This window comes from Pseudomonas sp. ASL3, assembly GCF_056680425.1.
This window is the reverse complement of the sequence record NZ_CM155281.1, coordinates 229,959-342,217: the sequence shown is the minus strand read 5'-3', so window position 1 is coordinate 342,217 and position 112,259 is coordinate 229,959. Positions and strand designations below refer to the sequence as shown.

Annotated in this window: 109 protein-coding genes and 5 pseudogenes (2 of these 114 cut by a window edge); 49 read left to right on the top strand and 65 right to left on the bottom strand. The window is 58.3% G+C overall.

Features of this window, described 5'->3' with window-relative positions:
• The 6 genes from AC1MEE_RS01595 to AC1MEE_RS01570 form a co-directional block, all read left to right on the top strand.
• Positions 1-1,213, top strand: the end of a protein-coding gene (locus tag AC1MEE_RS01595) for a toxin VasX (protein WP_480413473.1). Its footprint begins 1,589 nt before the window's first position; 1,213 of the gene's 2,802 nt are visible here — the last part of the coding sequence; the start codon falls outside the window, past its left edge; its stop codon occupies positions 1,211-1,213.
• Complete coding sequence (locus AC1MEE_RS01590; protein WP_480413472.1) at positions 1,210-2,154, top strand: hypothetical protein; 945 nt, start codon at positions 1,210-1,212, stop codon at positions 2,152-2,154. Before AC1MEE_RS01595 ends, AC1MEE_RS01590 begins: the two co-directional genes overlap by 4 nt.
• A complete protein-coding gene (locus tag AC1MEE_RS01585; RefSeq protein ID WP_480413471.1) occupies positions 2,147-2,458 on the top strand; it encodes a hypothetical protein in 312 nt (103 codons plus the stop codon). The genes AC1MEE_RS01590 and AC1MEE_RS01585 overlap by 8 nt, the downstream gene beginning before the upstream one ends.
• A complete protein-coding gene (locus AC1MEE_RS01580; RefSeq protein ID WP_480413470.1) occupies positions 2,455-3,405 on the top strand; it encodes a hypothetical protein in 951 nt (316 codons plus the stop codon). The genes AC1MEE_RS01585 and AC1MEE_RS01580 overlap by 4 nt, the downstream gene beginning before the upstream one ends.
• Positions 3,406-3,593: 188 nt before the next feature.
• Positions 3,594-4,172 (top strand): hypothetical protein, encoded by a 579-nt coding sequence (locus AC1MEE_RS01575; protein ID WP_480413469.1) that lies wholly within the window; start codon positions 3,594-3,596, stop codon positions 4,170-4,172.
• 166 nt (positions 4,173-4,338) lie between these two features.
• Positions 4,339-5,685: a PQQ-dependent sugar dehydrogenase gene (locus tag AC1MEE_RS01570; RefSeq protein WP_480413468.1), complete on the top strand. Its 1,347-nt coding sequence runs from the start codon at positions 4,339-4,341 to the stop codon at positions 5,683-5,685.
• 25 nt (positions 5,686-5,710) lie between these two features.
• Here the strand turns inward: AC1MEE_RS01570 and AC1MEE_RS01565 are convergent, their stop codons facing one another.
• The 6 genes from AC1MEE_RS01565 to AC1MEE_RS01540 all read right to left on the bottom strand — a co-directional run bounded on the left by AC1MEE_RS01565 (position 5,711) and on the right by AC1MEE_RS01540 (position 11,350).
• Entirely contained in the window at positions 5,711-6,256 is a 546-nt protein-coding gene (locus AC1MEE_RS01565; RefSeq protein WP_480413467.1) for a C40 family peptidase, read from the bottom strand.
• Positions 6,257-6,346: 90 nt separating this feature from the next.
• Positions 6,347-7,003: a C40 family peptidase gene (locus AC1MEE_RS01560; protein WP_480413465.1), complete on the bottom strand. Its 657-nt coding sequence runs from the start codon at positions 7,001-7,003 to the stop codon at positions 6,347-6,349.
• Between the two features lie 75 nt (positions 7,004-7,078).
• Positions 7,079-7,852, bottom strand: a complete 774-nt coding sequence (locus AC1MEE_RS01555; RefSeq protein WP_480413464.1) for an NAD-dependent deacylase — start codon at positions 7,850-7,852, stop codon at positions 7,079-7,081.
• Positions 7,849-8,553 (bottom strand): DnaA regulatory inactivator Hda, encoded by a 705-nt coding sequence (hda, locus tag AC1MEE_RS01550; RefSeq protein ID WP_480413463.1) that lies wholly within the window; start codon positions 8,551-8,553, stop codon positions 7,849-7,851. Before hda ends, AC1MEE_RS01555 begins: the two co-directional genes overlap by 4 nt.
• Before the next feature lie 398 nt (positions 8,554-8,951).
• Complete coding sequence (locus tag AC1MEE_RS01545; RefSeq protein WP_480413462.1) at positions 8,952-10,025, bottom strand: AI-2E family transporter; 1,074 nt, start codon at positions 10,023-10,025, stop codon at positions 8,952-8,954.
• A 278-nt stretch (positions 10,026-10,303) separates the two neighbouring features.
• The gene (locus AC1MEE_RS01540) at positions 10,304-11,350 is read right to left on the bottom strand and encodes a DUF2066 domain-containing protein (RefSeq protein ID WP_480413461.1); all 1,047 of its coding nucleotides are present in this window, start codon (positions 11,348-11,350) and stop codon (positions 10,304-10,306) included.
• A gap of 348 nt (positions 11,351-11,698) precedes the next feature.
• Between AC1MEE_RS01540 and purM the strand changes: the two genes are divergently transcribed.
• The 4 genes from purM to AC1MEE_RS01520 all read left to right on the top strand — a co-directional run bounded on the left by purM (position 11,699) and on the right by AC1MEE_RS01520 (position 14,511).
• Positions 11,699-12,757 (top strand): phosphoribosylformylglycinamidine cyclo-ligase, encoded by a 1,059-nt coding sequence (purM, locus tag AC1MEE_RS01535; protein WP_480413460.1) that lies wholly within the window; start codon positions 11,699-11,701, stop codon positions 12,755-12,757.
• A complete protein-coding gene (gene purN / locus AC1MEE_RS01530) occupies positions 12,757-13,407 on the top strand; it encodes a phosphoribosylglycinamide formyltransferase (RefSeq protein WP_480413459.1) in 651 nt (216 codons plus the stop codon). Before purM ends, purN begins: the two co-directional genes overlap by 1 nt.
• A gap of 8 nt (positions 13,408-13,415) precedes the next feature.
• Positions 13,416-14,129: a DUF3108 domain-containing protein gene (locus AC1MEE_RS01525; protein ID WP_480413458.1), complete on the top strand. Its 714-nt coding sequence runs from the start codon at positions 13,416-13,418 to the stop codon at positions 14,127-14,129.
• A 202-nt stretch (positions 14,130-14,331) separates the two neighbouring features.
• A complete protein-coding gene (locus AC1MEE_RS01520) occupies positions 14,332-14,511 on the top strand; it encodes a hypothetical protein (RefSeq protein ID WP_480413457.1) in 180 nt (59 codons plus the stop codon).
• A 69-nt stretch (positions 14,512-14,580) separates the two neighbouring features.
• On the opposite strand, the gene AC1MEE_RS01515 is transcribed toward AC1MEE_RS01520, so the two are convergent.
• From AC1MEE_RS01515 to cysM, 5 genes are all read right to left on the bottom strand, one after another.
• Positions 14,581-15,120, bottom strand: a complete 540-nt coding sequence (locus AC1MEE_RS01515; RefSeq protein ID WP_480413456.1) for a DUF2058 domain-containing protein — start codon at positions 15,118-15,120, stop codon at positions 14,581-14,583.
• A gap of 24 nt (positions 15,121-15,144) precedes the next feature.
• Complete coding sequence (mazG, locus tag AC1MEE_RS01510; RefSeq protein WP_480413453.1) at positions 15,145-15,978, bottom strand: nucleoside triphosphate pyrophosphohydrolase; 834 nt, start codon at positions 15,976-15,978, stop codon at positions 15,145-15,147.
• A 145-nt stretch (positions 15,979-16,123) separates the two neighbouring features.
• Entirely contained in the window at positions 16,124-18,367 is a 2,244-nt protein-coding gene (gene relA, locus AC1MEE_RS01505) for a GTP diphosphokinase (protein ID WP_480413452.1), read from the bottom strand.
• A gap of 161 nt (positions 18,368-18,528) precedes the next feature.
• Positions 18,529-19,884, bottom strand: coding sequence for a 23S rRNA (uracil(1939)-C(5))-methyltransferase RlmD (gene rlmD, locus AC1MEE_RS01500; RefSeq protein ID WP_480413451.1), 1,356 nt, complete (start codon positions 19,882-19,884; stop codon positions 18,529-18,531).
• Positions 19,884-20,786 (bottom strand): cysteine synthase CysM, encoded by a 903-nt coding sequence (cysM, locus tag AC1MEE_RS01495; RefSeq protein WP_480413450.1) that lies wholly within the window; start codon positions 20,784-20,786, stop codon positions 19,884-19,886. The genes rlmD and cysM overlap by 1 nt, the downstream gene beginning before the upstream one ends.
• 293 nt (positions 20,787-21,079) lie before the next feature.
• On the opposite strand from cysM, the gene AC1MEE_RS01490 reads away from it, so the two are divergent.
• From AC1MEE_RS01490 to AC1MEE_RS01475, 4 genes are all read left to right on the top strand, one after another.
• Positions 21,080-23,833 carry a response regulator gene (locus AC1MEE_RS01490; protein WP_480413449.1) on the top strand — a complete coding sequence of 918 codons (2,754 nt, stop codon included), beginning with the start codon at positions 21,080-21,082 and terminating at the stop codon, positions 23,831-23,833.
• Between the two features lie 172 nt (positions 23,834-24,005).
• Positions 24,006-24,995, top strand: coding sequence for a 2-hydroxyacid dehydrogenase (locus AC1MEE_RS01485; RefSeq protein WP_480413448.1), 990 nt, complete (start codon positions 24,006-24,008; stop codon positions 24,993-24,995).
• Between the two features lie 34 nt (positions 24,996-25,029).
• The gene (locus AC1MEE_RS01480; protein WP_480413447.1) at positions 25,030-25,467 is read left to right on the top strand and encodes a hypothetical protein; all 438 of its coding nucleotides are present in this window, start codon (positions 25,030-25,032) and stop codon (positions 25,465-25,467) included.
• The gene (locus AC1MEE_RS01475) at positions 25,464-25,868 is read left to right on the top strand and encodes an META domain-containing protein (RefSeq protein ID WP_480413446.1); all 405 of its coding nucleotides are present in this window, start codon (positions 25,464-25,466) and stop codon (positions 25,866-25,868) included. Before AC1MEE_RS01480 ends, AC1MEE_RS01475 begins: the two co-directional genes overlap by 4 nt.
• Before the next feature lie 17 nt (positions 25,869-25,885).
• Here AC1MEE_RS01475 and AC1MEE_RS01470 read toward each other — a convergent pair whose 3' ends face one another.
• On the bottom strand, positions 25,886-26,353 hold the full coding sequence (locus AC1MEE_RS01470) for a TlpA disulfide reductase family protein (protein WP_480413445.1): 468 nt from the start codon (positions 26,351-26,353) through the stop codon (positions 25,886-25,888).
• Between the two features lie 115 nt (positions 26,354-26,468).
• Between AC1MEE_RS01470 and arsC the strand changes: the two genes are divergently transcribed.
• From arsC to AC1MEE_RS01455, 3 genes are read left to right on the top strand one after another with little or no spacing between them, the layout of a single operon-like run.
• Entirely contained in the window at positions 26,469-26,822 is a 354-nt protein-coding gene (gene arsC / locus AC1MEE_RS01465; RefSeq protein ID WP_480413443.1) for an arsenate reductase (glutaredoxin), read from the top strand.
• On the top strand, positions 26,819-27,424 hold the full coding sequence (gene wrbA / locus AC1MEE_RS01460) for an NAD(P)H:quinone oxidoreductase (protein ID WP_480413442.1): 606 nt from the start codon (positions 26,819-26,821) through the stop codon (positions 27,422-27,424). Before arsC ends, wrbA begins: the two co-directional genes overlap by 4 nt.
• Positions 27,417-27,833, top strand: a complete 417-nt coding sequence (locus AC1MEE_RS01455; protein WP_480413441.1) for a DUF2069 domain-containing protein — start codon at positions 27,417-27,419, stop codon at positions 27,831-27,833. The genes wrbA and AC1MEE_RS01455 overlap by 8 nt, the downstream gene beginning before the upstream one ends.
• 182 nt (positions 27,834-28,015) lie before the next feature.
• On the opposite strand, the gene AC1MEE_RS01450 is transcribed toward AC1MEE_RS01455, so the two are convergent.
• Entirely contained in the window at positions 28,016-28,687 is a 672-nt protein-coding gene (locus AC1MEE_RS01450; protein WP_480413440.1) for a DNA-3-methyladenine glycosylase I, read from the bottom strand.
• Between the two features lie 17 nt (positions 28,688-28,704).
• Complete coding sequence (gene ttcA, locus AC1MEE_RS01445) at positions 28,705-29,529, bottom strand: tRNA 2-thiocytidine(32) synthetase TtcA (protein ID WP_480413439.1); 825 nt, start codon at positions 29,527-29,529, stop codon at positions 28,705-28,707.
• Between the two features lie 287 nt (positions 29,530-29,816).
• Between ttcA and AC1MEE_RS01440 the strand changes: the two genes are divergently transcribed.
• Both AC1MEE_RS01440 and AC1MEE_RS01435 read left to right on the top strand, forming a co-directional pair.
• On the top strand, positions 29,817-30,419 hold the full coding sequence (locus AC1MEE_RS01440) for a Yip1 family protein (RefSeq protein ID WP_480413438.1): 603 nt from the start codon (positions 29,817-29,819) through the stop codon (positions 30,417-30,419).
• 144 nt (positions 30,420-30,563) lie between these two features.
• Entirely contained in the window at positions 30,564-31,058 is a 495-nt protein-coding gene (locus AC1MEE_RS01435) for a SprT family zinc-dependent metalloprotease (RefSeq protein ID WP_480413437.1), read from the top strand.
• Positions 31,059-31,193: 135 nt separating this feature from the next.
• Here the strand turns inward: AC1MEE_RS01435 and AC1MEE_RS01430 are convergent, their stop codons facing one another.
• Both AC1MEE_RS01430 and AC1MEE_RS01425 read right to left on the bottom strand, forming a co-directional pair.
• On the bottom strand, positions 31,194-32,375 hold the full coding sequence (locus AC1MEE_RS01430) for a CaiB/BaiF CoA transferase family protein (RefSeq protein WP_480416124.1): 1,182 nt from the start codon (positions 32,373-32,375) through the stop codon (positions 31,194-31,196).
• Between the two features lie 174 nt (positions 32,376-32,549).
• Positions 32,550-33,896 carry a dicarboxylate/amino acid:cation symporter gene (locus tag AC1MEE_RS01425; RefSeq protein WP_480413435.1) on the bottom strand — a complete coding sequence of 449 codons (1,347 nt, stop codon included), beginning with the start codon at positions 33,894-33,896 and terminating at the stop codon, positions 32,550-32,552.
• 339 nt (positions 33,897-34,235) lie between these two features.
• On the opposite strand from AC1MEE_RS01425, the gene AC1MEE_RS01420 reads away from it, so the two are divergent.
• Complete coding sequence (locus tag AC1MEE_RS01420; protein WP_480413434.1) at positions 34,236-35,234, top strand: AraC family transcriptional regulator; 999 nt, start codon at positions 34,236-34,238, stop codon at positions 35,232-35,234.
• Positions 35,235-35,383: 149 nt separating this feature from the next.
• Here the strand turns inward: AC1MEE_RS01420 and AC1MEE_RS01415 are convergent, their stop codons facing one another.
• From AC1MEE_RS01415 to AC1MEE_RS01405, 3 genes are all read right to left on the bottom strand, one after another.
• Complete coding sequence (locus AC1MEE_RS01415; RefSeq protein ID WP_480413433.1) at positions 35,384-36,730, bottom strand: ATP-binding protein; 1,347 nt, start codon at positions 36,728-36,730, stop codon at positions 35,384-35,386.
• Positions 36,727-37,404 (bottom strand): response regulator, encoded by a 678-nt coding sequence (locus AC1MEE_RS01410; RefSeq protein ID WP_480413432.1) that lies wholly within the window; start codon positions 37,402-37,404, stop codon positions 36,727-36,729. The genes AC1MEE_RS01415 and AC1MEE_RS01410 overlap by 4 nt, the downstream gene beginning before the upstream one ends.
• A gap of 126 nt (positions 37,405-37,530) precedes the next feature.
• The gene (locus AC1MEE_RS01405; RefSeq protein WP_480413431.1) at positions 37,531-37,794 is read right to left on the bottom strand and encodes a hypothetical protein; all 264 of its coding nucleotides are present in this window, start codon (positions 37,792-37,794) and stop codon (positions 37,531-37,533) included.
• 181 nt (positions 37,795-37,975) lie between these two features.
• Between AC1MEE_RS01405 and AC1MEE_RS01400 the strand changes: the two genes are divergently transcribed.
• Both AC1MEE_RS01400 and AC1MEE_RS01395 read left to right on the top strand, forming a co-directional pair.
• On the top strand, positions 37,976-38,764 hold the full coding sequence (locus tag AC1MEE_RS01400) for a dienelactone hydrolase family protein (RefSeq protein WP_480413430.1): 789 nt from the start codon (positions 37,976-37,978) through the stop codon (positions 38,762-38,764).
• Between the two features lie 218 nt (positions 38,765-38,982).
• Positions 38,983-39,723, top strand: coding sequence for a 4'-phosphopantetheinyl transferase family protein (locus AC1MEE_RS01395; RefSeq protein ID WP_480413429.1), 741 nt, complete (start codon positions 38,983-38,985; stop codon positions 39,721-39,723).
• Between the two features lie 12 nt (positions 39,724-39,735).
• Here AC1MEE_RS01395 and AC1MEE_RS01390 read toward each other — a convergent pair whose 3' ends face one another.
• Together AC1MEE_RS01390 and AC1MEE_RS01385 are read right to left on the bottom strand one after the other, a co-directional pair.
• Entirely contained in the window at positions 39,736-41,346 is a 1,611-nt protein-coding gene (locus tag AC1MEE_RS01390; RefSeq protein WP_480413428.1) for an ATP-binding protein, read from the bottom strand.
• Positions 41,347-41,350: 4 nt separating this feature from the next.
• Complete coding sequence (locus AC1MEE_RS01385) at positions 41,351-42,091, bottom strand: response regulator (protein WP_480413427.1); 741 nt, start codon at positions 42,089-42,091, stop codon at positions 41,351-41,353.
• Between the two features lie 734 nt (positions 42,092-42,825).
• Here AC1MEE_RS01385 and AC1MEE_RS01380 point away from each other — a divergent pair.
• The 4 genes from AC1MEE_RS01380 (at position 42,826) to AC1MEE_RS01365 (ending at position 50,929) form a co-directional block, all read left to right on the top strand.
• Complete coding sequence (locus AC1MEE_RS01380) at positions 42,826-45,732, top strand: ribonucleoside-diphosphate reductase subunit alpha (RefSeq protein WP_480413426.1); 2,907 nt, start codon at positions 42,826-42,828, stop codon at positions 45,730-45,732.
• A gap of 259 nt (positions 45,733-45,991) precedes the next feature.
• Complete coding sequence (locus tag AC1MEE_RS01375) at positions 45,992-47,239, top strand: ribonucleotide-diphosphate reductase subunit beta (RefSeq protein WP_480413425.1); 1,248 nt, start codon at positions 45,992-45,994, stop codon at positions 47,237-47,239.
• Between the two features lie 643 nt (positions 47,240-47,882).
• A complete protein-coding gene (locus AC1MEE_RS01370; RefSeq protein ID WP_480413424.1) occupies positions 47,883-49,841 on the top strand; it encodes a methyl-accepting chemotaxis protein in 1,959 nt (652 codons plus the stop codon).
• A gap of 500 nt (positions 49,842-50,341) precedes the next feature.
• On the top strand, positions 50,342-50,929 hold the full coding sequence (locus AC1MEE_RS01365) for a BRO-N domain-containing protein (RefSeq protein WP_480413423.1): 588 nt from the start codon (positions 50,342-50,344) through the stop codon (positions 50,927-50,929).
• Positions 50,930-51,025: 96 nt separating this feature from the next.
• Here AC1MEE_RS01365 and AC1MEE_RS01360 read toward each other — a convergent pair whose 3' ends face one another.
• A complete protein-coding gene (locus AC1MEE_RS01360; RefSeq protein WP_480413422.1) occupies positions 51,026-51,316 on the bottom strand; it encodes a hypothetical protein in 291 nt (96 codons plus the stop codon).
• A 167-nt stretch (positions 51,317-51,483) separates the two neighbouring features.
• Positions 51,484-52,281: an HNH endonuclease gene (locus AC1MEE_RS01355; protein WP_480413421.1), complete on the bottom strand. Its 798-nt coding sequence runs from the start codon at positions 52,279-52,281 to the stop codon at positions 51,484-51,486.
• Positions 52,282-52,518: 237 nt separating this feature from the next.
• Here AC1MEE_RS01355 and AC1MEE_RS01350 point away from each other — a divergent pair, with 237 nt between their 5' ends.
• Together AC1MEE_RS01350 and AC1MEE_RS01345 are read left to right on the top strand one after the other, a co-directional pair.
• Positions 52,519-53,424, top strand: coding sequence for a restriction endonuclease (locus AC1MEE_RS01350; protein WP_480413420.1), 906 nt, complete (start codon positions 52,519-52,521; stop codon positions 53,422-53,424).
• A gap of 251 nt (positions 53,425-53,675) precedes the next feature.
• Positions 53,676-54,066 (top strand): annotated as a pseudogene (locus AC1MEE_RS01345) (DUF1016 N-terminal domain-containing protein); the annotation flags it as partial.
• 143 nt (positions 54,067-54,209) lie between these two features.
• Here the strand turns inward: AC1MEE_RS01345 and AC1MEE_RS01340 are convergent.
• The 16 genes and pseudogenes from AC1MEE_RS01340 to AC1MEE_RS01265 form a co-directional block, all read right to left on the bottom strand.
• The gene (locus tag AC1MEE_RS01340) at positions 54,210-55,421 is read right to left on the bottom strand and encodes a hypothetical protein (protein WP_480413419.1); all 1,212 of its coding nucleotides are present in this window, start codon (positions 55,419-55,421) and stop codon (positions 54,210-54,212) included.
• Positions 55,422-55,632: 211 nt separating this feature from the next.
• Positions 55,633-56,388, bottom strand: a complete 756-nt coding sequence (locus AC1MEE_RS01335) for a methyl-accepting chemotaxis protein (protein WP_480416123.1) — start codon at positions 56,386-56,388, stop codon at positions 55,633-55,635.
• Between the two features lie 102 nt (positions 56,389-56,490).
• A pseudogene (locus AC1MEE_RS01330) lies at positions 56,491-57,222 on the bottom strand (cache domain-containing protein); the annotation flags it as partial.
• A gap of 440 nt (positions 57,223-57,662) precedes the next feature.
• Positions 57,663-58,034, bottom strand: coding sequence for a cupin domain-containing protein (locus tag AC1MEE_RS01325; RefSeq protein ID WP_480413418.1), 372 nt, complete (start codon positions 58,032-58,034; stop codon positions 57,663-57,665).
• Positions 58,035-58,420: 386 nt separating this feature from the next.
• Positions 58,421-59,317: a hypothetical protein gene (locus AC1MEE_RS01320; RefSeq protein ID WP_480413417.1), complete on the bottom strand. Its 897-nt coding sequence runs from the start codon at positions 59,315-59,317 to the stop codon at positions 58,421-58,423.
• Positions 59,318-59,912: 595 nt separating this feature from the next.
• A complete protein-coding gene (locus tag AC1MEE_RS01315; protein ID WP_480413416.1) occupies positions 59,913-61,181 on the bottom strand; it encodes an efflux RND transporter periplasmic adaptor subunit in 1,269 nt (422 codons plus the stop codon).
• Positions 61,174-62,613, bottom strand: coding sequence for a TolC family protein (locus AC1MEE_RS01310; protein WP_480416122.1), 1,440 nt, complete (start codon positions 62,611-62,613; stop codon positions 61,174-61,176). Before AC1MEE_RS01310 ends, AC1MEE_RS01315 begins: the two co-directional genes overlap by 8 nt.
• Positions 62,614-62,743: 130 nt before the next feature.
• Positions 62,744-63,451, bottom strand: coding sequence for a hypothetical protein (locus AC1MEE_RS01305; RefSeq protein WP_480413415.1), 708 nt, complete (start codon positions 63,449-63,451; stop codon positions 62,744-62,746).
• A 54-nt stretch (positions 63,452-63,505) separates the two neighbouring features.
• The gene (locus tag AC1MEE_RS01300) at positions 63,506-64,714 is read right to left on the bottom strand and encodes an ABC transporter permease (RefSeq protein ID WP_480413414.1); all 1,209 of its coding nucleotides are present in this window, start codon (positions 64,712-64,714) and stop codon (positions 63,506-63,508) included.
• Complete coding sequence (locus tag AC1MEE_RS01295) at positions 64,701-65,420, bottom strand: ABC transporter ATP-binding protein (protein WP_480413413.1); 720 nt, start codon at positions 65,418-65,420, stop codon at positions 64,701-64,703. Before AC1MEE_RS01295 ends, AC1MEE_RS01300 begins: the two co-directional genes overlap by 14 nt.
• Positions 65,421-65,707: 287 nt before the next feature.
• Positions 65,708-65,902, bottom strand: a complete 195-nt coding sequence (locus tag AC1MEE_RS01290; RefSeq protein WP_480413411.1) for a LuxR C-terminal-related transcriptional regulator — start codon at positions 65,900-65,902, stop codon at positions 65,708-65,710.
• A gap of 534 nt (positions 65,903-66,436) precedes the next feature.
• Positions 66,437-66,907 (bottom strand): VOC family protein, encoded by a 471-nt coding sequence (locus tag AC1MEE_RS01285; protein WP_480413410.1) that lies wholly within the window; start codon positions 66,905-66,907, stop codon positions 66,437-66,439.
• A gap of 62 nt (positions 66,908-66,969) precedes the next feature.
• A complete protein-coding gene (locus AC1MEE_RS01280) occupies positions 66,970-67,335 on the bottom strand; it encodes a YciI family protein (RefSeq protein ID WP_480413409.1) in 366 nt (121 codons plus the stop codon).
• A 636-nt stretch (positions 67,336-67,971) separates the two neighbouring features.
• On the bottom strand, positions 67,972-69,222 hold the full coding sequence (locus AC1MEE_RS01275) for an RNA polymerase sigma factor (RefSeq protein ID WP_480413408.1): 1,251 nt from the start codon (positions 69,220-69,222) through the stop codon (positions 67,972-67,974).
• A gap of 20 nt (positions 69,223-69,242) precedes the next feature.
• Positions 69,243-70,109: pseudogene (locus AC1MEE_RS01270) on the bottom strand (MFS transporter); the annotation flags it as partial.
• A gap of 163 nt (positions 70,110-70,272) precedes the next feature.
• Positions 70,273-70,725: pseudogene (locus tag AC1MEE_RS01265) on the bottom strand (MFS transporter); the annotation flags it as partial.
• Between the two features lie 231 nt (positions 70,726-70,956).
• Here AC1MEE_RS01265 and AC1MEE_RS01260 point away from each other — a divergent pair.
• A complete protein-coding gene (locus tag AC1MEE_RS01260) occupies positions 70,957-72,171 on the top strand; it encodes a low temperature requirement protein A (protein ID WP_480413407.1) in 1,215 nt (404 codons plus the stop codon).
• A 199-nt stretch (positions 72,172-72,370) separates the two neighbouring features.
• Complete coding sequence (locus AC1MEE_RS01255; protein ID WP_480413406.1) at positions 72,371-74,539, top strand: methyl-accepting chemotaxis protein; 2,169 nt, start codon at positions 72,371-72,373, stop codon at positions 74,537-74,539.
• A 62-nt stretch (positions 74,540-74,601) separates the two neighbouring features.
• Here the strand turns inward: AC1MEE_RS01255 and AC1MEE_RS01250 are convergent, their stop codons facing one another.
• The 3 genes from AC1MEE_RS01250 to AC1MEE_RS01240 form a co-directional block, all read right to left on the bottom strand.
• On the bottom strand, positions 74,602-75,399 hold the full coding sequence (locus AC1MEE_RS01250) for a glucose 1-dehydrogenase (protein WP_480413405.1): 798 nt from the start codon (positions 75,397-75,399) through the stop codon (positions 74,602-74,604).
• Positions 75,400-75,719: 320 nt separating this feature from the next.
• Positions 75,720-76,196 carry a GNAT family N-acetyltransferase gene (locus AC1MEE_RS01245; protein ID WP_480413404.1) on the bottom strand — a complete coding sequence of 159 codons (477 nt, stop codon included), beginning with the start codon at positions 76,194-76,196 and terminating at the stop codon, positions 75,720-75,722.
• A 32-nt stretch (positions 76,197-76,228) separates the two neighbouring features.
• Complete coding sequence (locus AC1MEE_RS01240) at positions 76,229-77,254, bottom strand: NAD(P)-dependent oxidoreductase (protein ID WP_480413403.1); 1,026 nt, start codon at positions 77,252-77,254, stop codon at positions 76,229-76,231.
• Positions 77,255-77,301: 47 nt separating this feature from the next.
• On the opposite strand from AC1MEE_RS01240, the gene AC1MEE_RS01235 reads away from it, so the two are divergent.
• Positions 77,302-77,940: a LysE family translocator gene (locus AC1MEE_RS01235; RefSeq protein WP_480413401.1), complete on the top strand. Its 639-nt coding sequence runs from the start codon at positions 77,302-77,304 to the stop codon at positions 77,938-77,940.
• A gap of 170 nt (positions 77,941-78,110) precedes the next feature.
• Positions 78,111-78,416 carry a PepSY domain-containing protein gene (locus AC1MEE_RS01230; protein WP_480413399.1) on the top strand — a complete coding sequence of 102 codons (306 nt, stop codon included), beginning with the start codon at positions 78,111-78,113 and terminating at the stop codon, positions 78,414-78,416.
• Positions 78,417-78,657: 241 nt separating this feature from the next.
• Here the strand turns inward: AC1MEE_RS01230 and AC1MEE_RS01225 are convergent, their stop codons facing one another.
• Positions 78,658-78,981 carry a hypothetical protein gene (locus tag AC1MEE_RS01225; protein ID WP_480413397.1) on the bottom strand — a complete coding sequence of 108 codons (324 nt, stop codon included), beginning with the start codon at positions 78,979-78,981 and terminating at the stop codon, positions 78,658-78,660.
• A 201-nt stretch (positions 78,982-79,182) separates the two neighbouring features.
• Between AC1MEE_RS01225 and AC1MEE_RS01220 the strand changes: the two genes are divergently transcribed.
• From AC1MEE_RS01220 to AC1MEE_RS01210, 3 genes are all read left to right on the top strand, one after another.
• Complete coding sequence (locus tag AC1MEE_RS01220; protein ID WP_480413395.1) at positions 79,183-80,289, top strand: DNA alkylation repair protein; 1,107 nt, start codon at positions 79,183-79,185, stop codon at positions 80,287-80,289.
• 132 nt (positions 80,290-80,421) lie between these two features.
• Positions 80,422-81,258, top strand: coding sequence for an AraC family ligand binding domain-containing protein (locus tag AC1MEE_RS01215; protein ID WP_480413392.1), 837 nt, complete (start codon positions 80,422-80,424; stop codon positions 81,256-81,258).
• Between the two features lie 53 nt (positions 81,259-81,311).
• Positions 81,312-81,917, top strand: coding sequence for a LysE family translocator (locus AC1MEE_RS01210; protein WP_480413390.1), 606 nt, complete (start codon positions 81,312-81,314; stop codon positions 81,915-81,917).
• A 55-nt stretch (positions 81,918-81,972) separates the two neighbouring features.
• Here AC1MEE_RS01210 and AC1MEE_RS01205 read toward each other — a convergent pair whose 3' ends face one another.
• Complete coding sequence (locus AC1MEE_RS01205; protein WP_480413388.1) at positions 81,973-82,782, bottom strand: SDR family NAD(P)-dependent oxidoreductase; 810 nt, start codon at positions 82,780-82,782, stop codon at positions 81,973-81,975.
• Positions 82,783-82,906: 124 nt separating this feature from the next.
• Between AC1MEE_RS01205 and AC1MEE_RS01200 the strand changes: the two genes are divergently transcribed.
• From AC1MEE_RS01200 to AC1MEE_RS01190, 3 genes are read left to right on the top strand one after another with little or no spacing between them, the layout of a single operon-like run.
• Positions 82,907-83,854: a GlxA family transcriptional regulator gene (locus AC1MEE_RS01200; RefSeq protein ID WP_480413386.1), complete on the top strand. Its 948-nt coding sequence runs from the start codon at positions 82,907-82,909 to the stop codon at positions 83,852-83,854.
• Positions 83,855-83,866: 12 nt separating this feature from the next.
• The gene (locus AC1MEE_RS01195) at positions 83,867-84,001 is read left to right on the top strand and encodes a hypothetical protein (protein WP_480413384.1); all 135 of its coding nucleotides are present in this window, start codon (positions 83,867-83,869) and stop codon (positions 83,999-84,001) included.
• Entirely contained in the window at positions 84,001-84,831 is an 831-nt protein-coding gene (locus AC1MEE_RS01190; protein WP_480413382.1) for an AraC family transcriptional regulator, read from the top strand. The genes AC1MEE_RS01195 and AC1MEE_RS01190 overlap by 1 nt, the downstream gene beginning before the upstream one ends.
• A 5-nt stretch (positions 84,832-84,836) precedes the next feature.
• Here AC1MEE_RS01190 and AC1MEE_RS01185 read toward each other — a convergent pair whose 3' ends face one another.
• Complete coding sequence (locus tag AC1MEE_RS01185; RefSeq protein ID WP_480413379.1) at positions 84,837-85,424, bottom strand: LysE family translocator; 588 nt, start codon at positions 85,422-85,424, stop codon at positions 84,837-84,839.
• A gap of 118 nt (positions 85,425-85,542) precedes the next feature.
• Between AC1MEE_RS01185 and AC1MEE_RS01180 the strand changes: the two genes are divergently transcribed.
• On the top strand, positions 85,543-86,526 hold the full coding sequence (locus tag AC1MEE_RS01180) for a diaminopimelate epimerase (RefSeq protein WP_480413377.1): 984 nt from the start codon (positions 85,543-85,545) through the stop codon (positions 86,524-86,526).
• Positions 86,527-86,577: 51 nt separating this feature from the next.
• Here the strand turns inward: AC1MEE_RS01180 and AC1MEE_RS01175 are convergent, their stop codons facing one another.
• From AC1MEE_RS01175 to AC1MEE_RS01135, 9 genes and pseudogenes are all read right to left on the bottom strand, one after another.
• Positions 86,578-87,015: a nucleoside deaminase gene (locus AC1MEE_RS01175; protein WP_480413375.1), complete on the bottom strand. Its 438-nt coding sequence runs from the start codon at positions 87,013-87,015 to the stop codon at positions 86,578-86,580.
• Positions 87,016-87,096: 81 nt separating this feature from the next.
• Positions 87,097-87,600 (bottom strand): hypothetical protein, encoded by a 504-nt coding sequence (locus tag AC1MEE_RS01170; RefSeq protein ID WP_480413373.1) that lies wholly within the window; start codon positions 87,598-87,600, stop codon positions 87,097-87,099.
• Positions 87,597-88,154, bottom strand: coding sequence for a GNAT family N-acetyltransferase (locus tag AC1MEE_RS01165; RefSeq protein ID WP_480413371.1), 558 nt, complete (start codon positions 88,152-88,154; stop codon positions 87,597-87,599). The genes AC1MEE_RS01170 and AC1MEE_RS01165 overlap by 4 nt, the downstream gene beginning before the upstream one ends.
• Positions 88,155-88,255: 101 nt before the next feature.
• Entirely contained in the window at positions 88,256-88,399 is a 144-nt protein-coding gene (locus AC1MEE_RS01160) for a hypothetical protein (protein ID WP_480416121.1), read from the bottom strand.
• A 48-nt stretch (positions 88,400-88,447) separates the two neighbouring features.
• Positions 88,448-88,749, bottom strand: a pseudogene (locus tag AC1MEE_RS01155) (glycine betaine ABC transporter substrate-binding protein); the annotation flags it as partial.
• A 66-nt stretch (positions 88,750-88,815) separates the two neighbouring features.
• Entirely contained in the window at positions 88,816-89,316 is a 501-nt protein-coding gene (locus tag AC1MEE_RS01150) for a sigma-70 family RNA polymerase sigma factor (RefSeq protein WP_480413369.1), read from the bottom strand.
• A gap of 326 nt (positions 89,317-89,642) precedes the next feature.
• On the bottom strand, positions 89,643-90,977 hold the full coding sequence (locus tag AC1MEE_RS01145; RefSeq protein ID WP_480410955.1) for an IS110 family RNA-guided transposase: 1,335 nt from the start codon (positions 90,975-90,977) through the stop codon (positions 89,643-89,645).
• Positions 90,978-91,775: 798 nt separating this feature from the next.
• A complete protein-coding gene (locus AC1MEE_RS01140) occupies positions 91,776-92,579 on the bottom strand; it encodes a phosphate/phosphite/phosphonate ABC transporter substrate-binding protein (protein WP_480413366.1) in 804 nt (267 codons plus the stop codon).
• A gap of 14 nt (positions 92,580-92,593) precedes the next feature.
• Positions 92,594-93,535, bottom strand: coding sequence for a fatty acid desaturase (locus AC1MEE_RS01135; RefSeq protein ID WP_480413364.1), 942 nt, complete (start codon positions 93,533-93,535; stop codon positions 92,594-92,596).
• A gap of 424 nt (positions 93,536-93,959) precedes the next feature.
• On the opposite strand from AC1MEE_RS01135, the gene AC1MEE_RS01130 reads away from it, so the two are divergent.
• Complete coding sequence (locus AC1MEE_RS01130; protein ID WP_480413362.1) at positions 93,960-94,367, top strand: GNAT family N-acetyltransferase; 408 nt, start codon at positions 93,960-93,962, stop codon at positions 94,365-94,367.
• A gap of 29 nt (positions 94,368-94,396) precedes the next feature.
• Here AC1MEE_RS01130 and def read toward each other — a convergent pair whose 3' ends face one another.
• From def to AC1MEE_RS01115, 3 genes are all read right to left on the bottom strand, one after another.
• Positions 94,397-94,936, bottom strand: coding sequence for a peptide deformylase (gene def, locus AC1MEE_RS01125; protein WP_480413360.1), 540 nt, complete (start codon positions 94,934-94,936; stop codon positions 94,397-94,399).
• 47 nt (positions 94,937-94,983) lie between these two features.
• Positions 94,984-95,946: a YihY/virulence factor BrkB family protein gene (locus AC1MEE_RS01120; RefSeq protein ID WP_480413358.1), complete on the bottom strand. Its 963-nt coding sequence runs from the start codon at positions 95,944-95,946 to the stop codon at positions 94,984-94,986.
• Positions 95,947-96,178: 232 nt separating this feature from the next.
• Positions 96,179-96,370 (bottom strand): CsbD family protein, encoded by a 192-nt coding sequence (locus AC1MEE_RS01115; RefSeq protein WP_480413356.1) that lies wholly within the window; start codon positions 96,368-96,370, stop codon positions 96,179-96,181.
• Positions 96,371-96,627: 257 nt separating this feature from the next.
• Between AC1MEE_RS01115 and AC1MEE_RS01110 the strand changes: the two genes are divergently transcribed.
• Together AC1MEE_RS01110 and AC1MEE_RS01105 are read left to right on the top strand one after the other, a co-directional pair.
• Positions 96,628-97,008, top strand: a complete 381-nt coding sequence (locus AC1MEE_RS01110; RefSeq protein ID WP_480413354.1) for a hypothetical protein — start codon at positions 96,628-96,630, stop codon at positions 97,006-97,008.
• A 234-nt stretch (positions 97,009-97,242) separates the two neighbouring features.
• Positions 97,243-97,869, top strand: a complete 627-nt coding sequence (locus tag AC1MEE_RS01105; RefSeq protein ID WP_480413352.1) for a DsbA family oxidoreductase — start codon at positions 97,243-97,245, stop codon at positions 97,867-97,869.
• A gap of 115 nt (positions 97,870-97,984) precedes the next feature.
• Here the strand turns inward: AC1MEE_RS01105 and AC1MEE_RS01100 are convergent, their stop codons facing one another.
• Complete coding sequence (locus AC1MEE_RS01100) at positions 97,985-98,821, bottom strand: CvfB family protein (protein ID WP_480413350.1); 837 nt, start codon at positions 98,819-98,821, stop codon at positions 97,985-97,987.
• A 373-nt stretch (positions 98,822-99,194) separates the two neighbouring features.
• Between AC1MEE_RS01100 and AC1MEE_RS01095 the strand changes: the two genes are divergently transcribed.
• Positions 99,195-99,383, top strand: coding sequence for a hypothetical protein (locus AC1MEE_RS01095; RefSeq protein ID WP_480416120.1), 189 nt, complete (start codon positions 99,195-99,197; stop codon positions 99,381-99,383).
• 249 nt (positions 99,384-99,632) lie between these two features.
• Positions 99,633-100,505, top strand: a complete 873-nt coding sequence (locus tag AC1MEE_RS01090) for a DUF6279 family lipoprotein (protein ID WP_480413348.1) — start codon at positions 99,633-99,635, stop codon at positions 100,503-100,505.
• 26 nt (positions 100,506-100,531) lie between these two features.
• Here the strand turns inward: AC1MEE_RS01090 and AC1MEE_RS01085 are convergent, their stop codons facing one another.
• Positions 100,532-100,924, bottom strand: a complete 393-nt coding sequence (locus AC1MEE_RS01085) for a transcriptional regulator (RefSeq protein ID WP_480413346.1) — start codon at positions 100,922-100,924, stop codon at positions 100,532-100,534.
• Between the two features lie 177 nt (positions 100,925-101,101).
• Between AC1MEE_RS01085 and AC1MEE_RS01080 the strand changes: the two genes are divergently transcribed.
• Positions 101,102-101,377, top strand: coding sequence for a hypothetical protein (locus AC1MEE_RS01080; protein WP_480413344.1), 276 nt, complete (start codon positions 101,102-101,104; stop codon positions 101,375-101,377).
• A gap of 72 nt (positions 101,378-101,449) precedes the next feature.
• On the opposite strand, the gene AC1MEE_RS01075 is transcribed toward AC1MEE_RS01080, so the two are convergent.
• From AC1MEE_RS01075 to AC1MEE_RS01065, 3 genes are all read right to left on the bottom strand, one after another.
• Positions 101,450-102,796 carry a DEAD/DEAH box helicase gene (locus AC1MEE_RS01075; RefSeq protein ID WP_480413342.1) on the bottom strand — a complete coding sequence of 449 codons (1,347 nt, stop codon included), beginning with the start codon at positions 102,794-102,796 and terminating at the stop codon, positions 101,450-101,452.
• A 294-nt stretch (positions 102,797-103,090) separates the two neighbouring features.
• A complete protein-coding gene (locus AC1MEE_RS01070; protein WP_480413340.1) occupies positions 103,091-103,690 on the bottom strand; it encodes an FMN-dependent NADH-azoreductase in 600 nt (199 codons plus the stop codon).
• A gap of 168 nt (positions 103,691-103,858) precedes the next feature.
• The gene (locus tag AC1MEE_RS01065; RefSeq protein ID WP_480413338.1) at positions 103,859-104,173 is read right to left on the bottom strand and encodes a 3-phosphoglycerate kinase; all 315 of its coding nucleotides are present in this window, start codon (positions 104,171-104,173) and stop codon (positions 103,859-103,861) included.
• 49 nt (positions 104,174-104,222) lie between these two features.
• Here AC1MEE_RS01065 and AC1MEE_RS01060 point away from each other — a divergent pair, with 49 nt between their 5' ends.
• From AC1MEE_RS01060 to AC1MEE_RS01045, 4 genes are all read left to right on the top strand, one after another.
• Entirely contained in the window at positions 104,223-105,146 is a 924-nt protein-coding gene (locus AC1MEE_RS01060) for a LysR family transcriptional regulator (RefSeq protein ID WP_480413336.1), read from the top strand.
• A gap of 14 nt (positions 105,147-105,160) precedes the next feature.
• Positions 105,161-105,961 (top strand): alpha/beta fold hydrolase, encoded by an 801-nt coding sequence (locus AC1MEE_RS01055; RefSeq protein ID WP_480413334.1) that lies wholly within the window; start codon positions 105,161-105,163, stop codon positions 105,959-105,961.
• A 157-nt stretch (positions 105,962-106,118) separates the two neighbouring features.
• Positions 106,119-106,688 (top strand): peptidylprolyl isomerase, encoded by a 570-nt coding sequence (locus AC1MEE_RS01050; RefSeq protein ID WP_480413332.1) that lies wholly within the window; start codon positions 106,119-106,121, stop codon positions 106,686-106,688.
• 114 nt (positions 106,689-106,802) lie between these two features.
• Positions 106,803-108,635: an ABC transporter ATP-binding protein gene (locus AC1MEE_RS01045; protein ID WP_480413330.1), complete on the top strand. Its 1,833-nt coding sequence runs from the start codon at positions 106,803-106,805 to the stop codon at positions 108,633-108,635.
• 222 nt (positions 108,636-108,857) lie between these two features.
• Here the strand turns inward: AC1MEE_RS01045 and AC1MEE_RS01040 are convergent, their stop codons facing one another.
• The 3 genes from AC1MEE_RS01040 to hrpA all read right to left on the bottom strand — a co-directional run.
• Positions 108,858-109,985 (bottom strand): GNAT family N-acetyltransferase, encoded by a 1,128-nt coding sequence (locus AC1MEE_RS01040; protein WP_480413328.1) that lies wholly within the window; start codon positions 109,983-109,985, stop codon positions 108,858-108,860.
• 387 nt (positions 109,986-110,372) lie between these two features.
• Complete coding sequence (locus AC1MEE_RS01035; RefSeq protein WP_480413326.1) at positions 110,373-111,494, bottom strand: beta-ketoacyl-ACP synthase III; 1,122 nt, start codon at positions 111,492-111,494, stop codon at positions 110,373-110,375.
• Between the two features lie 204 nt (positions 111,495-111,698).
• Positions 111,699-112,259, bottom strand: partial view of an ATP-dependent RNA helicase HrpA gene (gene hrpA, locus AC1MEE_RS01030; RefSeq protein ID WP_480413324.1) — the end only. Its footprint extends 3,351 nt past the window's final position; only the last 561 of its 3,912 coding nucleotides appear in the window; its start codon lies beyond the right edge, outside the window; it ends in the stop codon at positions 111,699-111,701.

The window sequence follows — 112,259 nt, the reverse complement described above, 5'->3', positions numbered from 1 at the left end:
ACAGACCTTCAGCCTCCGGGTGCCGATCTACGAATGGGTCAAGGTCGGGGAAACCGACTACGCGGTGATCGATAAAGCCCCTGCAAGCCGCCCGGCGCTGCCACCCAAACGGGCGATGCCGCTGGAAGGGAATCCGTTGATCAGGAGTCTGGAGAAATTGCGCGGGCCGGCGGGGTATTTGTTTACCGGGGTGGGTGGGGTTCTGGCGGTGATTGGGGTGGTGCAGGCGAAGGAAGCATGGGATCGAGAGCAGAATGTAGCTAACTTTATCAGTCGGGCTGGTGCAATTTCGGCGTTGATTGGCGCAGGTATGGAGATAGGTGCTGCGGGAATTATCATCGCTAACAAAACCAAACCTACTTTGGTGGAATTGGCTACTGTTGGTAAAAGATGGGGAGCTCGGATCGGCGCTGCCGGTACTGCCTTGTATGCACTTTCCGATGGGATCAAGGCGATTAATGCCGCCAATGATCTCAACGCGGAACAAGCTCATATGTACTTCGGCGCAGCCCTCTCGGGTGGAACAGCAGCCGGCGCTGGCGCAATGCTTGCGGGTGGATCATCGGCAACAGCAATCTCTGCCGCCATTGGCATCACGCCTGTGGGCTGGGCCGTAATTGTGTTGGTCGCTCTTGGTTCAGGTATTTACTTTGCCTTGCGGGCTGACGATACCAAACACGGGCCAGTCGATATTTGGCTCAAACACAGCGTTTGGGGGCTGCATGGAAAACACTACACTCATCAACAGGAACTGGAAGCGTTCTACAGTCTGCTCTACCGTCCCCGACTGAGCGCCCAGTGGGACAAGTCCTTTGGTTATGACGTCGGCACCCTGACCATCAATTGCCTCCTACCCAATCCCTCGGTGGAAGAACGGTTTGTTTCGGATATACGTGTCACTCTTGATGGGCAGAACCTTGTACGAGTCGAAGGCCCCATCGTGTATGCCGCCGGCACTAGCCCTATCGACTATCGCCGCCAATATTTGATAACGCGCGGGGCAACACTGGGAGCAGAACGCAGCTGGGCCATATCGATGCATGAAAATGCACAAGTCGCAGTGGAGTATTTGTACCAGCCCAACCCTAGCGAACAACCGGATTTGGTACTCACTCAGCCCAGTACACCAGCGTCACTAATATTTACATCTAGTGGATGGTTCAGCGACCCCATTGACGAGGGGCAAGTCGCACCTGTGGCGGCGCCGAAATGAATAAGATGCATATCAAACGGCTACCTAAGAGCCTGCGTTTCGGTGCAACGAAGTTACATCATGGTTACTCCACTGGGATTCCTGCTCAACCATTCGGCGTGCGACGCCTTAATGAGCGATGCTTGGAGGTTTGCGCGTTTACGAATAGCAGTCGTACATCGGATGCCAGCTTTATTGGTTTCTCAATGGTGATTGCTGGTGGATTTTCTGCTTTCGTATGGGCAACCACTAAATCGCCAGTAGCAAACGATCTCTTGGCTCTGATCATCATCACTCCTTGGACTTTAGTTTTATTGGCATTGGTAGTTTTTATTCTGCGCGGAAACCTCCGCAGTCGTGGGGCCTTTATCCGTATACATAGAGACACACGCAAACTTTACTATGTTAGCCCTGACGAAACACATTTACATATATTGGATTGGGATCAGATAGAGCCGCTAGCTGGTTACATTCCCGTGGTGTCTGCTAGTGTTTACACCTCCTATCACCCACTCTATCTGATCGGTGTTGATTGGGGACTGCCCAAGCCCGCAGAAATCTGCATCTCTTGTGACAACGACGCTGGTTATGACGACAGCCGCGCCAAGGCACTTTGGGAGTACATTCAGCACTTCGTGACGTTCGGTCCACAGGGACTTCCCAAACCGGCTCTGCCACTGCCGGAGCTCACACGTCGACAGGTAACGCTCAAGCAACTCCATGCTTGGAAAGCGTCTTTGCGCCAAAGCCTATCCACACCACGTGGCTGGCTTTGGGCGCCAATCATGCTGCCTTTGCGTTTGTGCTGGCTGGTTTGCTGGGTATTCCCTCACTGCTTCGGTGAGTTCATCCAGTACAACGTCCCTTACACACCCTTCCCGAAAGAAATCGACGACCTCTGTGGCTTCACCGAAAAACGTAAACCCGTTATCCGGGTCAACGGGAAGATCGTCGATGAATGAGTGCAGCAATTACCTACCCCCGAACGCCATGATGGGTGATCGATTTGCTTGGGATATACGTATCACCCTCGACGACCAGCGTCAGTGCCTTGTGACACTTGGCGCGATGCGCAGTTGGGCTATCGCCATGCATGAGGATGCACATGTCGCGCTGGAGTATCTGTACCAGCCTGATCCCAATGAGCAACCGGATCTAGCCCTCAGCCAACCGGGTGCACCGGAGCCGCTGATATTTACTTCAGGCGGTTGGTTCAGCGACCCCATCGATGAAAGTAAGGTAGCGCCCGTAGAAGCGCCAAAATGAATAACGCGACTATCAAGCGTCTGCCCAAAAGCCTGCGCTTTGGCGGCACCCGCCTGCGTCACGGTTACTCCACTGGCGAAGCGCCGCAGCCGGATGGTGTGCGGCGAATTAACGAGCAATGTATTGAGCTGGAGACGTTTGCCAACTTAACCCGGAGTGGGCCAGCCATTTTTATAGGTATGTCCGCAGTAGTTGCATTGATAGCATCTATTTCGATGTTGTTAATGATGAGAGGAGAAACCATCACCCCCAACACACTTCTCATGATTGTGTTGAGTCCGTGGATTTCGTTGCCTATAGCCTTTGGAATGCTTTTTCTCAGTGGCTCTCTCCGCAATCGCGGCGCCTTCATCCGCATCCACCGTGGCACCCGCAAGCTCTACTACACCTTTCCGGGCAAGAAACATCTGCACGTGCTGGACTGGGACCCGCTCGAAGTGCTGGCCGGTTATATCCCCATCGTTTCTGGCAGCGGCTATGCCTCTCGGCATCCGTTGTATCTGATCGGTGTCGATTACGCTTTGCCGCAGCCTGCGGAGGTCTGTGTGGCGTGCGGCAACTTGGGGGTTTTTGATGGTGACCGCTCAGCAAAATCGCTATGGGAATACCTGCAACTGTTTATGGCCCATGGCCCACAAGGCCTGCCCGGGCCGCCAGGCCTTCCACCCCGAATGACCCGCAAACAGGCGACGTTCCGGGGCGTTCACGAATGGAAGGCCGCCTTGCGCAAAAGCCTCTCCACGACACGTGGACGGCTGTGGGCGCCGATCATGCTACCGCTACGTGTGTTGTGGCTGCTGTGGGATGTCTTCCCCGAGTGCCTGGCTGAATTTATCCAGTACAACGTCCCTTACACACCGTTCCCCAAAGAAATCGACGAGCTCTGCGGTTTCGCCGAAAAACGTAAACCCGTTATCCGGGTCAACGGGAAGATCGTCGATGAATAAGTGCATGACTCCTACCCCTGCCAGACTCATCAGTGGGTTTTCCCCAATGCGCGCTTTCCCATAGCCCTGAGACACAGTGGCTCATGCGCAGCTTCGACTCATTCACCATGCAAGGCGACAAACTGCACTTGGCGCAGTGATATCAAAAAGCCATAATTATGACGTCAAAAATAATAAGGGAGAGCGTCATGCGTGGATTGATCATCAGCAACCCCAGACTGGAATTCCTGCGCCCTGCCCTGGAGCGCTGGTTCGATTGCATCGATCGCTACAACCAGATCATAGGCGATGGCGAATGCGCTCACTGGTTCGACGAACGCACCAATCTCGGCATGCTCTCTAGCGCGGCGTGGATGGCGGAAATGGTCACGCTGGAGCAGGCCCCCAGCAAAAAACAGCGTGAAGACGGCGACCGCAACGGCCGCAACGATCTGTTTATCGCGACACAGGAAAATAAAGCTTACATTCAGGCCACGCAACGCTGGCCACGCTTTGGCGCGCTGGACCTGACGCCAGCGCTGCTGGACGCCGTGAGTGACGCGAAGAAGGTCAGTTACGCCAGCCACCTCAAGCTGGGTTGCCTGTTCGTCACCCCTTGGAAACTCAAGCAGAGCGCGAGCCCGGAAGAGCTGGAAGACTTGGTCGATGACCTGCAAAAGCAGAACGCCTGCGCCATCGCCTGGTATTTCCCCTACGGCTATCGCAAGTTGCACAACGATGAAGGTCAGTATTTTCCCGGTGTGGCGCTGATGCTGAAAGAAGCCTGATAGCCGCGACTTCCCCGATTTTCTGCAGATGGATCGAACTCAGCCCGGTCCATCTCGCACCGTCGACTAATCTTGCTAACTGTCTACCCCGCCATAACTGTTGAACCTCAACGGTTCAACCTCCTCTATCTCTATACGCGCGCCTGGTTTTTCATGGAGATTGATCATGTTCATACTCAGACCCTTGCTGGCAGTGCTGCTTGTACTGACGGCCGGCCTTGCTGCCTGCAGCGAGACGGCCACCCTGCAGGTGTCGGACGGCACCGGCCCGACGCCGAAGCTGCCGGAACCGAACAAGCCCCTGATTCCTACCGTGAACATTGCCCCGGCCGTGGGGTGGGCCAAGGGTGCAAAACCCATCGCTGCGCCGGGCACCCAAGTGGCGGCCTTTGCCGAAGACCTGGACCACCCGCGCTGGCTGTATGTGCTGCCTGACGGCGACGTGCTGGTCGCCGAAACCAACTCGCCGGCCAAGCCCGATGACGCCACAGGCATTCGTGGCTGGATAATGAAAAGTGTCATGGGCGGTGCCGGGGCCGGTACACCGAGCGCCAACCGGATCACACTGTTGCGCGACAGGGACCATAACGGAGTCGCTGAAACCCGCACCGTGTTCCTGAAAGACCTCAATTCGCCGTTCGGTATGGCCTTGGTCGGCAACGACTTTTATGTCGCCGATACCGATCAACTGCTGCGCTTCCATTACGAAGATGGACAAACCTCGATTACCGGCAAACCGACCAAAGTGACGGACCTGCCCGCCGGGACGATCAATCATCACTGGACCAAAAACGTCATCGCCAGCAAGGACGGTAAAAAGCTTTACGTCACCATCGGCTCCAACAGCAATGTCGGGGAAAACGGCTTGGATAAGGAAGAAGGTCGGGCCGCGATCTGGGAAGTCGATGCTGCGACGGGTGCGCATCGGATCTTTGCCTCCGGCCTGCGCAACCCCAATGGCATGGATTGGGAACCGCAGACCGGCAAACTATGGACCGCCGTGAATGAGCGCGACGAAATCGGCAGCGATCTGGTGCCCGATTACGTCACCTCGGTACAGGACGGCGCCTTCTATGGCTGGCCGTTCAGCTATTTCGGCCAGCATGTGGATGTGCGTGTTTCACCGCAGAACCCGGAATTGGTGGCCAAGGCCATTGCTCCGGACTACGCCGTCGGCCCCCACACCGCGTCACTGGGCCTGACCTTTGCTGATGGAAAATCGCTGCCAGCGCCATTCACCCACGGCATGTTCATTGGCCAACACGGCTCGTGGAACCGCAACCCCAAAAGTGGCTACAAGGTGCTGTTCGTGCCGTTCAGCAATGGCAAACCCAGTGGCATGCCTGTCGATCTGCTGACCGGCTTCCTCACCTCGGACGACAAAGCCCAAGGCCGTCCGGTGGGCGTGGTCAACGATCAACGCGGTGGGGTGTTGGTGGCGGACGATGTCGGGAACAAAATCTGGCGGGTGACGGCGGTGAAAACACAACAGGCGTCTACTGTGGCACCTTGATGGCGGCGTGTCAGGCGATGAAGATCTACGGATTGTTACGCGCCAAATGCTCCGGCTGAATCACTCGCTTGGCATTGAGATATGCTTTTTGCCAGTAGGGTTTGTCCAGCCGGTCCAGACGCACTGTACCGCCCGTGGCTGGCGCATGTACGAAGCGCCCTTCCCCGACGTAGATCCCGGCGTGGCTGACCACTGAGCCGCCTCCGGTGGCAAAGAACACCAAATCCCCTGACTGCAAGGCGTCGCGACCGATATTCGGCGCGCTCATGCTGATCATTTCGTGAGTCGAACGGGGCAGCGCGATGCCCGCCGAATCACGGTAGACGTAGCCAATCAAACCACTGCAATCAAAACCCGAATCGGGGGTGTTGCCGCCCCAGCGATAGGGCGTGCCTACCAGACCCAATGCGCGAATCAGCACATCTTCGGCGGCAGGAGAGGAGTATTCGGAAGGGGCAAAAACCACAGGTTGAATAACCTGTGGTTTGGCAGGTACTGGAGCATGGCTGGCGCACGCACCGAGCAGTGCAGCCAACAATCCAATTGACCCAAGGCGTACCGAAATCGACATAAACACAACAACCTGATCTGGATGCGGCTTACTCTGCCGAGAGCCGGAATTGCGTGCAATAAGCCCAAGGCTGTTTACACGCTCCGGTAATTACTGGTGTCGGGTCTGGATTGTAGTCGGAGCCATCGCTAACGCACGCTTGGCTTCGATAAAGGTTTTCTTCCAGTAGGAGTCGTCCAGGCTATCGACTCGAACACCACCGCTACGGGTGCTGCTGGAGTGGATGAATTGATCATCGCCCAGGTAGATACCGGCGTGGCTGACACGGCCGCGACCTTTGGTACTGAAGAACAGCAGATCGCCCGGTTTCAGGTTGTTGCGAGCAACCAGCGGAGCATTCAGGTTGATCATTTCGCGAGTGGAGCGTGGCAGGGTCATGCCCGCCTCTTCACGAAACAGGTAACCGATGAATCCGCTGCAATCGAAGCCGGCTTCGGAAGAACCGCCTGCACGGTAACGGGTACCGATCAGGGACATGCCGCGCACAAGGATGCTGTCGGCAAGAACCGGCATATGGTACGGCTTGCTGTCGGCAAACTCGGCCAGTTCTTTCTCGGTGATCAGCTCTTCCGACAGCACGGAATCAGATCCGTCGGCCATCTGAGAAGAACGTACAGACTGGGCTGTAATCGAGTTACGAGCCTGGTTCTGGGCTTGCTGCTGTTGCGAGGCGGGCATCTGGGCCGCGCAACCAAAAAGTAGTGTAACCAGTGCGAGAGGCACGAGGGGTGCGAAGCGAGCTAGCATGGGCACGACCGTGGCTGATATGTAAAGAAGTCGAGACTATGCCTACTATCATCCTCATTTGCAAATTCAATCGAACTAGATGTGACTTATCAGTTCCTCCAGAACTTCTAAGGCTCTACACCCGAGAAACACATCCATGCCTGCGCTGTGGTCCGTCCGCGCCGGATTTATCTCGGCGGTAAAGCCTCCGGACACCCGCGTACGCAGGACCGGCTCGTGAATATACGGGAAGCTGGCCGTGGTGCCGATGCTCAACACGGCATCGAAACCCTTGTCCATTTCCTGATACAAAATCTCCAGCGCCCGCTCGGGCAGCATCTCCTCGAACAACACCACTGGCGGGCGCAGAACCCCATGACACTGCTTGCACAACGGCGGCAATGGCCGTTGCAGGTGCTCGCTCAGCTGCGGATCGACAGCGCCACAGGACTGGCAAAACAATGGTGCCAATTGCCCGTGGATCTCGATCAAGCGTTCCGGCGGACTACCGGCAGCACGGTGATAGCCGTCGACGTTCTGCGTCAGCACCCAGCACTCGGGTTTGAGCCGCTGGAGCTGGGCAATTGCGTAATGCGCGGCGTTGGGCTGCGCGCCCAGGCAGGCTTTGCCCAGCTCGGCAATATATTTCCAGCACAGTGCAGGGTCGCGACGCAGCATCGGGCCGGACAAGGCCATTTCGATGGGCAGCCCGTCCTCCGTCTTGCCGTTGTACAGCCCGCCGATCCCGCGATAGGTGGGCAAGCCCGAATCGGCCGACAAGCCGGCGCCGGTAATGATCAGGATGCGCTGGGCGTGACGTAGCGCCGCCGCTGTTTGCAACAGCAGATCGCGCGCTACCGGCTCCGTCACCAACCCAGCGTCTCTTTCAGGAAGGGAATGGTCAGCTTGCGCTGCGCTTGCAACGAAGCCTGGTCGAGACGCTCCAGCAGCTCGAACAACGCGCTCATGCTGCGGGTACCGCGCGTGAGGATGAAATGACCGACTTCATCGGTCAGGTGCAGGCCACGGCGCGAGGCGCGCAGTTGCAGGGCGCGCAGCTTGTCTTCATCGGACAGCGCACGCATCTGGAACACCAGGGCCATGGTCAGTCGCGATTTGAGGTCGAGGAGTTTGACCGGCAACTCCCGGGGCGACTGAGAAGCCGCGATCAACAACCGACGACCACTATCGCGCAGGCGATTGAACAGGTGGAACAACGCCTCTTCCCACTCCGGCTTGCCGACCACCGCTTGCAGGTCATCCAGACACACCAGTTCGTACTGTTCGAGGTTATCGAACAGCTCGACACCCTCATCGATCACGTCAGCCAAAGGCAGATAGACCGCCGGCTCGCCCATTTGCTCGAAGCGCAGGCAAGCGGCTTGCAGCAAGTGAGTGCGCCCCACGCCGTCCTTGCCCCAGAGATAAATCAGGCTTTCGGTCCAGCCAGCATCGGCCTCGCACAGCCGCTCGACATAGCCGAGTGCTGCGGCATTGGCGCCGGGATAATAATTGACGAAGGTGGCGTCATCACGCAGACGCACACCCAAGGGCAGCTGAATCGGTTTCATGCTGGCTGAACGGCTCAAGCGAACCGTTAGGGGCCTCTGTGTAAAGTGTGCAAAGTTTATACCCGTGACGCTGGGCGCACAATGCGCGAGCAAAATCAAAGGTTTGCGTGGACCTGACACACCACGCCCCCTGTACAGGCTGTGTGAAAACCCCAACAGAAAACTGAACTGCATGTTCGTACGTCAATTCTGAAATAGATCGGCTGTTGGACAGACCTGAATTTCACGTAGGAACGCGATTTTCAGGTCAGTTTTTAATCAGTTAATCGGTCGCGGAGGTTTTCACACAGCCTGTGTAGGAGCGCGCTTGCCCGCGATCCGCTTGACGCGGGGTGTCAGATACACCGCCATCGTGGCGGGACGCGTAGTTGCAAGCGCGCTCCTACAAAGGTACGCACCTACAAATCAGGATCTTCCATCCTGCTGTAAATATCCGATGCTTTATATAAGTCATGCATATGACGCACCAGCACCATGATGACGGCGGCCACCGGCAGCGCCAACAGCACACCAGTGAAGCCGAACAACTCACCGCCCGCCAAAATGGCGAAAATCACTGCCACTGGATGCAAGCCGATCCGGTCACCCACCAGCAACGGTGTGAGGACCATGCCTTCCAGGGCCTGGCCAATCATGAACACCGCAACAATCCCCATCATCGGGTACAGATCGCCGCCAAACTGGAATAGCCCGGCAATGATTGCGGCACCGATGCCGATCACGAAGCCCATATACGGCACGATGGCCGCAAGACCCGCGATGACACCGATCAACAAGCCCAGTTCCAGGCCCACCAGCATCAAGCCAGCGGCATAGATCACGCCCAGCGCCACCATCACCAACAACTGGCCGCGAATAAAGGCGCCAAGGACTTCATGGCATTCGCCGGCCAGCTTGACGATCTGACCTTCGCGATGACGCGGCAACAGGCTGCGAACCTTGGCCATCATCACGTCCCAGTCGCGCAGCAGGTAGAAACACACCACCGGGATCAGCACCAGATTGGTCAGCCAGCCGATCAGCGCCAGACCGGACGCCGTCGCCTGAGCCAACACTATGCCGACGATATCGCTGGTCTGACCCATGTGCTCGGAAATGGCCGCCTTGACCTTGTCGAACTTCCAGAAACCATCCGCCAGGCCCAGTTTGGCCTGAGCCCATGGCAGCGCCGTGTGCTGCAACCAATCGAGCATCTGCGGCGCCAGCTCGTACAGCCGGAACAACTGCTTGGCCAGCATCGGCACCAGGACCAACAGCAAGGTCATGAACACCAGCGTGAACAGACCGAAAACCACGACCACACCCAAGGTCCGTGACATCCCGGCTTTTTCCAGCCGATCCACCAATGGATCAGCCATATAGGCCAACAACAGCGCCACCAGAAACGGTGTCAGGATCGGGTGCAGCAAGAACACAAACACGCACAGCAGGGCAACCCCACCAAGCCAGAACCAACGATGTGAGCCAGCCATTACCGCCCCTTGAATCAAAAATGAAAATCTACAGACACACCGCGCTGCTTGGTTCGCAGGCAAGCCTGCTTGTGCAGGCTGTGTGAAAACCCCAACAGAAAACTGAACTGCATGTTCGTACGTCAATTCTGAAATAGATCGGCTGTTGGACAGACCTGAATTTCACGTAGGAACGCGATTTTCAGGTCAGTTTTTAATCAGTTAATCGGTCGCGGAGGTTTTCACACAGCCTGTGTGGGAGCAGGCTTGCAACTACGCGTCCCGCTGCGAAGGCGTCGTCACCACCGGAAATTCAATTGCGGCAATGACGGCGGCTGCACCACCGGCGTAGCGCCTCCGACCACTGGCTGAGGCGCTGCCACTGGGACCTCGGCCGCCGGCACTTCCTGTAACTTGGCCAGGGACAATTGCGAACGAAGTTGCTCGGCACTGCCGCTGACCTCGTAGGTGATGCGATCGCCATCCACCGATTTCAGCTTCGCGCCAAATGGATCGAGTAGCCGACCCAATTGGGCATAGCGCTCCAGCGTCATGCCTTGCACTTGCAGCACCAACCCGGTCGAAGTACCCGGCTTGGCCACAAAGCGCGGCGCTAGACGTTCGCTGACCGCCAACAGCACAGCGTCGGCCAATGCCCCGCTGTCCGCGCCGGTGGCCGTGCCTTGTTCACTCTGCGTGCCCAACCACAAACGCCAGGTACCCTGCCATTGGCCGTTTGCTTCGCGTGCATGGACCGCCAGCAAGGCATCGGCGCCATAACGCTCGGACGCGGCCTTCAATGGCGCAGGGTCGCTGCCTTCAAGATTCTTCGCCGTCCCGACGCCCTGCTCGCTCAGGTCCGCCAGCGGCAAACGCAACGGCAGACCACGGTGTTGAGCCGCGCGACGCAAGGGTGCGGCCGCAGCCTGTCCGTCGCCGATAAGATTGGAGCCATCGGTCGCGTCATTCAGCCACCAGCCAAGGATCGTCGGGCGATTAGTGCCCCATAACGACAAACCCGCCTGATGCAACGAACGATCAGTGCTGACCGGATCGAAGTCTACCAGCAAGGATTCCGGCGGACCGGCTTCGTAGCCATATCGGCTGATGATCTGCTGCGGATCCTTGCGCAGCGCGGCCAAGCCAGGGCTTTGTGCGGCCTTGGCATCGCCCGTCAGTCGCAGGACCAGCGTTTCCAACGCGCGCTGGGTGGCCTGATCGCGCTCATCAGGGGTTTGCCCACTGACCGTTTCACGCACCTGATACAAATTGCTGACGGTTTCAGCAAAGCTCGGCAGACTGAACAGCGACAAGCAGCCTACAAATAAAAGTTTAGAAAGACGCATGGAAGGTTCTCGAAGGGCAAAAATCGACATGAAAAAGACCGCGCGAAAACGACTGATGTGGTTGAGACCACACATCGGGCCGAATCATTCCCGCAAAATCATAGCTACACCTTATACAGCCGCCAGCAAACGAGCCAGCTTGAGCGCAAGCGTCGATTATTTTCCACTCGATAAGCCTGCCCGTCGGCCTAAGGATGGCCGCTGCCCTGTAAGCCTGATAAAATCGCGCGCCTTCGCAGACTGACGATGGCAGTGGCCTCTGAACATGCAGCGTTTTCGAACGCGACACGTTTCGAGAGGCCCTGTCGCTTCGGTCGATTCCCCGAATCCCCCCTAAAGGCCTGGATTATGAGCAAGCAACCCTCCCTGAGCTACAAAGACGCCGGTGTGGACATCGACGCCGGTGAAGCATTGGTCGAACGCATCAAGAGCGTCGCCAAGCGCACCAAGCGTCCGGAAGTCATGGGCGGCCTGGGTGGCTTCGGCGCCCTTTGCGAAATCCCGGCTGGCTACAAGCAGCCCGTGCTGGTCTCCGGCACCGACGGCGTCGGCACCAAGCTGCGCCTGGCGCTGAACCTGAACAAACACGACACCATCGGCATCGATCTGGTCGCCATGTGCGTCAACGATCTGGTGGTCTGTGGCGCCGAGCCGCTGTTCTTCCTCGATTACTACGCCACCGGCAAGCTCAACGTCGACACCGCAGCCCAGGTCGTGACCGGCATCGGCGCCGGCTGTGAACTGGCCGGTTGCTCGCTGGTAGGCGGCGAAACCGCGGAAATGCCAGGCATGTACGAAGGCGAAGACTACGACCTGGCCGGCTTCTGTGTCGGCGTTGTGGAGAAAGCCGAGATCATCGATGGCTCGAAAGTCGCAGCCGGCGATGCCCTGCTCGCCCTGCCGTCCTCCGGCCCGCACTCCAACGGTTACTCGCTGATCCGCAAGATCATCGAAGTGGCCGGTGCCGATATCGAGAACATCCAGCTCGACAGCAAACCGCTGACCGAACTGCTGATGGCGCCGACCCGTATCTACGTCAAGCCATTGCTCAAGCTGATCAAGGACACTGGCGCAGTCAAGGCCATGGCCCACATCACCGGCGGTGGTCTGCTGGACAATATCCCACGCGTGCTGCCAGCAGGTGCACAGGCGGTGGTCGATGTCGCCAGCTGGCAGCGTCCGGCTGTGTTCGACTGGTTGCAGCAACAAGGTAACGTCGCTGAAACGGAAATGCACCGCGTCCTGAACTGTGGCGTGGGCATGGTCATCTGCGTCGCTCAGGAACACGTCGAAACCGCGTTGAAGGTACTGCGCGAAGCTGGCGAACAACCTTGGGTCATCGGCCAAATCGCCAACGCTGCTGAAGGCGCGGCGCAGGTCGAGCTGAAAAACCTCAAGGCGCACTAATGCCGGCAATGTGTGATGTGGTGGTGCTGCTGTCCGGCACCGGTAGCAACCTGCAAGCCATGATCGACAGCTTCAAGGGCGTCGATCACCCGGCCCGCATCCGCGCGGTGATCTCCAACCGCGCCGATGCGTTCGGCCTGCAACGCGCCACGGACGCGGGCATCGAAACCCGTGTCCTGGATCACAAGGCGTTCGAAGGCCGCGAGGCCTTCGATGCAGCGCTGATCGAGCTGATCGACACCTTCGAACCCAAGCTGGTGGTACTCGCCGGTTTCATGCGCATCCTGAGTGCGAATTTCGTTCGCCACTACCAAGGCCGCCTGCTCAATATCCACCCTTCCTTGCTGCCGCGTTATAAAGGCTTGCACACTCACCAACGGGTGCTGGAAGCTGGCGACAACGAACACGGCTGCAGTGTGCATTTCGTCACAGAGGAACTCGATGGAGGCCCTCTGGTCGTACAGGCAGTAATCCCGGTAGAGTTGAACGACTCGCCAACCAGTCTGGCGCAGCGTGTTCACGTTCAGGAACACCAGATTTATCCGCTGGCAATTCGCTGGTTCGCCGAAGGCCGATTGAGCCTCGGCGAACAAGGCGCATTACTGGACGACCAGTTACTTGCGGCCAGCGGCCACTTGATTCGAATCTAGGAGATATTATGCGTCGCGCTTTGCTCTTCGCTTTCGCTCTGCTCGCACTGCCTGCTGTTCAGGGCGCAGACCTTCTGCCGTACTCCGCCAGTTACACCGCTGACTGGAAGCAACTGCCCATGAGCGGCACTGCCGAACGCAGCCTCACGAAAAACGACAACGACACCTGGACCCTGAGTTTCAAGGCCTCCATGATGATCGCCAGCCTCAGTGAGGTCAGCACGCTCAAGGTCGACAAGGGCACGCTGCTGCCACAAACCTATAACTTCGAACGTGGCGGTCTGGGCAAGTCCAAGAAAGTCAACATGGCGTTCGACTGGACCACCAAGACAGTGACCGGCTCGTACAGCGGCGACGTGGTCAACCTGCCGATCAACCCCGGCATCCTCGACAAGTCGACGTATCAGCTGGCACTGCAGAAGGACGTCGCAGCCGGCAAGAAGAGCATGAGCTACCAGGTCGTCGACGGTGACTCAGTAGACACCTACGATTTCCGTGTACTCGGTTCGGAAAAGGTCGACACCAAGGCCGGCAAGGTCGATGCGATCAAGGTCGAGCGCGTACGCGACCCGACGCAAAATAAACGTATCACAGTCATGTGGTTCGCCAAGGATTGGGATTACCTGCTGGTTCGCCTGCAACAGGTCGAAACCGACGGCAAGGAATACAACATTATGTTGCTGGACGGCACCGTCAACGGCAAAACGGTCAAAGGCAGCTGATTGGCCTGAGTTCGCCAGCGACGCCAAGCCCCGCTTTTTAGCGGGGCTTTTTGTTACGCGAATGATCACCGCAGGAGCCATTCCTCGACTTTTTGCAAAAGTGAATTACAACTTTCGGCCATTTACTTAGGAAGCTAACAAAATATATAAAAGACACCTGCGACGTGTTGCCGCAGCCACCAAGAGTCAGGAGCTTGCACAGATGACCGTAAAAGTTACCGAACGCGACCCTTCCCACCTCTCCCACGAAAATCAGGCCTCTGGCCAGCAGATCTGGGATGTTCATCAACAGGATTTGTTGGTAGGGATGTTCCATAACGAGACGGACGCTCATCAATACAAAGCAGAACTGGAAAACCTGGAAAACCAACGCGCCACGTAAAACGTTATTTCGGAATCGCTGTAAAAACAAAACCCGTCCAGGCGGGTTTCGTTTATCAGAGCCAGACGCTTACCACATCAAATCATCAGGCACCTGATACGCCGCGTACGGATCATCAGCATCCGGCGCTTCGGTCGGGGTGTTGAGCAACACGATCCGGCGTGGATCGCGCTCCTGGATCTTCAGCGCCGCCTCACGCGGGATGATCTCGTAACTGCCACCATGATGCACGATGGCCAGCGAGCCGCTGCTGAGCTTGTTACGCATCAGGGCGTTGACCGAAATGCGCTTGACCTTCTTGTCGTCGACAAAGTTGTAGTAGTCCTCGGTGGTCAGCTTCGGCAGCCGCGACACTTCGATCAGCTGTTTGACCTGCGCGGTGCGGGCCTTCTGCTCGACCTTCTCCTGCTGCTGACGATTGAGCTCCTGATCACGCTTTGCCTTCTCGGCCATGGCCTCTTGGGCAGCACGCTTTTGCGAGTCATCGACTTCGATCTGGCCCTTGTGCGCCAGACGCTGTTCTTTCTGCTTGTCTTTGCTGACCTGTTTGGCCTGCTTTTGGTTGACCAGGCCTGCTTTGAGCAACTGGTCGCGAAGGGAAATGCTCATTGTCTTCTCACTTATGCCCCGTGCTCAGCCACAGCTGGGCACATTCTTTTCCTGACGTTTGGCTTCGCCCCAGAGAGCGTCCATTTCTTCGAGGGTGCAATCTTCAATGGGACGGTGGGTCTCGCGCAATGCCTGTTCGATAAATCGGAAGCGTCTTTCGAATTTAGTGTTCGCCGCACGCAAGGCGCTTTCCGGATCGACCTTGAGGTGCCGGGCCAGATTGACCACCGAGAACAGCAGGTCACCGACCTCATCGGCGATGCCTGCTGCATCGTTATCGGCCATGGCTTCCAGCACTTCATCCAGCTCTTCACGGACCTTGTCGAGCACCGGCAAGGCGTCGGGCCAGTCGAAGCCGACCTGAGCGGCGCGCTTCTGCAACTTGGCCGAGCGGGACAATGCAGGCAACGCCCCCGGTACGTCATCAAGCAACGACAGCTGTTCTGGCACGCCCGCTTTCTCGGCACGCTCTTGGGCCTTGATCTCTTCCCAGCGCTGTTTGACCTGGGCTTCGTCCAGGCGTGGCGTCTCCAGCGGCGCGTACAGATCGCCCGTGGGAAAGACATGCGGATGACGACGAATCAGTTTGCGGGTGATGCTGTCGACCACGCCGTCAAACTCGAAGCGCCCCTCCTCCCGTGCAAGCTGGCTGTAATACACCACTTGAAACAACAGATCGCCCAGTTCGCCCTGCAAGTGATCGAAATCACAGCGCTCGATGGCATCGGCGACTTCGTAGGCTTCTTCCAGGGTGTGGGGCACGATACTGGCGTAGGTTTGTTTGATATCCCACGGACAGCCGAATTGCGGGTCACGCAAGCGGGCCATGAGGTGGAGCAGGTCTTCGAGGTTGTACATCTATAGGTCTCGTTCAAACCAAGCCAGCGCAATCCCCCTGTAGGAGCTGCCGCAGGCTGCGATAAGGCCCGCAGGGCCTTCATCTCTGTGACCGCTTCGCGATCAATCGCAGCCTTCGGCAGCTCCTACAAGGGAACGCCGCCAATCAGGGCGTACGGTTACGCCGCGTCTCGATGATGTTCGGTAGCTGGGAAATCCGCCCCAGCAGTCGCCCCAATGCATCCAGCCCTGGGATCTCGATGGTCAGCGACATCAGTGCAGTGTTGTCTTCCTTGTTCGAGCGGGTGTTGACCGCCAGCACATTGATCCGCTCGTTGAGCAGCACCTGGGAAACGTCACGCAGCAAACCGGATCGGTCGTAAGCGCGAATAACGATGTCCACCGGATAGGTGAGCACCGGCACCGGCCCCCAACTGACCTGGATGATCCGCTCAGGCTCGCGGCCGCCCAGCTGTAGCACCGACGCGCAATCCTGGCGGTGAATGCTGACGCCACGGCCCTGAGTGATGTAGCCGACGATGGCATCGCCCGGCAGCGGCTGACAGCAGCCGGCCATTTGCGTCATCAGGTTGCCGACGCCCTGGATCTGGATATCGCCGCGCTTGCCCGGCTTGTAGCCTGTGGCCTTGCGCGGGATCAGCTCCAGTTGTTCGTGACCCCGCTCCGGCTCGACCAGTTGTTGCGCGGCGTTGACCAACTGCGCCAGACGCAGGTCGCCGGCACCGAGGGCGGCGAACATGTCTTCGGAGGTCTTCATGTTGGCTTTTTCCGCCAACTTGTCGAAATCCACCTGCGGCAGTGCCAGGCGCCCGAGTTCACGCTCCAGCAGGGTTTTACCGGCGGCGACGTTCTGGTCGCGAGCCTGCAACTTGAACCAGTGGACGATCTTCGCCCGTGCTCGCGACGTGGTGATATAACCCAGGTTCGAGTTCAGCCAGTCGCGGCTTGGAGTGCCGTGTTTGCTGGTGATGATCTCGACCTGCTCACCGGTCTGCAGGCTGTAGTTGAGCGGCACGATGCGCCCATTGATCTTGGCGCCACGGCAGTTGTGGCCGATTTCGGTGTGTACGCGATAAGCGAAGTCCAGCGGCGTCGAGCCTTTGGGCAAGTCGATGGCGTGTCCGTCGGGGGTGAAGACATAGACCCGATCCGGCTCGATATCGACCCGCAACTGGTCCGCCAACCCGCCAATATCACCCAGCTCTTCGTGCCACTCTAGTACCTGACGCAGCCAGGAGATTTTCTCTTCGTAATGGTTGGAACTGGATTTGACGTCGGTGCCCTTGTAGCGCCAGTGCGCGCAGACACCCAGTTCCGCCTCTTCATGCATGGCATGGGTGCGGATCTGCACCTCCAGCACCTTGCCTTCCGGGCCGATCACCGCCGTGTGCAGCGAACGGTAGCCGTTCTCCTTGGGGTTGGCGATGTAGTCGTCGAACTCCTTGGGAATATGCCGCCAGAGTGTATGAACGATGCCCAGCGCGGTGTAGCAGTCGCGCATTTCCGGTACCAGCACGCGTACGGCTCGCACGTCGTAGATCTGGCTGAATTCCAGACCCTTGCGCTGCATTTTGCGCCAGATGGAATAGATGTGTTTGGCCCGACCGCTGATGTCGGCCTTCACGCCAGTGGCCAGCAGCTCGTTTTCCAGCTGGCCCATGACATCACTGATGAAACGCTCGCGATCGAGTCGGCGCTCATGCAGCAATTTGGCGATCTGTTTGTATTGCTCGGGTTCGAGGTAGCGGAAGGACAGATCCTCCAGCTCCCATTTGATATGACCGATGCCCAGCCGGTGTGCCAGCGGCGCATAGATGTCGAAGACTTCGCGGGCCACGCGCTCGCGCTTCTTCTCGTCGGTGTTCTTTACCGCTCGAATCGCGCAGGTGCGCTCGGCCAGTTTGATCAGGGCAACGCGCACGTCGTCGACCATTGCCACCAGCATCTTGCGCAGGTTTTCTACCTGGGCCTGACTGCCCAGTACCAACGACTGGCGCGGGCTGAGACTGGCGCTGATCGCCGCCATGCGCAGCACGCCATCGATCAGTTTGGCAACAGTGGGACCGAAGCGCTGGGCAACGTCCGGAAGCGGGATCTTGCCCTCCCGCACGCCACGGTAGATAACGGCGGCGACCAGTGAGTCCTGATCGAGCTTGAGGTCAGCGAGGATCTCCGCGATTTCCAGGCCGGCCCGGAAACTGGAGGTGCCTTCTGCCCATAAGTTCTTCGAGGCGTTGTCCTGTTGCTCGGCATGGCGGGCAAACTCGCAAGCCTCTTTCAAGGCTTGTCGGTCCAACGCGAGGTCGACGCTGACTACATGATCGAGCCATGCATCGAGATTGATACTGCCATCGGTGTTGATCGGCTGGTGCGCTCTCACCTGTACCATGTTGCTTACCTTCCCTACGGCGCGATAAAAAGCGCCTTCAGTCGCCGGCCTTCTTGAGCAAACGCTCCTTGCTGGGCAGGCAAGGGCTGTGCGTTCGCGGGCCAGTCGGATTAAACGAGATTCCTTGTGAGCTGCTGACTCGTTTCCTTAAGCCGTGCCGCTCACTTACTCGCTTCAAATAAAGCCATCGCCTCGACATGAGCCGTTTGCGGAAACATATCGAGGATTCCGGCACGTTTTAATCTATAGCCCTGTTTGATCAATTCGACAGTGTCGCGCGCCAAAGTTGCGGGGTTGCATGACACATAAAGCAACCGTTCGGCACCTAATGTCGAGAGCTTGCGTACCACCTCAAAAGCGCCGTCGCGCGGTGGATCCAAGAGTACCGCAGAAAAGCCTTTTGCGGCCCAGCTCGCTTGCGCCAATGGCTGCGACAAATCTGCCTGAAAGAACTGCACATTGTGCAGATCATTGCTCATGGCATTACCCCTGGCACGTTCGACCATGTTCGCAACGCCTTCCACCGCCACGACCTCGCGAGCCTGTCTGGCCAGCGGTAACGCGAAGTTACCCAACCCACAAAACAGATCCAGAATCCGCTCGTCGGCCTGCGGCGCCAGCCACTCCAGCGCCTGGGCGATCATCGCGGCGTTGACCGCGGCGTTGACCTGAATGAAATCCCCTGGCCGGTAAGCCAATTGCAAATCCCACTGCTCCAGCCGATAGCCCAATTGTTGACTCGGATCGACCGGTTGCGGCTCACCCTCGCCGTGCAGCCACAACTGCGCGTCATGGACCTGACAGAACGCCTGCAACGTCTCCAGATCCGCCTCGGCCAACGGCGCGGTATGGCGCAGCAACACGGCAGTCGACGAACCGCTGAACAGTTCGACATGCCCCACGACCTGCGGCTTGCTGAAGCGGCGCAGCATGGCCGGCAACTGAGTCATGATTGGTTGCAAGGCCTGTACCAGCACCGGGCATTCTTCGATGGCGACGATGTCCTGACTGGACGCAGCACGGAAACCTACATCAAGCCGCTTGGCTTTGGCGTCCCAGCGTACAGCGACCCGCGCCCGCCGCCGGTAGGCGAACTCAGGCCCCGTCAACGGCGCGGCCCACTCTTCGGGCTCGACACCCGCAACCCGGGTCAATTGCTCAGCGAGCATGCGCTGTTTCAGGGCAAGCTGTTCGCTATGAGGCAAGTGCTGGACGCTGCACCCGCCACACCGGCCGAAATGCACGCAAAGGGCGGGGCGACGCAATGGGCTGGCCTGGAAGACCCGTTCGGTGCGGGCTTCGACGACCTTGCCGTGGGCATTGAGTACCCGCGCTTCGACCTCTTCACCCGCCAGACTGCCAGCGACGAACCAGGTGCGGCCTTCGACGAAAGCGATACCGCGCCCGTCGTTGGCCAGGCGTTCGATGGTCAGCCGTTGTTTTTTGCCGGTCGGTACCTGGGGCGCCTTTGTACCGCCAGTGGGCTGGAAGCGCAGGCCTCTCTCATGCTTGGCCATCAGTTGGGCACATCGTAGACACCGGTCGACAAGTAACGGTCGCCACGGTCACAAATGATCGCGACCATGACCGCATTCTCGACTTCCCGGGACAGGCGCAACATGCCCGCCACCGCACCACCGGACGACACACCACAGAAGATGCCTTCTTCGCGGGCCAGTCGACGCGTCACGTCTTCGGCTTCGGCTTGCGCCATATCGACGATCCGGTCCACCCGATCGGCCTGATAGATCTTCGGCAAATATTCTTCCGGCCAGCGACGAATGCCGGGAATCGACGCTCCGTCCATGGGTTGCAAACCGATGATCTGCACCTGAGGGTTTTGCTCCTTGAGGTAACGCGAGACCCCCATGATGGTGCCCGTGGTGCCCATGGAACTGATGAAATGAGTGATGGTGCCGCCTGTCTGCTGCCAGATTTCCGGGCCGGTGCCGGTGTAATGCGCCTCTGGGTTATCAGCATTGGCGAACTGGTCCAGCACCTTGCCACGGCCTTCGGCCTGCATGCGTTCAGCGAGGTCGCGGGCGCCTTCCATGCCCTCGTCCTTGCTGACCAGAATCAACTCGGCGCCATAGGCAGTCATCGCCGCCTTGCGCTCGGCGCTGGAGTTGTCCGGCATGATCAGGATCATGCGGTAGCCTTTGATCGCGGCGGCCATGGCCAGCGCGATGCCGGTGTTGCCGGACGTCGCTTCGATCAGGGTGTCGCCCTGATGAATCTGCCCGCGCAGTTCGGCGCGGATGATCATCGACAGCGCCGGACGATCCTTGACCGAGCCGGCAGGGTTATTCCCCTCGAGCTTCAACAGCAAGGTATTGGTTGTGTCGCCGGGCAGGCGTTGCAAACGAACCAGCGGGGTGTTGCCGACGCAATCGGCGATGGTTTGATACTGCAGGGTCATGGCGTCTTCGCAATCCAGACTGCGGGGGCGCCTATCATAACGGTAAACGTCTAAACCCCATATCACGCAAAGTGCGCGGTATATGGCTTAAAGCTATAAGCAGCAGAAATGCGAGGTTGCGGCGCCTGACGAATTCGCAGCGGGACGCGTAGTTGCAAGCCTGCTCCCAGAATTCATATCAACACGGTGCAGCTATTTGCCGAGATTGCCCGCCAGCAACTCGCTACACTGCGGAAATATCGATCGCCGGAAGCGATCTTGGACATATGTGGCGTGGGTGCTGGAGAAATAGCGTGCTGAACAAGCTGGGTATCAAAGGCCGTGTGCTGCTGTTGACCATTGTCCCCGCCCTGCTGATGGCAGTGGTGCTGGGCGGCTATTTCACCTGGATGCAGCTGTCCGACCTGCAAACCCAACTGCTGCAACGTGGCGAAATGATCGCCGAAGAGCTCGCGCCGCTGGCCGCCCCCGCGCTGGGCCGCAATGACCGCATGCTGCTCGAACGCATCGCAGGGCAGGCGCTGGAGCAAGCGGACGTGCGCGCCGTGTCCTTTCTCGATGCCGACCGCGATACCCTGGCTCATGCCGGGCCGAGCATGCTCAACCAACCGCCCACGGGCAACAGCACCCACCTGCTGCAACGCTCCGGCAATGACGCCACACGCTTTCTATTGCCCGTGTTCGGCCGACAGCGTCATCTGACCGGTAACATAGTTCCCGAGGAGGCCGACCGCCTGATTGGCTGGGTCGAGCTGGAACTCTCACATAACGGCACCTTGTTACGCGGCTATCGCAGCCTGTTCGCCAGCCTGCTGCTGATCGCCACGGGGCTGATTCTGACAGCGGTTCTGGCGGTGCGCATGAGCCGCACCATCAACGTGCCGATCAGCCGAATCAAACTGGCAGTGACGCAACTCAAAGACGGCAACCTGGAAGTCCGCCTGCCACCGCTGGGCAGTCTGGAACTGGATGAGCTGGCCTCCGGCATCAACCGCATGGCAGCGACCCTGCAAAATGCTCAGGAAGAATTGCAGCACAGCATCGATCAGGCCACCGAAGACGTGCGGCAAAATCTGGAAACCATCGAAATCCAGAACATCGAGTTGGACCTGGCGCGCAAAGAAGCGCTTGAGGCCAGTCGGATCAAATCCGAATTCCTCGCCAACATGAGCCACGAGATCCGCACGCCACTCAATGGCATCCTCGGTTTTACCCATTTGCTGCAAAAAAGCGAGTTGACCCCACGCCAGCTGGATTATCTGGGCACCATCGAGAAGTCCGCCGACAGCCTGTTGAGCATCATCAACGAGATTCTCGACTTCTCGAAAATCGAAGCCGGCAAACTGGTGCTCGACAGCGCCCCGTTCAACCTGCGCGACCTGCTGCAGGACACCCTGACCATCCTCGCCCCGGCCGCCCACGCCAAACAGCTGGAACTGGTCAGCCTGGTGTACCGCGACACGCCCTTGTCGCTGCTCGGCGATCCGCTGCGGCTCAAACAGATCCTGACCAACCTGGTCAGCAACGCCATCAAGTTCACCCGCGAGGGCACCATCGTCGCCCGCGCCATGCTCGAAGACGAGCAAGAAGACAGCGTGCAACTGCGCATCAGCGTGCAGGACACCGGCATCGGCCTGTCCAGTCAGGACGTGCGCGCGCTGTTTCAGGCGTTCAGCCAGGCTGACAATTCGCTGTCACGACAACCGGGCGGCACCGGGCTGGGGCTGGTGATTTCCAAACGACTGATCGAACAAATGGGCGGCGAAATCGGCGTCGACAGCACGCCGGGCGAAGGCTCGGAGTTCTGGATCAGCCTGAACCTGCCCAAAACCCGCGATGATCTGGAAGACTTGCCCGCCCCGCCGCTGCTGGGACGTCGGGTCGCGGTACTGGAAAATCACGAACTGGCACGTCAGGCCTTACAGCATCAACTGGAAGATTGCGGTCTGGAAACGATTGTCTTCAACAATCTGGAAAGCCTGATCAATGGCGTCACAGCGGCACATCAAACCCCGCAGGCCATCGATTTGTCGGTGCTGGGCATCACCGCCCACCAACTGCCACCCGAACGACTGCGCCAACATATCTGGGACCTGGAAAACCTCGGCTGCAAAGTGCTGGTACTGTGCCCGACCACCGAGCAGGCGCAATTCCAGTTGGCCGTGCCCAACGCCCACAGCCAGTTGCAGGTGAAACCGGCCTGCACCCGCAAGCTGCGACGCAGCCTGTCCGAGCTGATCAACCCCAAACACCAGCGCAACGATGTCGCCGAACCATTGTCCAGTCGCGCGCCGCGCTTGCTCTGCGTCGATGACAATCCGGCCAACCTGTTGCTGGTGCAGACGTTGCTCGAAGACATGGGCGCCAACGTGTTGGCGGTCGACAGCGGCTACGCAGCAGTGAAAGCGGTGCAGAAAGAAACCTTCGACCTGGTGCTGATGGACGTGCAGATGCCCGGCATGGATGGGCGTCAAGCCACCGAGGAGATCCGCGCCTGGGAAGTCGAGCGGGGAAGTACCTCACTGCCGATCGTTGCCCTCACCGCCCACGCCATGGCCAACGAAAAGCGCGCCCTGCTGCAAAGCGGAATGGACGATTACCTGACCAAGCCCATCAGCGAACGGCAATTGGCCCAGGTGGTACTCAAATGGACCGGTCTGGCGCTGCGAAACCACGCGCCTGAACGCCACAACGAAAACATGCGTAACGGCATGGATCTGCACGTTCTCGACCATGAAGAAGGCTTGCGTCTGGCAGCGGGCAAGGCCGATCTGGCGGCGGACATGCTGGCGATGCTCCTCGCCTCGCTGGACACCGACCGTGAAGCTATTCGCTGTGCCCGCGAGGCCCACGACAAGCTGGCGCTGATCGAACGTGTGCATCGTCTTCACGGAGCGACCCGTTATTGCGGCGTGCCGCAACTGCGCGCCGCCTGTCAACGCAGTGAAACCTTGCTCAAGCAGGATGCACCTGAAGCCGAGGCCGCCCTCGATGAGCTGGCCATGGCCATCACACGACTGGCCATCGAGGCACGCGTGAGTGCTTGATCTGGGGCACTGAGCAGGATTGGGATTTTTTGTAGAGTGGATCATTTGTAGGAGCGCGCTTGCCCGCGATGGCGGTGTGTCAGGCGCAGAAGGTCCTCCGGCCCTTATCGCGGGCAAGAACTCGGCGTCCCCCCCTCTCCTACATGGATCTCATCGCCACGGAGGTTTGTTCATGCGCACACTTATCTTCAGCAGCCAGAACTACGACCGCGACAGTTTTCTCGCGGCCCGCTTACCGCCTGGCGTAGAACTGCATTTCCAGCCCGCACGTCTGAACCTCGACACTGTCGCACTGGCCGACCGGCATCCGGTGGTCTGCGCCTTCATCAATGACGACCTCAGCGCGCCGGTGCTGGAGCAACTGGCCGCTGGCGGTACACGCCTGATCGCCTTGCGTTCGGCGGGTTACAACCATGTGGATCTGGCGACCGCGCAAAAGCTCGGTCTCAGCGTGGTGCGGGTGCCTGCCTATTCACCGCACGCCGTGGCCGAACATGCCGTGGCCCTGATCCTGGCCCTCAACCGCCATCTGCACCGTGCGTACAACCGCACCCGAGACGGCGACTTCAGCCTGCACGGTCTGACCGGCTTCGATCTGGTGGGTAAAACCGTCGGCATCATCGGCACTGGGCAAATCGGCGCTACCTTCGCCCGGATCATGGCCGGGTTCGGCTGCACCTTGCTGGCCCACGACCCTTACCCTAACCCGCAGGTCGAAGCCCTGGGCGCGCGCTACTTGAGTTTGCCGGAGCTGCTGGCGCAGGCGCAGATCATCAGCCTGCACTGCCCGCTGACCGCACAGAGCAAACACCTGATCAACAGCGCGTCCCTGGCGCAGATGCAACCCGGTGCCATGCTGATCAACACCGGACGTGGCGCGCTGGTCGACACGCCGGCCCTGATCGAAGCGCTGAAAAGCGGGCAATTGGGCTATCTGGGGCTGGATGTGTATGAAGAAGAGGCGCAACTGTTCTTCGAAGATCGCTCCGACCAGCCGTTGCAGGACGACGTACTGGCCCGTCTGCTGACCTTTCCTAACGTCATCATTACCGCTCATCAGGCTTTTCTGACCCGCGAAGCGCTGGGCGCTATTGCTCAGACCACCCTGGACAACATCGCAGCCTGGTCCGAAGGCTCGCCACAGAATCAGGTCGAGGGTTAAAAACTGGTAGGATGCGCGCAGATTTGGAGGACCCATGGTCGAACACGATTTCCGCTACAGCCTGCTCAACCCACAACACACCCTGATCGAATGCCGCGCACTGGCTCCCGGTCGTTATCAAGTCACCGGCAACGGCGGCTCGATCCACGCCGATGATGTGCTTTTGGTCACGCTTAAAGGCAGCAAGGACTTGTCCATGCGCCTGACCGTGGACAAAGTTCGGCACTTGATCAATCCACGCGGCCAATGGGTCGCAGTGGCGCAGGGTCCAGCTTTCGCTGAACTGGCGATTCATCAGTGGCAGGTCAACTGCAACGGTTGCGCGACCGAGCTGAAGTTCGAGTTCGCGGTCGACGCCAAGCTCGGCACCAAGGCGCAAAAACCGGCGGCCGCCGCACGCATTGCCGAGTTGGGCTGGAAAACCGAGGCTGACAAGCACTTTTGCCGCAAATGCCAGGAGAAAGCCGCATGATGCGCGCCGCCCTGCTTGGCCTGGCCGGCAGCACCCTGCTGGGCTGCGCTGCTGAACCGTCGCCAGTGCAACGCGATCACAGCTACCTGCTGGAATGGATTGGCGAACGTCCACTGGTCGACCGCAGCCACCTGACCATGACCCTGGGCGAAGATGGCCGCGCCTACGGCAACGCTGGTTGCAACCATTGGTTCGCGCCTTACTCGCTGGAAGGCGAAAAGGTCGTCTTCGGTATGGTCGGCAGCACCCGCAAGGTGTGTGCGCCAGCGTTGATGGAACAGGAACAGCGCTTCCTCGACGCCCTGACCAAAGTGCAACATTGGGACATCTCACCCATCGAACAACTGCGCCTGTGGCCTGCCGAAGGCAAGCCACTGCGGTTCTGGCTGGAAGACAGTTGAGTTAGCGTCGCTGGCGGTTACCCTTCACCCCGCAAAACCGCCAGCCGCTTGCTCACGCCCTCCGCTGTCTGCTCGCCGAGCAACTGATCGCGCACCTTGCCCTTGTCGTCGATGATGTACGTCACCGGCAGCGCGTCGCTATGGGGCAAGTCGAAATGGTCGGCCGGGTCCTGCGCCAGTACGGTGTAGCTAATGCCCAAAGCGGCACTGGCGGACTTCAGGTCTTGGCCCTGCAGGCCGTCGAAATTGACCCCGAACACACTCACTTGCCTGTCCTTGAGCTGATTGGCCAAGGTGTTGAGTTCCGGGATCTCCGTGCGACACGGACCACACCACTCCGCCCAGTAGTTGATTACCAGCCAATGATTGTCGACCCGCTCGCTGGCGACCTTCTGCCCGTTTTGATCAAGCCCAAGGTCTGCACCACAACCACTTAGCAGCAAACTGCCGATGAGCGCCACTACCGCTGCCAATCGCCTTGTCATGTGCCCTTCCTTATCTGGATATTCACTTTAACTGCGACCAATTACCGCCCAAGGTTCAGGAGCAGACGTCACACAGGTAGAATAGCTGCCACCTTACGCAAGATGCGACCCGCAAATGACTGATCTGACGCTTTATCACAACCCGCGCTGCTCGAAATCTCGCGGTGCGCTGGAACTGCTCGAAGCCCGTGGCCTGACCCCGACCATTATTCGTTACCTGGAAACCCCGCCAGACGCCGCGCAATTGCGCGATCTGCTGGTCAAGCTGGGCATCGGCGCCCGGGAATTGCTGCGTACTGGCGAAGACGAATACAAAACCCTGAACCTGGCGGATTCCCGCCTGAGCGATGAGCAACTGATCGCCGCCATGGCCGCCCACCCGAAACTGATCGAGCGGCCGATTCTGGTGGTCGGTGACAAGGCCGCCATTGGCCGTCCACCAGAAAGCGTGCTGGAGATCCTGCCGTGAGTACGCCGTACATTCTGGTTCTGTTCTACAGTCGCAACGGCTCGACCAGCGAGATGGCCCGGCAGATTGCCCGCGGTATCGAGTTGGGCGGCATGGAAGCGCGGCTGCGCACGGTGCCGGCGATTTCTTCCGAGATTGAAGCCGTCGCACCGAGCATCCCCGAGCAAGGCTCTTTATATGCCAGCCTCGATGACCTGAAGAACTGCTCCGGCCTGGCACTGGGCAGCCCGACGCGTTTCGGCAACATGGCCGCGCCGCTGAAGTACTTCCTCGATGGCACCAGCACGCTGTGGCTGACCGGCGCCCTGGTGGGCAAACCGGCCAGCGTGTTCACCTCCACCGCCAGCTTGCACGGCGGCCAGGAAACCACGCTGATGTCGATGCTGTTGCCGCTGCTGCACCACGGCATGCTGGTCACCGGCCTGCCATACAGCGAAGCCGCGCTGCTGGAAACCAGTGGCGGCGGAACGCCTTATGGCGCCAGTCACCATGCCGGTGCCGACGGCAAACGCGCGCTGGACCAGCATGAGATCACCCTGTGTCGCGCCCTGGGTCAGCGTCTGGCAAAAACCGCCCTGCTGCTGGAGACGCCTCGTGGCTAAAAAGCCTAAAGTCCTGCCGGCGCTGGAATGGCTGGAGCCACGGGTTCGTCTGAGCCGGGTCGTCAGCCTGATCTGCTTTTTCGGCCTGATCCTGTTGCTGGCCGCTTATTACCTGATCTTCGCCGACCTCCACGGCGCCCGCCCGTGGGTGATCCTGAGCATCGAACTGGTGCCCTTGATCCTGCTGACCCCAGGCATGCTCACCGGCAGCGCACGCGGTCATTCGTGGACCTGTTTTGTGGTCAACCTGTACTTCATCAAAGGCGCACTGGCGGTTTACGACCCGAACCGCAGCCTGTTCGGCGCTCTGGAAATGCTGGTCAGCGTGGCGGTGTTCACCAGTGCGCTGCTGTATGTGCGCTGGCGCTTTCAGTACAACCGCAAATTGGCAGGGGAAGGTGTGGCCTGACAGTTCCCACAGAGGCCGATACAGGATCTGTAGGAGCTGCCGAAGGCTGCGATCGACTGGGGACCGGTCGCGGCGATTGATCTTTATGAAGGCCGTTCCGGCCTTATCGCAGCCTTCGGCAGCTCCTACAGGGGATTGGTGTCAGACCAGACTGTATGCGTACTATCCGGATTGATGCGGTCTCAGTGATTCACCGTATACGCCAACATCAACGACAACTGACACATGGGTCGCCCGCTTTCAGCATGCCATTGGTTGAAGGCGCCCTGCACGGCGGCGAGGTCCTTGAGGCTGGTGGGCACTTTGTCGATGATGTTCTGCGCATTGAGCCCCGCGACCATGTCGTACGTCGGGATGAAGGTGTCCTTCCCGACCATGCGCAGAAAACTCGGCGCTGACATCCCGCCCAGCTGATGCCCGTGTTTGGACAGGTATTTCCACAGGCCGACGATATCGGTTACGGGCCAATCGGCGATGAAGTTACCGAAGCTGCCCTTCTCTTTGCTGATGTCCAGAATCATCTGCGCATTGCGCGGCACGCTTTTCAGTTTGCCCAAATGCCGAATGATCCGCGTGTCCTGCATCAAGCGCTCCAGGTGCTCGGCGCCCATCAACACCACTTTCTCCGGATCAAAGCAGAAGAACACCTCTTCGAACGTCGGCCACTTGGCGTCTACCAGACTGTGCTTGAGGCCGGCGCGAAACACCCGCTGAGCGAGGGCCGACAGGTAACGGTCATTGCTGATCTTGCGCAGTTGCGCGGGGGACTTGGGGACGGGCAAGCGTGCTTCGAGCGCTGAGGCTGAACCGAAACGGTTCAGGTTGTATTCGTGGAGCCATTTGTAATCGCGCATGCGATGGTGGGTTCCGATCAGATATTCACGACATTGACGAAACGCGAGGCCGCGGTTTCATCGATACGCAGGTGGGTAAAGTCAAACAGGTTGCGATCCGCCAGTTGCGACGGCTGCACATTCTGCAAGCCGCGGAAGATGCTCTCGGTGCGGCCCGGGGTCTTGCGCTCCCACTCCAGCAGCATGTCCTTGACCACCTGACGCTGCAGGTTTTCCTGAGAACCGCACAGGTTGCATGGAATGATCGGGAAGGCCTTGAAGTCGGAAAACGCCTGAATGTCTTTCTCGGTGCAGTACGCCAGCGGGCGAATGACCACATTGCGCCCATCATCGGCACGCAGCTTGGGCGGCATGGCCTTGAGCGTGCCGTTGAAGAACAGGTTGAGGAAGAAGGTCTCGACGATATCGTCGCGGTGGTGACCGAGCGCCATCTTGGTCGCGCCGATTTCATCAGCAAAGGTATACAGCGTGCCACGGCGCAGGCGCGAGCACAGTGAGCAGGTGGTCTTGCCTTCAGGAATCAGCTCCTTGACCACCGAATAGGTGTCTTTTTCGACAATGTGGTACTCGACGCCCAACGCTTCGAGGTACGCAGGCAGCACATGTTCGGGGAAACCCGGCTGCTTCTGGTCCATGTTCACGGCCACAATGTCGAACTTGATCGGCGCCACCTTCTGAAAATGCATCAGCACGTCGAGCATGGTGTAGCTGTCTTTACCACCGGACAGGCAAACCATGATCTTGTCGCCCTCCTCAATCATGTTGAAGTCGGCCACGGCTTCGCCAGCGAGCCGGCGCAGGCGTTTCTGCAGTTTGTTCTGATTGACTGAAAGGGTGCCCATGGCGCTGATATCCGCTAGCGGTGACTCGGAAAAAGTCAGTATTTTACGCATAAACCCTGAGGCCAGGTAATGCCGCCAGACCGCACTGAACCTAAATAGCACAACGCGATTAGCAGCCATCCCCAAAGCGCGATTTACTCTAAAGCAGCGCTTCTGCCGTCCCTATACTGCGACATAAGGTTGCATCCATTCCTGTATCGAGGCTGTGGCCTTACACCTGCCGTGGCACTTAAGCCCGACAGGCGCTCCGCTGGGGGGCGACGGTAAAATAAAAAGGAGTGACCGGCATGATGAATCACGTTTTGGGACTGTTCACCCATCCCGATCGAGAATGGCAACAGATCCGTGGCGAAAAAGAAGAAAGCATCGGCCACATGTACCTCACTCACACCCTGATTCTCGCGGCAATTCCCGCAGTAGCAGCTTATATCGGTACCACGCAGGTGGGCTGGGTGATCGGCTATCGAGCGCCGGTCATGCTGACCCATGAAAGCGCCTTGTGGATGACGATCATGTCCTACATCGCCATGCTCGGTGGTGTAGGGGTCATGGGTGCGTTCATTCACTGGATGGCGCGCACCTATGACGCGAACCCAAGTCTGGCACGCTGCGTCGCCTTTGCCACCTACACCGCGACACCCCTGTTCATTGGCGGCCTGGCGGCACTCTATCCACATATGTGGCTGGGGCTGATCGTCGGCATGGCGGCCATCAGCTACACGGTCTATCTGCTGTACGTCGGTTTGCCGACATTCATGAACATCCCGTCCGATGAGGGCTTCATGTTCTCAAGCTCCGTACTGGCCGTGGGCCTGGTGGTGCTGGTCGCAATCATGGCGTTCACCGTCGTGCTGTGGGGCATCGGTGTAGGGCCTGAATATACCAACTGATTAAAAGCCAACTGTCCTCAACTGCATGAGATGACGAGCCGCCTTTTAGGCGGCTCGGTTGTTTTTGATGACCATTGGGCAGCTTCAGTTTTCGGCCAGCCAGCGCTTTGCGGCATACTTGCCATCTCAGGAGAGCCCTAAAGAATGCCCGAGCAACTCAATACCCGCGTCGAAGTCTGTTTTCAGCAAGCCGAAGCCTTTTTCAAACGTGCATTCAAACGCCCAGTGGTCAGCCTCAGGCTGCGCGGCCAGAAAGCCGGTGTCGCCCATTTGCACGAAAATATGCTGCGCTTCAACCCGCAGTTGTACCGGGAGAACAGCGAAGATTTTCTCAAGCAGACCGTCGCTCATGAAGTCGCGCACCTGATCGCCCACCAACTGTTCGGCGAACGCATTCAGCCCCATGGCGAAGAATGGCAATTGATCATGCGCGGGGTGTACGAACTGCCACCCAACCGCTGCCACACCTACGCGGTCAAACGCCGCCGCGTGACCCGCTACATCTACCGCTGCCCCTGCGCCAACAGCGATTTCGCCTTCTCCGCGCAACGCCACTCGCTGGTCAGGCAAGGACGGCGCTATTTGTGCCGGAGCTGCCGGGAGACATTGGTGTTCAGCGGGGAAATGCGGGTGGAGTGATGGTTGTGGGTGTGTCAGGGACACCGCGGCGCCCCATTCGCGAATGAATTCGCTCCCACAGTGGATCTGCGGCGGACACAACACTTGTGGGAGCGAATTCATTGGCGAAGAGGCCAGCCCAGGCGACCCAGAAATTTACCCAATAACACCCGCTCTTCGCAGCTCAACAATCCGCTCAACGCTATACCCCAGACCCGCCAAAACCTCTTCACTGTGCGCCCCTAGCTCCACCCCAATATGCCGGGGCGCGGGCAAGCCTTCGGAAAACTTCAACGGGCAGGCAATCTGCGCCTGCGAGCTACCATCATCACGCGGCACCTGACTCACCACCTCCCGCGCCTGCAACTGCGGATGCTCAACCGCTTCGGCAACGCTCAGCACCGGCTCGACACACGCGTCCAGGCCAGCAAAACACTCACACAGCTCCTCAAATGAACGCTTCTCGAATTCGATTTTCAATTGGTGTTTCAACGCCGCCTGCACCTCGGAGCATGGCGACAGGCCTTGTGCGGCCAGTTCCGGGCGGCCCAGCGCTGCACACAGTGGCTGCATGAACGTCGGCTCCAGGCTGCCCACGGAAAACCAACGACCGTCTTGACTGCGGTAGTAGTCATAAAAACTGCCGCCATTGAGCATCTGGTTTTCCCTGGCAGGCTCCACGCCGCACGCCAGATAACCCGCCCCGGCCATGGCATTGAGGCTGAATACACAGTCGGTCATGCTGACATCGACGTATTGCCCGCGCCCAGTTTGCTGACGTGCGACCACAGCGGCCAGCAGGCCAATCACCCCATGCAGCGAACCTCCGGCCACATCCGCCGCCTGAATGCCCAACGGAATCGGCCCACTGTCCTGGCGTCCGGTATGGCTGGCGATGCCGGACAGCGCCAGGTAGTTGATGTCGTGCCCGGCGCGATCCCGATAAGGGCCGGTCTGGCCGTAACCGGTGATCGCCACATAAATCAGCTTCGGGTTGATCGCCTTCAAAGCCTCATAGCCCAACCCTAGGCGATCCATGACGCCCGGGCGAAACTGCTCGAGCACGATGTCGTATTCGGCCACCAGCTGCCTGACCACCTCCAGCGCCTGCGGCTGCTTCAGGTCCAGGGCGAGGCTGCGTTTATTGCGATTGAGGTAGGCGTGGCTGGCCGAAGTCCCGTGATCGTGTGGCGGCAATAGTCGTAGTAGATCCATACGCGTCGGCGACTCGATGCGCAGCACTTCGGCGCCCATGTCGGCGAGCAACAACGAAGCGAACGGCCCCGGCAACAAGGTCGAGAAATCGAGAATCTTGAGCGATGCCAATGGACCTTGCATGAGTGTGCCTTGCATAAGTACTCCCTTTGCAGACCCTATTGCGATGGCTTTCAGATTAGGCAGGCCGGCGCCAGGCTTCAATGGCCGCATCCTTCATCGTCGCTGACGTATTCGCTCAGGTTCCAGGCATAAAAAAACCCATCCGAAGATGGGTTTTTTTATCACTGCGCAGCGTTATGCAATTTCACGCGGTGTATTAGTTGGAGTCGGTTTTTCAGCCACGCCCAGATCGTCTTCTGGAACCGTGCTGGAGATCCCGCGACCACCGGAAGCCAATTCGAGTTGCAGCGTGTCTTCGTCCAGTTCCTTGACCCACTTGGCCACGACCAGCGTCGCCACAGCGTTACCGACCAGGTTGGTCAGCGCGCGGGCTTCGGACATGAAGCGGTCGATACCGAGGATCAGCGCCAGACCGGCAACCGGCAGGTGGCCAACGGCGGACAAGGTAGCGGCCAACACGATGAAACCACTACCGGTGACCCCGGCAGCGCCCTTGGAGGACAGCAACAGCACCACCAGCAAGGTGATCTGGTGGGTGATGTCCATATGGGTGTCGGTCGCCTGGGCGATGAACACGGCAGCCATGGTCAAGTAGATCGCAGTACCGTCGAGGTTGAAGGAGTAACCGGTCGGGATCACCAGACCCACCACCGATTTCTTCGCCCCCAGGCGTTCCATCTTGATCAGCATGCGCGGCAAGACGGATTCCGAAGAGGACGTACCCAATACGATCAGCAACTCTTCACGGATGTAACGGATCACCTTGATCACGCTGAAGCCATGGGCGCGAGCGATAGCACCCAGTACCACCAGAACGAAGATCACGCAGGTGATGTAGAAGCACAGCATCAACTGACCGAGCTGCACCAGCGAACCGACACCGTAGGCACCGATGGTGAAGGCCATTGCACCCAAGGCACCCAGTGGCGCGAGCTTCATGATCATGTTGATGATGTTGAACATCACGTGGGCGAAGCGATCGATGAAGTCCAGCAGCGGCTTGCCGTATGCACCCAGACGATGCAGGGCGAAACCGAAGATCACCGAGAACATCAGTACCTGCAGGATATCGCCGGTGGCAAAAGCGCCGAAGATGGTATTCGGGATGATGTTCAGGAGGAAGCCAATGACGCTTTGATCAGCCCCTGCAGCAACGTAGGCAGCGACCTTGGAAGCGTCCAGAGTCGCCACGTCGATGTGCATGCCGGCACCCGGCTGGACGATGTTGACCACCACCAGACCCACGAGCAAAGCGATGGTGGAAACAATTTCGAAATACAGCAGTGCATAGCCACCGGTTTTGCCGACCGACTTCATGCTCTGCATACCAGCGATGCCGCTGACGACGGTGCAGAAAATGATCGGGGCAATGATCATTTTGATCAGTTTGATGAACCCGTCACCCAGCGGCTTTAGCGCCACGCCGGTTTGAGGGTAGAAGTGACCGATCAGGACACCGATAACAATGGCTACGATGACCTGGAGATACAGGGATTTATACAGTGGCTGACGAGTCGTCATTGCAAAGTTCCTCAAGAGCACCGTCAGGCATCATCCGTCTGATGCGCGCGACACTTAAAGCGCTTAACCCTCCTGCACTGGAGGGATTTGTTTTGTCGAGTTGCGGGGGCGGGCCGTTCGCAAACCTCTTGGCCCTATCGCAAACCTTGTGCCATCTTTTGAAAAACCGCTGCACGCCACTGAATCCGTGCACCTGCGCCAAAATGGGCGCCGTTATCGGCGGACAATGTGGCGGTTTTCCGCCCATTGCCGCAAAAATATCACCTGCATTGGCGGGTATCCGCCTTGTCCGTTGCCTGTACGGTGACTACCATCGGCCAGTCCACGGATGAGCACTCTATGCGCCAACGCACAATCGCCAGCCATTTCGCCCGCGCCGCCCTCGGTGGCGCGCAACGGCATGGCATTGAGTGTTCGGGCCTGCTGTTGCAAGCGGGGATTCAGCCTGAATTGCTGAGCGAACCCCGTGCGCGCATCGCCCCTGAACAATTCACCCGCCTGATCCAGCTGCTTTGGCAGGAACTGGACGACGAATACATGGGGTTCGGCCATGGCCCGAGCAAGCGCGGCACCTTCGCGATGATGTGCCATGCGCTGATCCACTGCCGCAGCCTGGAGAAAGCACTCGCCCGCGGCTTATTATTTTATAGCTTATTCCCGGACGCCCCGCGCCTGAGTTTGCGCCGGGAAGGCGACTGGGCGCGACTGAGCCTGGACGACTCGACACTGCGCGACCCGGATCACTTTCTCAGCGAGTGCCTGCTGGTGATCTGGCATCGGCTCGGCAGTTGGTTGATCGGCCAGCGCATCCGCCTGGAGCAAGCGACGTTCAGCTATGACAAGCCAGAGCACAGCAGCGAATACGACCTGTTGTTCCCTTGCCCTATCCTGTTCGACGCCGAGGGCACCAGCCTGCTGTTTCACGCGCGCTACCTGAATATGCCGCTGCTGCAGGACGAGCGCACGCTCAAGCGTTTCCTCGAACGCTCCCCCGCCGACCTGCTGGCCCGCCCCGACGATGGCGACAGCCTCAGCAATCAACTGCGACGTTTGCTCAGCCGCGACTGCAACCGCTGGCCTGATCTGGAAAACGTCGCCGAGCACATGCATATCAGCCCGCAGACCCTGCGCCGGCATCTGCGTGAAGAAGGCACGAGTTTTCAGGAGCTGAAGGATCAACTGCGCCGCGATATGGCGATTTACCACTTGAGCCACGCCGAGCTGTCTTTGCAACAGATCGCCGAACAGCTCGGGTTTTCGGAGCCGTCGGCCTTTCATCGCGCGTTCAAGAAATGGACCGGGCTGACACCGGGGGCTTATCGGGCTCAGGAGATATAACCTGTTACCCCCTGTAGGAGCTGCCGAAGGCTGCGATAAGGCCGGAACGGCCTTCCCCGCCCTTTCAATCACAACGCCCGCTTTGGTCGGACGCGACCCCGGGGCGATCGCAGCCTTCGGCAGCTCCTACACCTGTGTCTGGCGAGTGGTCACTTAGCCACAAAATGAATCCGAAACGCGGCGCCGCCCAAGGGTGAATCATCCAGGGTCAGGCGGGCGTTGTAGCTTTCGATGATGTCCTTGACCACAGCCAGGCCTATGCCCTGCCCCGGATTCTGCCGATCCAGCCGCTCGCCGCGCTGAAGAATCCGCGCTCGCTGGCTCTCAGGCACACCGGGGCCGTCGTCTTCGATGCACAGTTCGTCACCGGTCAACGACTGACGCAGGCTGATGCGCACCCGGCCCAAGCACAGGCGATAGGCGTTCTCCAGCAGATTGCCGAGCATTTCCATCAACGCGCCCTGCTCCATGGGGATCTGATAATCAGCGGGCAGATCGACGATGACGTTTACCTGCTTGTCGCGATAAACCTTATTCAGGGTGTTGCACAGGCTTTCAACCACCGGCTTCAAAACCATGTGATGCCGCACCAGTCCGCTTTTGCGCAGGCTGGCGCGCTGCAATTGGTAGTCGATCTGCTGACTCATGCGCTCGATCTGCGACTGCAGGATGCGCGCCTGCTCCAGGTCCTGCGGGCGTTTGGCGATGGTTTCGCTGACACCTTGCAGCACTGCCAGCGGCGTTTTCAAACTGTGGGCCAAGTCACCCAGAGAATCGCGATAGCGGATGCGCTGCTCACGTTCGCTGAGCAGCAGTCGGTTCAGTGAACCGGTCAGGCGCAGCAGTTCTAGCGGGTGCTCTTCACTCAGGCTTTCCCGCGAGCCGGCTTCTACCTGATCCAGCTCCTGACTCAAACCCTTCAACGCACGCAGGCCCCAGGTCAGTCCCAACCACAGCAATGCCAGCAACACCACCAAGGCTGCACCGAACCCCAGATAAAGCTTCTCCCGCAGTCCGGCGATGGTCACCTGATATTCGCGCACCGGCTGCAAGGCCACGATGCTGAATGCCGCATTTCTGCCACCGAGCAGTTTGATTTCTACGTCGTAAACGAAAAACTCTTCGCCGTTGGCTTCCTTGATCTTGGCGAACGAGCTGCCCCTACCGTCATAAAGCGGGTGATAGTTGATATTTTCTGCGGCGGTAGCCCGCGAACGCCAGACCAAGTTGCCTTCACGGTCATAGATGTAGCCGAGGACGCGGCCGTCCGGCAGATTGAGTTGCTCACCTGGCAACACCAGGGGCATCAGCAAGTGACCGTCTTCGACCCGTGCCGCAGAAATCAGCGTGGTCACGTCAGAGGCCAGGCGCTGCTCGATGGCGTTTTGCAGGGCCAGGCTGTAGGCGCCCTGCAACGCTGGCAACAACGCAAGCGTAAAGATCACCGCCAGAATCGTAGCGGCCAGCATTAATCGCACGCGTAGCGAGCGAATCATCGGCAGCGCTCAGTAAACAGATAACCCAGACCGCGTACCGTTTCGATGGGCTTGAAACCCGTCTCGCCTTCCAGCTTGCGACGCAGGCGTCCGACCAACACTTCGATCACATTCGGGTCGCGCTCGTCATCGTCGGGGTAGAGCTGCTCCATCAACCGCTCTTTGGCCACCACCTGCTGATGGTGGCGCATGAGGTATTCGAGAATCCGATATTCATAGGCGGTCAGCGACAAGGGCTGTTCGTCGAGGGAAGCCTGCTTGCGGTTCAAGTCCAGGAGCAAGGGGCCAGCGGTGATGGTCGACTGGATAAAACCGCTGGAACGGCGCAACAGCGCATTGAGACGCGCCTCCAGCTCTTCGAACTGGAACGGCTTGACCACGTAATCGTCTGCACCGGCAGCCAGCCCTTCGACCTTGTCCTGCCAGTTGCCACGGGCGGTGAGGATCAGGATCGGAAACGCCTTGCCCAGGGAGCGGAGCTGACGAATCAAGTCCAGCCCGCCCATGCCAGGCAAGCCCAGATCGATCACCGCCAGATCATGGTTGAACTGCTCCGCCTGATACAGAGCCTCTTCAGCATTGGGTACCGCTTCGACCACATGGCCACTTTCGGCAAGTCGGGTTTGCAAGTGATGGCGCAGCAGCCCCTCATCTTCAACCACCAGCAGTTTCATGGGGCTCTCCCGGGCAAAATCATTCCTCTCGAGGTTAAGGCTAATACTGCACGACCAATAGAACACCGCCCAGCCCGCTGAGTGTGCGGTCTGGGCGGAAAATGTCCAGCGACAGTCTGTTAAGAGTCAGAAAATGAAATTGGACGGCAGCTGCGGGTCGAAGCTACCGAGCAGGATGGCCTCGCTCAGCTGAATACCGTTGTGGGTGCCGGAGACGTTTTCGTAAGTCGCGTAGTAGTGATACTCGGCAGTCTTCAGATCTGCACCGGGCTTGTTGATTCTCTCGCCGGCCTTGCCGAGGACGAGGTTGCCGGTACCGTCAGTGGCTTGGGCAGCGGTGCTGCCACCGAGAAAAGCCAAAGCGTAAAAAAGCTTATTGAAGGTGAGCATTGTGATGTCCTCTCGCGCCAGGCGCTATTGGGGTACGCCGCCAGACTACTCACCAGGCCCTGAACCCACCCTGAACGCGCCCTGAACCTAAGCTGAACGGACTGCCCCCCCCTGTTGCGAACAATCGTCTAGGCTCTTTTGACTAATCCACGCGTCGAATAAATAACAGGAGAAACCGACCATGCGTTTCTGGATAGCATTAGTGATGATGGCTCTGACGGGGCTGGCTCAGGCCGCGATCAAGACTGAAACCATCAACTATAAAAGCGCCGACGGCACCAAACTGGTCGGCTATTACGCCTACGACGACGCGATCAAGGGCCAACGACCCGGCATTTTGGTGGTGCACGAATGGTGGGGCTTGAACGATTACGCCAAAGGCCGCGCCCGTGCTCTCGCCGCATTGGGCTACAGCGCCATGGCCGTCGACATGTACGGCGCAGGCAAGCACACCGAACATCCCAAAGACGCCATGACGTTCATGATGGCCGCGATGAAAGACAGCACGGCCGCAGCTCAGCGCTTCGATGCAGGGCTTGAGCAGCTTAAAAAACAGCCGCAGACCAATCCGGACAAGATCGCTGCCATTGGTTACTGCTTCGGCGGCGGTGTGGTGCTTGATGCTGCCCGTCGTGGCGAGCCGTTGGTCGGCGTGGTGACCTTCCACGGCATGCTGTCCACCAAGACGCCGGCCGCACCCGGGATTATCAAAGCCAAAATTCTGGTGGAACACGGCAACAGCGACACCATGATTACTGCGGAAAACATCACGGCCTTCAAATCGGAAATGGACAAAGCCGGGGTCGACTATAAATTCGTCGGCATCGACGGCGCCAAACACGGCTTCACCAACCCCGCCGCCGACCGCCTGGGCAAAGGCGCCAATGCCCCGGACATCGCCTACGACAAAGCCGCCGACGAGAGTTCATGGGCGGATATGCAGGCGTTTTTCAAGAAAATCTTTGGGTGAAATGCGGTAGATCCATTGTAGGAGCGCGCTTGCAACTACGCGTCCCGCCGCGATGGCGGTGTGTCAGGCGCAGAAAGTCCTCCGGCCTTTATCGCGGGCAAGCGCGCTCCTACAGTGACCGTGTTTGCTGCGCGACAGCGCGGCGTCGACGACGGGGCGGGGTCTCCTACAGAATTTACGCTGTACCCGATCCTGTCCGACACGGCAAAATGCCGGGCATGACTCAGCCTCCGACACTCCCCGCCTGCTGCCCCGCGCTCGCCAATCATTGGCCGCTGCCCCACGCCTTGCCTGGGGTGGTGTTGGTCAGCGGGGTGTTCAATCCACAAAAACTCGTGGATGGCGACTTTCAACGCTGCAGCATCGAATCCCCCGCCGGCATCCAGCGTTCCGTCGCCAAGCGTCAGGCCGAGTTTCTCGCCGGGCGTCTTTGCGCTCGGGAAGCCTTGCAGCAACTGGACGGCCGGCATTATGTGCCCGGCATCGGCGAGGACCGCGCGCCGGTCTGGCCAGCGGATATCTGCGGCTCGATCACCCACAGCCACGGCTGGGCGGCGGCCATTGTAGGCCAGCAACAGCAATGGCGCGGTTTGGGGCTGGACATGGAAAACCTGCTCGACAGCGAGCGCGCCAAACGCCTGGCCGGGGAGATTCTGACCGCCGACGAACTGCAACGCATGGCCGCAGGCCCCGCCGAACAGGTCGCCCTGCTGGTCACCCTGACCTTCTCCCTGAAAGAAAGCCTGTTCAAGGCGCTCTACCCTATCGTGCAAAAACGCTTCTACTTCGAAGACGCGCAAGTGCTGGACTGGTGTGACGATCGCAACGGCAGCGGCAGCGCCCGCCTGCGCTTGCACATCGACCTGTCCAGCGAATGGCGTAACGGCAGCGAGCTGGACGCGCAGTTCAGCATGCAGAATGGCCAACTGTTGAGTCTGGTCAGCATCGCCGCACGTTGATTCAAAGGCTGATTACGGTTTTTCCTGCTGACGCGGCCATGCCAGGCTGAAACACGCACCACCCAAATGCTTGCTTTTGCTGATCAGCGCCCGCCCGTTGTGCCAGTAAATGATCCGCCGCACGATCGACAGGCCCAGACCATGCCCACCCGACGCCCGAGTACGGCTGTCGTCCAAACGCATGAAGGGCGTGAAGATCCGTTCCCAGGCGCTTTCCGGCACACCGGGACCATCGTCCTCGATGTCGACGCGGCAGCGCAGCTGACCGACCTGATAACTGACGCGAACCCGGGATTCGGCGTGACGCATGGCGTTGCTCACCAGATTCTGCAAAGCCCTGTGTAAATAGCGCGGCTCCGCCTCGACCCACGCACCATCGTTATCGGCCGCCGCCAGGCATTGCCCGAGACTGACGGTGACATTGGCGCGCAGCGGCGCCAGTTCGGCAATCACCTGATTGACCAACGCGTCCAGATTGATGCGCTGGAAGTTCAGGGTCGGCGAGCCCTGCTCCAGTCGCGCGTAGGTCAGCATCTCATCCACCAGTTTGTCGAGATCCTGAATATCGCTGTCCATGCCGAGCCGGTATTTATTCCGGGCCTCTTCCGTGGTCGCCTCCCCGATCATCTCCAGCCCGAAGCGCAAACGCGCCACCGGCGTGCGCAGCTCATGGGAAACCGCGCGCACCAACTCGCGCTGCATCGCCAGCGAACGCTGCAAATGCTCAGCCATGCCGTTGAACGCCATCGCCAATCGTCCGACCGAGTCAGCCCCGGAAGGCGGCACACGGGTTCCCAGACTGCCCTTGGCGATGCGGGTGGCTGCCGCCTCCAGACCGAGCAGCCGCCGTTCGAGGCGGCGCACCAGCAGATAAACCACCAGGCCGATAAAACACAGGCCCAGAAACCCAATCAACACCAGCAGCTCGGGCGGGTAAGGATTCATTTGGTACAGCGGGCCGATTTCCAGTACCCACGGCGTACCGGCCATGCCCGCGAACACGCGGATCGAATCACCGCCCTTGCCCAGCGCCATCACCGTGTCGCCTTCATCAATGCGGCGCCGCTGATCCTCATCGACATCAGCCTTCTCCACGCGGACCAGCTGCATCTCGAAGCCAAACCCCTTGTCCTGCTTCAGGGCTTCGAGACGCCGGGGTTGCTCATCAACGGGGAAACGCACCAACTCGTCGGTCAGCAGATAAATCGTCGCCCGCGCCAGTTGCTCGCTGATTTGCTGCACTTCGCCGGTCAGCACCCACTGCTCGGCATCGTTGACCAGCCGAAACACCTTGGCCGCATGGGGCCCCGTTTGCTCGACCACCACCTGCCCGCGCAGCATGCGGCTACGGTCGCTGCTGTCGAGCCGGGCGTCGTTGACCGTCTGTAGCGCCAACGGAATCCCCAGCAAACGCTCCCACACCGCCAACGCACGACGGCGGTCGATGGCGTTCATCGGCAGCAGGTTGTCAGCCATCAGGGTGAAGGTGCCGTGGGCCAGACGCTCGCGGTATTGCTCACCGCGCACCTGGTTGACCAAGTGCAGGGTCAGCACACCCAGCAAAGCCACCAGCACCAACACGCCCAGCATGCCGCCGTAGATGCGCAGGAAGATGGAGTTCATGGCGTCAGTTGTTCAGCGTGTAGCAAGTCATGTCTTGCGCCGCTTCCGGGACGAATAGATAACCTTTGCTGCGAATGGTCTTGATCAAGCGGGGATGAATCGGATCGTCGCCGATTTTCGGTCGAATACGCGAAATACGCACGTCGATGGAACGATCCTGGCCGTCATAGCCGAAGCCACGCAGGGCGGTGAAGATTTCCTCGCGGGAAAGAATGCGGCCGGCGTTGGCCACCAGCAGCCACAGCAGATCGAACTCGGCGCTGGTCAACTCGATGCTGTTGTCCTGCAGCCAGGCTTCGCGCAAAGCGTTGTCGACCACCAGCGGGCCGAACACCAACCGCCGCGGGTTTGCCTCAACCTCCGGTTCAGGCCCTTCACTGCGCCGCAACAGCGCATGAATCCGCGCCAGCAACACCCGAGGGTGCACCGGCTTGCAGACAAAATCATCGGCGCCCATGTCCAGGCCCTGGATTTGATCGGTGTCATCGGTGCGCGCGGTGAGCATCAGGATCGGCCCGTCATAACGATCGCGCACCTTGCGGCAGATACTCAGGCCGTCTTCACCGGGCAGCATCAGGTCGAGAATCACCAGGTCCGGCTGCTCGGCGATGATGCGCGCGGCAGCCAGAGCGCCATCGCCTTCGATGGTCACCCGCAGCCCATTGCTTTGAAGGTAGTCACGGGTCAGTTCAGCCAGACGCTGATCATCCTCGACAATCAGCACCTGCCAGGCGTCTTGCTCCACGGGTTACCTCTTCTGTCATTGTTCTTATTAATAGAGACATTTTGAATAGAATCATCGCGCTGATCAGCCTCTATCCAGGTCTGGTCGGGGGTGATCGAAACAGATTGTAGCAACCGCTCGCGCCAAGCACACGACATGCCAGATTACCCTTGCGAACTGTGTTTTTTGTGATAGGGTTCGCGCCCGCAAAAAACCGTCCAGATGTTAAAAAACAGTGACAAACGGTCCGGTCCAGTAGTTCTGGGGCCTACACGCGACTTCGCGGTTTCATACACAAATTACCCACAGCTTTATCCACAGCGACCACGTTGCAATTCATCCCCAAAACACATTATCTTGTAGCTCGGCGCGAAAAAAACCCTACATGCAGGGTTTTAAGCCAAAAACCAAACACAATTCAATCGAGAAACTCAAGCTGTTTTCTTGTGTCAGTTTGGTTGAACTAAAGCATTTTTCAGTAGACCAAACCGCTTACGCGGATGGCAACCGCTCTACCTCGCGAATCGGGGTAAACCGGTACAAGTGTTGCAATGAAAAACAAGCATCCTTCAAAAGATTTCTGGGAACGGGCATTGACCCGAGACCATTGACTTCAAAGCCAGGGAACGGCGGCAAAAGCATTCCTTATCCGTTTTGAAGTCTTTCCAGCTGACGCTTGTCAGCTGACTGCCTCAAGACGGAACGGTGGGCACGCATTCAGTGCCCAAACAAACATAGAGAACGTGGAGACACCCATGCAAACAGACACAACTCGCGAGAATCCGCAGGCCACTGCACCGCAGGCTGGCGAATCCCGTCAGGATCTGTCCGCTACTGCACCTGGTCAGCTGCGCGTGATCAAGCGCAACGGCACTGTCGTTCCTTACACCGATGACAAAATCACCGTCGCCATTGCCAAAGCGTTTCTCGCAGTTGAGGGCGGCACCGCTGCTGCCTCGTCGCGTATCCACGACACCGTTGCACGCCTGACCGAACAGGTCACTGCCACCTTCAAACGTCGCATGCCTTCGGGCGGCACCATCCATATCGAAGAAATCCAGGACCAGGTCGAACTGGCCCTGATGCGTGCCGGCGAACAGAAAGTCGCCCGTGACTACGTGATCTACCGTGATTCGCGCGCCAAAGAGCGTGCCGTTCGTTCCAGCGAAGAACCGGTACAAGCGCACCCATCGATCCGCATCACCCGCGCCGATGGCAGCCTTGCCCCGCTGGACATGGGTCGCCTGAACACCATCGTCACCGAGGCCTGTGAAGGTCTGGAAGAAGTCGACGCGAACCTGATCCAAAGCGAAACCCTGAAAAACCTCTACGACGGCGTAGCGCTCAAAGACGTCAACACCGCCCTGGTGATGACTGCGCGTACCCTGGTAGAACGTGAGCCGAACTACTCCTTCGTGACCGCTCGCCTGCTGATGGACACCTTGCGTGCCGAAGGCTTGAGCTTCCTGGAAGTGGCCGAGAGCGCCACTCACCACGAAATGGTCGACCTGTACGCCAAGGCGCTGCCGTCCTACATCGCCAAAGGCATTCAGTACGAATTGCTGAACCCGGTGCTGGCGACCTTCGACCTGGAGAAACTGGGCAAGGCGATCAACCACGAGCGCGATCAGCAGTTCACCTACCTGGGCCTGCAAACCCTGTACGACCGTTACTTCATCCACAAGGACGGCGTGCGTTTCGAATTGCCGCAGATCTTCTTCATGCGCGTGGCCATGGGCCTGGCGATCGAAGAGAAGAACAAAGAAGACCGTGCCATCGAGTTCTACAACCTGTTGTCGTCCTTCGACTACATGTCGTCGACCCCAACCCTGTTCAACGCCGGCACCCTGCGTCCACAGCTGTCCAGCTGCTACCTGACCACCGTACCGGATGACCTGTCGGGCATTTACCACGCCATCCACGACAACGCCATGCTGTCCAAATTCGCTGGCGGCCTGGGTAACGACTGGACGCCGGTTCGCGCGCTGGGCTCTTACATCAAAGGCACCAACGGCAAATCCCAGGGCGTCGTACCGTTCCTCAAAGTGGTCAACGACACCGCAGTAGCAGTCAACCAGGGCGGCAAGCGCAAAGGCGCGGTCTGCGCCTACCTGGAAACCTGGCACATGGACATCGAAGAGTTCATCGAGCTGCGCAAGAACACCGGTGATGATCGTCGTCGTACCCACGACATGAACACCGCCAACTGGATCCCTGACCTGTTCATGAAGCGCGTCTTCGACGACGGCCCGTGGACCCTGTTCTCGCCATCGGAAGTGCCAGACCTGCACGACCTGACCGGCAAGGCCTTCGAAGAGCGTTACGAGTACTACGAAGCCCTGACCCAGTACGGCAAGATCAAGCTGTTCAAGACCCTCCAGGCCAAAGACCTGTGGCGCAAGATGCTCTCGATGCTGTTCGAAACCGGCCACCCATGGTTGACCTTCAAAGACCCCTGCAACCTGCGCAGCCCGCAGCAGCACGTCGGCGTGGTCCATAGCTCGAACCTGTGCACCGAAATCACCTTGAACACCAACAAGGACGAAATCGCCGTTTGCAACCTGGGCTCGATCAACCTGCCGAACCACATCGTCAACGGCAAGCTGGACACCGACAAGCTGAAACGCACTGTCGACACCGCCGTGCGCATGCTCGATAACGTGATCGACATCAACTACTACTCGGTGCCGCAAGCGAAGAACTCCAACTTCAAGCACCGTCCAGTAGGCTTGGGCATCATGGGCTTCCAGGACGCGCTGTACCTGCAGCACATCCCGTACGCCTCTGACGCAGCCGTCGAGTTCGCCGACCGTTCGATGGAAGCTGTCAGCTACTACGCCATCCAGGCGTCCTGCGACCTGGCCGACGAGCGCGGCGCTTACGAGACGTTCCAGGGTTCGCTGTGGTCCAAAGGCATCCTGCCGCTGGATTCGCAACAGATCCTGATCGAACAGCGTGGCCAGAAGTACATCGACGTTGACCTGAACGAAACCCTGGACTGGGCGCCAGTACGTGCCCGTGTACAGAAAGGTATTCGTAACTCCAACATCATGGCCATCGCACCGACCGCGACCATCGCCAACATCACCGGCGTATCGCAGTCGATCGAACCGACTTATCAAAACCTGTACGTGAAATCGAACCTCTCCGGCGAGTTCACCGTGATCAACCCGTACCTGGTTCGCGACCTCAAGGCTCGCGGCCTGTGGGACTCGGTCATGATCAACGACCTGAAGTACTACGACGGTTCCGTACAGCAAATCGAACGCATCCCACAGGAACTCAAAGACCTGTACGCCACCGCGTTCGAAGTTGAAACCAAGTGGATCGTCGACGCGGCCAGCCGCCGTCAGAAGTGGATCGACCAGGCTCAATCGCTGAACCTGTACATCGCTGGCGCATCGGGCAAGAAACTCGACGTGACCTACCGCATGGCTTGGTACCGTGGCCTGAAAACCACTTACTACCTCCGTGCCCTGGCCGCGACCAGCACCGAGAAATCGACCATCAGCACCAGCAAACTCAACGCAGTATCGAGCGGCAACCACGGCGACGACGCGATTCTGGCGGCTCCAAAGCCATCGGAATTCACCGCTGCCGGTCCAGCGCCAGTGCCTAAAGCCTGCGCGATTGACGAGCCGGATTGCGAAGCCTGCCAGTAAGTAACATGGGCGCCTGTTAAAGGGCGCCCTGTTACCTGTAGGAGCTGCCGAAGGCTGCGATAAACCGCACCAGCGGTTCAAGGACCGAAGGTCCTTCAAAAAAGCATCGCAGCCTTCGGCAGCTCCTACACAGGCTCGCACCAGAGCCCACAATAAATAATTCCATGTTTTTTGCGTGCAGCAAACGTAACGCAAGCAACGCACCTCAAGATCCACAGGCCAGTCCAACCGACTGGCCCTCACGCAGGAGACGATCACCATGCTGAGCTGGGACGAATTCGATAAAGAAGAAGGCGAAGTAGTCGCCAAAGCGACCAACGCCGGTCACGCCAACGAAGCCAACATGGACCGCCTCGACAGCGCCGGTGGTGCTGCCGCACAAGAAGCCCGTGCCGTCACCGCCAGCGACTCGGCCGCGATCATCCGCGCCAAGGCCGCCCTGGACAGCCTCGATGTCGCCGAAGGTCTGGCTGAACTCGAAGGCGCCAGCGCCCGTGTCGCCGTTGACGAAAAGATGATGATCAACTGCCGCGCCGACCTCAACCAACTGGTCCCGTTCAAATACGACTGGGCCTGGCAGAAGTACCTCGACGGTTGCGCAAACCACTGGATGCCGCAAGAAGTCAACATGACCGCCGACATCGCCGTATGGCGCGACCCGGAAGGCCTGACCGACGACGAACGCCGCATCGTCATGCGCAACCTCGGCTTCTTCTCCACCGCCGACTCCCTGGTTGCCAACAACCTGGTACTGGCCGTCTACCGCCTGATCACCAACCCGGAGTGCCGCCAGTACATCCTGCGCCAGGCCTTCGAAGAAGCGATCCACACCCACGCCTACCAGTACTGCATCGAATCGCTGGGTATGGACGAAGGCGAAATCTTCAACATGTACCACGAGATCCCATCGGTCGCTAAAAAGGCAGCCTGGGGCCTCAAATACACCCGTTCGATCTCCGATCCGAAGTTCGAAACCGGCACCGTCGACACCGACAAAGAACTGCTGCGCAACCTGATCGCCTACTACTGCGTACTGGAAGGCATCTTCTTCTACTGCGGCTTCACCCAAATCCTCTCCATGGGCCGCCGCAACAAAATGACCGGCGTCGCCGAGCAGTTCCAATACATCCTGCGCGACGAATCCATGCACCTGAACTTCGGCATCGACGTGATCAACCAGATCAAAATCGAAAACCCACACCTGTGGGATGCTGAAATGAAGGAAGAAGCCAGCCAGATGATCCTGCAAGGGACTCAGCTGGAGATCGAATACGCACGGGACACCATGCCTCGCGGCGTGCTGGGCATGAACGCGGCGATGATGGAGGACTACCTCAAGTTCATCGCTAACCGTCGCCTGTCGCAGATTGGCTTGAAGGAAGAGTACCCAGGGACGACCAACCCGTTCCCTTGGATGAGCGAGATCATGGACTTGAAGAAAGAGAAGAACTTCTTTGAGACGCGAGTGATTGAGTATCAAACAGGTGGGGCGTTGAGCTGGGATTGATTCTGGTTTGATTGCTTAGCTATGTTTGAAATGGAAAAGCCAGAAGCGAATGCTTCTGGCTTTTTTGTTTGTACCCTGTGGGAGATCCCGCCCCGTCTTCGACGCCGCGCTGTCGCACAGCAAACTCGGTCCCGATTCTGCCCGGAGGGCGTAGGAGCTGACTTGTCTGCGATCCGTCCGGGGTCGCGTCCGACCGAAGCGCTGGCAAAAATGGTGAATTCACCACCACTGGAAGGTCCTTCGGCCCTTATCGCAGACAAGTCAGCTCCTACAGACCGAGTTTGCTGCGCGAGAGCAGGCTTACCTGCGAAGACTGCATAACAAACACCAACAACCTCAACGGCCTACCCCATCGACCACTCTCAGCCATTTCTAAGGACTGCTTCCCAAAGTACCGTTTAAAATATTTAACCATCAGATCCTCGTCATTACCCATCACAAACAGCTTCGGCTTGCTCAACACATCCCGCACCCATACGCCCTCCTCCACCAGCGCCCAGCGCCGTCAGCGCTAGCGCTGCAAGCCAGAACAGCGACTCGGCCGCCAAAACCAACTCATTGCGCTCGATAACTTGCACAGTTCTTGCAAGAATAATTGACAAACAGCCTAGCCTGTAACCCTTCTACCCGCGGAGTCGTTGAAATGCCGTTACGCCTGAAGTTGGCCCTAAGCTACCTGATGATCGGCTTGATCCCGGTTTTGGCCATGGCCTTTACGGTCTATCAACAAGCCAGTACCGCCCTGCGCGAACAGACGCTGAACGGCCTCGAGGCTGTTGCCTATATCAAACAGCAGCAATTGCTGGATAACTGGCAGGAGCGGCGTAACCAGATCAGCACCCTGGCCCGCAACCTGAGCAACACCTACCAGGGCCTGAACGACACCGCGCTGATCAGCTCCAGCAACTACGACCTCCCGGTGTTTCAAAACTTCGTCAGCACCTTTGGTTACAGCGAACTGAAACTGATCATGCCCGACGGCACCATCATGCTCAGTCTGCAGCGCGGCAGTGACTACCAGCACAAACTCAGTGAAGACAGCCTGCGCGACACCCCGCTGGCGCGCCTGGTCAAGCAAAGCCGCGACAGCGGCAAACTGTTGATCAGCGACCAGCAGTACAACCCGCAGAGCAAGGAGCCGATCCAGTATCTGGCCGCTCCGATCATGTCGGACGGCGCGCTGCAAATGACCCTGGTCCTGGAGTTACCCATCGCCCCGCTCAATAACGTGATGCAAACTCGCCAGGGCCTGGGTGAAAAAGGCGAAACCTACCTGGTCGGCAGCGATGCCAACCTGCGCTCGGACTCGGCACGATTCCCCGAACGCCAGGTCAACCGCAGCCTCGATGCGCACGTCGGCCTCACTGGCAGCGCCGTCAGCAATGCCCTGGCGGGCCAGCATGGGCGCATCGCAGAACCGGGGCTGGACGGCAATACCGCGTTGAAAGTGTTTGTCCCCGTCGCCTTCGATGACAACCACTGGGCGCTGATTGCTGAAATGGATCAGGCCCAGGCATTTGCCCCGGTACATCAGCTGATGTGGCAAGTCTTGCTCCTCGGCCTGTTGACCGTCGCCGCTGTGGCCATCGCCACCCGGCTGGTCAGCCGCAGTGTGATGCGCCCGCTGGGCGGCGAACCGAGCAACATGACCGCACTGGCCTCTCGCTTGGCCGCAGGCGAACTGAACCTGCCGACCGAACAACGACAACAGACCGGCTTGATGCTGGCCCTGCATGACATGGCCCTGGCCTGGCGAGATGTGATTGAGCGTCTGCGCCAATCCAGCCAGGACGTCGGCCATGCCAGCAGCGAAATCCTAAGCGCCGCTGGGGAAACCAGCGAACGCCTCGACCTGCAGCAAGCATCGCTGGAAATGGTGGTCAGCGCCGTCGAGCAAATGTCCAGCACCGTGCAAGAGATCGCCCGCAACGCCGCCGACAGTGCGCACAGCAGCGCCGCCGCACGCAGTGCCTTTGGCGAGATGCAAGACACCCTGCAACAGATGATTGGTCAGCAGGGACGCTTGCTGAATGATATCGGCCGGGCCGGCAGAGTGGTCGACACCCTGGCCACCGACGCCCTGCAAATCGGCACCGTGCTCGCGGTGATCCGCAGCATTGCCGAACAAACCAATCTGCTGGCACTCAACGCCGCGATTGAAGCCGCGCGCGCCGGCGAACAAGGCCGTGGCTTTGCCGTGGTCGCCGACGAAGTGCGCAACCTCGCCCAACGCACCCGCAGCGCCACCGAAGAGATCGTCGCCATCACCAACACCTTGCAAGGCTCTTCCACCGAAGCCCTGCAAACGATGCAGGCCTCGGCCGAACAAGCGCATTCGCTGGAACGTGAAACCCAGGTCGTGCTGACCTCGCTCAGCCAGTTGGACAACTCCCTGCAAGGCGTGCACGCCCTCGCCGTACAGATCGCCGCCGCCGCGGACGAACAGGCCGGAACCACGCAGGAAGTAAATCAGCACATGCACCGCCTGCACGACATGACCCGCGACAACCGACAGACCGCGGCGCATACCCGCACCAGCGGAGAGCACCTGCAGCAAGTGGCCAACAACCAGCAAGCCCTGGTGCTGCGCTTCAGACTGTAGTGCTGGTTTGATGGGTAACTGCGCTGTGGCGCTAGCCTTCGTCTTGAAGGCTAGGACACCACTCCGGAAGACGGCCACCGGAAATTACCATCGTGTGAGTCGATATTGAGCGCGATCCGCGCCACCATCCCCATAAATGAAAAGGACATTTAGATGTCTTCTGATGAGGGGATATCCCCAAGTAAAACTGCTTGTTTTAGCTACGGCGAAATCCTGTTAGACGGTTAAGCATCACCCCAAAAAAAACAGGAAATTTCCGACAGATATTCGATAACTTTCCGAATTGCTTGAGTACTTATCTTCTAATACCTTACCCGCCGGTGCCTAAGAAACGCCCAACGTAGCGGCCAGCCGCTCTCGATAGTCAGCTTTGATCTCACCACGCCCTTATCAGGCGGTGTGATCTATTGCGTCACGAGAGCCCAAGCCTGTTGGGATTTCTTTCGCCCCCTCTACGTTGGGTTTCGGCCCTGATCCGAATTTGAACGTAGAGGTAAGCAATGCCAAAACAACAACTCCGCTCTCACGCTGAGACCCACTCAGCTACAGAGCAACCCATAGTTGAACCCTTCGAACCCACCACCTTCCTACGCCACAACCGCCAACTGCGCACGCTCCTGCTGGAAACGCAGGTATGGTTCAGCGCCCGCGACATAAGCAAGCTGATCGCATGGCCAATGAATGAGCGAACGACCGGCAAGCTCGACCCTGATCAGCGCCGGACATTGATGTTAAGCAGTCATGGCGTAATGCAAGAGGAGTTGATGCTGAGCGAGTCGGGGGTTTATGCGATGTTGATCCATCATTACCACCCGGAAAATCGCAGCCTGCGGCAGTGGATCACCAATGATGTCGTCCAAGCGTTACGCGATGCCCAGCTACCACTTGCCGACAGATCACCCAACCTGAGTCTGCTGCAATGGCCCGGCCTGTCGTTGAGCATGTTGCACTGGCAGTGCGAGCCGTGGATCAGGTTGCGTGATGTGCCTCAGGTGTTGCCGCATCCTCAGTTAGCAGTTGGGACTCAGCCAAGCAAACCGGACAGCTCTTGGTGGCAGGCTACTTCACGGATGTTCCATTCTGGCTGATTGATGATCGGACCACGCTCCTCGTCACTATTGGCGCGGAGCGTGTAAATACCCTGCGCAGCCAAATACGCCGACGTATTACTCCCCCAGTCGCCGTCAATTTTTAACCCGGCTCCGATACTCCTCAACCATCTCCTTCGAAACATCCTCTTTAAAGCAAAGCGGCGCGTATCCGTTTGGGCGGTTGTACGCACTGCGCTTGCCGCATCGGCTACCGTTTTTTGCTGTGTTGTACGGGCATGGGCAGTTGCCAGGGTAGGACGATATCGAGTCATCAATGAGGATCTTGATAATTGCCGAATCGGGGAGCCTTGCGTCCTTGCCCGACGCTGAAAAAGCGCAGAGCAGCGCCAACATGGCGATAAACCCTATCCCTATTTTTTTCATGGCATGCCTTAGCGTCTACGGATGAAATATCCGGCAAACTTTCTACCATGATGCCGTAAGGCCACCTAATGCGTCAGACTCGTTTAACAGATCGTGCCCACGCTCTGCGTGGGTATGCAGCCCTCGACGCTCCGCGTCCACTCCAGAAATATTATCGACGGGGATATTTACGCCTCAAAAACCCAATGAGCTCGAAGCATCCCCTTCAGTTCATCGACACTAAGGGTTGCATCTCGTTTTCGATGGATAACTGCATGGCAATTCGCACAGAGCGTTATCAGGTCACTCTCCGGATTCACTGCTTTCCCTCCACCAAACTCGGAGATAGGCAGCACATGATGGACATGGATGAAACCTTTCGCGTGCGCTCCGTAAGCTTTCTCGAAGTCGAATCCGCACGCCTTGCAGTCTAGGCCGTGAATAGCAATCGCTTGGTTTCGAAGCTTCGGATCTCGCTCGTACTTTATTCCAACGACAACGGAACGGTTACCCTCAAAACCCGACTCAAAGCCCTGCTCGTCCTGTTCAGCAGGCTGCTCTATCGTCACCGTCTGCTTAAGCACTGCTCGCGCTACGATGCCATCGAAGTCGGCCCGATCAATAGCCCGGACACCATTGCGCCAGTAGTTTTTTGCTTTGGTAGGTGGAATAGTCTCTAGGAAGTTTCCATCGATTTTTGCGAGTACTGCACTTTCGAAGATCTCAAAATCCTCGATTAATGCGAACAGGTCGCCTTTAGTGCTGTTTTTGTCGGCGTATACCTTCCCAATGCGAGCCCTGCCAAAGTAGTGCGGAGCAGGGCTTAAACGCGATGCTGAGAATTCTTTGTCCTGCATTTTTCCTTTGTAATACAGGACCTCAGAGCCAGGGGTAAGAAGAGCGCGATAGCCTCTCGGAAAATGGTAGATAGCACCTGTTTCATCCGCCCACTTTGACGTGTCGTTTTCAGCAATTACAGCCGGCATCTTGCTCTCCTTGATGAGAGAACAAGCGTACCAAAATTAAGGAAATTTCCTACAACGACAATCTGATTTCGATTTTATCTGTGCTCCAGCAGCGGCGCTGACTGCATACGACTCGCAGCGTCAAAGGCTGCACTCCCACGCGGAGCGTGAGGAACGATCACTAGATATAGAGCGATTTATAGACACCGAATATTCCTCCACGTATCGTCGTGATGGCCTTTCAATATCTGCGAACTCATGTCTAAAAAATCCTCGCTCTTCGACGATCTCTTTTCCATCGCCAGCAAACTCCCATGGTGGGTTAGCGTCATCATCGCCCTCGGCGCTTATGGATACCTGCACTCAGTCGCGACAGCGCCGATCCCTGTCTATTCGGACCTGAAGCATCTGGATTCGATGGTCCTTAACACGGCCTCGAAAACCTTCGCCACCTTCGGCCAATACCTGCTGCCACTGATCCTCCTCGGAGGCGCCGTCGTTTCTGTTCTGGGTCGCAGCAAAATTCGCAATCTCCTCGCGTCAATGACGATGCCGGGTGGGAATACGCTTGAAAACATTACGTGGCAGCAGTTCGAGCTGTTGGTCGGTGAGGCGTTACGGCATCAGGGGTTTAGCGTTCAGGAAACCGGTGGCAACGGGCCGGATGGCGGGGTCGATTTGGTTGCGCGCAAGGACGGGGAAAAGTACCTGGTGCAGTGCAAGCAGTGGCGGTCACTGCAGGTTGGCGTGCCTACGGTCCGGGAGTTGTATGGGGCGATGGCGGCTGAGGGGGCGACGGGTGGGTTTGTGATTACCAGTGGCCGGTTTACCGGGCCCGCTAAACAGTTCGCGTCGGGGCGGAATCTGCGGCTGGTGGATGGGGAGTTGTTGAATAAGTGGATCGCGGCGACCAAGCGGCCGGGGCCACGGCCGACCTCGGAGGTGGTGAAAGAGCGGGTTGAGCCGACGGTTGTTCCTGAGGCTCCTAAAGTAGCGCCCGTGCCTGAGGCACCGGCTAAACCGGTGGCGCCTGCTTGCCCGCATTGCAAGAAGTCGATGGTGATCAGGGTTGCCCGGACTGGGGCTAATGCTGGGGGTGATTTTTGGGGGTGTTCTTCATATCCGAAATGTCGGGGGATTCGGGCTATATTTCGGCCGATGTGAGATTCAGTCTTCGAATGAGTCGGTGGCTGCACCGACCTCTTCGCGAACAAGTTCGCCCCCACAAATCGAGGCCTGTCGCAAAATGTGTGCCTGTCATAACGCCTCTGTAGGAGCTGCCGAAGGCTGCGATTGCCCCGGGGTCGCGTCCGACGGGACCGGTCGCGGCGGGTGATTTTTGTGAAGGCCGTTCCGGCCTTATCGCAGCCTTCGGCAGCTCCTACAGGGGTTTATGTGTTGTCGGCAAACATAGAATTCCCCACGAGATTGGGGCATGGCAGCCAGATCCCAAACTATTGTCAGCCACCGTCGAGTGGGGTGAAGGCGTTGTCGAACAACTCGCCGTTTACTTGTCTACACTCAACCAGGCTTACGTGGTTTTACTGGTCGCAACCTGTTCCGCATGCGCTAGTTTTACGAGGCGTACCGCACCGATGAGAAAGTGTCAGCACTGCTGACACAATTGCCCTGGACACAAAACCTGATCATCCTCAGCCAAAGCAAACTCGCTGAAGAACGCGAGTTTTAATTACGCATGGCGATTCAGGAAAAGTGGTCTAGTCGGGAGCTGGAACGCCAATTCAAATCGGCGCTGTTCGAGCGCACATCACCCCGCCGGCAAAAGTCTCAGCAGTGCTGACACAATTGCCTCGGACACTACGGCTGGTACCTCCGCAAAAGTGACACCAGTGGTGACACTGGTCCCACCCAAAGTCCTTGGCATCGTCAATTGTCTCACCACCGGCGAGACAATTGATCTGCCATGACGCAGAGCGTCACGGACTGAATTACTCCGGCAATTCCAGCGGCACAGCACCCGGATGTTGCTTGACCACGCTGTAAGGCACCACTGACCACCCTGGACTTTCACAGGCGCGCATCACGCGGGCGAAGGATGGGCCGAAGTAGAGGCCGGTCGGGGTGAAGTACCAGGCTGGGAAGTCCCAGATTTCCGCATCATTGAAGTCGCAATTCTGGTCTTCAGCGCCAGGCTTTTTCATTTCTTCGGGGGCGAGCGTCTGGAGTTGGCCTACGAGCCATGGCGCCAGCTGCTTGCTGCGGTAGCCGGAGAAGGTGTCGAAGCTGACTGCGGACGGGTCTTGCCCCTCGAGGCCTTCGCGGTCGTCGTAGTGAAAGGCTTTGCCTTTGCCGACCCAGAGCACGTCTTCCAGCGACAGCGGTTTACCGGTGTTCACATCGAGGTTGAGCGGCGAGTTGCCGAAGTCCGGATGCGCACCACCGCAGTTGTAGCTGGTGAAGATACTCAAGCTGACGACCCCGGGTGACAGCAGCTCGGGGGTGACGGTTTGCTGGAAGTCCGCGCCGAAGCGACTGCCCTGGAGCAGGCAGGCGTGGTAGCTGACCACTTCATTCCACAGGCGGGCACGCAGTTGTTGGTTGAGGCGCTCGCTCTGCTCCGGCGTGTAGCCCGAGGTGATTTCGAACAACGAAAGCTTGGATTCCGGCTCCGTCCACCACTGCAAGGTGTAACCCATGAAGGTCTGTATTTTGTCAGGCTGGAGCGGCAAGCCTTGCAGGCGCAGGTAGTCGTAAGTCGATTTTTGATAAATCGCCTGCCAACCCGCCTCAGCTCCCGCGGCTGGCGGTGTTACCTGCTGTTCTGTCAGCTCGACCTTGAGGGTTTTGCCTTGCGGGCCTTTCCAGTCACCTTGCCAGCCTGCTTGCGCGTTTTGACGCAGGTGCCATACAGGGAGGGCTTTGCCGCTGCCATCATCCAGGCCTTCCTTGAGGGTGAGTTCTTTCCCCTTCAGCACACCGCTGAGTGCCAGGTCGGTATGGTACTTCTCGTAGAAGTATCGACCGTTGACCTCCATCGGATCGCTCAAGTCCAGCTCCAACACAATCGGCATTTTACCCAGCGTGCCGGTGAAGACCTGCGGGGCTTCGCCGGCTTGAACAGCGAACGGCGAGAGCGCGCAGAGGAAGATAAAGGCTTGCGTCAGGTACGCAGGACCGGCGCGAAGCAATCCTTTGATCATTGGGTAATCCTTTGAGGAAGGGATGGGCGATCCGCAAACGTGGAATCGTTGCGCTGGATAGGCTGAAGTATGGCTAGGTTGTGGGTTGGAATCGATGGAAGGGCAAAAATTTTCAAAGCAGGTAAGTGCAGTGGATGCAAAGAACCGTCTGGGATTGTAACGAGTGGTATGAAGGCAAGCCCGTAAGCGGGTTTGCCTTCCCTGCAAAAAGTCAGATACGGAACTGCCGAACCAGCCCACCCAAACGATTACCCAGATCCGTCAGGCTTCTGGACGTTTGCGCGCCGTTTTGGGCGTCGCCGGACACGTCATCTGCGGCCTGGGAGATCTGAGTCATGCTGCGACTCACTTCCTCGGCCACCGCGGTCTGCTCTTCGGAAGCACTGGCGATCTGGGCGTTCATGTCGTTGATGGTTTCGATCAGTTGACCAATGGCATCCAGAGACACCCCGGCCTGGTTCGCCAGCTCGCCGGTGGTCTTGCCCGTTTCGCTGGAGCGTCCCATCGCCACCACTGCATCCTGGGTGCCCTTCTGTAGCAGGCTGATCATTTCGTGGATCTCTTGGGTACTCTTTTGCGTGCGGCTGGCCAGCGCCCGGACTTCATCGGCCACCACGGCAAAACCGCGCCCGGCATCGCCTGCCCGCGCCGCTTCGATGGCAGCGTTCAAGGCCAGCAGATTGGTCTGCTCGGCAATCGAGCGAATCACATCGACCACACTGGCGATCGACTGTACATCCTGGCGCAGATGGTCCAGAGACGAGCTGCTTTCGCGGATTTCCTCGATCAAGGCGTGAATGCTCTCGATGCTCTTGTTCACCACGGTTTTGGCCTGACCGCCCACATCGCTGGTTTTCCTGGCCGCCTGCGATGCGCCCTGAGCACTGACGGAGACCTGATGCGCTGCGGTGGACATCTCATGAATGGCCGTCGCCACCTGATCAGTCTCCTGGCGCTGCCGATCCATCGAGTGCTCGGATCGTTGTGCCTGGGAAGACATGTCCCCGACCAGCGAAGTCAGTTGCCCTGTCATTTCTGCGATCTGCCGCACAAGGCCATGGATCTTTTCAACAAACAGGTTGAACGAGTTCGCCAGAGCGCCCAATTCATCGTCGCTGGTGACCGGTAAACGGCGCGTCAGATCACCATCGCCCGCCGCGATGTCATCGAGGTTCTTTTTGATCGCGAGTACCGGCTTGACGATGCTGTTGCCCAACCAGACGCCGATCACCGCAACCAATAGCAGCAAGCCCGCCGCGATCGCGAGGATATACGCGGTGTACGAGCCGATACGAGCATGGCGATCACTGGCAATGGCCTGCACCTGGACTTCGATATCGTCCAGGTTCACTTGCGTGCCGAAAACCAGGTCCCATTTTTCCAGATACACGGTATAGCCAAGCTTTGGCACCGGTTTATCGCTGCCCGGTGTCTGCCAGTCATAACGGAAGTAATGGGTGCCGGACTTGCCCGCCTCAACCAACCCACGAATAACATAAACACCGTTCGCGTCCTGGCTGTCGACGAAACTTTTGCCTATGTCGAGGTCTTTATCTGCCCAGAACACACGAATACTTGCCGAGTTATAACCATAAAAATAACTTTGTTTGTCGTATATCAGCGTCCGAAGAACTTTGACGGCTTTATCCCGAGCGTCGAGATCTCCGGGTTTGGACGCTTCATAGATCGGTGCGATCGCCGCTTGGGCGATTTCCAGATAATGCTTGAGCGAGAGTTTTCGCTCGTCTATCAAGAGCGAACGCGCCTGCTCTACCTCCTCTGACGCCAGCTTTTGCAGCACCAAAAACGTGATGCAGCTGATCACAGCGGCCAGCAACAGGCTCGGGATGATCGCAAGGAGAATGACTTTGCTACGTAGATTCAGCGCCACGACAGAATTCGCCCCACTCAGAAAATATCACGTTTAATGTTTATATTGCCCCCACCCTTTTTGTTGAGCGAGATCACGCTCAAGGTCATTTTTAAAAAAGTGGGTGCGTATGTGCGAATGAATAAGCAATTGATCTATCATAAAAAACACCCCGCAGATATGTCAATGAGCCATTACTCTAGAAATTATTGATCAGGCTTTAAAAAAAACTGAACACGTGGCCGCCTATCTAGAAACCCAGAGGCGCATCCAGTTTCTGCAAAACCAATGCGCGCTCCCGCAAAAGGGGCAGGTTCATTGACTCATCAATAAACCTGCCCGCTTTGCCCTCGTTTCAGCTAGAAGCCTGATCAAACCTTTTTGGCATAATTGGTCGCGCCAAACCAGTCGACCACCACCACCGTCTCGTCGCCAACGACCCAGGCATCATGGCCTCGGGGCAGCGATGTGATGTCTCCGGGGCCGGCGATCATCTCTGTGCCGTCATCCATGCGGATGCACAGTTTGCCTGCAACGTGGTACTGGAAATGCGGTGCCTGGCAACTGGCCGTTTGCGCCAGAGGCTGGATGTCGTTTGTCCAGCGCCAGCCGGGTTTGAAGGTGAACCGGCCCACTTCGGCGTTACCGATTTTGAGGATTTCGGCTTTGCCGTTGGAGAATTCCCGGACTTCATCAGGTTTGGAGAACGACTTGTGTTCCGTTATTTGCTCATGAGCTTGCACGGTAGGACCCTCGATTGAGTGACTGGATAATCCCAGGCCGCGCAGCCGACGTCCTAACAGCTACAGGGCGCAGGGCGCGCCCCCAATGAAACATCTAATCAGTCTAGTACTGAATTCTGGCCGCCCCTTGATTGATCAGGTCCGCGCGCCGCACGGTATCACCCCGATCTGTGGGAGGGCCCGCGCCGTCTTCGACGCTGCGCTGTCGCGCAGCAAACCCGGTCAATGTAGGAGCAGGCTTGCAACTACGCGTCCCGCCGCGAATGGTTTGGCGCGGCCGGTCTGACATACCGCCTTCATCGCGAACAAGACTGTGCGTCCCGATTGCCTCCACAGTGATTCCGATTCAACCCAAAACAGCTGGCTGGCCGCAGGCTTGCCCCTGCTTACCGCCTCATCTTCATCAGAAACTCGGCGAGGCTGGGCACGCGGGTGCTGAAACTCGTACGCATGGCTTTGAATATGATTCGACGAAGGATGTCTTTTAGTGTTTCGGGAGGGGCTGATGGCAGTTGATTGACAGTTTTCTTTTTACCCGCAGCTGCGTTCATATCACCCGGACTACCCTTCCCCCCGACGTCATACACTTCCTTGGACAGATGCTTGATGTAGTTTTCCTTGAGGTCTTCATATTTGGCAAATTTTGCACCCAGGGGTGGTACATCACCGCCTTTCGCGGAAAATCTGTTGATTACCTGCTCCATGAACTCGAAGTCCACATTGCGAAATATTCCATAATTCTTGTCGGTCACATAGCGAATAAAACCTTTGTCTAGCTGTGTGGTTTTGAGCGACTCACTGCTCAGAATACGACGTGCCGTCGCTGCATCTTTATCCGTGAAACTGTATGACACCATGCGCCCCCCCTCAAAAACCCCACCCTGATTGTGCGGCAACATGATTCGCCCATCGTCACTTTGACGATACCGCGCCAAGTCAAAAGCCAATACATCAACGTAATGCAGATCAGCACCTTGCTCTTGGGCAAATTCGAAGGCTTGACTCAACAGTTCTCTATCCCTTTCCGTTAAAAAATTGACGGAGGGCTGCATCCGCGTTTCGACAGTGTTCTTAATCTGCAAGGGAAGTCTATAGTCAGGATTTTCGCTAAAAAATACACGTTGTCTCAGTAACGCTTCTCCACTGATGGATACCGTTGAGCTAGAAACGCCAAGCGGTACAGGAGAAGCATCAGAAGAAAACTCTGACGGGGGCGAAAGGGTTTGAGACTTTACAGAGGACGCAAGGTTGGGCCGTGAGATCACAGCATCCATAATATTCATGATAATCCCTCATCGATAAAACCCTGACGGGCCAAGCCGTCAGGGCCCAGCCAATTAATACATAAGGTTAAACGTCACAACGTCCTGACCTGATGGTTTGCTGTTAGTCGCCCCGGTTGCCACTGAGTGCTTGATGACTATCTGACCTGCGTAACTAAAGGGGAGGTGATTGAATTTTGTCATTACCCCACTGGAGTTCGGCGCGATATCATGACAAATCTCATTAGATCCTGAGGGTACGTAGCACATTTCCACAGTCTCGCCCGTACTATTGGGGTACAGGGTCGTCCGCCAAAAAATATTCTTCAGCCTTGAGACAGTCTTTGCCCCTCTCGGATAATCGGGGCCTGTCACTCGATGAACAGAAATCCCCTTATATCCCGGTTTATAAATCGAAAAAGGCGCCATCGATTTGGTCACAGAAAACTCTGCAGCCACCCCCGACATCGACACAAACAACAAAGCAACAGGCAATAGTTTTCTCATAGCGAAATACTCACTTATCAAAAGTTTTGAAATTCAAGGTATATACAACCAGAAACCTGACTCTGCTTTTACAGCCTCTTCTCTATATATCGACCTCTTTCAACGAAACTCAATAGTGACTATCCGTTCGGATAAAACCGGGGAATAACCCAAACACTTCAACCCCACCGGAAGTTGCCTGGCCCACCGTAACACTCACCCGACGGGAACGTTTTTCAGGCGAGCGCCGGTAGTTCACGAAGTGTTGGCCGTCGTGTTCGTTGATGGCGCCGGGAGGGACGACGATGGCGTTGGGGTTCTGATAGGTGATGATCGACAATCGGGCGCTCATGCCCAGGCGAATGCGTTGCTGTTGCGCCGGGGTCAGTGGCGGGAGGGCGACGCCGAGTTCGTAGGCGGCGCCACTGCCCTGGAACTCCGATTGCAGCACTTGCGAGCCAACCGAGGTGATCTTGCCGTTCAGGAGGATGCCGCCGAAGCCATCACCGGTGATGTCTACCGGCAGGCCCTCTTGCAGTTGATTGATGTCCCCTTCGTCGACCTTGGCCACGACTTTGAGCTGTTCCAGATTGGCCAGGCCTAACAGCGGTTGTCCCTGGCTGACACGGGCGCCCTGCTGGACGGGTCTGGCCGTGGTGTCGGCCGAGTTACCCGGTACGCGGACGATAATCCCGGCGAAGGGTGCGCTGATTTCCCGCTGCCCTTCCAAGACCTGCAACGCCTCATATTTGGCTGTGGCATTGGCCAGTTGCATGTCGGCGATCTGGCGGTTTTCGCCCTGGCCTTTTTCCCCCACATCCTTGAGTTCAGCCTGAGCGGCTTTCAGATCCAGGCGCTGCATCTGTGCCTGTTGCATCAAGGCGTCGACTTCCATGCGTGGGACAATTCCACGCTCGAGCAAGACACGGGTCTCTTCGAGTTTGCGTTCGGTGTCGTTCACATTCAGCTGGCTGGTGCTCAAGGCCCGCCGCGCCCGGGCCATGTCCTGGCCGTGGGTCCAACCCTGCAAATCCTGTACGGCACGCCGGGCTTTGAGCAGTTCGGCCAGCGCTTCGCGCAACTGGATTTGCAGGTGCGTGGTATCCAGGCGCAGCAGCACTTGGCCACGCTCGACCCGTTGCCCTTCCTCGACTGGCTTGTCCTGCACGGTGCCGTCGAACGGTGCTGTGAGTGTCAGCAGCGCGCCGGGCTCGATACGCCCTGCCAGGCCCAGCCGTTGCACCAGCGGTTCGACCGCGACCGGCAACCACTGCTCGGTATTTGCCGCTGCGGACCGGGCGCCAAAGTAGATGAATATTCCCACTACGCTCAACAGAAGACTGCCGATAAGCCCTAGCGTTTTCGCGGGGCCATAGCGGCCGAATAATCGATCAGTCATTGAGGGTAATGTCCCAGCTCTGCAGCGTCATGCCTAACCGCTCATCCAGTTGGGTCTGGGCGTTGAGGTAGGCGATCTGCGCGTTAAGGGTGGCGTTCTCGGCGTTGCGCAGGTCCGCTTCGAAACTCAACACCTGAAAGTTACTGGAGCGTCCTACCTGTAACTTGTCACGTTCGATGTCCAGCTTGCGTTGTGACAGCTCGCGGACTCGCTGGGCGATTTCGTATTGGCGCCAACGGGTGCCCATGTCACGTATCGCATCGCCCACTTGTCGCTCCAGCACCTGCCGGGCCTCGACCTGCCGAATGGCCTGATCCTGCACCGCCACCTGCGCATTGACCGCACTCTGACGGGCACTCAAATCGCCGATGGGGATTTCCAGTTGAATACCGGCGTAACTGTCCCAGTTTTTCTCGGCGCGGCGATGTTCAGCGCCGGAGTATCGATTGTGCGTCTGACTTGCACCGCCAATCAGCGAGACATCCCACAGCCGCCGGTCTTGCTCGACGAGCAGATTGATATCGGCCTGTTCGCTGGCAATCAATTGCTGCAAGTACTCCGGCTGTTGCGCCAGGGCGACCTGTAGCGCTCGACGGCGATCCATCTCCACTCGTTCGACGTTGAGCGCTTCACTGGCTCTAAGCCGGGTGCCCGGATCCAGTGCCAGCAGCAGTAGCAGGTCCAGCCGACTGGCGTCCAGTTGGTTGGCGGTCTCTTCGACCCCCAACTCCTGACTGGCAAGGTCGGCCTCGGTCTGCACACTTTCGAATTGCGCCATGCGTCCCGCGCCGATCAAGGCCTTGTTCACCTCCAAAAGTTGTCGAGAGCGCGCCAACGCCGCCTGGGCGATTCGCTGTTGTTCCTGTGCTTTTAGAAGCTCGCGGTAAGCCGAGACAATCTGCGTGACGGTCTGGGAAACCGTGGATTTGAGCTGGAGTCGATTGCTGCTCTCGCTCAGGCGTGCCAGTCGCACAGGAGCGGTGCCGACCTCGCGCCCGGCACCGCGCAGCAGTGGCTGAACGATCCCGAACGTCAAGCCACTATCGTCCTTGCGCCCACCCCGATCAGCCTGATTGAAGTGCTGAGTCCACGACAGGCTGAAGCGCGTGCCCCATTCATTGAGCAAGGTGGTTTCGGGGGTCAGGGTGTAGTCACGATGACGGTCGTCATGCGCACGGTTCGCCAGATATTTGCTGGTGATCACCGTTCGGGGTGTGAATGAATCTTCAGCCACCCGCAGGTCGAACTTTTGCGCCATGCGTTGCAGATAAGCGCTGCGAATGCCACGGTTATCGCGCAAGCCCAGGTACACCGCATCCGCCAGCGTCAGGTCCAGCGTGTGTGCCGTCAGCGACACTGCGCTGACAAACGCCATGCTCGGCTGCGAAGTGCGCGCCTGTTGCGACCCGCTCACTGTATCGGCACCCAGCATGGCGGCCAACGGCACGGCATGCGCCAGTGCGGCAGGTATCCACCGTCGCCTGCGCCGGGAAGCGCCGCTCGCCGTGGAGACCCCGCGCAAACACTCATCGTTCGTGGCTTGTTTCATCATTCGAGCGTTTTCATCTGCGTGTTCCCAGGCTTGCCAGCAGACTTTCCGGTGTCTGCTCGGTAAAAATCACACTCAGCGGTTTGCCCAGGTTCAATCTGCCGTAGAGCTCTTCCTCACGCTCCAGATAGCGCTGTTGCACGTCTCGATAGCCGTCCTGGTAAATGCTCTGTTCTACCGGCAACAAGGCGTCGAAGTGCTCGAGCAGGCCCTGAAAGACCAACCTTCGTTCGACGGTGTTATGGGTCGTGGCAATCAATTTGATGAAAAACTGGCTGTCCGACGACCGCAGCGCCTCATTTGCGGCATAACGCTCGGCAAGGTTGTAGGGGCCTGAATCGTCGTACACGACACAACAGAGCGTTGCCCTCGGCAGGCCGGCGAAGGGGTTCTCGGCATACGCCCGTCGATGGTGGCGAGCCAGTGCAAACTCCACGGCCTTTTCAGCCAACATCAGTCGCTTTGAATCGCTGCTGTCGGGCACTATCTGGAGGTCTGGCGCCTGCCGCCCCTGCTCAGCCACTTGAACGGAAAAAGCCGCGAACAGGCCTGACGGGCCGACGATCCTGGCTTGCATGTCGCGCAACTCGTTTTTCGACAACGCAGCCTGTCGAGCGGCCAATTGCAAACATTCCAGCGGCAAACGCTCATCGATACTGCCCGGGTCAATCCATTGCGGTGTATGAACGGTTGCATCAGCAGTGATCATGGAAACGGTCACGGGGGTTACTCCACTTGTCATTAACGAAGACATCCTGGTCTTGTGTTTTTGCTTTCATTCATCCCGTAGCGCTCTGACGGGCGACAACCGGGATGCCGAGATCGCCGGATACAGGCCAAAAAACAAACCAATCAATAGAGAGCTGCCGATGCCCAGTGGCAATGACGCCAGCGAGAGGCTGAACTGCCAGCCCGAAAACAGGGTAAAGACATAAGCCGCCGCCACACCGAGTGCCGCGCCGAGCAGTGCGCCAGCGACAGAAAGCGTGGTCGCTTCGAGCAGGAACAATGTGCGGATGTCGCGCTGACGCGCACCCAATGCCATGCGTACACCAATCTCGCGACGCCGCTCGGCCACGTTCATCAGCATCACATTCATCACCCCCACGCCGCCGACCAGCAAAGAAATGCCACCCAGCCCCGCAAGCAGGTAAGCAAACGTATTGGCTTGTCGCTTGAGGCCCTCGAGCAATTGCTGTGGTATCTGCACGTTGACCTCGCGCCCATCGAGCTGCTCGCTCAACAGCGCTTCAAGCGCCTGGGCCGTGACGGGCAAATCGGCATCGGGAATGACCTTGGCAACCACGTTGCCTATCTCGGCAGAAGGTCTCAGGCGGCGCATGCCTTCAAGAGGGATCAATACCGATTCGTCCACGGCAATCGGCATCAGTGAACTGGGGGGTTGGCTGGCGGCAATGCCGATGACCTGGAACAGGTAGTTATCGATCTGCAACACATCATTCACTCGCAAGGATCGACCCCGTACGCGCAAATCGTCGGCGACGCGGGCGCCCACCACGGCGAAGGTCGCGCGCTGATCGAACGCCGAGATAAAACGACCTGCTTGCAGATCCAGCCCCATGATCTCGGCCAGTCCGGCAGTGGTTCCGACCAGACTCGCGTCGGCGTGCGCACCCTCTCGATTGATCTGTGCCGAATGCTGGGTGATCGGCGCGATATGGGAAATATCCGGCAATGCCTGGCGTATCGCCTGGGTATCCAGGGTGGTCGGCAGCGGCTGTTTCTTTTGCGCCGAGAACGGAAAACTGACCACCAGCGTATCTGTGCCCATGTCCTTGAAAGTGCGCATGGCCTCTTCGGCTGCGTTGCGACCGATGTTCAGCAACGCGATGATCGATGCGCTGCCCACCACAATCCCAAGCAACGCCAACACCGAGCGGCGCCCCAGCAAACGCAGGCTGTCGACGGACTCCGCGAACATCTGCAACCACGAGGGAACAGGCAACGCGTCAAGGCTGGCCATACGCGGCGCCCTCGTGCAATTCGCCATCAACGACCAGAATCTGTCGATCAAACCGTTTCGCCAGCGCGGTATCGTGAGTCACCATCACCAGCGTCACGGCGTGCTCCCGGTTAAGGCCCAGCAGCAACGCCATGATGTCGTTCGCGGTACTGCTATCCAGATTGCCCGTAGGCTCATCGGCGAGGACCAGCGCCGGCCGCCCTACCAGCGCGCGGGCAATCGCGACACGCTGGCGTTGCCCACCGGAAAGGTCGGCTGGCTTACAGGTTGCCCGGTCGGCCAGCCCGACATGGTCCAACTGTTCCAGCGCACACAGCCGCGCTTCCCGGCGCGACATGCCGCGATAACTTAGCGGCAAGGCGACGTTATCGACGGCGGTGAGCCGCGGCAGCAGATTGAATGCCTGAAAGACGAAGCCAATTTCACGGTTGCGCAGACGGGCCAGTTGATCGGCCTCTGCACTCAGCATATTTTGCCCGGCAAAGGTCAAGAGCCCCGACGCAGGCCGCTCAAGTAACCCCAGGATATTGAGGAGTGTGCTTTTGCCCGATCCAGAGGCACCGACCAGCGCACAGGTTTGTCCACGCTTTATTACCAGGTTGATATTTTTCAGCACGGACATTGCCTGCCCGGCCCGGTAGTAACACTGATTAATGTTATGCAACGCGAGCAACTCAGGAGCGTCCATTTCAATTGCAACTTCCATTGTTTCACCCTCCCGAAAACTTGCCACCGGACCGTGATCAAGACGTTAATTCCATCAGTACTCGCCGTTACCGCCAGCTGACGATGAAGGCATTAACGCTGATAGAAGGCAGCCGCATGCCAGCCCCAGAAGTCAGAGCTTCAACATTCAATTCACAACTAATCTTGACGACTGCCAATAGCTGCCGACCGGAACTCAGATTTCCATGACGCCCCATGCTGTTGCATGGGCGGGTATTATGAACAACCTGATGTCAGGCACAATCCTACAGATGTAGGGGGTTGCATTTATTTTGAATCCTGCTCGGACATATGCTCTGCCATCAACGCGACGCGGGTTTTGACACCGCTTTTTTTTAGCAACGACGAGACGTGATCACGAACGGTGTAATCGCTGATACTCAGGGTTTCCGCGATCTGCTTGTTGGTTTTTCCGCGCAGCAGAAGGGACAGGACATCGCGCTCTCTCCGTGTTACCCGCATAGGTTTCTACCCTTTTATTATCGATACACCCGAAGCAAACATGTAGGAAACTTCTTACACTCACCCGTTTCGACCTCAAACAGTAAGTCGGCATACAGGTCATTTTATTTAGAATGTTTTTTATTAATCATCGACAGATACACCCCGCCCTTGATCTTCCTGCACACCAGAGGAAACGCCAAGCATGTTTTTACGATCATTGGCCACTAGCATTGCGCACTTGTCGAATTTTCCTACATAAAAATAAGATCCAGCGCGTAGGCTCAAAGCCTAAAGTCCTACCTAAAAGTCACGTATGAAAAATGCTCATCGCTCGCTTGTCAGGGCAGGCAAAGCCTCACTGCAAAGAAGCATTTAGATATCAGTTGTATAGACAGGGACAATAAACTTCAGGAATGATAATTACAATCAGCTGTTACAATTAACGCGGTAACAAAACAGCACTTTCGCTGTCGGGAGGGAGTTTTGACGGAGGTGACGCGAGCCCGCACGTCGGGTCAGGCTGACGACGTGCGGGCTGCAGGGGGATGGCAATCAGGACTGCATTTGTTTGAAGGCCGCCTCGGCACGCTTGCCGATTTCTTCGGGTGTCAGGTCTTCCTTGTGGGTGGAGATGAACCAGAGATGGCCAAAAGGATCCCTTAGGGTGCCGCTACGATCACCGTAAAATTGATCCTGAACGGCCCTCTCGACCTTCGCCCCAGCGTCAATGGCGCGCTTGAATTGCGCATCCACATCCGGCACATACAGGTGCATGCCAAATGAGGTTTTGCCGTTGGGGTCTGCGCTAGCGAAGCCGCCTTGATCACACGGATCGGCGAGCATGAGTCTGGAGTCGCCGATCTGCAGTTCGGCGTGCCCGACTTTGCCGTCCGGGGAATTCAGGCGGAAATTTTCGATGGCGCCAAACGCCTTTTTATAGAACTCGATGGCTTTACTTGCATCCTTGACGCCCATGTACACGGTCAGGCTGTGAAAGCCTTCCGGGATTGCTTTGACGCTCATATCCTTTCTCCTTTTTTGACGATATGTGCAGCGGTTTTTGCGATAAGCGGCGCTGTCGTGCCTTATGCCTGGCGCGCCTGTTGTTGCAGATTAAGTGTGCGCACTGGCCGCACCTCGACGCTACCGACGCGTGCAGCAGGAATATTCGCAGCGACTTGTAGGGCATCGTTCAAATCTCGGGCCTCGATCAGGTAGAAACCGGCCAGTTGCTCCTTGGTTTCAGCGAAAGGCCCGTCGGTGATCGATACCTTGCCGTTACGCATGCGCACGGTGGTCGCGGTCTGCACCGACTCCAGCGGTTCGGCGGCCAGCATGCGACCGCTTTCCTGCACCGATTGTGCGTAGGCGAGGCACTCGTCATCTCGAGGACTGTCAGGGTGCGAATGCAGGGTTTGTTCGTTGCTGTAAATCAGGCACAGGTATTTCATGACGTCCTCCATTTCGGGCTTTCAACGCTCTGCTTACGGGATAGTCGTTTGCTACTGTCAGAAATCGACAGCCCTTATCGAGAAATTTCAGATCCTGACGAGTGGTGTTTTTTCCGCAGAGCGATGGACCTGATAGACCGCGTCAAGCTATTCGCAGGCAAGCCTGCTCTTATCAAACAACCTGTAAGTATTTGAAATGTATGAAGTGAATATTTCAAAATTTGTAGGAGCTGACTTGTCTGCGATCCAGTGCGAAGCGCTGGCAAAAATGGTGAATTCACCACCGCTGGAAGGTCCTTCGGCCCTTTTCGCAGACAAGTCAGCTCCTACGCCCTCCGGGCAGAATCGAGCCCCAGTTTGCTGCGTGACAGCGCGGCGTCGAAGACGCGGCGAGGCCTCCCATCAAACAACGCATAACTAGTTGAAAAATAATGAATAAATTTTAAGTCAAGCACCGATTCAATGTAGGAGCTGACTTGTCTGCGAAGACCATTCAACGCGGTGGGTCTGACAGATCGCGTCGTATGGTCTTCGCAGACAAGTCAGCTCCTACGCCCTCCGGACAGAAGCGGGACCGAGTTTGCTGCGCGACAGCGCAGCGTCGAAGACGCGGCGAGGCCTCCCACAGATCGCGCACTAACCCACAAGCTCGCTCAGGCAGCGTTCGAGAAACTGACGATCGACACTCTGCCGGGACAGTTCGATGGCTTTGATATAGGCCGCGCGGGCTTCTTCGATTCGCCCCAGGCGTCGGCACAGATCGGCCCTGGCCGACCAGGCCAGGTGATAGTCCTCCAGCTCGCCCGCAGCCAACAGCGCATCGATCAATCTCAGCCCGGCTTCGGGGCCCTCGAGCATGGCGACCGCGACCGCACGATTGAGCTCGACTACGGCTGAGGCAGCGAGGCGCACCAGCACGTCGTACAGGCCGACGATTTGTACCCAGTCGGTATCCGTGGCGCTGGCGGCCTCGGCATGCACGGCGGCGATGGCGGCTTGTACGCTGTAGGCGCCATAACGGCCGGAGCGCAAGGATTGCTCGACCAGTGCTTCGCCTTCGCCGATCAACGAACGATCCCACAGGCTTCGATCCTGCTGGTCGAGCAACACCGGTTCGCCGCTGCCTGACAACCGCGCCGGACGCCGCGACTCAATCAGCAGCATCAGCGCCAGCAAACCCACGACTTCAGGTTCAGGCAGCAGATCGACCAGTAACCGGCCCAGGCGTATCGCCTCGCTGGACAGGTCACTGCGCGTCAATGCATCGCCGGAGGAGGCGAAATAGCCTTCGTTGAACACCAGATACACCACGCGTAACACCGCCTCCAGGCGTTCAGGCAGTTCGGCATGGGAAGGCACTTCATACGGGATGTGGGCATCGCGGATCTTGTTCTTGGCGCGCACGATGCGCTGCGCCACGGTGGACGGTGCCGTCAGAAAAGCCCTGGCGATTTCTTCAGTGGTGAGGTCGCAGACTTCACGCAAGGTCAACGCAACCTGGGCATCGGCAGTCAGGGCCGGGTGACAGCAGATGAAAATCAGCCGCAGCCGATCGTCTTCGACGCTGTCATGATCGACCGGACGAGTCTGCAACTGTCCCTCCAATTGCAAGGCCAGCTCGGTCAGCGACGCATTGAAGCGGGCTCGGCGCCGCAGGCTGTCGATGGCCTTGAAGCGTCCGGTCGAGACCAGCCATGCGCGAGGGTTGTCGGGCAATCCGGCGTGTGGCCACTGTTCGACGGCAGCAATGAAAGCGTCCTGCAACGCCTCTTCGGCCAGCTCGAAATTGCCCAGCAGACGAATCAGCGTTGCCAATACCCGGCGCGACTCCAGACGGTAGATCGTCTCGACTTCGCTGTGCACTGACTGATTATTTTTATTATCCATGCCGTTGCCTCTAACTGTGGTCAACGCCCGCTGCTTGCCGCCATCACTCCGTCAACGTTCATGCCTCGACGCAGGCCGAAAAAAGCGGCAGTCAGCAAACCCACGGCGCCCATGACCGCGCAGTAGCCGACGCAGACCCACGGGCTCCACGGCGTCAACGCGATCAACATCAATGGCGTGGTACTGGCCCAGAGTGCGTAGGCGATGTTGTAGGTGAAGGAAATACCCGAGACGCGGATGTGCGCCGGAAACAGACCGACCATCACTGACGGCACCACGCCCACGATACCGCAGGCGAGCCCCGCAATTGCATAGGCAAGACCCGGTGAGAGCCAGCCACCTATCAGGCTGGCATACAACAGCGCAATGCCCAGTGGCAGCAGCAGGCTGTACAGCGCCACGCCGCGCCACGCGCCCAGGCGATCCACCAACAGACCGGCCAGCACGCAACCGATGTTCAGGAACACGATGCCCAGGGCGCTCAGGGCGAAGGTGTGGCTGGCGGTCATGCCGAAGCGCTGCTGCATCACGGTCGGGGTGATCACCACCAGCACCACCACTGCCGAGGTCAGCACGCACGTCAGCAGCACCGCCGGCAATAACGCCTGGCGATGTTCACGCAGCACTGCGCGCAACGGAAATTCACCCAGCGCTTCACGCTGAGCGTGCAGCGCCATGAACACCGGGGTCTCGCTCAACCAGCGGCGCAACCAGACACCGACCACGCCAAACACACCACCCAACAGGAACGGGATGCGCCAGGCGTAATCGAGAATTTCCGCCGGGCTGAACACCCGCGCCAACCAGGTCGCGATCAGTGCGCCCAATAGATAGCCAAAGGTCAGCCCCGCTTGCAGCACACCCAGCGCATAGCCGCGATGGCCCTTGCAGGCTGTGTGAAAACCCCAACAGAAAACTGAACTGCGCGTTCGTACGTCAATTCAGAAATAGATCGGCTGCTGGACAGACCTGGATTTCACGTAGGAACGCGATTTTCAGGTCGGTTTTTAATCAGTTAATCGGTCGCGGAGGTTTTCACACAGCCTGCTTGGGTGCATGCTCGGCGACAAACACCCAAGCGCTCGGTACCTCACCGCCCACCGCAGCGCCTTGCAGGATGCGCAAGGCCAGCAAAATCAGTGGCGCCCAGTAGCCGATCTGGGCGTAAGTCGGCATCACCCCGATCAGCAGACACGGTAGCGCCATCAGCAGAATGCTCAGGCTGAACACCCGCTTGCGGCCCAATTGATCGGCGAAGTGCGCCATCAGGATGCCGCCCAATGGCCGCGCCAGATAACCGGTGACAAAAATGCCGAAGCTTTGCAGCAAACGCAGCCACTCAGGCATTTCTGGCGGGAAAAACAGCTGGCTCAGGGTCAACGCGAAGAACACGAAGATGATGAAGTCATAGATTTCCAGCGCCCCACCGAGCGCCGCGAGGCCCAAGGTCTTGTAGTCAGCCCGGGACAGCGGCTGGGAGCGTGGTTGAATAATGGCTGTCATAAGCAATCCGAAAACGGCAAGCGATTAAGGTTCGACCGTCACGACGGGCCGCTCCATCAAAACTGTCACGGAGCGCTCTTTTCGCCCGGACGCAGGGCGGCGAAGCATAGCAAAGCGCAATCGACTCAGAGCGCGCTTGGCGCGATTAACGGCTGACAAGGGCTGAAGCTATGCTTGAAACCTAACGCCAGTGTAGGGATTCTGTGTGTTGTCCAAAAAGAGGTCCCCTCAATGAGCTATTCATCTCTGTTGCGCAGCCGTGGCAGTCAGGACAGTGGCAAGGTCGGCATGATCGAGTTGTTTTTCGATCTGGTGTTTGTCTTCGCCGTGACCCAACTGTCGCACTCGTTATTGGCCAACCTCACGGTTCAGGGCGCGGTGCACGTGACGATGCTGTTGCTGGCGGTGTGGTGGGTGTGGATCTTTACGTCATGGATCACCAACTGGCTCGACCCTGAACGCATTCCGGTGCGTCTGGCACTGTTCGCGCTGATGCTGGCCGGGCTGTTGCTCTCGGTGTCGATTCCCAAGGCGTTTACGGACCGTGGCCTGCTGTTCGCCTGCGCTTTCGTGTCCATGCAGGTCGGGCGCACGGCCTTTGCGATCTGGGCGGTGCGCCACGAGTCGTTGAGCATGACTCGCAACTTCCAGCGGATTCTGGTGTGGCTGATGTGTTCCGGGGTGTTCTGGATCTGCGGTGGGCTGGTCGAAGGCAATGCCCGGGTGGGTTTCTGGGCCGTGGCGCTGTTGATCGAATTCATTTCGCCATCGGTGTATTTCTGGGTGCCGGGGCTGGGACGTTCGACGCTGCAGGATTGGGACGTGGAAGGCAATCACATGGCCGAGCGCTGCGCCCTGTTCGTGATCATCGCGCTGGGCGAGTCGTTACTGGTCACTGGCGCAACCTTCGCCGAACTGATCTGGGACCTGAACACTGTCACGGCCTTTCTCATCGCCGTACTCGGCAGCGTGGCCATGTGGTGGGTGTATTTCGACAGCGGTGCCGAGCGTGCCCACCACCGCATTGCCCACTCCAAGGACCCCGGCCGTGAGGCACGCCTGGCCTACACCTATCTGCACGCCCTGATCATCGCCGGCATCATCGTCAGCGCGGTGGCCGATGAACTGGTGCTGACGCACCCGAACCACGCCACCGACGCCGGCATCAGCGCCATCCTCGTCGGTCCCACGCTGTACCTGCTGGGCACCGCGCTGTTCAAGATGGTCACCGCTGAACGATTTATCCTGCCGCTTTCGCACCTGATCGGCCTGGTGTTGCTGATCATCCTCGCGCCTTTCGCCTTCGCCCACCTGCTTTCGGCGCTGGTGTCGGGAGCGCTGACTACCGGAATTTTGCTGGTGGTTGCGACATGGGAAAGCATCGCGCTGCGCAAAGCGGCGCTGGCTAAGACAACCCAAGAGCTTGGGCAGGAGTTGCCCAAGTAATCGCTTGCGCCCAATCCCGGGCGCTCGCTAGCAGAAAATGCACTTCTAAGGAGCGCAATAACGACACTTGAGCAGGCAAAAACGCCACCTGATGACTGATCAGTCTTCAAACAAGCGATGTAACCGTCTGGATACAAGAATGGCGCGGTCCTTGCCTAAGTAACGGCTCTTTGATGCCGTTGTTTGAAGGAGCCAGGCCATGACCTTGCGCAGTGATTCAATGCAGCTGTCCTCCGCTGAAAAGCATTGGTTACCCTGGTTCGGTAAAACCGGAAAACTGGCCATGCGCCGGTCGTGTCGTCTGAACAAATCCATCTATCCGGTGATCGAGCGTACCTTCGAGTCAATCGCCGAAACCCGCGTCAAATTGCTTCAGCACTGGGCTCAAGAGTATTGGGAACACCTGAAGGAACTGAGCAGCAGCGTCGCAGGCGACCTCAGCCGGATCGACGTCGCGACGCTGACAGAGAAGCTCAATCAGGCGTCGGACTTCTCCGAATTGTTTGTCGTCGATACTCAGGGCGAGGTACTTGCCTCAACGTGGGCGGAGCACTGCAAAGGCAAGGATCTGAACCCACGCGCACTGGCTGAAGGCCTGAAAAAACCCTTTCTGCACGGCCCCTACAGCGACCCGCTGACCTTGAAGATCGGCCCTTCGTCCTCGCGCTTCCATGACGAAGTGACGTTGATGTTCTATCAGCCGCTTTGGCTCGACGGCAAGGTGTCGGGATGCTTGTGCGGGCGGGTGCCGAACGATGTTCTGGGGGATTTGATCCAGCGCGAAGCCGGGCATATCTACCCTGAATCCGGCGATAACTACCTGTTCATGGTCAAGGCCGGCTTCGATCGCGCCCTGCAACCCGGCATTGCACTGTCACGCTCGCGCTTCGAGGACAACGCGTTTACCCATGGGGAAAACCTCAAGACCGGCGTGCACACCGCCTGGGGCCCGGTGCGGATTCAGCGCCATACCGAACTTGAGTTGCGTTTTATCGATCCGGCCACCCAACAATTGCACCCTGGCGTGCGCGAAACCATCCGCACCGGTTCCAACCTGTTCATCACCTACCCCGGCTATTCCGACTACCGGCACATTCCAGTGGTTGGTAAAGGCGTGACGTTCCAAATGCCTGGCTCGGCGGATCGCTGGGGCATGATGTGCGAGGCCGATCTGGAGGAAGTCTACCGGCGCCGCTCCCTGAGTTACGGCCTGATGAAACCCTATCTGGCGACCATGGGCGGCTTGTTCACTTGCAACTATCTGGTCCAGCACTACAGCGGCCTGAGTCAGGTGCAGATCGATGGCATCCAGATCCTCAGCATGGTGATCACCGCCCTGCTGTTCTCCTCGTTCGGGCCCAAACGCCTGGCGGTGCGCCTGAGTGAAATGACTGAAGTGATTCGCACCATTGCCGAAGGCGAAGGCAACCTGCGCCAGCGCCTGGACACCGCGACGATGGCCAACGATGAAACCGGTGACATGGGCCGCTGGATCAACAGCTTCATCGACAATCTGGATGCGGTGGTCGGTCAGGTGATTCACGCCTCCCACAGCATGGGCAAAACCAACGCACTGATGCTTGGCAGCAGCCAGGAAGCCGGTTTCACCTCCAACGAAGTGGCGGAAGCAGTGAACCGCATGATGCTGATCGTCGAGGGCCAACTGGGGGAAATCAACCAGGCGTCATTGACCGCCGAACAGATGAAGCGGGCCATGGACGACGTGGTGCGCCACGCCCGCGAGCAGTTCGAGGCAGTCCGCGTCGGCACCCAGTCGATCCGCGACGTGGTGGAACGTTCGGCCTCCAGCGTGCAATTGCTCGACAGCCGGATGTCGCAGATCAGCAACATCATCGGACTGATCACCAACATCACCAATCAGACCAACCTGCTGGCGCTGAATGCCGCCATCGAGGCTGCACGGGCCGGCGAGCATGGACGCGGCTTTGCGGTGGTGGCCGACGAAGTGCGCAGCCTGGCGATCCGCACCGCCAGCGCCGCCGACGACATCAAGCACATGGTCGAGGGGCTGCAAAACGAAACCCAGCAGGCCGTGGCCTTCATGGAAAGCGGCGTGCAGAACGTCGACAACCACCTGCGCACCACCGAGGACGCCTCGTCGGAAAACGCCCAACTGCACCAGGAAGTGGAAAGCATGATCGCCATCATCCAGCAGCTCAGCGACCGCAGCCTGGATTACGGCAAGACCATCAAGCGCGTGGACCTGGCCTCGGGCGAGATGCGCCAGACCGTGGTCGTGCTGCAAAGCAGCGCGGAAACCGTACGCCTGAACGCCAACAAACTGCAAAAACTGGTGGGCCAGTTCGAGGTCAGCCGCGGCCGGGAGAAGTCGGCTTTGGCCTCATAGTTTTGATCGAATAAAGGCTGCGCCCAAGCCTCCTCGACAAGGACGTCATACCTTCACCCTGACTACCCCGGCGTAGCTGCCGATCCTGCCAGCAAGCCTCCATCGATATTGAATTCCGTCCCCGTGATGTAAGTGGCCTCATCCGAAGCGAGCATCAGCGCAACGGCGGCGACTTCCTGTGGGTGGCCGAAACGTTGCAGCGGCGTGTCTTTGACGAAGGCTCGCAGGTTTTGCTCGCGTTGCGGACCGTTACCCAGCATCGGCTCCCACATGGGCGTCAAGATCGCTGCGGGGTGAATCGAGTTGCAGCGCACTGCCAGCCCTTGCTCGGCACAGTACAGCGCAACGGTTTTGGTGTGGTTGCGCACCGCCGCCTTGCTGGACGCATAAGCCGCCGCGCCAGGGATGCCGACCAAACCTGAACGCGACGAAATATTGATGATTGACCCGGCCTTCCTGTGACGCATGGCGCGGATCGCGTGCTTGCAGCCAAGGAAGACCCCATCGAGGTTCGTCGCATGGACTGCGTGCCAGGCCTGCAACGTTGCGTGCTCGGGATCGTGAGCCACTATGCCGCTTTCGAAACCGGTGATGCCCGCATTGTTAACCAACACATCGAGTCGGCCAAACTGCCCGGTCACTACGCGCATCAAGCTTTCCCAGGCGCTCTCTTCACGCACATCCAGTGGCATGAATCGGGCCTGGTCTTCAAGGCTGTCAGCCACCGACTGGCCGAGTACGGCGTTGATGTCAGTGACAATTACGAAGGCGCCTTCTTCGGCAAACCGTCGAGCGATGGATTCACCAATGCCTTGGGCGGCACCGGTCACGACAGCAATTTTCTGATTGAGGCGCGCCATGCTGAGTCTCCTTTCTAAATGACGCGGTTGATCGTAGCTCACGCTGCGTGACTGTCAGTCACTCAAAGCGATAGGAGATTCCGCCCCGTCTTCGACGCCGCGCTGTCGCGTAGCAAACTGGATCTAGTGTAGGAGCGCGCTTGCCCGCGATCGGCTGCGCAGCAGTCGCAAAATCAGCGAACTCGATTCTGGCAGTAGAACTGTGCTCAGCATTTTTGGGACCGCTTCGCGGTCCATCGCGGGCAAGAACTAGGCGTCCCCCACGCTCCTACAAAATAATCTTTTTATTTCAGCTGGTTATGCATTGTTTGATAGGAGCGTCAATCCCCCAGCAACACCTTCTCCATATACAAACTGCGCAGGCTGATGCCGCTGGGATGGGCGTATTCCTCGTCCCTGATCGCGGTGAAACCGGCCAATTGATAAAACGCGACGGCGTTCAGTGATGAGAACAGGTGCAAGCGTTTGAAAGCATGTTGCAAGGCCAGCGTTTCCAGGCCCATCAGCAACTGTTTACCGAGACCTCTACCGGCAAAGTCCGGGTCGACGAAGACGGCATCGATTTCACCGGTTTGCACATCGAGGATCCCATAGCCCCTCAGTTGACCGTCCTCTTCGGCGACCAACGCGCCCTGGCTGGCAATCAGTCGGAGGTAGTTATCGGGCGCGGGTGACGCGCTCCAGATGTCGATCTGGGCTGGCGAGTAGTGGCTGGCGCAACTGAGTCGCACCGCACGGGTTCTGAGTGCCCATAGGCGCGGTATGTCGGCGATCAGCGCCGGTTTGAGTTCGATCATTGCGGTGCTCACATGCCTAATCGAGGGGTCGATCAATTGCGTTTGGCTCGACGTTCGGCCACCTGCCCCAGCACCGCCAGATCCATATCGCCTTCGTCGTGGGCCAGGGCATCGAGCAGGCTTTCGTGAACCAACTGCGCCATAGGCAGCGGCACCGAGACTCGTTCGGCCGCAGCCAGCGCCAGTCCGACGTCTTTGAGACCCAACGAGGCTTTAAAGGCCGCGGGTTCGTAACGGCGCTCGGCGATCAGCGTGCCGTAACCTTGATACACCGGGCCAGGGAAGATGCTGTTGGAGATCAGGCTGATCAGCGTCGCCGACTCGATGCCATACGCCCCGACCAGCACCGCCGCTTCGCCCATGGATTCGATGGCTGAGGCGAGCATGAAGTTGACCGCAAGTTTCATCACGTTGGCGCTCGAGGCCTTCTCACCGAGGGGCCAGGTCTTGCGCCCGATCAGGTCGAACAAAGGTTGTACGCGCTCAATGGCCGCGCCCGGTCCGGCCGCCAGAATATTCAGGTTGGCGCTCGCCGCAACATCGGGACGCCCCATCACCGGCGCAGCAATGTAGGCCACACCCTGGGCTTGATGCAGGGCCGCCAGTTCTTCGGCGAAGGCGACAGCAATGGTCGCCATATTGACGTGGATCAGCGGCGCTTTGAGCGTCTGTAACAGCCCTGACTCGATCAGCACCGAGCGCAGCGCCTGATCGTCGGCCAGCATGCTGAACACGATATCGGCACCGAACGCTTGCTGCGGATCAGCGGCAGCCTTGGCCCCGCGCTCGACCAATGTTTGCACCGGCCCCGGCGAGCGATTCCAGACCAGCAACTCATGGCCGCCCTTCAGGAGGTTGGTCGCCATGGCCTGGCCCATGTTGCCGAGCCCAACGAAACCGATTTTCATCTGTCTGCCCTCCCGCGAAAAAATGATTGACGTAGAGTGCACCACTCCGATGCCGAGCAAAAGACCGTGTTGCGCCCTTCGCAGCGGGACGCGCAGTTGCAAGCCCGTTCCCACATCGGTGTCAGTCACAGAAAAATTGCCATGTAACATCAACCTGCTGGATTAAACTTCGCCGCGACTCTTCAAGGAATATCGGCATGACTCCCTCGCTACTCATGGCTGTACTCGCCTCCGGCTTTATCTATGGCATCACGCCGGGGCCGGGCGTGCTGGCGGTGTTCGGCATCGGTGCCGCGCAAGGGCGGCGGGCGGGTGCGGCGTTTCTCTGCGGGCATCTGCTGGGCGATGTTATCTGGTGCAGCACGGCGTTGGTCGCCATCGTCGGTGCTCGGGTGATCGGCAGTGCCGCCTTCGATGTGCTGGGTGTATTGAGCGGACTGTACCTGTTCTGGCTTGGCCTGCGGGCGCTTCGGGCCAAGCACAGTAACGGCGAACAGCCCCAGGGCGCCGGCCGTCAGCCGTTCGGGCATGGCGTGATGTTCGGCCTGACCAATCCCAAGGCCTACCCGGTGGCGGTGGCGACCTTCACCGCCCTGATCTCCAGCCGCGCCGAACTGCTGGACTGGTCGATGCTGCCGACAATGATCCTGCTGAGTTTTGTCGGTGGCATCGCGGCCTATTCCATTGTGGTGGCCGTGGTCGGGGCCCGGCATGTGCGGGCGCTGTATGTGCGTCACGAATTGGCAATCACCCGGATCTGCGGCGTCATGTTTATCGGCTTTGCCATTAACGCGTTGGTGCATGCCGTGCCGGGATTGTTGCCGCGAAGGTCTTGAACCTGGTTCGAAAACCTTCGACGTCCCTCTTTCAGCAAAGGGTTCGGCCAAGGACACAGCGCAATGCTCCCCATGACGGCGCTTTCGACGGCAGGGAGAATTTAAGCGTGAATTAAGTCGGGGTGGTTAGTCTGGCTTCAACCCAACAGTTGAACCCAAAGGACCCCTCAATGAAAACGTTGAACGCTGTATTCGCCACCCTCGCTCTGACTGCCGCCGCCGGCCTCGCTCAGGCGGGTATCGGCCCCGATGAAATCGTGCGTTTGCACAAGGCCGGCACGGTGATGGACTTTGAAGTGCTGAACAAAGCTGCACTGGCCAAACACCCCGACGCGACCCTCCACAGCACTGAACTGAAAAATTCCTACGGTCGCTACATCTACAAGACCGAAATGCGCGACGCCAAAGGCGTTGAATGGGATGTAGACCTGGACGCCAAGACCGGCGAAGTGCTGAAGAACAAGCAGGAGAAGTGAGTGATCCTGTGGGAGACCTCGCCACGCTGTCGCGCAGCAAACACGGTCCTGAACTGCGCCCCAGGGGTTGGATTTGTATCCAACTTCTGGGGCGCAGTTCATCCATCTGTAGGAGCTGACTTGTCTGCGAAGCCCCTACACCACGGTCTACCAGACACACCGCGCCGCATGGCCTTCGCAGACAAGTCAGCTCCTACGGGGATCGGTGCCTGACTTAATATTTATATTATTTTTCAGCGATTTACCTGTTGTTTGAGGGACCCGCGGACGGTTGCCGGCGGGTTGGATAGCCATTGCCGATGCCGCCGTTTTCCAGGGTTGGTGGTCGCGGGTTGGTCGTCGGGTTCGTCCCGCGTATCGACGGAATGCTGGACTCGGTACCCTGCCGGCTATTAGGGTTTGCGCGGCGGATAGCGCTGTCGTAGGGGTTATTGAGGGTGCTGTTGCGATTATCGAGACTGCCCGGTGAACTGGCGCCGGCCTGAGCCAGGCTGACCACGCCAATCCCCAGCAAGCCGCTCAAAGTCAGGGTCAGCGTTGTAATACCTCGCTTGAGACTATTCATCACCTACCTTCTATTCGAAATGGTAACGACAGATCTTTGATAGCATTTGCGTCCCTAGGTTCGCGCTCAAGCAACAAACTGATCAATCCATCTGTGGATAAGTGTGTAACAAGAAGAGTCAGCGCTGCTTAATCGCGCCTTTTTGTGTCCGGTTTGCCAGGCTGCGTTTCGCCCACCTCCACGTCGAGAATGACCGATTTCATGACTGATCAAGCCCAGCAGGCAGCCCCCGCGCTGAAGGAGATTTTCAACGCCGCGCGGCTGCAACACATTGCCGAAGAAACCGCTGCGGTCTACCCGGCATTCGATGTCAGGGCGTTTCTGGCACGCACCTCGAAAGGCCTCGAAGCGTTGTCGGTGATGCAGCGTTTGAACCGGGTCAGTCAAAGCCTGCATGCCGGTCTGCCCGCGGATTACCCGCAGGCGCTGGAGATCCTGCGTCAACTTGCACCGCGCCTGAACAGCGGCTTCGTCAGCATGATCCTGCCCGAATACGTCGCCCTGTACGGACAGGACGATTTCGAGCGGTCGATGCAAGCGCTGAAATTTTTCACTGCATTCGGCTCTTCCGAATTCGCCGTACGGCACTTTCTGCGACTGGATTTCCAACGGGCACTCAAGCTGATGCACGACTGGTCCCGAGACTCCGACGAGCACGTGCGGCGCCTCGCCAGCGAAGGCAGCCGGCCACGCCTGCCCTGGTCGTTCCGCCTCGAAACACTAACCGCAGACCCGTCGCCGGTCCTGACAATCCTCAGCAATCTGAAGGCCGACGACAGCCTCTATGTGCGCAAGTCGGTAGCCAATCACCTCAACGACATCACGAAAGACAACCCGACCTGGGTGCTTGATCAGATTGAAGGCTGGTCACTGGATGATCCACGCACCGCCTGGATTGCGCGCCACGCCCTGCGCTCGTTGATCAAGAAAGGCGACCGCCGCGCGTTGACGATCATGGGCGCGGGTGCCAAACCTGATGTGCACGTCGATGACCTGCACGTCACGCCGCAAGGGGTCCGGTTGGGGGGCAGGGTCAACCTTTCGTTCCGCCTGCACTCCACGTCGAGCGCCAGCCAGCGGCTGATCATCGATTACGCCATTCATTACGTGAAAAAGTCTGGCGGCACTTCAGCCAAGGTATTCAAGCTGAAAACCCTGACCCTGGGCGCTGGAGAGTCGGTGACCGTGGCCCGTGAACAACAGATCCGCAACTTCACCACCCGTGTTCATTACGCGGGCAGGCATGAACTGGATATCTTGATCAACGGCGAATGTCTGGCCCGGACCTGGTTTGATCTGTCGGAATAAGGTCGGCCGCTGCACAATTGTTCCAGACAGTCGCCTCGCGACCTTGTAAGTTCACTGATCCGAGTGATGAATCGCACTCGCCGTCCATCCGAACAGACTCCGAAGCAGCACACTTCAAATGGGAGCGGCCTCATGACCTCTCAAAACTGGATCGATCTGAAGCAGGACAGCGAGTCCGGCATCGAGACCATTCGCGCCCATTTCGAGGGCCACGCCTACGATCCGCACTGGCATGACAGTTATCTGGTAGGCGTCACCGAACAGGGTGTGCAGCAATTCAATTGCCGGCGACAGCGGCATCTCAGCACACCGGGCCGGGTGTTTTTACTCGAACCCGGCGAGATCCACGACGGCGATTCGCCCACGCCGGGAGGCTTCACCTACCGCACGCTGTACCTGGACCCGCAGTGGCTGGACCGTGAGTTGCGTTCGCTGTTCGAAGACGCGCCCGACAACTGTCAGCTGAGTTTCGCTACCACTCTGGCTGACGACCCGCGCCTGGCCATCGCCACCGCGAATGCCTTCCAGACCTTGCACGGTCAAGAGATGCGCATCGTTCGCCAGACTGCCCTCGACATGCTGCTGGCCAGTCTGACCCGCCATTTGCGTTGGCGCGCGCAACTCACGCCCGATCCACGCTTGCCGTTGGTGGCACACAAAGCTCGGGAGTATTTGCATGGGCACATGAGCCAGGACATCGGCCTGGACGATCTGGCCCGCGTGACCGGCGTGGATCGCTTTCGTCTGACCCGGGCGTTCAAGGCGGCATTTGGTCTGGCGCCCCACGCATACCTGATTCAACTGCGTCTGGCCAAGGCACGACGCCTGCTGGCGGTTGGCGAGTCGCCCGTAGAGGTGGCGGCCGCGCTTGGATTCTCCGACCAAAGCCACCTCGGTCGCTGGTTCCAGCGTGCCTACCGTATGACCCCGGCGGACTACCGCAAACGCTGCTCAAATCTTCCAGACTGAGGCTACCCGGACGGCGATGATCGACCCACGATCAATCACCACCGAGTTGTGCCATGGACCCGTATTTACCCTTCATGCTGTTCGCCTTCGTCGCTTCCATCACCCCCGGCCCGACCAATATCCTGGTGCTGACCAACAGCTCTCGTCACGGCATGGCGGCCGTATTGCCGATCGTATTCGGTGCCTGCGCCGGGGCGGCCGCCATTGTGTTGCTGGTGGGCATGGGGCTGGGTGATATTATGGGCCGTTATCACCGCGTGCAGACGGCCATGTCGTGGATTGGCATCGTTTGGCTGACGTATCTGGCGTGGCAGATTTTCAGCAGCCCGGCGACCGCTATCGATCCGCAGGACAGCGCACTTTCCGGCCCGAGCCTGGGGCTGATCGGCGGCGCCAGCCTGCAACTGGTCAACCCCAAGACCTGGATGATGGCGCTGGCAGTGGTCAGCGTATTCGCCGGCACCGATGCCGATCGCACACTGCGGGTGGTCTACCTGTCGCTGGCGTTCTTCCTGATCGCCATCCCTTGCATGAGCGCCTGGGCATACCTGGGCGCCAGCGCAACGAAGATCTGCACATCGGCTGCTGGCATGAAACGCTTCAATCAGGTGATGGCGCTACTGTTACTGGCGTCGACATGGTTGACCTTGGTGGTTTGAGTGGAGCTCCATGAACGCAGTCAGCGCAAGCGGGCATATCACTCAGATGCCGGAATCAGCGTGAACCTGCCACCTTGTAGCGCGGCGCCGGCTTGCTCAACGACAGGTTCGGCCCCAGCTGTTGGCGCGCCGATTCAAAGGCCTGCCAGTCAGCGACATCCGGCAGGGACGGAATGGTCACCAGTTCTCCTTGATCGAGCCCGGCCAGCGCAGCGTCGACCATGTCTTCGGCGCTCATGAGGATGTTTTGCGGTAGGTGTTCGGCGGGCAGACCGGCGATGTCCCAAAACTCAGTTCGCGTTGCGCCCGGCAACACGACTTGAACCCGCACGCCTTTGTCCTTGAGTTCATGGTGCAGCGATTGGCTGAACGCCAGGACGAAGGCCTTGGTTCCGCCATACACGCCGTTCAGCACTTCAGGGGCGATGGCGACAATCGAGGCAATATTGATCAACGTTCCGGTGCCTCGGGCCACAAAGCCGCGGGCTGCTGCTCGGGCGAGGCGGCTCAGGCTGATGACATTGAGCGTGATCATTGCATCCATCTTGTCCGAATCGGACTCCAACAACCCTGCGGTCGCGCCAACCCCGGCATTGTTGACCAGCATGCTGATGCTTGCGTCGCTGTTCAAGATGCCTTCGACCCGGCGCAAGTCTTCAGTAACGCCCAGATCCGCCGCCACAACGCCGACCGAGCGACCGCTTTCATGCCTTAGACGAGTGGCCAGTGCATTCAGGCGTTCCTGCTGACGGGCGACCAGAATCAGATCGTAGCCACGCTGTGCCAGGCGTTCGGCGTAGATCGCGCCGATCCCTGAGGAGGCGCCAGTAACCAGGGCTGTGCCCTTGTGCGATGGATTACTCATGTTTGTTCCTCAGTGTCGCCAGCTGATTGCCGGCGCTATGAAGAAGAGAATAGGCGTGTAATATTATGACCTCAATGTCATAAACACCACTTTTTAGGTCATTACCGGTCATTCAGGAACGCCCATGAAAAGCCCCGACAATCAGCGCATCGGAATTATTCTTTACCCCGGTTTTCAAGTGTTGGGCCTGGCTGTGGCGACCGTGTTCGAATTTGCCAATATCGTCACCGGCGAGCCCACCTATGACGTCAGCCTGCTGTCCGAAAACGGCGGGCCGGTCCTGACATCATCGGGGTTCGGGGTCGACACCCAGCCTTTCGACTCACGCCCGTTCGATACGTTGATTGTCCTGGGCGATAACTTTGTCGCACCGGTTTCGCCGCGGATAGTCGACTACGTGCGCGAAGCCGGCCCCCATACCCGCCGAATCAGCTCGGTATGCACTGGAGCCTTCGTGCTGGCCGAAGCCGGCTTGCTCGACGGCCGTCGCGCGACCACCCATTGGTTTCATGCGCGAGCGCTTCAGCAGGCGTATCCAAACGTGACGCTGGAGGAAGATCGCATTTTTATCGTCGATGGTCCGGTCTGGACATCGGCTGGCGCGAGCGCGGGGGTCGATCTGGCCCTCGCCCTGGTGGAACAGGATCTGGGTGCCGAGATCGCGCGCAGCATTGCCAGAAAACTGGTGGTCTATCACCGCCGCGCCGGTGGGCAATCGCAGTTTTCAGTGATGCTGGAACTCGAGCCCAAATCCGATCGTATCCAGACAGCGCTGGCCTACGCCAAGCAGAACCTGCAATCCGAACTGTCAGTAGAGGAACTGGCCGAAGCTGCGCACTTGAGCCCCCGACAATTCAGTCGCGTGTTTCATGCCGAGACCGGGCAATCACCGGCCAAAGCCATCGAACGACTGCGCGTCGAGTCGGCACGGCTGATGATGGAAGCCGGTCGACACTCCATTGATGTCGTGGCGCGCAATACCGGTTTCGGTGATCGCGAGCGCATGCGTCGCGCCTTTATTCGGGCGTTCGGTCAGCCCCCGCAAGCCATCCAGCGGGCAACCCGCGCTTGAGGAAGGCTGACGGTGAACGTCGTGCCCGCTTCCAGCGATGAGGTCACCCGCGCAAACTGTTCGGCGATTTCCGAGCCGAATCGACAGAACGCGTTTACAGTGGCCGGCATGGATCGTGATCCTGATGAGCCCGAGGTGAATGTGTGATGGAAGACGCCGTAAAGGAAGACGCTGCAGGCCCACAGTTCTGGCGTGATGAAAACCTGCCGTTTATTGAAGCCCGCTCGATTCAGGATGGGCGGCAGATCTGTTATGCCCGGCACGCCCATGAAACCTTTTCCATCGGTGCTGTCACCGGCGGGCGCAGCACTTACCTGAACGGACACGCGCAAGAGCGCATTACTGCCGGCGTGGTGGTGCTGATGAACCCGGAAGAGGTTCATGCCTGCAATCCGCTGGATGATCAGCCATGGTCTTATCGGATGATGTACGTGGATGTCCCGTGGCTGACGCGTCTCCAACATGAACTGGGCTTTAGCCAGAATCAGGATTTCAGGGCGTTTTCGGCCATCATGAGCACCGTGCCTGCGCTGTATGCGGGGCTCAATCACCTGTATGCCACGCTCATCGCCCCGCAGGCCGACACGCTGCACAAGCACAGCGCCGCCATCGACTTTTTCACCCAGGTGCAGCAGACACTCAACCCTGCTCCGGCCCAGGCGAAAGACTCGAACCTCAAACTCAAACGTGCGGCCGACTTCATCAGCGAGCACTGCACGCGCTCATTGAGTCTGGAAGACATCTGCACCGCGGCGGATCTGTCGGCGTCTTATCTGATCCGTGCGTTCAAGCAGCACTACGGGATGACGCCCCACGCGTATCTGATCAACCGCCGCCTGCAATTCGGCCGGTCACAACTCAAGCTGGGCCACCGGATCGCGGATGTTGCCCTCGAAGCGGGCTTCGCCGATCAGGCGCATTTTCAGCGGGCGTTCAAACGTTTCCATGCCGCCACACCGAGACAATATCGAGGCTGACGGTTTCAAGCGACCAGCAGGTACACCGCGCTGCCGGCCAATAACAACGCCATCGCACGATTGAACAACTGCACGCGCGCAGGCACCTGCAAATAACTGCGCAGATAAGTGCCTGCATAGGCCCAGCAGGCAATCGAGCCGTAGCAGACCACGAAGTACACCGCCGCAAATTGCCAGACCAGCAGATCAGCACCGTTGGCCGCATACGCGCCCATGCCCGCCAGCGATGCCAGCCACGCCTTGGGGTTGAGCCACTGCATCGCCGCACCATAGAGGAACGACGGGCCTTTGATCTGCTTCCCGGCCCCCAGCCTGCCGTTATCCACCGCCAGTTTGTAGGCCAGGAACAGCAGAAAAGCCACACCCGCCCACTGTATGACCTGGGTCAGAAACGGCCACTGGCTCGACAGTTCATGCAAACCGAGACCGATCAACAGCAGCAACACCGTGAAGCCCAGCGTCGCACCACTGACATGCCGCAGACTGGCGCGAAACCCGAACTGCGCGCCTGTACTCAACGCCACAAGATTCACTGGCCCCGGCGAAATAGAAGACGCCAGCGCGAACGCGGCCATGGAAATAAGCAGGCTCATCTAATACCTTCGTTCTTGTTAAGGAGGGTGGTTGGATCTGCGTCCGAAGGTAAAGACTGAGCGGGCGTAGTTATTGAACAAAATGACCCTGTGCCACGATTGATTCCGGGATTGATGAATGACGCAGCTCTACGATGCGCGTGGAAATATCTACGCGGTGACCACGCCGCAAGCGCTACAGGTATTGGGTATCGACCTGCCGGACAGCGCCGAACAGGCCGCCATTACGCGGGCGACCTGGGCACCGGCGGCGATTGATGCGCTGTGCAACTGGCCCGAGGGCAAGCGGCCCGACGGCGCCAAAGTACATCGCTCGGACGGTCTGTTGATCGGCCCATTCCAGAATGCGCCGCCCTATGACCTGCTGATCGTCAACACCGATGGCACGCTGGCCGAACGCAGTGGCAATGGCCTGACCATCTTCTCCCAGGCGTTGACCGATGGCGGGCAGGTGCACAGCGAATCGGGTTTTACCTTGAGGGTGCACCACGACAAGCGCGATGCGCCCACGCCGGTTGCAACGCACGTCGAAACCGCGACCATCGAGGGTGTCTCAGGATTCTGGCTGGATCTGGGCACACCTGGGTTCGGGCCAGCAGCGGTGGGTGCCCAGGCCACTGGGTTAGAACAGGTGGATTTGAACGGACATGCTGTGAGCCGCGTTCAGCGCCTGGCGCAACTGAGCCCCGCCTGGACGCGCAGCGTTTTTGTGCGGATCGGTAATCCCCATGCCGTGACACTGGTGTCGAGCGCCGACGCGCTGCCGTCTTTCGAGCAGCTTCACGCCGCAGACTTGCACACAGCGCTGACACAGATCGCCTTCGTCGGCGGTGAGCCATGCCCTGCGGGCGTCAACCTGCAGTGGGCCTACGTGGAATCTGCCAGCCGAATCATCGCGCGGGTATTCGAACGCGGCGAAGGCCCTACGGCCTCTTCAGGCACCAGCGCCAGTGCCGTCGCGAGTGCGGCATGGCAGGTCGGGCTGGTGAACGCAGGACTCATTGAAGTGGTCATGCCCGGCGGCACCGCACCCGTGCGACTCGTCGAACATGAAGGCACGCTGCAACAGGTGTTGTTGTTCGGCACTGCGCGGCGGACCTGACAAATGATGGACGACGTGCCCTCTCGCCGAGGGGGCACGCTGCCCGTCGGCTTACTCGCCGATATCCTCATTCCACAGTTCAGGCTTGCTCGCGATAAAGCCGCGCATCAGCTCGATGCAGGTCTGATCCTGTACCACGTCGACCTGTACACCCCGCGAGCGCAGCAATTGTTCCTCGCCCATAAAGGTCTGATTTTCGCCGACCACGATTTTCGGAATGCCGTACAACAGGATCGCACCACTGCACATCGCACAGGGTGACAGCGTGGTGTAAAGCACTGACTCCTGATACGTACGCGCTGACTGACGTCCTGCGTTCTCGAACGCGTCCATCTCACCGTGCTTGATCGCACTGCCCTCCTGCACCCGCCGGTTATGCCCACGACCAATGATCTGGCCGTTGTGCACAATCACTGAGCCAATCGGGATGCCACCCTCGGCCAGCCCCAGTTGAGCTTCTTCTATCGCCGCTTGCATAAATGGGTCCATGGTTTTCCCTGCCGTCTGAAGAGATGAAAAAAGCGCTGAGGCACATTGTCGGCGCGTGTGGTCAGCCTGTCGCCTCGCTGACTAATGGATGACTTTGTTTTGCGCATTGAGCAGCGCATTTGCAACGAAGGTTTTCAGCAGCTCGGCGGATTTGGATTTCATGCTCATCCCGACGTCTTTCTGTTTGGCGCGGAATTTGTTGGCCAACTCCGGCGGGCTATTGCCCTCATTCAGTTCGTGCAACTCACTTGGGGTGAAGGACTCGGCGTAGGCCGCGGCCAGGTTGCGGTTCCATTGCTCCTGATAGCTGGGCTGCAAACGTTGTAGCTCATCCTGCACGATGGATTGCGCCTGGACTTTGCCAACGGCCTTCACGATGCCAGTGAACGTCACGGTGCGTGAAGCGACCTGAAAACCCAGCCAGGCCAGGCTGTCTCCAAGGTGGCGCTGCTGGACGAACGCAAGGGCGCTGTCACTGCTCTCGGTAGCCAGGGCGCTGCGCGGCACCTCTAGCAGCAACATGGCGAGCAACGTGAACAGCACATTGCACGCGGTGAGCGATACCGATTTACGATTCCTTGTCATGTCGCTTCCCCGGGAGTTGCGATGAGCGCATCCCAACGTTGCCGAGTCATGCGATAGATTTTGACCCCGCGCCGATGGTATTGGCTGTGGATGAACGTGTTGAAGCCTAGCTTCTCGATCACATTCACCGACGCAATATTTTCCGGCTCGACAATCGCGATCACCGAGTCGATGCCCAACGCGCCGAACGCGTACCCCAGGGTGGCTTTTGCTGCCTCGGTGGCGAGCCCCCTGCCCCAGTACGCGCGACCCAACCGATAGCCGACTTCTACCTCCTCGACACCCTCCACCGGCTCGGCGTTCAGGCCGCAGAAGCCGATAAAGGCAGACGAACTCTTCTCGACTACTGCCCATGGACCGAAGTCATTGGCCTGGTAGGAAAAAATGCACTCTGTCACGAACTCACGCGTCGCCTTCTCGGAGAGCACACCCCTCACCGAGTGCCGCATCACCTGCACATCGCCCAGAATCAACGCGAGCGCCGGCACATCCTCGACCGTCAACTCGCGGATAAGCAGTCTGTCCGTTTGTAGAAGAAGTCCTGTCCGCCCCATCTGTGCCTCGTGCTCCAAGCCCGTTAGCCGTCACAGCATGGGTTGGATTTACGCACATCAGTCGGTCAGATTGCGAGCCCGGTTGATCGCAGGCAAGCGCATTACAGGCTCTCCGTCACCCGCGTAGCGATATCAGTCGGCAGCCAGGTTTTCCATATTTCCGGATGTTCACGCAGAAACGATTGCGCGACCTGGCGCGGTTCCAGGCGTTTTTCACTCATCTGACCGAGGGTCTGGTTGAGCAAGTCGATGGGCAGATCGACCTTCTGGAAGAACGCGACAAGGTCCGGGTATTTGCCCTCACTTTCGGCCTTGATCCACGCCGGACTGCGCCCGGCCCATTCTTCGCCGATGACTTGCACATCATCCTTGGCCAACGCCGCTTCAAGGCTGACGGTGCTACCTGGCAAGGTATCGGTCGGATAGCCGTAACCCTTTTCGACAATTTGCCGCAGGATTTCGGTGATCAGGCTGCCGCTTTCCCAGGTGATGCCACCGAAGTGAATCGGTGCAGCTTTTTCAGTGGCAGGCGCCGGTTGCGCAAGGCCCCCAACGCCAATAGCGAGCTGCCCAGTAGGTGTTTTATCGAAGTCATGGTCGTCCCTTGGTGACTTGAGTGGTGTGTTTTTGAATGCACGGGTGGTTCCGGCGAGGTAGCCGGTCACGCGTTCAGACAGCGGGTGAAAGCCTTGGCCATGTAGTCGCTGACGGAGCGTTGGCAGATGCCCAGTTCGACGGCGATTTGCGGATAGGTCAGGCCGTTGATCTGCGACAGCAGGAAGGTCGCCTTGACCTTGGTGGGCAGGCTGTCGAGCCGCAGATCGATGGCTTGCAGGGCTTCGATCATTTGCACCTGCTTTTCAGGTGAAGGCTCGTGCAGTTCCACGTCGTCCAGCAAGCCATTGGAATGAGTGCGCTCCAGGTCACGACGGCGCCAGAATTGGCACAGCAAACGTTGGGCGATGGTGGTCAATAGCGCACGCGGCTCACGAATTGGCACCACGCCGGGCGACGCCAGCAACTGGACGAATGTGTCTGCCGCGATGTCTTCAGCGCTGGCGCTGGAGTCGAGATGTCGACGCAGCCTGCCGCACAGCCACGCATAGTGACTACGAAACAGCCCGCCCACATAGTTGCCATGAGTATTTTCGGTGCCGGACATGGGGGCTCCAGATGTGGGTTGGATACTGGGTATGTCCGGTGTTCCGGTGGCGCCATCCTAACAAGGCGGCTTATTCAGTAAAAATACTTAAACCGTATTTTTATATTCCTAAAACACATAAAAAATGAATTAAACGCAAATCCCCGTGCGAATTCGCACACAGGGGATCTGTGTCGGGCACAAATCCTGGGGAGCAGGCTTGCCTGCGAAGAGGCCCGTGCGGTCTGCGGAAATATCTGCGATTGATTCATTGTCTTCGCAGCGGGACGCGTAGTTGCAAGCCTGCTCTCATCAAACAAAAAATAACGCATTGTTTTTTATGCCTTTTATTTGGCCATAACTAACTGCATCCCAAGCTTGTGTGCCTTGCGTTCCAGGGCACGCAGTTGACGGTGTCGACTCTCGGCTTCATAGGCTTCCATACCTCGCTCCACGTAGGGTTGGCCTTTGGTCAACATGACGTAGATCAGGCGGGCCAGTTGATGCGCGGTGGCTTTGATGGCGCACGCGGTATCCATGCGCGCCAACCGGGCTCGATGGCTGGCGCCGATGAAGCTCTTGTCGTTGCGCGCGTTGGACGCGGCCTGCTTCAAGGCCTGCGCGGCTCGATTCGAGACCTTTGGCGGACTACCAGGCAGCTGCCTGCCGCCGGATATCCGGGTCGCAGGTGCCAGGCCGAGCCAGGAACAGAAGTGTTGTTGCGTGGGAAATCGCGATAAATCAGGCCCGATTTCGCTCGCCAGTGCCAAAGCGGTTTCGACGCCGATGGTGGGAATAGCGGTCAAATCAACGCCCATTATTTTTCCCAGCGCACGGTGCAAACGGGCTTGCTCGGCTGACGAGCGGTGCGGGCTGCGCAGTGTCTTGGCCGGCGGCAGAGGTTCATCGTTCAATACCGGCAGTCGATCAATGGCGTGAGCGATGGCCTGATCGCATTCGGCAATTTGCTGTTCCAGAAAATCATGCGTCGCCATTTCCTGAGCCAGGGCATGCAGATGCTCGGTTCGCCAGTTACCGCGCAGGCTGCGGGCAATGGTTTCATGATCGGCCTTGATGTGACCGTTTCGAAAACCGGCCAATACGTACGGATCACGCTCGCCGCCGATGATCGCGTTGAGGATTTTCTTGCCCGTCAGGCCGGTGATGTCACTGATGACAGTGGCTAGCTGGATGTTCATCTGGGTCAAGGCTTTCTGCATGCGATTGACGCTCTTGGCCTGATCGCGAACTTTCATTGCGCGCTGGCGAACCAGAGAGCGCATCGAGCAAATGTCGTCGGCGGGCCGAAAGGCGCCTCTGAGCAAGCCGTGGGTCATGAGCTGCCAAATCCACTGGCAGTCCAGCACATCGGATTTGCGCCCGGAGGTCTGGCGGGTGGCGCGGGAGTTCACCAAATACACCTCGAAGCCCCGTGCATCGAGGATTTCAAACAGCGGTATCCAGTAGACCCCGGTTGCCTCCATGGCCACGACATTGATCTTCAACGCTTCGAGCCAATCGGCTAATGCGAGCAACTCGTCGGTGAACGTTTTAAACGAGCGGACAGGGGTGTCGCTCTGGTCGGGGTTGACCCCCACCCAATGCTCGCGACTGCCAATATCGATACCCGCACAATGAGGGTGAACCACTTCAAAACGTTTCTGCTGGTTCTTGCGCGCCATGACAATTCCTCGCAGGATTGAGGGGCGCGCGGGGAGCACGGTGGCGAATGGATTCACTCTCTCATACGTGGTCACAGCTTGCTGTGCCGACAACGACTCCACGCCGATACCGTGCGGACCACTCTCCCATGCGGGTGCGTACACACCAGTGATGGCTACGGTCTTGGTCCCCGCGCGCGCTTCGATTCTACGACGTGCCCCAGTTTGCTGCGCGACAGCGCGGCGTCGAAGACGCGGCGAGGCCTCCCATCAAACAACCTGTAAACCATTGGGTTTAAAAGATTATTTTTTGGAATGCGGGATCAACTGTGGGAGCGAATTTATTCGCGAATACGGTCTATCAGGCGCCGACGATGCTGGATGTGCCGACGCCTTCGCGAATGAATTCGCTCCCACGGGGATTCAGGGTGAACCCAACACCAAGTTTGCTGCGCGACAGCGCGGCGTCGAAGACGCGGCGAGGCCTCCCATCAAACAACCTATAAGCCGTTGAAAAATAAAGAGTATATTTTATGGAATTTTCAGCCTGACGCTAATTCCATAGGAGCTGACTTGTCTGCGATCCAGTGCGAAGCGCTGGCAAAAATAGTGATTCACCACCGCTGGAAGGTCCTTCGGCCCTTATCGCAGACAAGTCAGCTCCTACGCCCTCCGGGCAGAATCGAGCCCGTGTTTGCTGCGCGACAGCGCGGCGTCGAAGACGGGGCGGGCCCTCCCACAGGATTTGGGCAATCCTCGAACAACTTGTCTGGGAACATAGAATCTCTCACAGGATTGCAGCCAGACAACAGAAATCTCCTACTGAGGATCGGGCAGCAACTGAGGCAACCCGTTCTCTTCGGCTTCGCGCTGGTAATCGAGCAGGACGTGATAGTCCTCTTCACGGACAGGCAGTACTTCACGGATCGCCAGCGTGGCGGCGACATGGGGCAGGTCCTCAAGCGCGTGATTCATTGCTTCACGAATTCGCTCGGCCTGTGCGGCATCCAGGGAGGCGGCGCCGATATAGGGCAGGCTCGGACTGATGGCGCTGTGGGCGACGATGCGCAGACCGGCGATCTCGTCACTGGCATCACGGGCCAGGTAGGCGTAGGTGACACTGTCGATAGCCGCCAGATCCCCACGCCCCTCGCGCAGCCAGCGCAGGCTCTCGCGATGACCGCCAGTCAGCGACACCTTTGAGAAAAATCGCCCGTCACGCTGCAACGACGCCAGACGATGACGCAGCAGATTCATGCCGGAATTGGAGTCCTCGTTATTGATCAGACCATGGCTGCCACGGAACTCCCCGAGCTGAGTGCGCGGGTCTTGGCTGCGGGTCAGCAGCAGGCTGCAATGATTGCCTTCGGTGCTGTGCGGCAAATCGTAAACCGGACGACCGATCAACCGCACCTTGCCGCGCAGCGCGGTCATCAACGGGTAACCACAGGTTTGGCTTAACAGAAGATCCGGCGACAGCCACAGTGGCATCAGCGCCAGGCCTTCGGCGTTGTCCCGGGCGACGCCGAGCCGTTGGAGAATTCGTGTCAGCCAGGCTTCATTGGCTCCACGCAGCCGATCCGGAGCGACGTACATCAGTAACGCTGCAAAGCCGTGGGTCATGCTCGAGTTCCAAGTCAGGCGTATGGGTGCTGCGGGCTGTCGACAGGGCTCAGGCTATGCCGGCGGAACAGTTCACCATATCCTTGCACCAGAAAACCACCGCTGCGGGCCACCCATTGTTCGCGCCGGGCCTGATAGACCCTGGGCAGGTAATACCAGGGCAGACCGGGCAAGTCGTGGTGCACCAGATGCAGGTTCAAATGCAGGAACAGCCAGCGCCAGGGCCATGCTGCTTCGTTGATCACCGTCCGCTGTTCAGGGCGTTCGGTAGGGCGGTGTTCGTAATAGGAACGGACCATCGCTACCGACAGCGCCGGCAGCGTGATCAACAGCAGGTAATGCCAGACCGGCACGGCGCTGTAACCCGCGATAAACCAGAACATCAGCACGCTGAAGGCGCCATGGGTCAGCCACATCAGCCAGGCTTGACGCTCGCCCCGGCGCAGGCTCTCAAACCCATCGCGAACGAGCACCATCAAGGCCAGTGGCGCGCCGAGCAGTAACCGGCCGGGCAAGGTTTTATCCAGCCAGCGCAGGGTTCGGAGGGTCGGGGACGTCTGCTGCCAATGGTGCTGGCTGAGGTAGCGGCTTTCCGGATCGAGGCCCGGCAGCGTCAAGTCTTCATCGCGGTGATGGGCCAGGTGGGTGTCGCGATACAGCGAGTACGGATACCAGACCGCGAACGGCGCATAGCCAAACGCTTTGTTCAGCCACAACCAGCGTGTCGGATGGCCGTGGAGCAACTCGTGCTGCAGCGACATCCACAGCACCAACAGAGGAATCATCAACAACGTGGTCGGCCAAACGCCCAACCAGCGACTGGCGAGCAACAGCCCGAACCATCCCGAATAAACCCCCATCAGCAGTAACCAGGTCGGCCATTCGCTATGACCGGTAAAGCTTTGACCCAGACGCAGCACTTCGTCGCGCTGGGCATCATCGAGGTAATTGGGCATTGAACAGTTCCCACGTCATGGTCGGATCAGTCGAAAAAGATGACTGCAATCCTTCTGTGTCACGACGCAGGAAAATCTTGTAGATCGATGGGTTATGAACTTAGAACAGCAGAAGAGGATGCGGAGCCCAAAAGGCTCCGCAAGCTTGAATCAATGACCAAAAAGCCCGGCATCGGATTTTTTGGCTTTTTTATCAGCGCGTTTTTCATCGAGGGTTTTTGCCGGTTTCTTCTTCGCGGCTTTCTTTGATTCCATGCCTTTGCTCATGATGCGCTCTCCACTGTGAGGGATCTGGGATCAGTTATACACCTAATCGGATGCCACACTGATACCGATTACCGCGCGGTATGATGCGCCGTCCGCAAGGGCCGTCTTTTGTGCACCGCACCTCCCCTGACCTGCTGCCGTCGAGCTATCGAGCCTCATGCCCGCCATCCAGTTTTGCTTGCTGCCCGAGTCATCCAGACCGCTGCTGAACAAGTTTTACCGTGGGCATAAATCGCCAATGCGGTCGGGCAGCGAGGCACAGCTTTGGGTGGCGAAACAAGCTGAAATCGTCGGGGCACTGTGCCTGACCGCGGTCGCTGACGGGCATTGGTTGACCGGATTGTTCGTCGCTCCGTCATTGCGCAGCCAGGCGATTGCCAGTCGCTTGATCGGCGAGGCGCTGGCGCACACCCATGGACCTGTCTGGCTGTTCTGCCACCCGGATTTGTTGAGTTTTTACCAACGCGGGGGCTTCGAAACGGCTTCGAACCTGCCTGAAGCCCTGACAGACAGGTTTGAACGCTACAGCCGCACCAAAGCCCTGATCGCGATGAGCCGGGCCTGAACGACAGGGAAACCCGTCACACTATAAGCTCACTCGTCCGCGTTGGGGTCCATGTCCGGGAACAGCGCTTCAGTGAAACCGAATTTGCTGAAGTCGCTGATCCGCGACGGATACAGCCGGCCGATCAGGTGGTCGCATTCATGCTGCACCACACGGGCGTGAAAGCCGTGTGCGGTGCGCTGGATCGGGCGGCCATCGGGATCGAAACCTTCGTAGCGGATATTTTCGTAACGCTCCACCACACCGCGCAAACCCGGCACTGACAGACAACCTTCCCACCCCTCTTCCAGGGTTGGGCTCAGCGGCGTGATCAGGGGGTTGAGCAGGATGGTTTGCGGGACAGCTTCGGCCTCCGGGTAGCGCTCGCTGTGCTCGAAACCGAAGATCACCAGTTGCAGATCAACGCCGATCTGCGGTGCCGCCAGCCCGACCCCACCGACACTCTCCATGGTCTCGAACATGTCTGCAATCAAGGCCTGGAGTTCGGGCGTACCGAACAGGGCTTCAGGCACCGGAGGCGCGATGCGCAGCAAGTGCTCATCACCCATTTTCAGAATTTTGCGAATCATAAAAACCCTTATCTATCAGCCAATGCCACAATCGTGCCACATCGCGCTCAGGATTCGTCAGCCTTCGCTGGAGTGGGCACGGAATGATCACGCCCGAGCCCCGAAACATGCTGTTTGGCATCAGGGTCATCGGCGCCGTTCCTGAACGTTTTGTCACCCGGATTCTTGCCCTCGGTAGACATGTGCTCGATCACTGCATTCATTTCCGCGCCCAGCAGCAGCACCGCCGCCGAAATATAGAAATACAGCAACAGCACGATAATCGCGCCAATGCTGCCGTACATGGCGTTGTAGTTGGAAAAGACCTTGACGTAATAACCAAAGCCCAGCGAAGCAATGATCCAGACCACCACCGCCAGCACCGAGCCTGGGGAGATGAAACGAAACTCCTGTTCCACATCAGGCATCACGTAGTAGATCAACGCCACCGCCATCATCATCAGGATGATGATCACCGGCCAGCGCAACACGGTCCACAAGGTGACGATAAAGTCTTCCATGCCGATCTGTCCGGCCAGCCAATCCATTACTTGTGGCCCGGTGACCATCAAGCCAGCGGTCGCCAGCAGTATCACAGCGATCCCGACGGTGTAGAAAATCGACAGCGGGAAACGCTTCCAGATCGGCCGCCCTTCCACCACATCGTAGGCCGCGTTCATCGCGCTCATCATCAAGCGCACGCCCGCCGAGGCGGTCCATAACGCGATGACGATACCGATCGACAGCAGTCCACCCTTGGATTGCTGCAACTGGTCGATCACCGGGTTGACCTGCTCCAGCGCTTGCGGAGGCAACACCAGTTCCGATTGCAGACGCAGCCAGGAGAAGAAATCCGGCAGGTGCAGAAAGCCGATCAGGGCGATGAGGAACAGCAGGAACGGAAACAGCGAAAACAGCATTTGATAAGCCAATGCCGACGCATAGGTCGACATCTCGTCATCCATGAACTCTTTGACGGTATGCACCAACACCTTACCCAGGTGAAGGTCGCGCAAATCCGGAAAAATCATGGCGTCTCCTTACGACGTAACTCAAGCTGACTTCGCTGAAAAAAGGGCAAGTGCTTCAACTCTCCAGCCTGCCCGTTTGAGGGCTGCGTTCTACCTTAACGTAGCCTGACAGACGACCGTGAATAGGTTTCAATCTTTGTCAGCCAGACAGCCTCTATAGATAGCTCTGACAGATACAACAACGGCCATCCAGGGACGGCCGTTGCGTTTCACTTCACGCCAACTATGCGACTCAGGCGTTATCGACACCCTTTTTCACCGCATCTTTCGCCTTACCCACGGCTTGTTGGACGTCGCCTTTGAGTTCCTGGGTCTTGCCTTCAGTTCTGAGTTTCGGATTGTCGGTGGCTTTGCCGACGCCTTGTTTGACCTTACCGACTGCTTCGTTGGTCATACCTTTGACTTTATCGCCAGTGCTACTCATGGTGTATCTCCTGGATGGAAAAGTAGATGCCATAACCTCGACATAGGGATTGACCCCCCTTCGCTGCGCAGAGTTTCAAAAAGTTTTCCTGCCGGTCTTCCCGTTCGTCGCCGACTCAAAGCACCAAAACAGCGTCATTTGATCGCGCCATGCAGGTTTAACTTTAAGTTTGCGCAGCAACCCCCGAGAATGCGCGACGCAGTCAGGCTGTGGTGATCAAGGTCACCGCGCTGAACATACAGATCCACAGGAATGCTATGAAACTCGATAAAAAGCTGGCCATCGCTCGCAGAAACCAGGAACTCGGCGGAGCCGTGCTCGGTGTCAACAACAGCCATTTCACGGCGCTGAACACTAACAAGAACATTTGGTGGTTCGACCTGCCGATGAGCCGCCTGCAGATCGGTCAGTACGAATGGGTGCATTTACTGTTGCATACCCCAAGCACCGACCAACTGCTGCACTTGAAAGTGCCGACGGTGTATCTGCGCGATCACATGGAAGGTCTGGTGGTCCGCAACGAAGGCAAACGCAATTGCACCGTCAGCCTGGAACTGAGCGCCGACAAGGACTCCTTCCTCAAGGACGTTCGCCCGACGGGCGCCAACGTGCCGTTCGCCTCCTTCTTGCAAAAATAGCCTTCAGAAATAAATCGCATTCTCGGGGGGATACAGCATCCCCCGACATCCCCTTCGCTCAGGCAAACCTGCGCGTCAGCAAATAGCCCGCCGCATGCGCCAGACGATCGCGTCGCAGGCCGGGCATAACGCCGAACACCACAATTCCTGCGACATACGATTGATCCACCCAACGGCAGGACTTTTCCTGAGTTGTGGGAGTCACTGTTAGATAGCAGTCATGGAGAATTGGATATGAACAGTGATAGTCAACTGAAAGCCGATATCTGGAGCGATTACGTCTGCCCCTTCTGCTATCTGCAACTGCCGGTGTTCGAGCAGCTTCAGCGCGAATACGGGTCGCGGATTGCCATGCAGTGGCACGCCTTCGAATTGCGTCCTGAACCCATTGCGACCCTTGACCCTGACACCGATTATCTACGTTCGACCTGGTTGCGCTCGGTCTACCCGATGGCGGAAAGACGCAACATGGTATTGAAGATGCCACCGGTTCAGCCTCGTAGCCGCAACGTGCTTGAAGCGGCGGCCTTCGCCAAGGCACAAGGCAAGTTCGAAAGCTTTCACAAAGAAGCGTTTCGGGCGTTTTTCGAGTTTGGGCGGGATATCGGTAAGGTGCCAGAACTGGTAGAGCTGGGCAGCCGGACCGGGCTGGATCCGCAGGCACTGTACAGCGCCTTGTCGAGCCATCGCTACGCCGAGCAGATACTGGCCGATGAGGGCCTGGCGGATCAATTGGGATTGCGCGCGGTGCCGGCCTTTTTGATTCGTCGGGCGGATCAGCCGTTGAGTAAGGCCACGGTGCTCAATGGCGCCATGGGAATCGACCAGCTCAAACGGGAGATCGACCGGCTAAGCGCGTGATCTGGATCTGAACTGTAGAGCTGGCTTGCCTGTGATCCGCTTGACGCGGTGTGTCAGAATTACCGCCATCGCAGGCAAACCCGCGTCTACAGTTGATCCATGCCTGACCTGAACCTCAGACCAGCTCGATGCGGTCCGCATGAATGACAATCTGGCCCTGTTTGTACAGCGCGCCGATCGCCTTCTTGAAGTTACCCTTGCTGACCCCGAACAAGCCGCTGATCACTTGCGGATCGCTCTTGTCGCTGACCGGTAGCACGCCGTTGTTTTCCCGCAACTTGGCAAGGATCTTCGAGTTCAGGCTGCTGGCCGCCTGTTCGCCCACGGGTTGCAGGCTCAGACTGATATTGCCGTCGGCACGAATTTCTTTGATGAAGCCTTTTTCTTCTTTGCCCGGACGCAAGAACTTGAACACTTCGTTCTTGTGAATCAAGCCCCAGTGTTTGTTGTTGATAATGGCCTTGAAGCCCATATCGGTTGCTTCAGCCACCAGTAAATTGACTTCCTGACCGACCTTGTAATCGGCAGGGGTCTTGTCCAGATAGCGGTCCAGTCGGGCGGTGGCAGTGATCCGGCGCGTGTGTTTGTCCAGATAGACGTGGACCACGCAATACTCGCCGGCCTGCATCGTACGTTTTTCTTCGGAGTACGGCAGGAGCAAATCCTTGGACAGGCCCCAGTCAAGGAAGATGCCGATGCTGTTCACTTCGACGACTTTCAAGCTGGCAAACTCACCGACCTGAACTTTTGGTTTTTCAGTGGTGGCAATCAGTTTGTCATCACTGTCCAGATAAATGAAAACGTTGAGCCAGTCCTCATCTTCGCTGGGAATATCTTTAGGAATATAGCGATTGGGCAGCAGAATTTCGCCGTCCTGAGCACCGTCCAGATATAAACCGAAGTTAGTGTGTTTTACCACTTGCAAGCTGTTGTAGCGCCCGACTAAAGCCATTTCCAAATACCCTCATTGCGTGGGCGGCATTCTACCCGAGTTTGCCGGTTGTGTTCGGGGCGCGCGACGACGTCCATCCGACTGGATCCGGAAGGCCAGAAAAATCAAGGTCTTGCTCATGGCGACTGACCGCAGCGAAAGACAGAACGGCCCCACTCGTCAGGTCAACAGACCCTGACGGCTCACCCGGCTACCCCCGTCGAACCCCTGATAAAATAACTTTCCAGTCAAAACAGACAGTTAGCGGCTAAATACAGCAGATGCCTGTCCGATGGAACAGCGCAGAATCATCAGTGTTTTAGGGCTATATTTACCAAGCAATTGTCAAGCATTTCATATACAATTGCTGGCCGTATCAAGTTTATATAGGTTAATGGCAGCTATGCGCGTAAAAGCATCCAACTCGAAACCAAAGGCAGCTCCGGCCGTTGAGACAAGCGATTCGATCAATGCACAAATCGCTGCTTTCTTGAAATCCGGTGGTGAAATCCAGCAGATCGCCAAAGGCGTCAGCGGCCAGACTTTCGGCCCGTCCAAGCAAATCACCCTCGGCAAAAAGTAATCCCCCCCGCTTCAGCGGTCGATCTCTATGCGCTTTGTTCCTCAAGGCGCTAGGGCCATCGATACGCCTGATCCCCCTAAGGTCATCGACCTGCTCGAACACCCTGCCCAGCGTAAACCCCACTGGCAATCGCCTTGCTCCCCCAGCAACTGGCCAGCAGCGGTACGCTCTTTTTTCTGAGACTATGAGCAAATGTAAATCGCCAGGTTCATTCTGCAAGGAAGGCTGGTCTCTCAAGGAAGTCACCCCATGCGTAACCCCCTCCAAGCTCCCATTGTGCTGTTGATGGCCTTTTTTTTGACAATGTCTGGATGCACCCGTGTCGGGCTGGCCTATCGTCACCTGGACGTCATCATCCCCTGGTCGCTCAACGACTATCTGGACATGACCTCCAATCAGAAGAGTTGGCTGGATGAACGCCTCAAAGAACACCTGAGTTGGCATTGCACCACGCAATTGCCCGGCTACCTCACCTGGCTGGACCGCTTGCAGCAGATGGTCAAGACCAACCATGTGACCGAGACCGAACTCAATGCACGCACCGCCGAGACGAAGCAAGCTATAGAGACGATCGCCGAGAGAATCACCCCCTCAGCAGTGGAACTGCTCAGTCAGTTGGACGACAAGCAAGTACAGGCGATGCAGGCAGCGTTCGCCAAGGACCTGCGTGAGCGTAAAGATAAACTCGTCAAGCCACCTCTGGATAAACAGATCAGCGACCGAGCCAGGCGTATGGAAAAGCGCCTCAGCCCGTGGATCGGCACATTGAATCTGGCTCAGCGTCAACGGATATTGAGCTGGTCATCTTCGCTGGGCGAACAAAATCGAATGCGGATCGATAACCGCGCTCATTGGCAGGCGCTGTTCCTCGACGCCGTCCAGCAACGCCAGACCAGCGAATTCCCACAACGCATCGCGCAACTCTTGCAGAAACGGGACAGTTTCTGGACGCCGGAGTATCGCCAGGCCTATGACTTGGCCGAACACGCGACGAACCGCTTGCTGGCAGACCTGATGGCCGAGAGCACGCCTGAGCAACGCCAGCACTTGCTGCAGAAAATCGCTGAAATACGAGAGGACTTCAGTGGCTTGAGTTGCTTACAGACAGGACAGCAGAGCTGATCAAGGCAGCGACAGGCCGCCTTCGCTCAAGCAATCTGCGCCTGGGAAGCGACTGCCTCGAATGTGTCCGGATCCAACGCATCGGGCTGTTCGTCCAGCACCTGACGCGGATGGTCATTGCCCGGAATGCTGCTATCGATCAGCGACAGCAAGCTGGAGCCGCGCGCTGTCAGGACGAAGTTTTCGCCATTGCCGCCTTCTTCTTCAGGACGAGACTCGATAAAGCCGCGTTTGAGCAGCAAGGCTTCATATTCCCCGGAAATAGCTTTCAAATGATCCAGATTACCGGTGGACTCCCCATCAGCAGCCTGAGCAGCGGCTTGTTCTTCGGCATAAGCACGCGGGACGAAACTTTTGCCTGCGCTGTTTTGCACTTCGTGAAGCAGGCGTTCAATAAGGTCCCAGTTGTATTGAGTCATGATCAACCTCCAGCCAGCATGGGTAAAAAGCCCGTGACATCCCGCCAACAGGCTTGGCACTTATTGTAGTGACCGATTTCTGAAGTGGCCGTTCAGCTTCAGTTGGGCGCATCGATTGCTGAACTTTTGAGGCGCCAGAACCCTCAATCAGATAAGCCCATCGCAAAGAGGCAGACCATGAAGACCCTGCTGAGCATCACCACCACCCTGGCACTGCTGTCCGCCGTCCCTGCCTGGGCCTGTACCCTCGAAGAAGCCACAGCCAAACGTGAGCAACTGGCCCAGGAAGTACAGAAACTCACCCAAAAGAATCCGGAGAAAGCCAAGAAGTTAAATGAGGAGCTCAAAAACATGCACCTGGAAACCGCCAGCAAGGACTTGCCGGACAAATGCCAACTGATTGATCAGCGCCTCAAGGAGCTGGATACCGCTGGCCAGAAAGCTGACTATTGATCGCCCACAAAAAAACCGGTCCCTCCGAAGAACAAAGGGCCCGGTTTTTTTGCTGAATCGCTGACCGCTTATTTATTCGGCAGCTGGCACTTCTGGCTTGCGTTTCTTCAACGGCGCTTTGCCATCCGCGCTGACCAGCGACAACGGATCGGTTTTTGGCCGGTTGGTGATTTTGCGTTTGGTCGGCGCCTTGGCGCTGCTCTTCTTCTCGGTTTTCTTGTCGCCGGTCTTTTTCTTCTTCACGCCGACAGCCTTGCCCGACGCCTTGACCTTCTTCGGTCCGCCGTAAGTGCCTTTGACTTCCTTGATCGTGCGACGCTCGAAGCTCTGCTTCAGGTAGCGCTCGACGCTGGACATCAGGTTCCAGTCGCCATGGCAGATCAGCGAGATGGCCAGACCTTCGCCACCCGCACGACCGGTACGGCCGATGCGGTGCACATAATCGTCGCCACTGCGCGGCATGTCGAAGTTGATCACCATGTCCAGACCGTCAACGTCCAGACCACGGGCAGCCACGTCAGTCGCCACCAGGATCTTCACGCCGCCTTGCTTCAGACGGTCGATGGCCAGCTTGCGATCCTTCTGGTCCTTGTCGCCGTGCAGAACGAACGCCTTGTACTCCAGCGCGACCAGACGACCGTAAAGGCGGTCAGCCATGGCGCGGGTGTTGGTGAAGATGATGGCTTTCTGATACGTCTCGTTGGCCAGCAGCCAATGAACGATCTTCTCTTTATGGCTGTTGTGGTCAGCGGTGATGATCTGCTGGCGGGTGCCTGCGGCCAGTTCACTGACGCTGTTGACCTGCAAATGCTGCGGATCGGTCAATACCTTGCCTATCATTTCGCGCAGGCCGGCGCCACCGGTGGTGGCCGAGAACAGCAGCGTTTGCTGACGGTTCTTGCACTCGCCCGCCAGTCGTTCGACGTCTTCGGCAAAACCCATGTCGAGCATGCGGTCGGCTTCATCGAGAATCAGCAGTTCGACCTGAGACAGGTCCAGGTTGCCGGCGTTGAGTTGCTCCAGCAGGCGCCCTGGGGTGCCGATCAGGATGTCCGGTACTTTACGCAACATGGCGGCCTGGACCTTGAAGTCCTCACCGCCAGTGATCAGGCCGGATTTGATGAACGTAAACTGAGAGAAACGCTCGACTTCCTTGAGGGTCTGCTGCGCCAGTTCGCGGGTCGGCAGCAGAATCACTGCGCGAATGTCGACACGAACCTTGGCCGGGCCCATCAGGCGATTGAGCATCGGCAAAACGAAGGCTGCGGTTTTGCCGCTACCGGTTTGCGCAGTCACCCGCAGGTCACGCCCTTCCAGTGCCAGCGGAATAGCCGCTGCTTGCACAGGCGTAGGCTCGACAAATTTAAGCTCGGCCACGGCTTTAAGCAGGCGTTCGTGCAGGGCGAATTGGGAAAACACGGGTGTTACCTCGACGAAAAACAAAAAAACGTCGCATAGATTAACGGTTTCGAGCGCCGAGGCCGAGTTTCTTTACTACAACTGGTCTTTTTCTTTACTAAACGGAGGCTTTTTGTTGCTCGATTTACCACTGCAGGCCATTTCAAGTAAGTCCCTGTAGGATCGGTGCCTGACCTATTGCTTGACGTAAACAATAGGTCAGGCAACAAAAAAGCCCGATCATCAATAAAGAGGATCGGGCAGTGCACCGAAGGAGCAACAGGTACCAAAGGGAAGTCGGTGTAGCGCTCGGGATCAAGCGATCTGAGCGAGTTTGGCTTTCGCCTGGTTCAGACCTTTCTCAAGGAAATCGCCGCCCATGTTCAGGCCTTCGGCGTGGATGAAGGTGACGTCGTGGATGCCGACAAAGCCGAGCACCTGACGCAGGTAGGGTTCCTGATGATCGAGGGGACTGCCAGCGTAGATACCACCGCGAGCGGTCAACACGTAAGCACGCTTGCCGGTGAGCAGGCCTTGCGGGCCGGTCTCGCCGTATTTGAAGGTCACGCCGGCACGCAGCACATGGTCGAACCAGGCTTTGAGGGTGCTGGGGATCGCGAAGTTGTACATGGGCGCGGCCAGCACCAATACATCGGCAGCGACCAGTTCGTCGGTCAGCTGATTGGAGCGCTCCAACGCGAATTGCTCCACTTCGTTGCGTTGCTCGGCCGGTTTCATCCAGCCACCCATCAGGTTCGAATCCAGGTGCGGCACAGGGTTGGTCGCCAGGTCACGCACTGAGATCTGATCGGCAGGATGCTCGGCTTGCCATTGGCCGATGAATTGCTGGGTCAATTGGCGTGAAACCGAGCCTTGCTGGCGGGCGCTGCTTTCAATGATCAGTACGCGGGACATGGGATGTTGCCTCCATCGAAGAGTGTCTTGAGTCGATGGAGTGAAGGTTAAACAGGCACGTATCGATTAAAAAGCGTAAAAAACTGCTACAACCCATCTAATAAATTGTTTTATCGAAAATGGGGCACTACTCTCGCTACAGAGCGGAGCAGGCCCCGATCGAGCGTTTTACTTCGCTTCGCAGGTCAGCTTGATCCGCAGCTTGATGATGTTGCGGCTGAATTTTGCCGAGACGTCCGCGCTGTGTTTCGCAGCGATCTGCACGCGACGGGTACGTGGCGACTCAGGGCCATTGATGAACACCACCGTGCACTGGGCATCAACGTCGCCGTAGTTGTTCAAGGTAATGGAGCCCATGTCGTAGTCGGTATCGTGGCTGGTGTAGTCGATGCTGACACCCGTGAGATGCTTCTCCACGTCAATCGAATAGGCGAAAGCACTGACAGGCAACAACGCCAACAACACACAACAGAATTTTTTCATCCGGCAGTCTCCAATTAGGGCTGCCAGCTTATGGCAGAAGGATCCAATCATGAAAGCGCCCCGCGTGACCCTTGATCAATGGCGAACATTGCAAGCCGTGGTCGACCATGGTGGTTTCGCCCAGGCCGCCGAGGCCCTGCACCGCTCACAGTCATCGGTGAGTTACACCGTGGCGCGAATGCAGGACCAGCTTGGCGTACCGTTATTGCGTATCGACGGGCGCAAAGCCGTGTTGACGGAAGCCGGTGGCGTGTTGCTGCGCCGCTCGCGGCAACTGGTCAAGCAGGCCAGCCAACTGGAAGACCTGGCCCACCATATGGAGCAAGGCTGGGAGGCGGAAGTGCGGGTGGTGGTCGATGCCGCCTACCCTAATGCGCGACTGGTGCGGGCCTTGACCGCGTTCATGCCGCAAAGCCGGGGCTGCCGCGTGCGGTTGCGCGAGGAAGTGCTGTCCGGGGTTGAAGAAGTGCTGCTCGAAGGCGTCGCCGATCTGGCCATCAGTGGCTTCAATATTCCTGGGTATCTGGGCACCGAGATGAGCGCCGTCGAGTTCGTCGCCGTCGCCCACCCTGAACATTCGTTGCATCAAATGCATCGCGAATTGACGTTCCAGGACCTGGAAAGCCAACTACAGGTGGTGATTCGCGACTCCGGCCGGCAGCAACCCCGTGACGTCGGCTGGCTGGGCGCCGAGCAACGCTGGACCGTCGGCAGCCTGGCAACGGCGGCGACCTTCGTCAGCAGCGGTCTGGGCTTCGCCTGGCTGCCACGGCACTTGATCGAGCGTGAGCTCAAGGAGGGCGTGCTTAAAGCATTGCCGCTGGATCAAGGCGGCAGTCGTCATCCGTTGTTCTATCTTTACGCGAACAAGGAAAAGCCATTGGGGCCCGCGACGCAGATCCTGATCGACTTGATCCGCAACTTCGACACGGCCCCGCTGGACGCTGCATTTGCTGCCCCACAACAAGCCTGACAGGGAGATCGACCATGGCCTTTTTTGAGCATGATGGCTGTTCATTGCACTACGAGGAATATGGTCAGGGTTCGCCGCTGCTATTGATGCACGGTCTGGGTTCCAGCTGCCAGGACTGGGAATACCAGATCCCGGCACTGGCCGCGCACTATCGGGTGATCGTCATGGACGTGCGCGGCCACGGCCGCTCGGACAAGCCCGATGAGCGCTACAGCATCCCCGGCTTTACCGCCGACGTTGTGGCGCTGATCGAGCATTTGCGGCTGGCGCCGGTGCATCTGGTCGGACTGTCGATGGGCGGGATGATCGGCTTTCAACTGGCGGTCGATCAGCCGCACTTGCTCAAAAGCCTGTGCATCGTCAACAGCGCGCCGCAAGTCAAAATCAAAACAGTCAAAGACGGCTTGTATTGGGCCAAACGCTGGGGCTTCGGGCGTCTGCTGAGCATGGCTGCCATCGGCAAGGGCCTGGGCCAGATCCTGTTTCCCAAACCCGAACAGGCCGAACTGCGCCACAAAATAGCCGAGCGCTGGGGACAGAATGACAAACGCGCCTACCTCGCCAGTTTCGATGCCCTTGTGGGTTGGGGGGTGCAGGAACGATTGTCGCGAATCAGTTGCCCGACGTTGATCGTCAGCGCCGACCACGATTACACCCCGGTAGCGCTGAAAGAAGATTACATGCGTCTGATCAGCCAGGCCCGACTGGTGGTGATTGCGGATTCCCGACACGCAACTCCTCTTGATCAACCCGAGGCCTTCAATCGAGCGCTGCTTGAATTTGTCGATGCGGTAGAGGTCTCATCGGGGCAATGAATGTCACATCGGACAGGTATTTTTCGTGGCGCTATCCCTTTGGACTAGCCGCCCGGCACTGTCTAAAAAAACCCAAACGTGCTTACCTTGTGCGCTTGATCGCACCCGAATGAAGTGCTTGTTTGCAGTCGAAACCACTACCCAGGATCACTGACCCATGTTGAAAAAAATCGCCCTCGCCACCTGTTCCGTTCTGTTTGCCGCCAACCTGATGGCTGCACAACCGGCTGGCAAGCCAACTCACGTTCTGCTGACCACTGATATGGGTCAGATCGAGATCGAACTGGAAGACACCAAGGCGCCGATCAGCACCCAGAACTTTCTGGCGTACGTCGACAGCGGTTTCTACACCAACACTATTTTTCACCGGGTGATCCCGGGTTTCATGGTTCAGGGCGGTGGTTTTAACCAGTACATGGTGCAAAAACCCACCAAAGACCCAATCAAGAACGAAGCCGACAACGGCCTGCATAACGTACGCGGCACTATCGCCATGGCGCGCACCTCGGATGTGAACTCGGCCACCAGCCAGTTCTTCATCAACCACAAAGACAACGAGATGCTCGACCACGGCAATCGCGACTTCGGTTATGCGGTGTTCGGCAAGGTGGTCAAGGGCATGGACGTGGTCGACCAGATCGCGAATACCCCAACCACCACCAAAGACGGTATGCAAAACGTGCCTTCAACCCCTGTGCTGATCAAGTCAGCCAAACGTATCGACTGAGTCGATACGCATCAGGTGGCATGAAATCGTCGCAAGCAAAGCCGGTTTCATGCAGTCTGATGAGGAAAGCTTTCCACCCGTAAGGAGAGCCCGCTGCGGTGGGCGTCAGAACCAATGCTCTATCGTCGTTTTGAACAACTGATCGATATTTTTCGCGACGCCCCCACTGCTGCCCCTCCGAATAAAGTCCTGTCGTTTTACGTCTATTACCTGCGTCAGGTATGGCCGAGCTTCGTCGCGTTGCTGGTGGTCGGGCTGATCGGTGCGCTGATCGAAGTCGCGCTGTTCAGCTACCTGAGCCGAATTATCGACCTGGCCCAAGGCACACCCAATGCCCATTTCTTCAGCGAGCACAGCGCCGAATTGATCTGGATGCTGGTGGTTACGTTGGTGTTCCGGCCTATTTTCGTCGGCCTGCACGACCTGCTGGTGCACCAGACCATCAGCCCCGGCATGACCAGCATGATTCGCTGGCAGAACCACAGCTACGTGCTCAAGCAGAGCATCAATTTTTTCCAGAACGACTTCGCCGGGCGCATCGCCCAGCGGATCATGCAGACCGGTAACTCGTTGCGTGATTCGGCGGTACAAGCGGTGGACGCGTTGTGGCATGTGTTGATCTACGCCATCGGCGCCCTGGTGCTGTTCGCCGAGGCCGATTGGCGTCTGATGATCCCGCTGCTGGCCTGGATCGTTTGCTACATTCTGGCCCTCTGGTACTTCGTGCCACGGGTCAAAGAGCGCTCAGTGGTCTCGTCGGAAGCGCGCTCCAAATTGATGGGGCGGATCGTCGACGGCTACACCAACATCGCCACCCTCAAGCTGTTTGCCCACACCAACTTCGAGCAGCAATACGCCCGGGAAGCGATCAGCGAACAGACCGAAAAAACCCAATTGGCCGGTCGCGTGGTCACCGCCATGGACACGGTGATCACCAGCATGAACGGTGTGCTGATCGTCGGCACCACTGCCCTGGCGCTGTGGCTATGGACGCAATCGTCGATCTCGGTCGGTGCCATCGCCCTCGCAACCGGGCTGGCGATACGTATCGTCAACATGTCTGGCTGGATCATGTGGGTGGTCAACGGCATCTTCGAGAACATCGGCATGGTGCAGGACGGTCTGCAAACCATCGCCCAACCGGTCAGCGTGACCGACCGCGAGCAGGCACCGAAACTGAACGTCGAGCGCGGCGGCGTGAAGTTCGAGAATGTCGATTTCCATTACGGCAAAAGCAGCGGGATCATCAGCGGGCTGAACCTGAACATCAAACCCGGCGAAAAAATCGGCCTGATCGGACCGTCCGGTGCGGGCAAATCGACTCTGGTCAATTTGCTGCTGCGTCTGTATGACCTGCAGGGTGGAAGCATTCTGGTCGACGGGCAGGACATCTCTCACGTCGCTCAGGAAAGCCTGCGCGAACGTATCGGCATGATCACCCAGGACACCTCGTTGCTGCACCGCTCGATCCGCGAGAACTTGCTGTACGGCAAACCCGATGCCACCGATATCGAATTATGGGAGGCCGTGCGTAAAGCCCGGGCCGATGAGTTCATTCCCCTGCTGTCCGACGCTGAAGGTCGCACGGGCTTCGACGCCCATGTCGGCGAGCGCGGGGTGAAACTGTCGGGGGGGCAACGTCAGCGGATCGCCATCGCCCGCGTACTGCTCAAGGACGCGCCGATCCTGATCATGGATGAAGCGACATCAGCCCTGGATTCTGAGGTCGAAGCGGCGATTCAGGAAAGCCTGGAAACGTTGATGAAAGGTAAAACCGTGATCGCCATCGCCCACCGCCTCTCGACCATCGCCCGCATGGATCGGCTGGTGGTCCTGGAGAACGGCCAGATCGCCGAGAGCGGCACCCACGCCGAACTGCTGGCCCATGGTGGCCTGTATGCGCGGTTGTGGCAGCATCAGACGGGCGGGTTTGTCGGGATTGATTGAAGACCGCGTAAATCCATTCGCTGTAGGAGATCCCGCCCCCGTCTTCGACACCGCGCTGTCGCGCAGCAAACTCGGTCAATTGTAGGAGCGCGCTTGCCCGCGATGGACCGCGTAGCGGTCCCAAATGCTGATCGCAGTTCTACTGCCAGAATCGAGTTCGCTGGTTTTGGGACTGCTGCGCACTCCATCGCGGGCAAGCGCGCTCCTACAGGGGGTTGGCGATCAATCCGCCTGCCGATAAGGCAACGCTGTCCGCGCTTCTTCGGCGTACAACAGGATGCCGACGCGTTCCTGCTTCAGAAAATCACTGACCGCTGACTTCAACCCCGGGTGCACCAGGTAATGCCAGGAGTGGGTAATCACCGGTTCGAAGCCACGAATCAGCTTGTGCTCGCCCTGAGCGCCGGCATCGAAGCGCTGAAATCCGTTGGCGATTGCATAGTCCATGCCTTGATAAAAACAGGTCTCGAAATGCAGCCGGTCGAACTCGGCCAGACAGCCCCAGTAACGCCCATAAAAACTGTCGCTGCCGACCAGGCTGAAGGCCATTGCCACCGGTCTTGAACCCTGTTTGGCCAAGACCACCCGGATCGCTTCGGGCATGCGCTCCGCCAGCAGGCTGAAAAACTCGCGGGTCAGGTACGGCGTTTGCCGACGCACCGCGTAGGTGTTGGCGTAACAGGCGTAAACGAAGTCCCATTGCGCTTCACTCAGTTGATGGCCCTCCAGCCATTCGAACTCGATGCCCTGCCCCGCCACCTGTTCTCGCTCTTTGCGCATCTGCTTGCGCTTGCGCGAACTCAAGGCGTCGAGAAAATCCTGAAAGTCCCGATAACCGCGGTTCTGCCAATGGAACTGGCAACCCAGGCGCTGCAACCAGCCCGATTGCTCAGCCAGCAAGGCATCGGCCACCGGATCGGTGAAATTGATGTGCACACTCGACAGCTGTTCGATCTCGATGTAACCGGGCAGGCTGGCCAATAGCTCTATCCCGGCCTCCGGGGTCGCCGACAGTAGACGCGGTCCACTTACCGGACTGAATGGCACGGCGACCAACAGCTTCGGGTAATAGTTGATACCGGCGCGCGCACAGGCTTCGGCCCAGCCGTGATCGAATACGTACTCGCCATAGGAATGCCATTTGCGATAGCTGGGTAGCGCCGCAATCAACTGGCCGTTTTCGTAATGCAGCAGGTGTTCCGCACGCCAGCCGGAGCGCGGACCGAGGCTGCCGCTGTCTTCCAGGGCACTGAGAAACGCGTGACGTAAAAAAGGCTGGGCATCGGGTACCAAGGCGTCCCAGAGCTCCGGTGGCAGTGCCGAAAGACTGTCCAAACGTTGTAGCGGCATCAGCATTCCCCAAGCGTTATCGCGCACAAGCCTGGCGAGTATCGCGCATCCGCTGAATAAGCCGAAATAAAAAACCCCGCCGAAGCAGGGTAAAAACGATGAGTCTTAACGGATGAAGAAAAAACCCTGCATCACTTTTCTGCGGTATTTCACTCGCTCGGCGTGGGGTTGAGCGAGTGACCGAGGGCATATTGACGGCGGGTTATGTCAGACAAATGGCTTATATATAAACATTTTGTTACAGGTGATTTTTTACGTCGAATCGCAATAAGCCCGAAAGCCCTGTTACAGGGCTTTCGCCACGTTTTAACGCTTATCGGAAGCTTGTTGTTCCTGGGCCAAATGACGGGCGATCAATAACGCGTCGTCAGCGACAGACATCCCTGATCAATGCTTGCGCAGGATCACGCTGCCAATCGAGTACCCGGCCCCGAACGAGCTGAGCACGCCCAGCGCGCCGCTCGGCAGGTCGTCCTGGTAAGTGTGCAGCGCAATCACCGAACCGGCCGAACTGGTGTTGGCGTAGGTGTCGAGAATCACCGGGGCTTCTTCCTCCGACGCTTCGCGACCCAACAGTTTCTTCACGATTAAGTGGTTCATGCTGAGGTTGGCCTGATGCAGCCAGAAGCGTTTGATGTCGCCGACGTCCAGGCCGTTTTCATGCAAATGCGTGCTGATCAACTCGGCCACCAGCGGGCACACCTCGCGGAACACTTTGCGGCCTTCCTGAACGAACAGTTTGTCCGGGGCACCGATGCCCGCTTCCGCCGCGCGGTTGAGGAAGCCGAAATTGTTGCGAATATTGTTGGAAAACTTGGTCTGCAGCTTGGTGCTGACGATATCGAACTGGTGAGGCGAGGTCGCCAGGTCAGCACGCTCGACCACCACAGCGGTGGCGGCGTCGCCAAAGATGAAGTGGCTGTCGCGGTCACGGAAATTCAAATGACCGGTGCAGATTTCCGGGCTGACCACCAGCAACGCGCGAGCCTGGCCCAGCTGGATGCTGTTGCAAGCGGCCTGGATGCCGAAGGTGGCCGAGGAACAAGCGACGTTCATGTCGAAGCCAAAACCCTGGATGCCCAGCGCTTCCTGGACTTCGATGGCGATGGCCGGGTAGGCCCGTTGCAGGTTGGAGCAGGCGACAATCACCCCATCGATATCAGCGGCGGTCTTGCCGGCACGCTGCAGTGCGTGTTCGGCGGCGCTCACCGCCATCTGGCAGAGGATCGACCACTCGTCGTTGGAACGCTCTGGCAAGCTCGGTGCCATGCGCTGCGGATCGAGAATGCCTCGCTTGTCCATGACGAAGCGGCTCTTGATGCCTGATGCTTTTTCGATGAACGCAGCGCTTGATTCAATCTGTGCCTGGACGTCCCCACGCTCGATCGCTGCCGCGTTTTCGGCATTGAACAGTGCTACATAGGCATTGAAAGACTGCACCAGCTCATCGTTGGAAATGCTGTTGGCCGGAGTAAACAGGCCTGTGCCACTGATGACGACGTTATGCACGGTCGTTCCTCTCTTACTTGATCGTCGCAGGCAACGACCTGCTGGGCATGGGCATTGGTACCATCGTACCAATGCGGATCAAAACACGTCCTGGACCCGGACCGAGTTTTATAACGTTTTTCAGATTTAGGCGCGAAGTGTGCCATAACGGCCCGGTTTTCGCGCTATTCGGGCAGAATAGCAGCCGATTTCCGCTCATGCAGATCAGCCATCGACCTGGCTCCACTGTTTGTTCAAACGCTTGTCCGAAACCGGTATTTTGGTCCCCAACTGCTGAGCGAACAGTGACACGCGATATTCCTCCAGCCACCAGCGGTAGAGCGTCAACTCATCGTCGCGCTTGCCTTCCTGGGCATGCTTGCTGGTGCGGGCCTGATACTGAGCCCACTGCCCCGCCAGCTCGATGCTCCAGACGCGGTCCTTCTGCACCTGACTGGGCAGCTTTTCCAGACGCATTTCGATCGACTTCAAATAGCGCGGCAGTTCCTTGAGCCACTGCGCCGGGGTTTCGCGAACGAAGCCCGGATACACCAGATGGCCCAGCTGCGATTTGATGTCGTTGAGCGCCACCGCCTGCGCCAGATCGATCTTGCCCTTGAAGCGCTTTTGCAGACCGTGCCACAGGGTGAGGATTTCCAGCGTCAGTTTCGCCAGGCGCTCGGCGTGTTCGGTCCAACCGCCACGCTTGCGTTCGGCCAGCGACGCCAACCCTGCGCCATCGCGCGGCAGGCTGGCTTCGCCGTCGAGAATGCAGCTGTCGAGGCT

Bases quoted from the DNA above. Each gene is read 5' to 3' on its own strand.
- AC1MEE_RS01145 (WP_480410955.1), bottom strand. From the start codon at position 90,977: ATGGCGCGCAAGAACCAGCAGAAACGTTTTGAAGTGGTTCACCCTCAT.
- AC1MEE_RS01215 (WP_480413392.1), top strand. From the start codon at position 80,422: ATGACCTCTCAAAACTGGATCGATCTGAAGCAGGACAGCGAGTCCGGC.
- AC1MEE_RS01435 (WP_480413437.1), top strand. From the start codon at position 30,564: ATGCCCGAGCAACTCAATACCCGCGTCGAAGTCTGTTTTCAGCAAGCC.
- AC1MEE_RS01140 (WP_480413366.1), bottom strand. From the start codon at position 92,579: ATGACCCACGGCTTTGCAGCGTTACTGATGTACGTCGCTCCGGATCGG.
- AC1MEE_RS01205 (WP_480413388.1), bottom strand. From the start codon at position 82,782: ATGAGTAATCCATCGCACAAGGGCACAGCCCTGGTTACTGGCGCCTCC.
- AC1MEE_RS01130 (WP_480413362.1), top strand. From the start codon at position 93,960: ATGCCCGCCATCCAGTTTTGCTTGCTGCCCGAGTCATCCAGACCGCTG.
- AC1MEE_RS01370 (WP_480413424.1), top strand. From the start codon at position 47,883: ATGCCGTTACGCCTGAAGTTGGCCCTAAGCTACCTGATGATCGGCTTG.
- AC1MEE_RS01405 (WP_480413431.1), bottom strand. From the start codon at position 37,794: ATGCTCACCTTCAATAAGCTTTTTTACGCTTTGGCTTTTCTCGGTGGC.
- AC1MEE_RS01365 (WP_480413423.1), top strand. From the start codon at position 50,342: ATGCCAAAACAACAACTCCGCTCTCACGCTGAGACCCACTCAGCTACA.
- AC1MEE_RS01040 (WP_480413328.1), bottom strand. From the start codon at position 109,985: ATGCCGCTACAACGTTTGGACAGTCTTTCGGCACTGCCACCGGAGCTC.
- AC1MEE_RS01250 (WP_480413405.1), bottom strand. From the start codon at position 75,399: ATGGCGCGCCTCAATCAGAAAATTGCTGTCGTGACCGGTGCCGCCCAA.
- AC1MEE_RS01080 (WP_480413344.1), top strand. From the start codon at position 101,102: ATGAAGACCCTGCTGAGCATCACCACCACCCTGGCACTGCTGTCCGCC.
- AC1MEE_RS01220 (WP_480413395.1), top strand. From the start codon at position 79,183: ATGACTGATCAAGCCCAGCAGGCAGCCCCCGCGCTGAAGGAGATTTTC.
- AC1MEE_RS01295 (WP_480413413.1), bottom strand. From the start codon at position 65,420: ATGGAAGTTGCAATTGAAATGGACGCTCCTGAGTTGCTCGCGTTGCAT.
- AC1MEE_RS01545 (WP_480413462.1), bottom strand. From the start codon at position 10,025: ATGGCTGGCTCACATCGTTGGTTCTGGCTTGGTGGGGTTGCCCTGCTG.
- AC1MEE_RS01280 (WP_480413409.1), bottom strand. From the start codon at position 67,335: ATGAAATACCTGTGCCTGATTTACAGCAACGAACAAACCCTGCATTCG.
- AC1MEE_RS01390 (WP_480413428.1), bottom strand. From the start codon at position 41,346: ATGAACTCCATCTTCCTGCGCATCTACGGCGGCATGCTGGGCGTGTTG.
- AC1MEE_RS01415 (WP_480413433.1), bottom strand. From the start codon at position 36,730: ATGATTCGCTCGCTACGCGTGCGATTAATGCTGGCCGCTACGATTCTG.
- AC1MEE_RS01170 (WP_480413373.1), bottom strand. From the start codon at position 87,600: ATGACAAGGAATCGTAAATCGGTATCGCTCACCGCGTGCAATGTGCTG.
- AC1MEE_RS01440 (WP_480413438.1), top strand. From the start codon at position 29,817: ATGATGAATCACGTTTTGGGACTGTTCACCCATCCCGATCGAGAATGG.
- purN (WP_480413459.1), top strand. From the start codon at position 12,757: ATGCCGGCAATGTGTGATGTGGTGGTGCTGCTGTCCGGCACCGGTAGC.
- AC1MEE_RS01135 (WP_480413364.1), bottom strand. From the start codon at position 93,535: ATGCCCAATTACCTCGATGATGCCCAGCGCGACGAAGTGCTGCGTCTG.
- AC1MEE_RS01225 (WP_480413397.1), bottom strand. From the start codon at position 78,981: ATGAATAGTCTCAAGCGAGGTATTACAACGCTGACCCTGACTTTGAGC.
- AC1MEE_RS01380 (WP_480413426.1), top strand. From the start codon at position 42,826: ATGCAAACAGACACAACTCGCGAGAATCCGCAGGCCACTGCACCGCAG.
- AC1MEE_RS01590 (WP_480413472.1), top strand. From the start codon at position 1,210: ATGAATAAGATGCATATCAAACGGCTACCTAAGAGCCTGCGTTTCGGT.
- AC1MEE_RS01260 (WP_480413407.1), top strand. From the start codon at position 70,957: ATGAGCTATTCATCTCTGTTGCGCAGCCGTGGCAGTCAGGACAGTGGC.
- AC1MEE_RS01335 (WP_480416123.1), bottom strand. From the start codon at position 56,388: ATGGATCGGCAGCGCCAGGAGACTGATCAGGTGGCGACGGCCATTCAT.
- AC1MEE_RS01045 (WP_480413330.1), top strand. From the start codon at position 106,803: ATGCTCTATCGTCGTTTTGAACAACTGATCGATATTTTTCGCGACGCC.
- AC1MEE_RS01230 (WP_480413399.1), top strand. From the start codon at position 78,111: ATGAAAACGTTGAACGCTGTATTCGCCACCCTCGCTCTGACTGCCGCC.
- AC1MEE_RS01290 (WP_480413411.1), bottom strand. From the start codon at position 65,902: ATGCGGGTAACACGGAGAGAGCGCGATGTCCTGTCCCTTCTGCTGCGC.
- AC1MEE_RS01400 (WP_480413430.1), top strand. From the start codon at position 37,976: ATGCGTTTCTGGATAGCATTAGTGATGATGGCTCTGACGGGGCTGGCT.
- AC1MEE_RS01085 (WP_480413346.1), bottom strand. From the start codon at position 100,924: ATGACTCAATACAACTGGGACCTTATTGAACGCCTGCTTCACGAAGTG.
- AC1MEE_RS01115 (WP_480413356.1), bottom strand. From the start codon at position 96,370: ATGAGTAGCACTGGCGATAAAGTCAAAGGTATGACCAACGAAGCAGTC.
- AC1MEE_RS01425 (WP_480413435.1), bottom strand. From the start codon at position 33,896: ATGACGACTCGTCAGCCACTGTATAAATCCCTGTATCTCCAGGTCATC.
- AC1MEE_RS01055 (WP_480413334.1), top strand. From the start codon at position 105,161: ATGGCCTTTTTTGAGCATGATGGCTGTTCATTGCACTACGAGGAATAT.
- AC1MEE_RS01105 (WP_480413352.1), top strand. From the start codon at position 97,243: ATGAACAGTGATAGTCAACTGAAAGCCGATATCTGGAGCGATTACGTC.
- hda (WP_480413463.1), bottom strand. From the start codon at position 8,553: ATGAAACCGATTCAGCTGCCCTTGGGTGTGCGTCTGCGTGATGACGCC.
- AC1MEE_RS01255 (WP_480413406.1), top strand. From the start codon at position 72,371: ATGACCTTGCGCAGTGATTCAATGCAGCTGTCCTCCGCTGAAAAGCAT.
- AC1MEE_RS01540 (WP_480413461.1), bottom strand. From the start codon at position 11,350: ATGCGTCTTTCTAAACTTTTATTTGTAGGCTGCTTGTCGCTGTTCAGT.
- AC1MEE_RS01515 (WP_480413456.1), bottom strand. From the start codon at position 15,120: ATGAGCATTTCCCTTCGCGACCAGTTGCTCAAAGCAGGCCTGGTCAAC.
- AC1MEE_RS01470 (WP_480413445.1), bottom strand. From the start codon at position 26,353: ATGACAAGGCGATTGGCAGCGGTAGTGGCGCTCATCGGCAGTTTGCTG.
- AC1MEE_RS01060 (WP_480413336.1), top strand. From the start codon at position 104,223: ATGAAAGCGCCCCGCGTGACCCTTGATCAATGGCGAACATTGCAAGCC.
- AC1MEE_RS01210 (WP_480413390.1), top strand. From the start codon at position 81,312: ATGGACCCGTATTTACCCTTCATGCTGTTCGCCTTCGTCGCTTCCATC.
- AC1MEE_RS01430 (WP_480416124.1), bottom strand. From the start codon at position 32,375: ATGCAAGGTCCATTGGCATCGCTCAAGATTCTCGATTTCTCGACCTTG.
- AC1MEE_RS01360 (WP_480413422.1), bottom strand. From the start codon at position 51,316: ATGAAAAAAATAGGGATAGGGTTTATCGCCATGTTGGCGCTGCTCTGC.
- AC1MEE_RS01180 (WP_480413377.1), top strand. From the start codon at position 85,543: ATGACGCAGCTCTACGATGCGCGTGGAAATATCTACGCGGTGACCACG.
- arsC (WP_480413443.1), top strand. From the start codon at position 26,469: ATGACTGATCTGACGCTTTATCACAACCCGCGCTGCTCGAAATCTCGC.
- AC1MEE_RS01070 (WP_480413340.1), bottom strand. From the start codon at position 103,690: ATGTCCCGCGTACTGATCATTGAAAGCAGCGCCCGCCAGCAAGGCTCG.
- AC1MEE_RS01200 (WP_480413386.1), top strand. From the start codon at position 82,907: ATGAAAAGCCCCGACAATCAGCGCATCGGAATTATTCTTTACCCCGGT.
- AC1MEE_RS01275 (WP_480413408.1), bottom strand. From the start codon at position 69,222: ATGGATAATAAAAATAATCAGTCAGTGCACAGCGAAGTCGAGACGATC.
- rlmD (WP_480413451.1), bottom strand. From the start codon at position 19,884: ATGGCCAAGCATGAGAGAGGCCTGCGCTTCCAGCCCACTGGCGGTACA.
- AC1MEE_RS01520 (WP_480413457.1), top strand. From the start codon at position 14,332: ATGACCGTAAAAGTTACCGAACGCGACCCTTCCCACCTCTCCCACGAA.
- relA (WP_480413452.1), bottom strand. From the start codon at position 18,367: ATGGTACAGGTGAGAGCGCACCAGCCGATCAACACCGATGGCAGTATC.
- AC1MEE_RS01480 (WP_480413447.1), top strand. From the start codon at position 25,030: ATGGTCGAACACGATTTCCGCTACAGCCTGCTCAACCCACAACACACC.
- AC1MEE_RS01560 (WP_480413465.1), bottom strand. From the start codon at position 7,003: ATGCTAGCTCGCTTCGCACCCCTCGTGCCTCTCGCACTGGTTACACTA.
- AC1MEE_RS01245 (WP_480413404.1), bottom strand. From the start codon at position 76,196: ATGATCGAACTCAAACCGGCGCTGATCGCCGACATACCGCGCCTATGG.
- AC1MEE_RS01375 (WP_480413425.1), top strand. From the start codon at position 45,992: ATGCTGAGCTGGGACGAATTCGATAAAGAAGAAGGCGAAGTAGTCGCC.
- AC1MEE_RS01050 (WP_480413332.1), top strand. From the start codon at position 106,119: ATGTTGAAAAAAATCGCCCTCGCCACCTGTTCCGTTCTGTTTGCCGCC.
- AC1MEE_RS01485 (WP_480413448.1), top strand. From the start codon at position 24,006: ATGCGCACACTTATCTTCAGCAGCCAGAACTACGACCGCGACAGTTTT.
- def (WP_480413360.1), bottom strand. From the start codon at position 94,936: ATGATTCGCAAAATTCTGAAAATGGGTGATGAGCACTTGCTGCGCATC.
- AC1MEE_RS01165 (WP_480413371.1), bottom strand. From the start codon at position 88,154: ATGGGGCGGACAGGACTTCTTCTACAAACGGACAGACTGCTTATCCGC.
- cysM (WP_480413450.1), bottom strand. From the start codon at position 20,786: ATGACCCTGCAGTATCAAACCATCGCCGATTGCGTCGGCAACACCCCG.
- AC1MEE_RS01285 (WP_480413410.1), bottom strand. From the start codon at position 66,907: ATGAGCGTCAAAGCAATCCCGGAAGGCTTTCACAGCCTGACCGTGTAC.
- AC1MEE_RS01065 (WP_480413338.1), bottom strand. From the start codon at position 104,173: ATGAAAAAATTCTGTTGTGTGTTGTTGGCGTTGTTGCCTGTCAGTGCT.
- AC1MEE_RS01475 (WP_480413446.1), top strand. From the start codon at position 25,464: ATGATGCGCGCCGCCCTGCTTGGCCTGGCCGGCAGCACCCTGCTGGGC.
- AC1MEE_RS01150 (WP_480413369.1), bottom strand. From the start codon at position 89,316: ATGTCCGGCACCGAAAATACTCATGGCAACTATGTGGGCGGGCTGTTT.
- AC1MEE_RS01090 (WP_480413348.1), top strand. From the start codon at position 99,633: ATGCGTAACCCCCTCCAAGCTCCCATTGTGCTGTTGATGGCCTTTTTT.
- AC1MEE_RS01565 (WP_480413467.1), bottom strand. From the start codon at position 6,256: ATGTCGATTTCGGTACGCCTTGGGTCAATTGGATTGTTGGCTGCACTG.
- AC1MEE_RS01575 (WP_480413469.1), top strand. From the start codon at position 3,594: ATGCGTGGATTGATCATCAGCAACCCCAGACTGGAATTCCTGCGCCCT.
- AC1MEE_RS01320 (WP_480413417.1), bottom strand. From the start codon at position 59,317: ATGAATATTATGGATGCTGTGATCTCACGGCCCAACCTTGCGTCCTCT.
- AC1MEE_RS01100 (WP_480413350.1), bottom strand. From the start codon at position 98,821: ATGGCTTTAGTCGGGCGCTACAACAGCTTGCAAGTGGTAAAACACACT.
- AC1MEE_RS01340 (WP_480413419.1), bottom strand. From the start codon at position 55,421: ATGATCAAAGGATTGCTTCGCGCCGGTCCTGCGTACCTGACGCAAGCC.
- AC1MEE_RS01240 (WP_480413403.1), bottom strand. From the start codon at position 77,254: ATGTTACATGGCAATTTTTCTGTGACTGACACCGATGTGGGAACGGGC.
- AC1MEE_RS01175 (WP_480413375.1), bottom strand. From the start codon at position 87,015: ATGGACCCATTTATGCAAGCGGCGATAGAAGAAGCTCAACTGGGGCTG.
- AC1MEE_RS01570 (WP_480413468.1), top strand. From the start codon at position 4,339: ATGTTCATACTCAGACCCTTGCTGGCAGTGCTGCTTGTACTGACGGCC.
- AC1MEE_RS01110 (WP_480413354.1), top strand. From the start codon at position 96,628: ATGAAACTCGATAAAAAGCTGGCCATCGCTCGCAGAAACCAGGAACTC.
- AC1MEE_RS01450 (WP_480413440.1), bottom strand. From the start codon at position 28,687: ATGCGCGATTACAAATGGCTCCACGAATACAACCTGAACCGTTTCGGT.
- AC1MEE_RS01095 (WP_480416120.1), top strand. From the start codon at position 99,195: ATGGCAGCTATGCGCGTAAAAGCATCCAACTCGAAACCAAAGGCAGCT.
- AC1MEE_RS01355 (WP_480413421.1), bottom strand. From the start codon at position 52,281: ATGCCGGCTGTAATTGCTGAAAACGACACGTCAAAGTGGGCGGATGAA.
- AC1MEE_RS01235 (WP_480413401.1), top strand. From the start codon at position 77,302: ATGACTCCCTCGCTACTCATGGCTGTACTCGCCTCCGGCTTTATCTAT.
- AC1MEE_RS01350 (WP_480413420.1), top strand. From the start codon at position 52,519: ATGTCTAAAAAATCCTCGCTCTTCGACGATCTCTTTTCCATCGCCAGC.
- AC1MEE_RS01185 (WP_480413379.1), bottom strand. From the start codon at position 85,424: ATGAGCCTGCTTATTTCCATGGCCGCGTTCGCGCTGGCGTCTTCTATT.
- AC1MEE_RS01580 (WP_480413470.1), top strand. From the start codon at position 2,455: ATGAATAACGCGACTATCAAGCGTCTGCCCAAAAGCCTGCGCTTTGGC.
- AC1MEE_RS01315 (WP_480413416.1), bottom strand. From the start codon at position 61,181: ATGACTGATCGATTATTCGGCCGCTATGGCCCCGCGAAAACGCTAGGG.
- purM (WP_480413460.1), top strand. From the start codon at position 11,699: ATGAGCAAGCAACCCTCCCTGAGCTACAAAGACGCCGGTGTGGACATC.
- AC1MEE_RS01410 (WP_480413432.1), bottom strand. From the start codon at position 37,404: ATGAAACTGCTGGTGGTTGAAGATGAGGGGCTGCTGCGCCATCACTTG.
- AC1MEE_RS01310 (WP_480416122.1), bottom strand. From the start codon at position 62,613: ATGCTGGGTGCCGATACAGTGAGCGGGTCGCAACAGGCGCGCACTTCG.
- mazG (WP_480413453.1), bottom strand. From the start codon at position 15,978: ATGTACAACCTCGAAGACCTGCTCCACCTCATGGCCCGCTTGCGTGAC.
- AC1MEE_RS01585 (WP_480413471.1), top strand. From the start codon at position 2,147: ATGAATGAGTGCAGCAATTACCTACCCCCGAACGCCATGATGGGTGAT.
- AC1MEE_RS01395 (WP_480413429.1), top strand. From the start codon at position 38,983: ATGACTCAGCCTCCGACACTCCCCGCCTGCTGCCCCGCGCTCGCCAAT.
- AC1MEE_RS01120 (WP_480413358.1), bottom strand. From the start codon at position 95,946: ATGATTTTTCCGGATTTGCGCGACCTTCACCTGGGTAAGGTGTTGGTG.
- AC1MEE_RS01525 (WP_480413458.1), top strand. From the start codon at position 13,416: ATGCGTCGCGCTTTGCTCTTCGCTTTCGCTCTGCTCGCACTGCCTGCT.
- AC1MEE_RS01420 (WP_480413434.1), top strand. From the start codon at position 34,236: ATGCGCCAACGCACAATCGCCAGCCATTTCGCCCGCGCCGCCCTCGGT.
- AC1MEE_RS01300 (WP_480413414.1), bottom strand. From the start codon at position 64,714: ATGGCCAGCCTTGACGCGTTGCCTGTTCCCTCGTGGTTGCAGATGTTC.
- AC1MEE_RS01190 (WP_480413382.1), top strand. From the start codon at position 84,001: ATGGAAGACGCCGTAAAGGAAGACGCTGCAGGCCCACAGTTCTGGCGT.
- ttcA (WP_480413439.1), bottom strand. From the start codon at position 29,529: ATGGGCACCCTTTCAGTCAATCAGAACAAACTGCAGAAACGCCTGCGC.